The 112147-nt window shown below is 70.4% G+C and carries 107 protein-coding genes, 1 tRNA gene and 3 pseudogenes (2 of these 111 cut by a window edge); 50 read left to right on the plus strand and 61 right to left on the minus strand.

Features of this window, described 5'->3' with window-relative positions; genetic code table 11:
- The 3 genes from ABGA98_RS06810 to ABGA98_RS06820 form a co-directional block, all read right to left on the minus strand.
- Positions 1-206, minus strand: partial view of a sodium-translocating pyrophosphatase gene (locus ABGA98_RS06810; RefSeq protein ID WP_347617282.1) — the 5' end (the start) only. Its footprint begins 2110 nt before the window's first position; 206 of the gene's 2316 nt are visible here — the first part of the coding sequence; the start codon lies at positions 204-206; its stop codon lies off the left edge, out of view.
- An 857-nt stretch (positions 207-1063) separates the two neighbouring features.
- Entirely contained in the window at positions 1064-1483 is a 420-nt protein-coding gene (locus tag ABGA98_RS06815; protein WP_347617283.1) for an ATP-binding protein, read from the minus strand.
- Between the two features lies 1 nt (position 1484).
- Positions 1485-1835 carry an STAS domain-containing protein gene (locus ABGA98_RS06820; RefSeq protein ID WP_043629845.1) on the minus strand — a complete coding sequence of 117 codons (351 nt, stop codon included), beginning with the start codon at positions 1833-1835 and terminating at the stop codon, positions 1485-1487.
- 409 nt (positions 1836-2244) lie between these two features.
- Between ABGA98_RS06820 and ABGA98_RS06825 the strand changes: the two genes are divergently transcribed.
- The gene (locus ABGA98_RS06825) at positions 2245-4665 is read left to right on the plus strand and encodes a DEAD/DEAH box helicase (RefSeq protein ID WP_347617284.1); all 2421 of its coding nucleotides are present in this window, start codon (positions 2245-2247) and stop codon (positions 4663-4665) included.
- 181 nt (positions 4666-4846) lie between these two features.
- Here ABGA98_RS06825 and ABGA98_RS06830 read toward each other — a convergent pair whose 3' ends face one another.
- The 9 genes from ABGA98_RS06830 to ABGA98_RS06870 form a co-directional block, all read right to left on the minus strand.
- Complete coding sequence (locus tag ABGA98_RS06830; RefSeq protein WP_347617285.1) at positions 4847-6565, minus strand: hypothetical protein; 1719 nt, start codon at positions 6563-6565, stop codon at positions 4847-4849.
- A gap of 346 nt (positions 6566-6911) precedes the next feature.
- Positions 6912-7430, minus strand: coding sequence for an Rv3654c family TadE-like protein (locus ABGA98_RS06835; RefSeq protein WP_347617286.1), 519 nt, complete (start codon positions 7428-7430; stop codon positions 6912-6914).
- Entirely contained in the window at positions 7352-7687 is a 336-nt protein-coding gene (locus ABGA98_RS06840; protein WP_347617287.1) for a TadE family type IV pilus minor pilin, read from the minus strand. Before ABGA98_RS06840 ends, ABGA98_RS06835 begins: the two co-directional genes overlap by 79 nt.
- 56 nt (positions 7688-7743) lie before the next feature.
- Positions 7744-8217: a DUF4244 domain-containing protein gene (locus tag ABGA98_RS06845; RefSeq protein WP_347617288.1), complete on the minus strand. Its 474-nt coding sequence runs from the start codon at positions 8215-8217 to the stop codon at positions 7744-7746.
- A gap of 169 nt (positions 8218-8386) precedes the next feature.
- A complete protein-coding gene (locus ABGA98_RS06850) occupies positions 8387-9160 on the minus strand; it encodes a type II secretion system F family protein (RefSeq protein WP_347617289.1) in 774 nt (257 codons plus the stop codon).
- Between the two features lie 142 nt (positions 9161-9302).
- Positions 9303-10013, minus strand: a complete 711-nt coding sequence (locus ABGA98_RS06855; protein WP_347617290.1) for a type II secretion system F family protein — start codon at positions 10011-10013, stop codon at positions 9303-9305.
- A complete protein-coding gene (locus tag ABGA98_RS06860; RefSeq protein ID WP_347617291.1) occupies positions 10010-11170 on the minus strand; it encodes a TadA family conjugal transfer-associated ATPase in 1161 nt (386 codons plus the stop codon). Before ABGA98_RS06860 ends, ABGA98_RS06855 begins: the two co-directional genes overlap by 4 nt.
- Complete coding sequence (ssd, locus tag ABGA98_RS06865; protein WP_347617292.1) at positions 11167-12207, minus strand: septum site-determining protein Ssd; 1041 nt, start codon at positions 12205-12207, stop codon at positions 11167-11169. Before ssd ends, ABGA98_RS06860 begins: the two co-directional genes overlap by 4 nt.
- 759 nt (positions 12208-12966) lie before the next feature.
- The gene (locus ABGA98_RS06870; RefSeq protein WP_347617293.1) at positions 12967-13746 is read right to left on the minus strand and encodes an oxidoreductase; all 780 of its coding nucleotides are present in this window, start codon (positions 13744-13746) and stop codon (positions 12967-12969) included.
- A 356-nt stretch (positions 13747-14102) separates the two neighbouring features.
- Between ABGA98_RS06870 and acs the strand changes: the two genes are divergently transcribed.
- The 4 genes from acs to ABGA98_RS06890 all read left to right on the plus strand — a co-directional run bounded on the left by acs (position 14103) and on the right by ABGA98_RS06890 (position 18043).
- Positions 14103-16076 carry an acetate--CoA ligase gene (gene acs, locus ABGA98_RS06875; RefSeq protein ID WP_347617294.1) on the plus strand — a complete coding sequence of 658 codons (1974 nt, stop codon included), beginning with the start codon at positions 14103-14105 and terminating at the stop codon, positions 16074-16076.
- 176 nt (positions 16077-16252) lie between these two features.
- Complete coding sequence (locus ABGA98_RS06880; RefSeq protein WP_347617295.1) at positions 16253-16693, plus strand: phage holin family protein; 441 nt, start codon at positions 16253-16255, stop codon at positions 16691-16693.
- Positions 16683-17603, plus strand: a complete 921-nt coding sequence (locus ABGA98_RS06885) for an alpha/beta hydrolase (protein WP_347617296.1) — start codon at positions 16683-16685, stop codon at positions 17601-17603. The genes ABGA98_RS06880 and ABGA98_RS06885 overlap by 11 nt, the downstream gene beginning before the upstream one ends.
- Positions 17600-18043 (plus strand): DUF309 domain-containing protein, encoded by a 444-nt coding sequence (locus ABGA98_RS06890; RefSeq protein ID WP_347617297.1) that lies wholly within the window; start codon positions 17600-17602, stop codon positions 18041-18043. The genes ABGA98_RS06885 and ABGA98_RS06890 overlap by 4 nt, the downstream gene beginning before the upstream one ends.
- 4 nt (positions 18044-18047) lie before the next feature.
- On the opposite strand, the gene ABGA98_RS06895 is transcribed toward ABGA98_RS06890, so the two are convergent.
- A complete protein-coding gene (locus ABGA98_RS06895) occupies positions 18048-19241 on the minus strand; it encodes a MarP family serine protease (protein WP_347617298.1) in 1194 nt (397 codons plus the stop codon).
- Between the two features lie 82 nt (positions 19242-19323).
- Here ABGA98_RS06895 and ABGA98_RS06900 point away from each other — a divergent pair, with 82 nt between their 5' ends.
- Positions 19324-19836, plus strand: a complete 513-nt coding sequence (locus ABGA98_RS06900) for a HEAT repeat domain-containing protein (RefSeq protein ID WP_347617299.1) — start codon at positions 19324-19326, stop codon at positions 19834-19836.
- Between the two features lie 7 nt (positions 19837-19843).
- Here the strand turns inward: ABGA98_RS06900 and ABGA98_RS06905 are convergent, their stop codons facing one another.
- Complete coding sequence (locus tag ABGA98_RS06905; protein WP_347617720.1) at positions 19844-20368, minus strand: CoA pyrophosphatase; 525 nt, start codon at positions 20366-20368, stop codon at positions 19844-19846.
- A gap of 151 nt (positions 20369-20519) precedes the next feature.
- On the minus strand, positions 20520-21242 hold the full coding sequence (gene nth, locus ABGA98_RS06910) for an endonuclease III (protein WP_347617300.1): 723 nt from the start codon (positions 21240-21242) through the stop codon (positions 20520-20522).
- A gap of 213 nt (positions 21243-21455) precedes the next feature.
- Here nth and ABGA98_RS06915 point away from each other — a divergent pair, with 213 nt between their 5' ends.
- Positions 21456-22136 carry a Crp/Fnr family transcriptional regulator gene (locus ABGA98_RS06915; RefSeq protein WP_347617301.1) on the plus strand — a complete coding sequence of 227 codons (681 nt, stop codon included), beginning with the start codon at positions 21456-21458 and terminating at the stop codon, positions 22134-22136.
- Position 22137: 1 nt separating this feature from the next.
- On the opposite strand, the gene ABGA98_RS06920 is transcribed toward ABGA98_RS06915, so the two are convergent.
- Genes ABGA98_RS06920 through ABGA98_RS06935 form a run of 4 tightly spaced genes read right to left on the minus strand, consistent with a single transcriptional unit; the run spans position 22138 to position 24388 of the window.
- The gene (locus ABGA98_RS06920; RefSeq protein ID WP_347617302.1) at positions 22138-22929 is read right to left on the minus strand and encodes an MBL fold metallo-hydrolase; all 792 of its coding nucleotides are present in this window, start codon (positions 22927-22929) and stop codon (positions 22138-22140) included.
- Positions 22926-23723 (minus strand): NUDIX hydrolase, encoded by a 798-nt coding sequence (locus tag ABGA98_RS06925; protein WP_347617721.1) that lies wholly within the window; start codon positions 23721-23723, stop codon positions 22926-22928. Before ABGA98_RS06925 ends, ABGA98_RS06920 begins: the two co-directional genes overlap by 4 nt.
- Positions 23724-23777: 54 nt before the next feature.
- A complete protein-coding gene (locus tag ABGA98_RS06930; protein ID WP_347617303.1) occupies positions 23778-24236 on the minus strand; it encodes a RidA family protein in 459 nt (152 codons plus the stop codon).
- Positions 24233-24388 carry a hypothetical protein gene (locus ABGA98_RS06935; protein WP_165959776.1) on the minus strand — a complete coding sequence of 52 codons (156 nt, stop codon included), beginning with the start codon at positions 24386-24388 and terminating at the stop codon, positions 24233-24235. Before ABGA98_RS06935 ends, ABGA98_RS06930 begins: the two co-directional genes overlap by 4 nt.
- Before the next feature lie 119 nt (positions 24389-24507).
- Here ABGA98_RS06935 and ABGA98_RS06940 point away from each other — a divergent pair, with 119 nt between their 5' ends.
- A complete protein-coding gene (locus ABGA98_RS06940) occupies positions 24508-25509 on the plus strand; it encodes an ArsA-related P-loop ATPase (protein WP_347617304.1) in 1002 nt (333 codons plus the stop codon).
- The gene (locus tag ABGA98_RS06945) at positions 25506-26633 is read left to right on the plus strand and encodes an ArsA family ATPase (RefSeq protein WP_347617305.1); all 1128 of its coding nucleotides are present in this window, start codon (positions 25506-25508) and stop codon (positions 26631-26633) included. The genes ABGA98_RS06940 and ABGA98_RS06945 overlap by 4 nt, the downstream gene beginning before the upstream one ends.
- Positions 26634-26688: 55 nt before the next feature.
- Here the strand turns inward: ABGA98_RS06945 and ABGA98_RS06950 are convergent, their stop codons facing one another.
- Entirely contained in the window at positions 26689-26985 is a 297-nt protein-coding gene (locus ABGA98_RS06950; protein ID WP_090771382.1) for a WhiB family transcriptional regulator, read from the minus strand.
- 243 nt (positions 26986-27228) lie between these two features.
- On the opposite strand from ABGA98_RS06950, the gene ABGA98_RS06955 reads away from it, so the two are divergent.
- A complete protein-coding gene (locus ABGA98_RS06955; protein ID WP_347617306.1) occupies positions 27229-29478 on the plus strand; it encodes a transglycosylase domain-containing protein in 2250 nt (749 codons plus the stop codon).
- A 208-nt stretch (positions 29479-29686) separates the two neighbouring features.
- Here ABGA98_RS06955 and ABGA98_RS06960 read toward each other — a convergent pair whose 3' ends face one another.
- Positions 29687-30145 (minus strand): GatB/YqeY domain-containing protein, encoded by a 459-nt coding sequence (locus ABGA98_RS06960; RefSeq protein ID WP_347617307.1) that lies wholly within the window; start codon positions 30143-30145, stop codon positions 29687-29689.
- A gap of 89 nt (positions 30146-30234) precedes the next feature.
- On the opposite strand from ABGA98_RS06960, the gene ABGA98_RS06965 reads away from it, so the two are divergent.
- The 5 genes from ABGA98_RS06965 (at position 30235) to ABGA98_RS06985 (ending at position 33745) form a co-directional block, all read left to right on the plus strand.
- The gene (locus ABGA98_RS06965; RefSeq protein WP_347617722.1) at positions 30235-31098 is read left to right on the plus strand and encodes a metallophosphoesterase; all 864 of its coding nucleotides are present in this window, start codon (positions 30235-30237) and stop codon (positions 31096-31098) included.
- A 65-nt stretch (positions 31099-31163) separates the two neighbouring features.
- Positions 31164-31237: transfer RNA gene (locus tag ABGA98_RS06970), tRNA-Pro, on the plus strand.
- 124 nt (positions 31238-31361) lie between these two features.
- Complete coding sequence (locus ABGA98_RS06975) at positions 31362-31925, plus strand: SDR family oxidoreductase (protein WP_347617308.1); 564 nt, start codon at positions 31362-31364, stop codon at positions 31923-31925.
- A 19-nt stretch (positions 31926-31944) separates the two neighbouring features.
- Positions 31945-32106, plus strand: a complete 162-nt coding sequence (locus tag ABGA98_RS06980) for a hypothetical protein (protein WP_347617309.1) — start codon at positions 31945-31947, stop codon at positions 32104-32106.
- Between the two features lie 592 nt (positions 32107-32698).
- Positions 32699-33745, plus strand: a complete 1047-nt coding sequence (locus ABGA98_RS06985) for a methyltransferase domain-containing protein (RefSeq protein ID WP_347617310.1) — start codon at positions 32699-32701, stop codon at positions 33743-33745.
- Positions 33746-34030: 285 nt separating this feature from the next.
- Here the strand turns inward: ABGA98_RS06985 and ABGA98_RS06990 are convergent.
- The 8 genes and pseudogenes from ABGA98_RS06990 to ABGA98_RS07025 form a co-directional block, all read right to left on the minus strand.
- Positions 34031-34176 (minus strand): annotated as a pseudogene (locus ABGA98_RS06990) (IS1380 family transposase); the annotation flags it as partial.
- A 197-nt stretch (positions 34177-34373) separates the two neighbouring features.
- The gene (locus tag ABGA98_RS06995; protein WP_347617311.1) at positions 34374-35321 is read right to left on the minus strand and encodes an aldo/keto reductase; all 948 of its coding nucleotides are present in this window, start codon (positions 35319-35321) and stop codon (positions 34374-34376) included.
- Positions 35322-35379: 58 nt separating this feature from the next.
- Positions 35380-35808 (minus strand): hypothetical protein, encoded by a 429-nt coding sequence (locus ABGA98_RS07000; RefSeq protein WP_347617312.1) that lies wholly within the window; start codon positions 35806-35808, stop codon positions 35380-35382.
- 171 nt (positions 35809-35979) lie between these two features.
- Complete coding sequence (locus ABGA98_RS07005; protein ID WP_347617313.1) at positions 35980-38205, minus strand: heavy metal translocating P-type ATPase; 2226 nt, start codon at positions 38203-38205, stop codon at positions 35980-35982.
- Positions 38206-38226: 21 nt separating this feature from the next.
- Positions 38227-39201, minus strand: coding sequence for a hypothetical protein (locus ABGA98_RS07010; protein ID WP_347617314.1), 975 nt, complete (start codon positions 39199-39201; stop codon positions 38227-38229).
- Positions 39198-39410 (minus strand): cation transporter, encoded by a 213-nt coding sequence (locus tag ABGA98_RS07015; protein ID WP_347617315.1) that lies wholly within the window; start codon positions 39408-39410, stop codon positions 39198-39200. The genes ABGA98_RS07010 and ABGA98_RS07015 overlap by 4 nt, the downstream gene beginning before the upstream one ends.
- A 27-nt stretch (positions 39411-39437) precedes the next feature.
- Positions 39438-39719 carry a metal-sensitive transcriptional regulator gene (locus tag ABGA98_RS07020; RefSeq protein ID WP_347617316.1) on the minus strand — a complete coding sequence of 94 codons (282 nt, stop codon included), beginning with the start codon at positions 39717-39719 and terminating at the stop codon, positions 39438-39440.
- A 246-nt stretch (positions 39720-39965) separates the two neighbouring features.
- Positions 39966-40175 (minus strand): heavy metal-associated domain-containing protein, encoded by a 210-nt coding sequence (locus tag ABGA98_RS07025; RefSeq protein WP_347617317.1) that lies wholly within the window; start codon positions 40173-40175, stop codon positions 39966-39968.
- A gap of 151 nt (positions 40176-40326) precedes the next feature.
- Between ABGA98_RS07025 and ABGA98_RS07030 the strand changes: the two genes are divergently transcribed.
- The 5 genes from ABGA98_RS07030 (at position 40327) to ABGA98_RS07050 (ending at position 46131) form a co-directional block, all read left to right on the plus strand.
- Positions 40327-41469, plus strand: a complete 1143-nt coding sequence (locus ABGA98_RS07030; RefSeq protein WP_347617318.1) for an FAD/NAD(P)-binding oxidoreductase — start codon at positions 40327-40329, stop codon at positions 41467-41469.
- A 25-nt stretch (positions 41470-41494) separates the two neighbouring features.
- Positions 41495-41869, plus strand: coding sequence for a BlaI/MecI/CopY family transcriptional regulator (locus ABGA98_RS07035; protein ID WP_347617319.1), 375 nt, complete (start codon positions 41495-41497; stop codon positions 41867-41869).
- Positions 41866-42816: a M56 family metallopeptidase gene (locus tag ABGA98_RS07040; protein WP_347617320.1), complete on the plus strand. Its 951-nt coding sequence runs from the start codon at positions 41866-41868 to the stop codon at positions 42814-42816. The genes ABGA98_RS07035 and ABGA98_RS07040 overlap by 4 nt, the downstream gene beginning before the upstream one ends.
- A gap of 122 nt (positions 42817-42938) precedes the next feature.
- The gene (locus ABGA98_RS07045; protein WP_347617321.1) at positions 42939-45311 is read left to right on the plus strand and encodes a heavy metal translocating P-type ATPase; all 2373 of its coding nucleotides are present in this window, start codon (positions 42939-42941) and stop codon (positions 45309-45311) included.
- Positions 45312-45588: 277 nt separating this feature from the next.
- Positions 45589-46131, plus strand: a complete 543-nt coding sequence (locus ABGA98_RS07050) for a DUF4396 domain-containing protein (RefSeq protein ID WP_347617322.1) — start codon at positions 45589-45591, stop codon at positions 46129-46131.
- Positions 46132-46134: 3 nt separating this feature from the next.
- On the opposite strand, the gene ABGA98_RS07055 is transcribed toward ABGA98_RS07050, so the two are convergent.
- The 3 genes from ABGA98_RS07055 to ABGA98_RS07065 all read right to left on the minus strand — a co-directional run bounded on the left by ABGA98_RS07055 (position 46135) and on the right by ABGA98_RS07065 (position 47938).
- On the minus strand, positions 46135-46563 hold the full coding sequence (locus ABGA98_RS07055; protein WP_347617323.1) for a carboxymuconolactone decarboxylase family protein: 429 nt from the start codon (positions 46561-46563) through the stop codon (positions 46135-46137).
- Between the two features lie 273 nt (positions 46564-46836).
- On the minus strand, positions 46837-47460 hold the full coding sequence (locus ABGA98_RS07060; protein WP_347617324.1) for a DUF305 domain-containing protein: 624 nt from the start codon (positions 47458-47460) through the stop codon (positions 46837-46839).
- A gap of 76 nt (positions 47461-47536) precedes the next feature.
- A complete protein-coding gene (locus ABGA98_RS07065) occupies positions 47537-47938 on the minus strand; it encodes a hypothetical protein (RefSeq protein WP_347617325.1) in 402 nt (133 codons plus the stop codon).
- A gap of 167 nt (positions 47939-48105) precedes the next feature.
- Here ABGA98_RS07065 and ABGA98_RS07070 point away from each other — a divergent pair, with 167 nt between their 5' ends.
- The 7 genes from ABGA98_RS07070 (at position 48106) to ABGA98_RS07100 (ending at position 56388) form a co-directional block, all read left to right on the plus strand.
- Positions 48106-48957: a F510_1955 family glycosylhydrolase gene (locus tag ABGA98_RS07070; protein ID WP_347617326.1), complete on the plus strand. Its 852-nt coding sequence runs from the start codon at positions 48106-48108 to the stop codon at positions 48955-48957.
- A gap of 317 nt (positions 48958-49274) precedes the next feature.
- Positions 49275-50195 carry an NlpC/P60 family protein gene (locus ABGA98_RS07075; RefSeq protein ID WP_347617327.1) on the plus strand — a complete coding sequence of 307 codons (921 nt, stop codon included), beginning with the start codon at positions 49275-49277 and terminating at the stop codon, positions 50193-50195.
- A 135-nt stretch (positions 50196-50330) separates the two neighbouring features.
- Positions 50331-51005 (plus strand): helix-turn-helix domain-containing protein, encoded by a 675-nt coding sequence (locus tag ABGA98_RS07080; protein ID WP_347617328.1) that lies wholly within the window; start codon positions 50331-50333, stop codon positions 51003-51005.
- Positions 50998-51870, plus strand: a complete 873-nt coding sequence (locus tag ABGA98_RS07085) for an ABC transporter ATP-binding protein (RefSeq protein WP_347617329.1) — start codon at positions 50998-51000, stop codon at positions 51868-51870. The genes ABGA98_RS07080 and ABGA98_RS07085 overlap by 8 nt, the downstream gene beginning before the upstream one ends.
- On the plus strand, positions 51867-53423 hold the full coding sequence (locus ABGA98_RS07090; RefSeq protein ID WP_347617330.1) for a hypothetical protein: 1557 nt from the start codon (positions 51867-51869) through the stop codon (positions 53421-53423). Before ABGA98_RS07085 ends, ABGA98_RS07090 begins: the two co-directional genes overlap by 4 nt.
- A 186-nt stretch (positions 53424-53609) precedes the next feature.
- The gene (locus ABGA98_RS07095; RefSeq protein ID WP_347617331.1) at positions 53610-54056 is read left to right on the plus strand and encodes a MarR family winged helix-turn-helix transcriptional regulator; all 447 of its coding nucleotides are present in this window, start codon (positions 53610-53612) and stop codon (positions 54054-54056) included.
- The gene (locus tag ABGA98_RS07100) at positions 53998-56388 is read left to right on the plus strand and encodes a PEP/pyruvate-binding domain-containing protein (RefSeq protein ID WP_347617332.1); all 2391 of its coding nucleotides are present in this window, start codon (positions 53998-54000) and stop codon (positions 56386-56388) included. The genes ABGA98_RS07095 and ABGA98_RS07100 overlap by 59 nt, the downstream gene beginning before the upstream one ends.
- A gap of 6 nt (positions 56389-56394) precedes the next feature.
- On the opposite strand, the gene ABGA98_RS07105 is transcribed toward ABGA98_RS07100, so the two are convergent.
- Positions 56395-57624, minus strand: a complete 1230-nt coding sequence (locus ABGA98_RS07105; RefSeq protein ID WP_347617333.1) for a cation:proton antiporter — start codon at positions 57622-57624, stop codon at positions 56395-56397.
- Positions 57625-57862: 238 nt separating this feature from the next.
- A complete protein-coding gene (locus tag ABGA98_RS07110; RefSeq protein ID WP_347617334.1) occupies positions 57863-58312 on the minus strand; it encodes a MarR family transcriptional regulator in 450 nt (149 codons plus the stop codon).
- A gap of 138 nt (positions 58313-58450) precedes the next feature.
- Here ABGA98_RS07110 and ABGA98_RS07115 point away from each other — a divergent pair, with 138 nt between their 5' ends.
- From ABGA98_RS07115 to ABGA98_RS07125, 3 genes are all read left to right on the plus strand, one after another.
- Positions 58451-58951 (plus strand): CBS domain-containing protein, encoded by a 501-nt coding sequence (locus tag ABGA98_RS07115; protein ID WP_347617335.1) that lies wholly within the window; start codon positions 58451-58453, stop codon positions 58949-58951.
- Entirely contained in the window at positions 58948-60240 is a 1293-nt protein-coding gene (locus tag ABGA98_RS07120) for an ArsB/NhaD family transporter (protein WP_347617336.1), read from the plus strand. The genes ABGA98_RS07115 and ABGA98_RS07120 overlap by 4 nt, the downstream gene beginning before the upstream one ends.
- Positions 60241-60468: 228 nt before the next feature.
- Positions 60469-60873: a pyridoxamine 5'-phosphate oxidase family protein gene (locus tag ABGA98_RS07125; RefSeq protein ID WP_347617337.1), complete on the plus strand. Its 405-nt coding sequence runs from the start codon at positions 60469-60471 to the stop codon at positions 60871-60873.
- A 97-nt stretch (positions 60874-60970) separates the two neighbouring features.
- Here the strand turns inward: ABGA98_RS07125 and ABGA98_RS07130 are convergent, their stop codons facing one another.
- Entirely contained in the window at positions 60971-61687 is a 717-nt protein-coding gene (locus tag ABGA98_RS07130; protein WP_347617338.1) for a CBS domain-containing protein, read from the minus strand.
- A gap of 220 nt (positions 61688-61907) precedes the next feature.
- Here ABGA98_RS07130 and ABGA98_RS07135 point away from each other — a divergent pair, with 220 nt between their 5' ends.
- The 3 genes from ABGA98_RS07135 to ABGA98_RS07145 all read left to right on the plus strand — a co-directional run bounded on the left by ABGA98_RS07135 (position 61908) and on the right by ABGA98_RS07145 (position 68006).
- Positions 61908-63083 (plus strand): acetate kinase, encoded by a 1176-nt coding sequence (locus ABGA98_RS07135; protein ID WP_347617339.1) that lies wholly within the window; start codon positions 61908-61910, stop codon positions 63081-63083.
- A 128-nt stretch (positions 63084-63211) separates the two neighbouring features.
- Positions 63212-65278: a phosphate acetyltransferase gene (gene pta / locus ABGA98_RS07140; protein ID WP_347617340.1), complete on the plus strand. Its 2067-nt coding sequence runs from the start codon at positions 63212-63214 to the stop codon at positions 65276-65278.
- Between the two features lie 151 nt (positions 65279-65429).
- Positions 65430-68006 carry a cation-translocating P-type ATPase gene (locus tag ABGA98_RS07145; protein ID WP_347617341.1) on the plus strand — a complete coding sequence of 859 codons (2577 nt, stop codon included), beginning with the start codon at positions 65430-65432 and terminating at the stop codon, positions 68004-68006.
- Positions 68007-68108: 102 nt separating this feature from the next.
- On the opposite strand, the gene ABGA98_RS07150 is transcribed toward ABGA98_RS07145, so the two are convergent.
- Together ABGA98_RS07150 and ABGA98_RS07155 are read right to left on the minus strand one after the other, a co-directional pair.
- Entirely contained in the window at positions 68109-68942 is an 834-nt protein-coding gene (locus ABGA98_RS07150; RefSeq protein ID WP_347617342.1) for a methyltransferase domain-containing protein, read from the minus strand.
- Positions 68939-69553 (minus strand): hypothetical protein, encoded by a 615-nt coding sequence (locus ABGA98_RS07155; protein WP_347617343.1) that lies wholly within the window; start codon positions 69551-69553, stop codon positions 68939-68941. The genes ABGA98_RS07150 and ABGA98_RS07155 overlap by 4 nt, the downstream gene beginning before the upstream one ends.
- 270 nt (positions 69554-69823) lie before the next feature.
- Here ABGA98_RS07155 and ABGA98_RS07160 point away from each other — a divergent pair, with 270 nt between their 5' ends.
- Positions 69824-70696, plus strand: a complete 873-nt coding sequence (locus ABGA98_RS07160; protein ID WP_347617344.1) for a universal stress protein — start codon at positions 69824-69826, stop codon at positions 70694-70696.
- Positions 70697-70809: 113 nt separating this feature from the next.
- On the opposite strand, the gene ABGA98_RS07165 is transcribed toward ABGA98_RS07160, so the two are convergent.
- From ABGA98_RS07165 to ABGA98_RS07175, 3 genes are all read right to left on the minus strand, one after another.
- Positions 70810-71277 carry a hemerythrin domain-containing protein gene (locus tag ABGA98_RS07165; protein ID WP_347617345.1) on the minus strand — a complete coding sequence of 156 codons (468 nt, stop codon included), beginning with the start codon at positions 71275-71277 and terminating at the stop codon, positions 70810-70812.
- A 116-nt stretch (positions 71278-71393) separates the two neighbouring features.
- Positions 71394-72050 carry a CBS domain-containing protein gene (locus ABGA98_RS07170; protein WP_347617346.1) on the minus strand — a complete coding sequence of 219 codons (657 nt, stop codon included), beginning with the start codon at positions 72048-72050 and terminating at the stop codon, positions 71394-71396.
- Positions 72051-72177: 127 nt separating this feature from the next.
- A complete protein-coding gene (locus ABGA98_RS07175; RefSeq protein ID WP_347617347.1) occupies positions 72178-72645 on the minus strand; it encodes a CBS domain-containing protein in 468 nt (155 codons plus the stop codon).
- Positions 72646-72893: 248 nt separating this feature from the next.
- On the opposite strand from ABGA98_RS07175, the gene ABGA98_RS07180 reads away from it, so the two are divergent.
- Both ABGA98_RS07180 and ABGA98_RS07185 read left to right on the plus strand, forming a co-directional pair.
- Entirely contained in the window at positions 72894-73574 is a 681-nt protein-coding gene (locus tag ABGA98_RS07180; protein WP_347617348.1) for a CBS domain-containing protein, read from the plus strand.
- A 60-nt stretch (positions 73575-73634) separates the two neighbouring features.
- A complete protein-coding gene (locus ABGA98_RS07185; RefSeq protein WP_347617349.1) occupies positions 73635-74018 on the plus strand; it encodes a CBS domain-containing protein in 384 nt (127 codons plus the stop codon).
- Between the two features lie 21 nt (positions 74019-74039).
- On the opposite strand, the gene fdhF is transcribed toward ABGA98_RS07185, so the two are convergent.
- From fdhF to ABGA98_RS07210, 5 genes and pseudogenes are all read right to left on the minus strand, one after another.
- Positions 74040-76718: a formate dehydrogenase subunit alpha gene (fdhF, locus tag ABGA98_RS07190; protein ID WP_347617350.1), complete on the minus strand. Its 2679-nt coding sequence runs from the start codon at positions 76716-76718 to the stop codon at positions 74040-74042.
- A complete protein-coding gene (locus ABGA98_RS07195; RefSeq protein WP_347617723.1) occupies positions 76715-77956 on the minus strand; it encodes an NADH-ubiquinone oxidoreductase-F iron-sulfur binding region domain-containing protein in 1242 nt (413 codons plus the stop codon). The genes fdhF and ABGA98_RS07195 overlap by 4 nt, the downstream gene beginning before the upstream one ends.
- 57 nt (positions 77957-78013) lie before the next feature.
- Positions 78014-78337, minus strand: a pseudogene (locus ABGA98_RS07200) (NAD(P)H-dependent oxidoreductase subunit E); the annotation flags it as partial.
- Between the two features lie 174 nt (positions 78338-78511).
- Complete coding sequence (locus ABGA98_RS07205) at positions 78512-79372, minus strand: universal stress protein (protein ID WP_347617351.1); 861 nt, start codon at positions 79370-79372, stop codon at positions 78512-78514.
- A gap of 18 nt (positions 79373-79390) precedes the next feature.
- Positions 79391-80230 carry a universal stress protein gene (locus ABGA98_RS07210; RefSeq protein ID WP_347617352.1) on the minus strand — a complete coding sequence of 280 codons (840 nt, stop codon included), beginning with the start codon at positions 80228-80230 and terminating at the stop codon, positions 79391-79393.
- A 304-nt stretch (positions 80231-80534) separates the two neighbouring features.
- On the opposite strand from ABGA98_RS07210, the gene ABGA98_RS07215 reads away from it, so the two are divergent.
- The 4 genes from ABGA98_RS07215 (at position 80535) to ABGA98_RS07230 (ending at position 88085) form a co-directional block, all read left to right on the plus strand.
- A complete protein-coding gene (locus tag ABGA98_RS07215; protein ID WP_347617353.1) occupies positions 80535-83057 on the plus strand; it encodes a cation-transporting P-type ATPase in 2523 nt (840 codons plus the stop codon).
- 133 nt (positions 83058-83190) lie between these two features.
- Positions 83191-83886 carry a universal stress protein gene (locus ABGA98_RS07220; protein ID WP_347617354.1) on the plus strand — a complete coding sequence of 232 codons (696 nt, stop codon included), beginning with the start codon at positions 83191-83193 and terminating at the stop codon, positions 83884-83886.
- 98 nt (positions 83887-83984) lie between these two features.
- Positions 83985-85472: an AAA family ATPase gene (locus ABGA98_RS07225; RefSeq protein WP_347617355.1), complete on the plus strand. Its 1488-nt coding sequence runs from the start codon at positions 83985-83987 to the stop codon at positions 85470-85472.
- 21 nt (positions 85473-85493) lie between these two features.
- Entirely contained in the window at positions 85494-88085 is a 2592-nt protein-coding gene (locus ABGA98_RS07230; RefSeq protein WP_347617356.1) for a GNAT family N-acetyltransferase, read from the plus strand.
- 22 nt (positions 88086-88107) lie between these two features.
- On the opposite strand, the gene ABGA98_RS07235 is transcribed toward ABGA98_RS07230, so the two are convergent.
- Genes ABGA98_RS07235 through ABGA98_RS07245 form a run of 3 tightly spaced genes read right to left on the minus strand, consistent with a single transcriptional unit; the run spans position 88108 to position 90406 of the window.
- Positions 88108-89823 (minus strand): SulP family inorganic anion transporter, encoded by a 1716-nt coding sequence (locus ABGA98_RS07235; protein ID WP_347617357.1) that lies wholly within the window; start codon positions 89821-89823, stop codon positions 88108-88110.
- The gene (locus ABGA98_RS07240) at positions 89820-90161 is read right to left on the minus strand and encodes a metalloregulator ArsR/SmtB family transcription factor (RefSeq protein WP_347617358.1); all 342 of its coding nucleotides are present in this window, start codon (positions 90159-90161) and stop codon (positions 89820-89822) included. The genes ABGA98_RS07235 and ABGA98_RS07240 overlap by 4 nt, the downstream gene beginning before the upstream one ends.
- Complete coding sequence (locus ABGA98_RS07245; RefSeq protein WP_347617359.1) at positions 90161-90406, minus strand: hypothetical protein; 246 nt, start codon at positions 90404-90406, stop codon at positions 90161-90163. Before ABGA98_RS07245 ends, ABGA98_RS07240 begins: the two co-directional genes overlap by 1 nt.
- Before the next feature lie 389 nt (positions 90407-90795).
- On the opposite strand from ABGA98_RS07245, the gene ABGA98_RS07250 reads away from it, so the two are divergent.
- Together ABGA98_RS07250 and ABGA98_RS07255 are read left to right on the plus strand one after the other, a co-directional pair.
- Positions 90796-92244, plus strand: a complete 1449-nt coding sequence (locus ABGA98_RS07250; RefSeq protein WP_347617360.1) for an MFS transporter — start codon at positions 90796-90798, stop codon at positions 92242-92244.
- Positions 92245-92523: 279 nt separating this feature from the next.
- Complete coding sequence (locus tag ABGA98_RS07255; RefSeq protein WP_347617361.1) at positions 92524-93102, plus strand: dihydrofolate reductase family protein; 579 nt, start codon at positions 92524-92526, stop codon at positions 93100-93102.
- A 75-nt stretch (positions 93103-93177) separates the two neighbouring features.
- On the opposite strand, the gene ABGA98_RS07260 is transcribed toward ABGA98_RS07255, so the two are convergent.
- Complete coding sequence (locus ABGA98_RS07260; RefSeq protein WP_347617724.1) at positions 93178-94200, minus strand: TerC family protein; 1023 nt, start codon at positions 94198-94200, stop codon at positions 93178-93180.
- A gap of 249 nt (positions 94201-94449) precedes the next feature.
- Here ABGA98_RS07260 and ABGA98_RS07265 point away from each other — a divergent pair, with 249 nt between their 5' ends.
- Positions 94450-95145, plus strand: coding sequence for an NmrA family NAD(P)-binding protein (locus ABGA98_RS07265; protein ID WP_347617362.1), 696 nt, complete (start codon positions 94450-94452; stop codon positions 95143-95145).
- Here the strand turns inward: ABGA98_RS07265 and ABGA98_RS07270 are convergent.
- From ABGA98_RS07270 to ABGA98_RS07285, 4 genes are all read right to left on the minus strand, one after another.
- On the minus strand, positions 95132-95794 hold the full coding sequence (locus ABGA98_RS07270) for an Atu4866 domain-containing protein (RefSeq protein WP_347617363.1): 663 nt from the start codon (positions 95792-95794) through the stop codon (positions 95132-95134). The genes ABGA98_RS07265 and ABGA98_RS07270 overlap by 14 nt on opposite strands.
- Before the next feature lie 329 nt (positions 95795-96123).
- Positions 96124-96948: an SDR family NAD(P)-dependent oxidoreductase gene (locus tag ABGA98_RS07275; protein ID WP_347617364.1), complete on the minus strand. Its 825-nt coding sequence runs from the start codon at positions 96946-96948 to the stop codon at positions 96124-96126.
- Between the two features lie 65 nt (positions 96949-97013).
- Positions 97014-97937: an RNA polymerase sigma factor SigJ gene (gene sigJ, locus ABGA98_RS07280; RefSeq protein WP_347617365.1), complete on the minus strand. Its 924-nt coding sequence runs from the start codon at positions 97935-97937 to the stop codon at positions 97014-97016.
- A 51-nt stretch (positions 97938-97988) separates the two neighbouring features.
- Positions 97989-98462, minus strand: a complete 474-nt coding sequence (locus tag ABGA98_RS07285; RefSeq protein ID WP_347617366.1) for a carboxymuconolactone decarboxylase family protein — start codon at positions 98460-98462, stop codon at positions 97989-97991.
- 136 nt (positions 98463-98598) lie between these two features.
- Between ABGA98_RS07285 and ABGA98_RS07290 the strand changes: the two genes are divergently transcribed.
- The gene (locus tag ABGA98_RS07290) at positions 98599-99027 is read left to right on the plus strand and encodes a DUF1232 domain-containing protein (protein ID WP_347617367.1); all 429 of its coding nucleotides are present in this window, start codon (positions 98599-98601) and stop codon (positions 99025-99027) included.
- Positions 99028-99096: 69 nt separating this feature from the next.
- Here ABGA98_RS07290 and ABGA98_RS07295 read toward each other — a convergent pair.
- From ABGA98_RS07295 to ABGA98_RS07315, 5 genes and pseudogenes are all read right to left on the minus strand, one after another.
- Positions 99097-99711 (minus strand): annotated as a pseudogene (locus ABGA98_RS07295) (cation transporter); the annotation flags it as partial.
- On the minus strand, positions 99708-100094 hold the full coding sequence (locus tag ABGA98_RS07300) for a metalloregulator ArsR/SmtB family transcription factor (RefSeq protein WP_347617368.1): 387 nt from the start codon (positions 100092-100094) through the stop codon (positions 99708-99710). The pseudogene ABGA98_RS07295 and the gene ABGA98_RS07300, both read right to left, overlap by 4 nt.
- Positions 100095-100239: 145 nt before the next feature.
- Positions 100240-101487 (minus strand): MFS transporter, encoded by a 1248-nt coding sequence (locus ABGA98_RS07305; protein WP_347617369.1) that lies wholly within the window; start codon positions 101485-101487, stop codon positions 100240-100242.
- Positions 101484-102575: a PLP-dependent cysteine synthase family protein gene (locus tag ABGA98_RS07310; RefSeq protein WP_347617370.1), complete on the minus strand. Its 1092-nt coding sequence runs from the start codon at positions 102573-102575 to the stop codon at positions 101484-101486. Before ABGA98_RS07310 ends, ABGA98_RS07305 begins: the two co-directional genes overlap by 4 nt.
- A gap of 91 nt (positions 102576-102666) precedes the next feature.
- Complete coding sequence (locus ABGA98_RS07315; RefSeq protein WP_347617371.1) at positions 102667-103029, minus strand: hypothetical protein; 363 nt, start codon at positions 103027-103029, stop codon at positions 102667-102669.
- 313 nt (positions 103030-103342) lie between these two features.
- Here ABGA98_RS07315 and ABGA98_RS07320 point away from each other — a divergent pair, with 313 nt between their 5' ends.
- The 5 genes from ABGA98_RS07320 to plsX all read left to right on the plus strand — a co-directional run bounded on the left by ABGA98_RS07320 (position 103343) and on the right by plsX (position 109265).
- Complete coding sequence (locus ABGA98_RS07320) at positions 103343-104644, plus strand: aminotransferase class V-fold PLP-dependent enzyme (protein WP_347617372.1); 1302 nt, start codon at positions 103343-103345, stop codon at positions 104642-104644.
- A 244-nt stretch (positions 104645-104888) separates the two neighbouring features.
- A complete protein-coding gene (locus ABGA98_RS07325) occupies positions 104889-105935 on the plus strand; it encodes a polyprenyl synthetase family protein (protein ID WP_347617373.1) in 1047 nt (348 codons plus the stop codon).
- An 8-nt stretch (positions 105936-105943) separates the two neighbouring features.
- On the plus strand, positions 105944-107404 hold the full coding sequence (crtI, locus tag ABGA98_RS07330; RefSeq protein ID WP_347617374.1) for a phytoene desaturase family protein: 1461 nt from the start codon (positions 105944-105946) through the stop codon (positions 107402-107404).
- The gene (locus ABGA98_RS07335) at positions 107401-108300 is read left to right on the plus strand and encodes a phytoene/squalene synthase family protein (RefSeq protein WP_347617375.1); all 900 of its coding nucleotides are present in this window, start codon (positions 107401-107403) and stop codon (positions 108298-108300) included. Before crtI (ABGA98_RS07330) ends, ABGA98_RS07335 begins: the two co-directional genes overlap by 4 nt.
- A 5-nt stretch (positions 108301-108305) precedes the next feature.
- Entirely contained in the window at positions 108306-109265 is a 960-nt protein-coding gene (gene plsX / locus ABGA98_RS07340) for a phosphate acyltransferase PlsX (protein WP_347617376.1), read from the plus strand.
- Positions 109266-109270: 5 nt separating this feature from the next.
- Here the strand turns inward: plsX and ABGA98_RS07345 are convergent, their stop codons facing one another.
- Positions 109271-109975: a spheroidene monooxygenase gene (locus tag ABGA98_RS07345; RefSeq protein WP_347617377.1), complete on the minus strand. Its 705-nt coding sequence runs from the start codon at positions 109973-109975 to the stop codon at positions 109271-109273.
- Between ABGA98_RS07345 and ABGA98_RS07350 the strand changes: the two genes are divergently transcribed.
- On the plus strand, positions 109950-110546 hold the full coding sequence (locus ABGA98_RS07350; RefSeq protein ID WP_347617378.1) for a glycerol-3-phosphate acyltransferase: 597 nt from the start codon (positions 109950-109952) through the stop codon (positions 110544-110546). The genes ABGA98_RS07345 and ABGA98_RS07350 overlap by 26 nt on opposite strands.
- On the opposite strand, the gene ABGA98_RS07355 is transcribed toward ABGA98_RS07350, so the two are convergent.
- Both ABGA98_RS07355 and crtI (ABGA98_RS07360) read right to left on the minus strand, forming a co-directional pair.
- Positions 110497-111648, minus strand: coding sequence for a glycosyltransferase family 2 protein (locus ABGA98_RS07355; RefSeq protein ID WP_347617379.1), 1152 nt, complete (start codon positions 111646-111648; stop codon positions 110497-110499). The genes ABGA98_RS07350 and ABGA98_RS07355 overlap by 50 nt on opposite strands.
- Positions 111645-112147, minus strand: partial view of a phytoene desaturase family protein gene (gene crtI / locus ABGA98_RS07360; protein ID WP_347617380.1) — the final stretch only. It continues 937 nt past the right edge of the window; the window shows 503 of its 1440 coding nt (coding positions 938-1440); its start codon lies beyond the right edge, outside the window — the gene reads right to left on this strand; its stop codon occupies positions 111645-111647. Before crtI (ABGA98_RS07360) ends, ABGA98_RS07355 begins: the two co-directional genes overlap by 4 nt.

Here is a 112147-nt window from a genome sequence, read left to right on the forward strand (position 1 = left end):
TAGGCCGCGGCGCCTTCTTGCACGGCGCGCGCGATGTTCTGCATGCGTTCGGTGCCCTGGCCGGCGGACAGCACTTCGCGTACCAGGCCGCCGGCGACGGCTAGGGCGATAAGTGCGACCGCGGCGACCACGATCACGATGGTGAGATTGTTTCCGCTCAGGGCCAGATTGGACGCTGGCTCCAGTGCCAGCATGTGCCTGCTCATCGTTCTCCTCGGCAAGACCGGTCGTCCTGCCCGGGCGGTGCTGCACTTTTCCTCGGCGGGTGTTGCGGCACCATCCGGGTTGTGGGTGCCGCTTCCGGTTGAATCCGCGTTCCGCCGGATCACCTTGGCCGGTGCCGGGAGTCTACGCAGGCACTCCACGGATATGAAGGCTCTGAAGGCCGCTAATTGTGCAAGCGTCCAGTAAATCCCTGCCAGCGACCTGGTTTGGGGTCTGACAGGCGAAATTTCTCCTGGTTTACGGTCATGACAAGGCCATGATACGTGCCGACCGAAACCCGGAGGTGCGGGGGTGGGAGGGACCTCGTCCACAGGCTGTGGACGATCACCCGCGAAGCACCGGAACCGCCGCCGGCGTCGGGCGTCGGGCGTCGGGCGTCGGGCGTCGGGCGTCGGGCGTCGGGCGTCGGGCGTCGGGCGTCGGGCGTCGGGCGTCGGCGGGATGGGCCTGGGGGCCGCGCCATGGTGTCAAGAGGGTCAGGCAGGCGCTCGGCCTCGGGAGTCAAATGTCCGTGTACGGCCCCAGCCCTCCGAACCCGAAGCATGCCGGAGTGCCGCTGCTCAAGCAGTCACCGTGGGGGGCGGCGGTGGCCTGGCGCGCGGGAGGCGGTCATGGCGCCATGGCCTGGTGGACATGGGCAGGCATGGACGGAAGCCATGGTGACCGTGCGCCGTGACGGCGGGGCACCCCGTGCGGGTCAGTCGGCGTCTCCCTGGAGGCCCTCAGCCATGGTCGGCGGGTGGGTCTCGTTGGCTTGCCGTACAGGATGGAAGGTTTGTTGCTGGGCGCCAGAAAGGCGCCCAGCGCCAGGCGGCGCAAGGCACCCGCACGGAACCGATCACGCGCCGTTGGCGGCAGGCCAGCTCATCCGGATGTTGGTGCCCTTCGGGCCGGGGAAGACCTCGACGTCGTCGGCCAGGCCTTCGATGACCGCTATGCCGAAGCCCGACATGAACGAGTCAGAAAGCATGCCCAGGTCGAAGGGTTGTTCCGGCTTGATCTCATCGCTGGGGGCGTGATCGCTGACCGTGACCTCGAAGCGTCCGGAGTCGTCACGCAGCTCGATGCGGATGGGTTCGCCCGGACAGTGGGCGCGATGCACCTCGACCGCCCGGGAGCATGCCTCACCCACGGCGAGCCTGACCTCGTCCAGCAGGGACTCCTCCACGCCGGTGCGGCGGGCGATCGCCGTGGCCACCAGCCGTGCGGTCCGCACATGCGCGGGGAGAGCGCTGAACGTCAGCTCGACGGTAGCCATGCTACTTGTCTTTGCCGTGAGCTTCCTTGGCCTCGTCGACCGAAGCGTAAATCCCGAAGACCTTGGTCAGTCCGGTGATCCGGAAGATCTTGAGGATGCGCTCCTGCGTGCAGACCAGCTCGAGCGAGCCGTCGTGCGCGCGAACCCGCTTGAGCCCACCGACCAGGACGCCCAGCCCTGTGGAGTCAAGGAAGTCGACCTTCTCCATGTTGACGAGAAGGTGGAAGTTGCCCTTGTTCACCAGGTCGATGAGGAGCTCACGCAATCTCGGCGCCGTGTAGACATCGATCTCACCCTCGACCTCCACGATGGTGAGTCGGTCTTCGGTGCGGTGATCCAACTTCAGATCCACAGATCCTCCAGCGCCTCGCCTGCGAAAGTAGTCTTACGGGCCTGGCAATCTGGAGCGTGGCCCCAGACTGTCCGACCCTGACGCGCGGCATTCAACCACGTGCCTGGCTTGTGTCTATACGAAATCACGATTCCCGGCGACTTTGCCCACCGATGCAAGACTGGAAACAGTGACTTCCACCGCATCCTCCCCAGAACAGGCAGGTCCACTCCTCCACCACCTGCTTGGTGTTCCCGCACGTCATGAGCGCGTCACTCATGTGGAGCATGTTCCAGCACGTCAGGCGGGTCAAGCCCGATGGCCCAAATGGACGTCTGAAGTCCTTGTTACGCGCTTGGCGAACCGCGGGGTGACAGGACTCTGGCCACACCAGTACGAGGCCGCCGACCTGGCATTCCGTGGCCGAAACGTGATCATTTCGACGGGAACGGCGTCCGGGAAGTCGCTGGCGTACCTCACTCCCGCGGTCACGGCGTGCCTGGACGGCGGGACGATCCTGTACCTGACGCCGACCAAGGCCCTGGCCGCCGACCAGCTGCGCACTCTGCGCGAGCTGCGCATCACCAAGGTGCGGGCCGCCACGTTCGACGGTGACACTCCGTTCGAGGAGCGGAAGTGGGTACGCCAACACGCCAACTACGTACTGACGAACCCCGACATGCTGCACCGTGGCATCCTGCCCCGCCATGCCCAGTGGTCGTCGTTCTTCCGCAGGCTGCGCATGATCGTCGTGGACGAATGCCACGGCTACCGCGGCGTCTTCGGCTCCCACGTCGCCCAGATCCTGCGCCGCCTTCGCCGGGTGTGCGCACGATACGGCTCCGACCCCACGTTCCTGCTCGCCTCGGCGACGGCCAGCGAACCGGGGGCCTTCGCGAAGAGGCTGGCGGGGCTTGAGATGCACGAGGTGACCGTAGACGCCTCGCCCAAGGGGTCGACGACCATCGCATTGTGGGAGCCGCCTCTGACGGATCTGCGAGGCGAGGGAGGGGCACCCGTACGGCGCACGGCCACGGCGGAGGCGGCCGACCTGCTGGCGGACCTCGTCCTCGCCGACATCCGCACGCTCGCCTTCGTCCGCTCGCGCCGCGGCGCGGAAACGGTGGCGCTGTCCGCCCGGGCCAAACTCGCCGACGTCGCCTTCTCCCTCACCACACCCACCGGCCACCGCCCTCTCGCGCCCGGCTCATCCACCACGACCAACCAGCACAACCCCGCACCCGGGGCACCCAACGACCCCGACCACCACACCTCCACACCCGGCCCGCCCAGCAAACCGGGCCACCACATCCCCACACCGCGCTCAGCCAACAATCCCGACCACACCCCAACGCTGAGCTCACCCAACAATCCCGACCACCACACCCCCAGCCTGGCGGCGAGCCTCGCCACCCCTGGAGAGCCTGTGGACGAGGGCGTGGCGGATGAGGGGGATCTGTCCGACAGGGGTTCGCTCGGCTGGTCGATCCCGGACACCTCCGACTGGGCCAGTCTTCCCGACAAGATCGCGGCCTACCGGGCCGGCTATCTCGCCGAAGACCGCAGGCTCCTCGAGAAGGCTCTCCGCGCGGGCACGATCATGGGCCTGGCCACCACGAACGCCCTCGAACTCGGCGTGGACGTCTCCGGTCTCGACGCCGTGCTGATCGCCGGCTGGCCGGGCACCAGGGCCTCGCTCTGGCAACAGGCGGGCCGGGCGGGCCGGGACGGCCGGGACGCGCTCGCCGTACTGATCGCCAGGGACGATCCCCTCGACACCTACCTGGTGCACCACCCTGATGCCCTGTTCGGCCGGCCCGTGGAAGCGATCGTCCTCGACCCGGACAACCCGTACGTGCTGGGCCCGCACCTCTGTGCTGCGGCCGCCGAGATCCCGCTGGCCGAGGACGACCTGCCCGTTTTCGGCGACACGACCCCGGCCGTCCTGGAAGACCTGGTCGCCCAGGGGCTGCTCAGGAAGCGTCCGGCGGGTTGGTTCTGGACCAGGCGCGAGCGCGCCACCGACCTCGCCGACATCCGCGGCGGCGGAGGCGCCCCCATCCAGGTCGTGGAGTCGTCGACCGGCCGTCTGCTGGGCAGCGTGGACGAGCCATCCGCCCACACCGCGGTGCACACCGGCGCGGTCTACCTCCACCAGGGCGAGACCTTCCTGGTGGAGGTGCTCGATCTGGAGGCCGGGGTCGCCCTGGTCTCCAGCGCCAGCCCCGACTACACCACGTTCGCCCGGGACATCACTGACATTTCCATCCTTGGCACCCAACGCTCCCATGCCCTGGGCCCGGGCACCCTGCACTTCGGCGAGGTGGAGGTGACCCGGCAGGTCGTCTCCTACCTCAAGAGACGCCTGCAGTCGGGCGAGATGCTCGGCGACGAGCCCCTCGACCTGCCACCCAGGACCCTTCGCACCCGTGCGGTCTGGTGGACGTTGCCCGCGTCCGCGGTGGCCCCGCTCGCCGAAGCCGGCATCGACCTCGGCGGAGCCGCCCACGCCGCCGAGCACGCCTCGATCGGCCTGCTCCCCCTGTTCGCCACCTGCGACCGCTGGGACATCGGCGGCGTCTCCACCGAGCTTCACGCCGACACGGGCCTGCTCACGGTCTTCGTGTACGACGGCCACGAGGGCGGAGCGGGCTTCGCCGAACGCGGCTACGCCCGCGCGACGGACTGGCTGACGGCGACGCGCGAGGCCATCACCTCATGCGAATGCGACCGTGGCTGCCCTTCCTGCATCCAGTCCCCGAAGTGCGGCAACGGCAACGAACCCTTGGACAAACGAGGCGCGATCCGCCTCCTCGACACCCTGCTGACCCAGCACTCGACACCCTGCTGACCCGGCAAGAGAGCGGCACCCATCCGTGAGCCGGCGATGGAGCGGCACCCCTCCGCCCGCACCACCCGCACCAACCCGGCATGGCCATGCGCCGGCTCGGGGCGCAGGCGGCCGACGGGTCCGGCACCCGGCCACGACGGGCAGCGGCGTGACAGGCAATGACGATCTTGCTCGACTGGGCTTAGCTGTCGCCGCCCCTGTGCCTGCGACCAGCGAAAGCGCGCTCATTCTCGTCGTCGTCGCCGTCGTCAGCGGCCCAGAAGTCGGCGGATCCCGGCTGCGGGCGTTCCCAGAACCCGCTGTCCTCCATGGCCTTGGGCGACGGCGGGAGGTAGTCGTCCCAGTGTTCTTCGATACGGGCGGCGGGCGGGGTGATGGAGGCCGAGCCCTCGGGCACGTCTGTCACGGCCGAACTAGGCAGGGCGATCCGCATGGGCCCTTGACGGGTGCCTTCCGTGTCGCGACCTCCCCGAACGTCGTCCACCTCGATCTGGACGGATATCTCCTTGCGCGCCGGATCGGATCGGGGGAACGCGGCGGCCCGCTCCCCGGGCGTGTCCCGAGATCGTTCCGGCTTCGCCGGATGCTGATGCTCTGCGGGCTGCCCGGTCCGGGAATGATCGGGCATGCGCGTCTTCGCCACGGCCAGGATCACCGTGGGCCGCCGCCGGAGCGGCGTCGCGGCAGGCTGGATGCCGTCATCGCTCTCCGCGGCCTGCGTACCGCCTCCGGCGAAAGCAGGGCCGGCGCGCGTGGCCGCGGTCACCTGCGCGGGTGTGGCTGCGGCCCCGTCACCGGCAAGCGCCCGCCGCCGCGCCCACGCGCCCGCGTGCGCGCCGAGCAGTAGCAACAGGAGGCCGGCCGCCACGTAGAGGCCGTACTGTCCGACGTTCCCCAGCGGCGACTCGCTCGACTGCGCCCTCACGCCGCCGGTCGTCACGGGCGCGGTGTCGCTGCCGTCCCTGGCGCCGGACGGGACAAGCCCGCCCGACTCGTCGTCGGCTGTCGGGATGGGCAGGTTGCCGTCAGCGTCGGTGTCGGGAATGTCTGGCAACTTGGAGGTCGTCGGGTTACGGGTCGTCGGCTCGTCCGCAGGCAGTGGCTGCCTCTTGGCGGGCAGGGTCGGCAGCGCGTCGACGTTCTTGCCGTCTCGGTTCTTCGGCGTCTGTTTGGTGGTCTTTTTCGGCTTAGCTGTGGGTTTGGCGGGGAAAGCGAGGTAAGCGGAGGCCGACGGGTCCGACCCGATCGAGCCTCCTTCGCCGTCGCCCCTGAAGGCCTTGACGGTGAACCCCACCCGCTGCCCTTCCGCCTTGGCGGGCACCGCGAGCGCCGCCCTGCACGAGGAGCCCGCGCACGCGCCGTCGGCGGGCAGCCTCCCGACGATGCCCGTCAGCGTGTTGGAGACCTCGTAGGACTGCAGATCCGGCTCGGAACCCTTGGTCCAGGTGACGAGAACCTTGTCGGCGCCCTGCCTCGCCACGTTCACGTTGCCCGGAGTCCCGGCTGGCCGTCGCAGCTTGAACGTGCTGGTGGCGTACTCCCTCCCGGTGAGCTCTCCCTTGAGAGTCACGGTAAAAGGGCCGTTGGGGGCGTCCCCGGCGTCGAACGTCCCGGAGAGCGTCTGGTTGGCGCCGCCTCCGGCGACCTTCTGACGGGGGGTGGCCGGACCTTCGACGTACAGGCCCATGTTGAGCTGGATCATCCCCGTACGGGCGGAGACAGTGACGGACGAGCCCGAGACCACCTGACCGTCGGCGGGCGAGGTGATCTGCCCGGACGTGTCGGCCCGCGCGGACGTGCCGGCCTGCCAGGTCGCGGAGGCGGCCCGCGCGGACCCGCCCAGCGCGACGGACACCGCCACGATCGTTCCTACGGCCACCACTTTGCCGACCACCGTCACGGCGCTTCCCTCCATCGAGAGCCTCGCGTCGCCCGACCGCCCTTGGGGCGTTCACGCGACGACCGGAAGTGCAGTCCGCCCGGCCGACACGGTCACCGGCCGCCCCCGGACCGCACCCTAGCGACTTGATCAGAGCTGTCACAGAGCCCTGCCGCATATGGCATGAACCGAGGGTAAGCGGGACCTTACGGGAACTGCGCAACTCTTGGACACTGCGTCTAAGAAGTCGTAACGGGATTGCGACATTGCTCCCGTAAGCCACGCTCACCACTTAGCAGCAAAGGCACCCATTTGCTCACTCACGCATATTTGTGCAAACAGCTATAATTACGACTCATCACTTAAGTCAGGACAGGTCATCCATATCAGTCACATGGGAGGGGCCGGCCGGAGCCACCGTCGCGGAGCCTGCGCGGGACCTGCCGGTCAGGGTGCGGGTGCCGGCGATCGGCAGAGGGATCGACACCGTGGTCCAGACGTCGGCGATCTCGTCCCGGATCTCGCAGCGGGTCAGTTTCGCGCCGTTCCGTGCAGCGATGGCCGACGCCCGCAAACAGGCGCCCTCCGGGTCGGTCAGTGCCATCTCGGCCGCCGCAAGAGCGCTGAGGTCCGCGGCGCTGCTGACCCGGTGGCCGGCCACGCGTACGGAGCCCACAGTGGCGAACGCCGTGGCGACGGCCATCAGAAGACCCATGAGTGCGACGCCCCACAGCGTGGCCGAGCCGCGTTCCCTGTTATTGATCTTTCCTCCTCGGCGTAGCTGGTCTGATGCCTGCACGGCTCCGCTCAGGGGACTGAACGTTGCGGTTCGGTGTCGGCCGTGGCCGTGGCGGACACCTGGACGGCGGGCAGTGACGCGCCCCATGCCGGGCGCACCTCGACGGTGATCTGCACCTTGGTCAGATCGATGTCACGGGACACGGCTATCCGCGCGTCGGCACGGGTGGCCGACCTGGCGCGATCGCGGACCTGGCTCAGTGGTTCGCCTCTGGCCGCTGCCCGGGCGGCCGCGCGGGCAGCGTCCACGCATTCGAGCTGGGCGCTGACCGCTTGGATGGCCCACAGCGCGGCAGCCAGGACGACCATGAGAGCGGGCAACATCGCGGCGGTCTCGGCCGTCACCGAGCCTCGCGATGCCGGCCGTCTCCCGCCCACGGCGATCCGCCCGGGGCGGCGGCTCATTTGCCGGTCGTCTTGAGTGCCCGGTCGATGAGGGAGGTCAGCATCTCCTGCACTTCCGGACTGCTCACGACCTTGAACAGGAGCGCGGCGAAGGCGCAGGCCGCGATAGTGCCCACCGCGTATTCGGCCGTGGACATTCCTCGTTCGCGGTTGGCCAGTGCGTGGTGAAGCCATCTGTTGGATCGCCACCGCGAGCGCGCTCCTGCGGCTTCCCTGACGGAGGAAGCCGGCGAGTTGCCTGATGCGGTGTCGGCGGGCCTCGGCTGGGTGTCCAAGGGGGCGCTGACGAGCGTCGGCGAGGTGCTCGGGTCCGGGCTGACGGGTGTGGATGCGTCGCCGCGTGTGGTGCCGGCTGCGTGGCCGGTAAAAGGTGTGTGGCCGGTGGCGGGAGTGCTGCGGGCCGGGTGGGCTCCCGGCGGGGTGTGGGGGCGTGGTGCGGTCGCTGCCGGCGTGAGGGTGGAATTATGCATCGGGCCTCCAGGTGGGTCGGAGCCGGGGTCTTGTCCGGCGGGAGTCCAAGGTTCGCCGAAGGGCTCTGTGGCCAGTGGACCGAGCGCGGTTCTGTGGACAAGGGCCACTTAGAGGTGGGCCTGTGGATAACCGGTCCTGACGCCGCTCGCCTATGCCGGGAGCTGTACGTCAAGGCAGGACGATTGCGGATGCCAAGCCGGCGATCACCGGGATGATCCCGAGCAGGACGAACGCCGGCAGGAAGCAGAGACCCAGCGGTGCCACGGCCTTGACGCCGACCTGCCTGGCCGAGGCGACGGATCCGGCTCTGGCGGCCTCTCGGGCGTCGTCGGCCAGGCGGGTCAGGACATCGGCCACCGGCGCGCCGCTTTGAGCCGCCCGGCCCATCGCCCGGCAGAGCCCGCCCATCGCGGGGTCTCCGGCGAGGGCCGCCCACGTGGTTTCCGGGTCGGCGCCCAGGCGCAGCCGGCTGCTCACCCAGCCCAGCCTCCGGCCGAGGGGGCCGCCGATCGTACGGCCTGCGATCTCGGTGGCCGCGCTCACCGGGCGGCCGGCGAGCAGGCACGCGGTCATCAGGTCGGCGGCGAAAGGCAGGTCGGCGGCCATTCGCTCGCGGTCCTGCCGCGCCTGCGGCGGCTCCTGCCTGTGCAGGAACACCGCGACCGCGGCGGTGGTCAGCAGGCCGGCGGTGATTCCAGTGGCTCCGACCCCGAACAGGAGGGTGGCCATCAACCCCGCGCAGGTGGCGGTGACGGCGGTCTTGCGGGTCATCCGTTTCGGGGGATCGTGGGAGGGGTCGAGCCAGGCCGGCGCGTCTTGGGCCTGGCTGCCGGGACGTTCGTCGGGAGGGCGTAGCCGGGTCAGGCGCCCGGCCGGGGTCATCGGGGAGAGCCACAACCACGCGGCCAGGCCGGCGGACAGGGCGGACAGCAGCGGAAACATCGGTGAGATCCGTTCGGTCGTGTACGAGCGAGAGGGCGCAGGACTCAGCCCGGGGCCTGCCCACGAGCACACCCGGACCCGGCCCAGGCGACCCGAGAACACAGCGGGGCCAAGCCCAGGCATGCTCAGGAGGACACCGAGCTCAGCTCTGTGCTCGCGTGGCCATGCGGTTGGTCCACCACAGGCCGCACACGTCGAGGGCTGCCCCCGCCACCAGGCACATCAGGCCCGGCAGGCTGCCGAGCAGGAAGGCGAGGGGGCGCATGCCGAGGGTCGCCGCCATGAGAAGACCCAGGGCCGGGAGCGCGGCCAGCATCTTCGCCGTCGTGCGAGGCCCGGCGAGTTGCGCGGCGACGTCCTGACGGTGGGCGTGTGCCGCGCGTAACGTGCTCGCCACCCGGTCGACCAGGGCGGACAGGCCGGCGCCCACCGTGACACCGACCTCCCAGCAGGCGGCAAGCCGGCGCAGCCCCTCGCCTCCTTGCGGCGGGGCCGCGGCGATCAGTGCCGCGGGGACGTCGCCGCCGTCCCGCGCCGCGGCCACGACCGGGCGCAGGGTCTCCGGGTCGGGGAAGTCGACCGATGCCAGGGCCCTGGTCAGGGCCTCTCCGGGGGTGCGGCCGGCGGACAGCTCGGCCGACAGGGCCTGGCACAGCTCGATGGACGCTCTGCGCCAGGCGTCGGCGCGCCGGGCCGGGTGGGTACGGGTCAGCAGCCGGCCGAGCGAGCGCCACCGCGGCCCGGCCGGGCCCTCGGTCAGCCTGCTCAGGCGGGTCGTGGCGAGGTCTGGGCCGGTCCACATCCACACGGCGCACGCCGTGCACACAGCGGCGACGATCAGCGCGCTGCTCATGTCAGAGCCCTCCTGGCCAGGGCCTCGTGGCCGGGGCCGGCGTGGGTGTGGCCGTCGGCGTCGAAGGTCAGGGCGGGGATCGACTCGACGAGGCCGGTCGGGGTCCTGGTGAGCAGGCAGATCTCGGCGATGCGCCGGCGTCCGTCGGGGCGGTCGCGGGTCAGGTGGACGACCGCGTCGAGCGCGGCCGCCAGCTGGCTGTGCACGGCGTCCCTGCTCAGGCCCGCCGCACAACCCAGCGCCTCAAGCCGGGGTGGTACGTCGGCCGCGGTGTTGGCGTGGAGCGTGCCGCAGCCGCCCTCGTGCCCGGTGTTCAGGGCCGCCAGCAGATCCACCACCTCCGATCCGCGCACTTCACCGACCACCAGGCGGTCAGGACGCATCCGCAGCGCCTGGCGTACGAGATCGCGCAGGCCCACACCGCCCGCGCCCTCCAGGTTGGCCGGGCGGGTCTCCAGGCGAACCACGTGCGGGTGGACCGGGCGCAGTTCGGCAGAGTCCTCCACCAGCAGGAGGCGCTCGCCCGGGTCGGCCAGGGAGAGCAGGGCCGACAAAAGCGTGGTTTTTCCTGTGCCCGTGCCGCCGGTCACGAGGAAGGCGAGCCTTGCGGTCACCATGGCGGACAGCACGGGGATCGCGGGTGGGGTGATGGTGCCGGCTGCGACGAGGTCGGACAGGGTGAACGTGCGCCGGGGCGGCAGGCGTAGCGAGATGCAGGTGCCGCCGGACGCCACGGGCGGGAGCACCGCGTGGAGGCGTACGCCGCCCGCGAGCCGGGCGTCGACGTGAGGGCAGGCGTCGTCGAGGCGTCTCCCGGCGGCGGCTGCCAGGCGCTGGGCCAGCCTGCGTACGGCGCCGTCGTCGGAGAACGTGACCGACGTGCGGCGCAGGCCGCCGCCCTCGTCGACCCACACCTCGCGCGGGCCGTTGACCAGGACGTCGGTCACCTCGGGCCGGGCCAGGAGCGGCTCCAGCGGGCCCGCGCCCATCAGGTCGGCGCAGAGGGCTCTGGCCACGGCGAGGATCTCCGCGTCGCCGTAGACGGCCTTCTCCGCTCTGAGCGCAACCGCCACCTGGGCGGCGCTGGGCTCGGCGCCCGTGCGGGCCAGGCGTACACGAACCGCCTCCACCAGCTCGGGCGAGACCAGGGGCGTCATGCCGGGAGGAGGTCGCGCAGCAGCGAGGAGCACAGGGCGCCGAGCACGGTGCGGGGGCCGAGTCTGGGCAGCTCGCCCCGGTTGAGTGTGGCGGTGAGGCGCGGCTGGTCGGGCAGGCTGCCGGCGGCGGGGATGCCGAGGGATCCGGTGGCCATGTCGCCGTCCAGAACTCCCGGGCGCAGGACGGCCCGCAGATCCGAGGTGTGCTTGCGGGCCTCGCCCAGCACCTGGGCCGCGGAGAGGACGCCGCGCACGTCGGCCGTGGCCACGAGCAGTGTGGTCTTCGCCCTGGTGAGGGCCTCGATCGCGGCCGGGTCGAGGTGGCGGGGAAGGTCGGCGACGATGAGGTCGAAGCCGCGCCTGCCCGCTTCCAGGACCGAGCGCATGGCCTGGGCCGGGATCTCCGCCACCTCGCCTCTGTGAAAGGAGAGGACCGCCAGGTCGCCGAATGACGGCAGCGCGGCCTGCAGCGCGCTGGAGCTGATGCGGCCCTCCCTGGCGACGAGGTCTCCCCAGCGTGCGCCCGGCGCCTCCTCGTGGCCGAGCAGCGCGTCGATGCCGCCGCCCAGCGGGTCGGCGTCGACCAGCAGCGTGCGGAGGTGATCGCCCGAGGCGCGCAGGGCCAGGCAGGCAGAAAGCACGCTCGCGCCCGCTCCGCCGCGCCCGCCGATCACGCAGATCAACGCCCCGGAACGGGGGTCGGGCTCCATGGCGTCGGCCAGCCGCTCCACCAGATGGCGTTCGTCGTTGGGGAGGGCCACGACGGACTGGGCGCCCACGGCGACGCATTTTCGCCAGGTGTCGGGATCGTCCGGGTCTCGTGTCACGAGCAGGATCTGGTCACGGGCCGGGAGTGAGGCCGCGGCCACCGCGTCCGCCTGGTCGGCGCCCACCGCGATCAGCGGTGCGAGGTTCCAGTAGGGGCGGGCGTGGGCCGGGACGTGGGCCACGTCGAGCTGGGCGCCGGCCGCGGCCGCGATGCGGACCAGGTCGTCGAGCAGAGCGTGGTCTTCGGTGATGACCAGGGGACGGTGCATCGGGGGCCTCCTGCGTGGGTGGGAGGCCCACCTTGCTGGAGGCGGCGCGGGCGCCGGCCGGGCGAACGCGATTCTGTGGATGGAGGCGCCGCGGGCCCACAGGCCTGTGGACAGAGCCGCGTGCCCGAGGCCCGGGCTGCGGTCGGAGGCAGGAAAAGGGGCGACCCCCGCCGGGGGGGAGAGCGGGGGTCGCCTGACCGGTCCGGCTCCGGGGGGGTAGAGCCGGTCCCGTTTCAGAAGAAAGCTTTCATCACTTCACCAGCACCTGGCAAGGCACTTGCAAACGCGCGGCATGCACGGCCTCCCCAGTTTCTGGTGATACCACCGTATGCTGCCCGATCGACTCGAGTTTCGTCGAGGAGCAATCCTGCATTTTCGCCAAGTTTTTTCGCTGCGACATAACGATCACATAAAGACAATCACTCTCCGTGATCATCACGACTCGGTAACCGGATCGGCGCGGTACGCCCGCGACGCGCCCATCGCCGGGCAAAGGTCTTGGTCCAAGGGGTTCCCATCAGGGCACATCCGTCGTAGAAAGGGGTTACGGACCATCTTGTCCGGGTGCATCAGCCGGGTACCCACGCGCGACCAGCCGCGGGAGGCGCGTCGTGACGGGCTTTACCCGCTCCGACGGATATAGGTGCACGCTTGGTAACCCGGTGTGATGCACCGGCGGCGGCGTCTCTTGACCGAGACGCCGTCAGCTATGTCGGATTCGCCCCAAAGCTTCTCCCCAAGCGTCTCCGCACGAACCCGTCAACCTCTCTGCATGGCCTCACAGATGGCCGTGGTCTCGCGCGCTCCGAGGGTTACCGCGGAGGCACATTGTTGTACCCACCGGCTCACGCCCTCCGGCGTGCCGCTCAGGTACGCCCGCAGCCCTTCCGCGTACGGCAACTCCAGCCGCCCCACCTCGACGGCCACCAAAGACTTGGGGTCGAGCCCGAATTCGACCAGCGTCAGCCGTTCGGCCGCACGTGCCACGACCCCGTCGGCCGTGCCGAAGGGCCGCAGCACGGCCAGCTCCGCGTGGATCACGGCGGCCAGCACGATCGCGGGTGCGCTCGTGGGCCGTTCGAGCAGGCCCAGCAGGGCCTCCATGCGGGTCGTCGTCTCACCGGCGTTCGGCGCCGCACCCAGGCCCAGAGGGTCGGGGACCGTGTCGAAGGTGCGCGGCCGGCCGAGAGCGGCTTCCGGCGCGAGACCGGCGGCCGCCACGGTGTGCAGCCGTGCCAGCACCTGCCGGGGCGCCTTCCGCCAGGTCGGGCCCATGCGGCCCAGCTCCGCGGACGCGCGCAGCGCCCCCTGGACGAGGGGGTCGTGCACCTCGTCACGGCGCAGGGCGTCGAGGGACACGTCCACGCCTTCGAGCGCGGCCGACGCGCGCGCCCCGCGCAGCGACGACTCCGCGGACACGGCGGGGCTCGCCCGGCGCAGGACGCGGTGGCGATAGAGCCGGTCGACGGCCTTGCGCGCCTCGTCCACCGCCTCGGGAACGCCGGGGAACCGCGCGATGACGGTCAGGGGGTCACTCACGGAACCCGACCCTACCTGCGGGTAATGCGCGCCCCGCCACCGCGGCACGGTGACCGAGCGTGCTCGCGACCGGACGGCGTGACGACCGCAAGGAGAGAAAGCCCCGGCAGCAGCACGGTTCCAGGGGGCCTATAAACCCCCGAACCACCCCCCACCGCACCCGAGCAATCGCGCCGGCGCGTATTCTTCAGATTTCAGGATGACAACGTTTCAATTGCGTTTGTCATGCAAGTGGGTAAGTACGAACGCCCATGGAGCCGGACGGTACAGACCTGTCTAGACCTCTTGTGTACGGAGGTCGTGAGCTGGTGAAGTGGGACACGACCTATCCAATCTGGCCATAGAAGGAGCACGAGGTGGCCCCGGAGACCCCTGGCAACGAATCCCAGGCGCTGTCCAACCTGCTGCAGGAGAACCGCCGGTTCGCACCTCCGGCCGACCTGGCGGCGGCCGCGAACGTGACCGCCGCCGCATATGACGAGGCCGCCGCCGACCGCCTCGCCTTCTGGGAGGGCACAGCCGAGCGGCTGACCTGGGCCAAGAGGTGGGACAAGACACTCGAGTGGAACGCGCCGTTCGCCAAGTGGTTCGTGGGCGGCGAGCTCAATGTGGCCTACAACTGCGTCGACCGGCACGTCGAAGAGGGACGCGGCGACAGGGTCGCCTACCACTGGGAGGGCGAGCCCGAGGGCGACACCCGCACGCTCACCTACAACGACCTGAAGACCGAGGTCAGCAAGGCCGCCAACGCCCTCCACGAGCTCGGAGTGCGCAAGGGCGACCGGGTCGCCATCTACATGCCGATGATCCCCGAGCTGCCGATCGCGATGCTGGCCTGCGCCCGCATCGGGGCCGTGCACTCGGTCGTGTTCGGCGGGTTCTCGGCCAGCGCGCTCAAGAGCCGCATCGACGACGCGGACGCCAAGCTCGTGATCACCGCCGACGGCGGCTACCGCCGCGGCAAGCCGAGCGCGCTCAAGCCCATCGTGGACGAGGCCGTCGCCGAGTGCCCGCAGGTCGAGAACGTCCTCGTCGTACGCCGCACAGGCCAGGACGTCGCCGTCTCCGACAAGGACCTGTGGTGGCACGACGTGGTCGACCGCCAGAGCGACCAGCACACCGCCGAGCCCCACGGCGCCGAAGACCCGCTGTACATCCTCTACACCAGCGGCACCACGGGCAGGCCCAAGGGGATCCTGCACACCTCGGGCGGCTATCTCGCGCAGACCGCCTGGACGCACCACGCGGTCTTCGACCTCAAGCCCGAGACCGACATCTACTGGTGCACGGCCGACATCGGCTGGGTGACCGGCCACTCCTACATCGTGTACGGCCCCCTCGCCAACGGCGCGACCAGCGTCATCTACGAGGGCACCCCCGACACCCCGCACCGCGGCCGCTTCTGGGAGATCGTGCAGAAGTACAAGATCACGATTCTCTACACGGCGCCCACGGCGATCCGGACGTTCATGAAGTGGGGCGACGACATCCCCGCCAAGTACGACATGTCCAGCCTGCGGGTGCTGGGCTCCGTCGGCGAGCCGATCAACCCCGAGGCGTACGTCTGGTACCGCGAGCACATCGGCCGCGACCGCTGCCCCGTCGTGGACACCTGGTGGCAGACGGAGACCGGCGCCATCATGATCAGCCCGCTGCCGGGCGTGACCTCGGCCAAGCCGGGCGCCGCGATGCGCCCGCTGCCGGGCGTGGTCGCCGACGTGGTCGACGACCAGGGCACCAGCGTCCCCAACGGAGGCGGCGGCTTCCTGGTGGTGCGCGAGCCGTGGCCGGCGATGCTCCGGACGATCTGGGGCGACGACCAGCGCTACATCGACACCTACTGGAGCCGGTTCGAGGGAATGTACTTCCCCGGCGACGGCGCCAAGAAGGACGACGACGGCGACCTGTGGCTGCTCGGCCGTGTGGACGACGTCATGCTCGTCTCCGGCCACAACATCTCCACCACCGAGGTGGAGAGCGCGCTGGTCAGCCACCCGAAGGTGGCCGAGGCGGCCGTGGTCGGCGCGACCGACCCGGTGACCGGGCAGGCCATCGTGTCGTTCGTGATCCTGCGCGGCGCCGCGGAGGAGAACGACGACATCGCCACCGAGTTGCGCAACCACGTGGCCAAGACGCTCGGCCCGATCGCCAAGCCGCGCCAGATCCTGGTCGTCCCCGAGCTGCCCAAGACGCGGTCCGGCAAGATCATGCGCCGTCTCCTGCGCGACGTCGCCGAGAACCGCAGCATCGGCGACGTCACCACGCTGGCCGACAGCACGGTGATGGACCTGATCTCGGAGAAGCTCCCGTCCGCGAAGTCCGAGGACTGAGGTAAAAGCAGGGGCGCATGTTTCCGTGACGGAAGCATGCGCCCTCTGCGTACGCCCAAGCGGCACAAGCGTTATCTTGGCTGATCGGGTAGTTCTGGGAGTGATGGCGAGGCTCGCCCCCAGCGCGTCGCTGGATGATGTTTGACACGGCCACCAGGCCTCGATAGGAGACGTTCATGCCGCAGACTCCCGAGGAAGAATCCCTGGGCTCGCTGATCGCCCGGGCGAGCGATCACATCTCCGACCTCGTCCGTTCAGAGATCAAGCTGGCCAAGGCCGAGTTCAGGTTCGACGCCAAGCGGGTCGGCATGGCGGGTGGCATGTTCGCCGCCGCCGCCTTCATGGCTCACCTGTGCCTGATCCTCGCCTCGTTCACGATCGCCTACGTGCTGGCGCAGTGGATGCCTCAGTGGGCGGCCTTCCTCATCGTGACCGTGTTCTACCTGCTGGTCGCGGGTCTGCTGGTGTTCATCGGGATCCGCCGGCTCAAGGGCCTGGCCGGGATGAAGCGCACCACCAGGTCGATCAAGGGCCTGCGGGAGATCGCCACCCCGGAGGACCAGACGCTGCCCGCGCTCAAGCCTGATCGCGAGCCGGTGACGCGTGATGGCGCCTGACGAGTCGGTCGTTCAGATCGAGGGGCCCTGGACGCACCGCTCGGTGCACGCGGGCGGCACCCGCTTCCACGTCGTGGAGGCGGGGCACGGGCCTCTGGTGATGCTGCTGCACGGGTTCCCGCAGTTCTGGTGGACGTGGCGCCACCAGCTCGAAGCGCTGCCCGCCGCCGGCTACCGGGCGGTCGCGGTCGACCTGCGCGGCTACGGCGGCAGCGACAAGCCACCGCGCGGCTACGACCTGCCGACGCTGGCGGCCGACGCGACGGGGCTGATCCGGGCGCTCGGCGAGTCCGGGGCGATCGTGGTGGGGCACGACTGGGGCGGGCTGCTGGCCTGGACGATGGCCGTGCTGGAGCCGAAGTGCGTACGCCGGCTCGTCACCGTGTCGGCCCCGCATCCGCTGCGGCTGCGCGGCGCCCTGGCGACCGACCCGTTCGGGCAGCTCAAGGCGAGCATCCAGGCCCTCGGCTTCCAGCTGCCGCTGCTGCCGGAGCACCTGCTCACCCGCCGCGACGGGAGGCGCGTCGGCCGCTACCTCGACGAGTGGTCGCGCCCCGGCTGGCCGGAGCCGGAGACCGCGCGCACCTACCGGGAGGCGTTCCGCATCCCCACCGTGGCGCACTGCGCGCTGGAATACCACCGCTGGTTCGGCCGCTCCCAGCTCCGCCCCGACGGCCGGCGCTACGCCAGGGTCATGCGCGCCGAGATCGAGGCGCCCACGCTGCAGGTGCACGGGGCGCTCGACCCGCGGGTGCTCCCGCGTACGGCGCAGGGTTCGAGCCGTCACGTGGCGGCCCCCTACCGGTGGCGGCTGCTCGAAGGTGCGGGGCACTTCCCCCACGAGGAGATTCCCGACGTGTTCAACCAGGAGCTGCTCGGCTGGCTGGCCGACCCGGAGCCCGACCGATGAGAGACCGTGACCCCGAGGGCCGGCCGCGCAGCGCCAGGCCGCGCGACGCGTACGGCAGGCCGCTCCCCTATGGTTCGCCCGGCATGCCCCGGGTGCCCGACGACTACGCGCCCACCACCGAGCAGGCGCTGGCGGACGGCCGCCGTTTCCTGCGCGACGGCCTGCCGTTCAACGCCCACGAGGTGTTCGAGGGCCGCTGGAAGTGCGCGCCGGAGGACGAGCGCGAGCTGTGGCAGGGGCTCGCGCAGATCTGCGTAGGGCTCACGCATCTCCAACGCGGCAACGGGCGCGGCGCGCTGACCCTGCTCAGCCGCGGCGCCGCCAAGGCGCAGTCGTACGGAGGCGCGTACGACGCGGTCGGCAAGGCCGCCTCCAGCCTGAGCCAGGACAGCGACCCCGGCGAGGCCATCGCCCTGATCCTGGCCACGCTGCCGGGCTGAGGGGTCAGTCGCACTCCTGCGTGCTGTCCCGCGTGGTGTCGTTGCGGCCCCTGGCGGCGTCGGGGGCGACCTCTTCGGCCGTCAGGACGTAGCCCGTCTCCTCTTCGTTGATCGCGGCGGCGAAGATCACGCCGTAGACGCGGCCCTCGGGCGTGAGCAGCGGCCCGCCGGAGTTGCCCGGCAGCACCTGGCCGCGGATCGCGTAGACCTTGCGCGTGACCGTCCTCTCGCGGTAGATGTCGGGGCCCTCGGCGTCGAGCTGGCCGCCGATCCTGGCCGACACGGCGGTGAAGCCCTGGCCCTTGGGGAAGCCGGCCACGATCGCGTCGTCGCCGCGCCCGCCGTCGCCGTCGAAGGCGAGCTGCGGCAGGTTGAGCCCGGGGACGTAGAGGATGGCGATGTCGCGCCGCGGGTTGTAGCGCACCACGGTGGCCTTGTGCCGCGTGTTGGTCGAGTCGATGATCTGGAGGTCTCGGGTCACGCCGGCGACCACGTGGGCGTTGGTCATGATGCGGCCGGGCGCGTAGACGAAGCCGGTGCCCTCGATGTGCTTGTTGCAGCTCTCCGCGTTGCCCTGCACCTTGACGATCGACCTGCGCGCCCTTTCGAGGCCTTCGCCGCCCTTCAACACGCTCTGGTCGGGCGGCGGCACGTCGATGATCGTGCCGGCGCCGATGGCGTCGAAGACGGGCGGGAACTCCGAGCGGTCGATGAACTTCTTGAACGGCGCCTGCCAGTTGCGCGCCGCCTGCGGGATCGCGTCGTCGACGGTGGTCAGCAGCGCGGAGTTCTTCACCTGGTCGACCAGCGGGGTGAACGCGGTGGAGACGATCAGCGACCCGATCAGCCAGGCGATGACCAGCACGGACAGGGCGCTGGCGAACGTGCCTCCGACGGCGTCGGCCACCCTGGCGGGCTCCCACGTGACGTGGCTGCGCACGACGGCGCCGAGCGTCGAGGAGGCGAACTGGCCGATGGTGGCGGCCAGGAAGACGATCACGATGGCGAGCAGCGCCTGCGGCGTGTCACCGTCGACGACGGCCTTGGAGATGGGAGGCGCGATGAAGACGCCGAGCACGGCCCCGCCCACGAACCCCACGAAGCTCATCGCTCCGATGATGAACCCCTGCCGGTATCCCGAGATGCCGAAGGCGATCACGAGGCCGATCAGTATGAGGTCAAGCAGATCACCGCGCACGCTTCAAAGGTAGCCAGCGATACGGTCAAGTGTGAACGTGTTCGGCCAGGACGGTGTCACCCTGCTGACTATCTTGGGCGCTATGCCGCCGGCCGAGGTAACAGTGCGCGATCTCATCGAGGCAGCTCTGCACGACACCGATCCGGACGGCCCGCTGCGCTGGCATGTGATCTCCATTCTGCGCCAGCGGAGCGATCTCGAGTCGTTCGTCGAGGCACGCCGGTTGTGCGCTGGAGACACGGTCTCCGAGCGGCTGCTGGGCGTGGACATCATGGGCATGTTGCAGCCGTTCGTGGACCGGACGCTGCCGGTGCTGCGCTATCTGGCCGCCAGTGAGGACGACGCCATGGTGCTCTATTCGGTGCTGATCGCGTTCGGCCACCTGGCCGATCCGCGCTCGCTGCCGTCCGTGATCGACCTGGCCGGCCACGGCGACGCCAGAGTGAGGTACGGGGCCGCGTACGCGCTGCAGCACGTGCTCGGCGAACCACCCGACCGCGCGGGGCTGGAGACGCTGCGCGCGCTGGCCGCCGACAGCGACGCCGACGTGGCCGGCTGGGCCTCGCTCGGCGTGGCCCTGCGTACGGCTCCCTGAGGAGCGGCTAGTCGCGGGCCGCCAGCGGCGGCAGGTCCTCCACCTGCGCGGGGTCCCACGGCCGGTCGAGCCCTGCCTCGCGCAGCACGGAGTCGAGCACCATCGCGGTGAACCCCCACACCAGCATCCCGCGCACCCGGAACGCCGGCCCGACCATGCCCCGGGGGTGCCGCAGGGAGATGCGGTTGACGGGATCGACCAGCTCGGCGATGGGCACCCGCTCGACGGAGTCGACCTCGTCGGGTGAGGCGGCGTGCACCGCGGACGGCTCGCGCCACCAGGCGATCACGGGCGTGACCCGGTTGTCGCTGAAGCTCAGGTAGAGCTCGGGCATCGTGCCCAGCACGTGGATGCCGGCGGGGTCGACCCCGGTCTCCTCCTCGGCCTCGCGCAGCGCCGCCTCGACGGGACCGGCGTCCTCGGGGTCGACGCCGCCGCCGGGGAACGCAGGCTGACCGGGGTGCCTGCGCCCGCGGTTGCTGCGCTGGATGAGCAGCACGTCGGGCCCGAACGGCCCGTCGCCGAACAACATGAGCACCGCCGCCTCCCTCCCGCCTGTCACTGGTGGCCGCAGTGCTAAGGGCACTCGGGCCCGCTGTGCCTGCGCTGCCAGGGTGTCGAGCCAGTCGGGCACTTGAGTCACGCATCCTCCAACACGCCGTGGCGTCGATCACTTCCCCCGTTCAGGAGAAGGGGCCGTTCCTGACAAGCTTCGCCGCCTCGGCGGCGGCCGTGGGGCCGGTGCCGTACGAGGGGCAGAGGGCGGCCAGCGGGCAGACGCCGCACGCGGGGCGCCGGGCGTGGCAGATGCGGCGGCCGTGCCAGATCACCCGGTGGGAGAAGATCGTCCACTCGCGCTTGGGCAGCAGCTCGCCCACGATGTGCTCGATCTTGACCGGGTCGGTCTCGTCGGTCCAGCCGAAGCGGCGCACCAGCCGCTGGAAGTGGGTGTCGACGGTGAGCCCCGGCACGTCGAACGCGTTGCCCAGCACCACGTTGGCCGTCTTGCGGCCCACGCCGGGCAGCTTGACCAGGTCCGTCAACCGGCCGGGCACCTCGCCGCCGTGGCGCTCGCAGATCGCCTGCGCCATGCCGATGATGCTGTTGGTCTTGGCGCGGAAGAAGCCGGTCGAACGGATGATCTCTTCCATCTCGGACCGGTCGGCGGCGGCGTAGTCGGCCACCGACGGATATTTCGCGAACAGGATGGGCGTGACCATGTTGACCCGCTTGTCCGTGCACTGCGCGGACAGGATGGTCGCCACCAGCAGCTCAAGGGGGTTGGTGAAGTCGAGCTCGCAATGAGCGTCAGGATAGGTCTCCGCGAGGATGCGGTTCATCTTGCGCGCCCGCCGCACTCGTGCGAGCTGGGTCTCCGGCTTGCGCCCCGCCGCGTTCGTGGCCATGTCGCAAGAGTAGAAGCTCTGGCAAACGGTTGGACCCGCGACAACCGCAGCGGGCGGCCTCCTGTCGGGCACCCAGAGGGGCGTCCGGTAACTTTCCTCCCGGAATCCGGTAAACCCGATCAACACGGGCATGCCCGGAACACCCCGGCATTCCCATAACCTGTGTGTGCCGCCCGAAGTGGGGTGAGTCACAATGGCAGCAGAGGAGGCAGTGTGAACACCGAAGACGTGCTGGGCAAGGCCCCCCTGTTCGCCGCGCTGGACCGCGAGAGCGCCGCGGCGTTGCGCACCAGCATCACCGAGGTCCAGTTGCCCAAGGGCCAGACGCTCTTCCACGAGAACGAGACGGGCGACCGCCTCTACGTCGTGCTCGACGGCAAGATCAAACTGTCCCGCACGTCGCCGGACGGGCGGGAGAACCTGCTCAGCGTGCTGGGGCCGAGCGAGATGTTCGGTGAGCTGTCGCTGTTCGACCCGAGGCCGCGCACGGCCACGGCGACGGCGCTGACCGAGGTGCGCCTGGCCGGGCTCGGCCACGACGACCTGCGGCCCTGGCTGACCGGCCGGCCCGAGGTGGCCCTGCACCTGCTGCGCGCGCTCGCCCAGCGGCTGCGCCGCACCAACGACGTGCTGGCCGACCTGGTGTTCACCGACGTGCCCGGACGAGTGGCCAAGCAGCTGCTCGACCTGGCCGAGCGGTTCGGCATCAAGACCGACGACGGCGTCCGGGTGCACCACGACCTGACCCAGGAAGAGCTGGCCCAGCTCGTCGGCGCCTCCCGCGAGACGGTCAACAAGGCGCTGGCCGACTTCGCCCAGCGCGGCTGGCTGCGCATCGAGGCCAAGGCCGTGGTCATCCTCGACATCGACCGGCTCTACAACCGGTCCAGATAGGTCATGAGGCGTCGAGATAGTCCAGCTGGGCCAGCACCGACATCTCCGCCGCCGGCCAGAGCGACCGGTCGACGTCGGCGTACACGATCTTGACGATCTGGCGTGCCGTGCGCGCGCCCTGCTCGCGCGCCGCCCTGATCTGGTCGAGCCGCTCGCGCCGGTGCGCGATATAGCCGTCGAGCGCGCCGATCGGGTCGGGGAGCACCGGCCCGTGGCCCGGTAGCAACGCCCGCGCCTCCAGGCTCTCCGCCGCCGCCCTCAGCCGGTCGAGGCTGCGGAGATAGTCGGCCAGGCCGCCGTCGCGGGCGACGATCGTGGTGCCCCTGCCGAGCACCGTGTCCCCGGTCAGCATCGCCCTGTCGGCGGGCAGCCAGAAGCACAACGAGTCGAACGAGTGGCCGGGCGTTCCGTACACGTGGAGCTCCAGCCCCGCCACGGTCACCACGTCGCCGTCGGCGAGGCCCTCGTCGCCCAGCCGGTGGCGCGGGTCGAGGGCCCGCACAGGCGCGTTCACCATCCGGGCGAAGCGCCTGGCGCCGCCGCTGTGGTCGAAATGGCCGTGGGTGAGCAGGATCTCGGTGACGCGGCGCTCGCCGAGATGGTCGCGTACGCGCTGAAGGTGTGACTCGTCCTCGGGCCCCGGATCGACGACCACCACCTCCTCGCCCGCGCCGATCACCCACGTGTTGGTGCCGTCGAGCGTCATGGCGGAGGGATTGGGGGCCAGCAGGTTCTCGGCGTGCTCCGTACGGGATCCGTCGGGCGTGCCGATCGGGATGCGCAGACCGCTCACGGGGCCATCACCAGCCGCATCTCGCCCTCGATCTCGACCGCCCTCGGCATGATGCGCACGATCTCCCTGGGCGTCGCCAGGACGTCGCCCACGCTGTCGCAGGCCGCCAGCTCGGTGAGCGTACGGTGCGTGGGCGGCATGAGGAAGATCTCCCCCTGGCGCGCCAGCTCGACCGCCTCGGCCGGGCGCTGCCACACGACCTGGTCGGCCTCCCCGCCCACGTCACGGGTGCGCTGCCCGTCGGGCAGCACGGCGGCGAAGAAGCGCGTGTCGAAGCGCTTGCGCTCGATCTCCGGCGTGATCCAGTGCGCCCACGGCTTGAGCAGGTCGGAGCGGAGCACCAGGCCGCGCCGGGCGAGGAAGTCGGCGAAGGCCAGGCTCCTGTCGATGAGGGCGAGCCGGTCGGCCTCCCAGTCGTCGCCGGTCGTGTCGGCGACCACGGAGCCGGGCCCTGGCCCCGCCAGCAGCACGCCCGACTCCTCGAACGTCTCGCGTACGGCCGCGCACACCAGCGCCCGCGCCAGCCGCTCGCTCGCCTTGAACACCGCGCCCCACTCCGCGGGAGACGGCCCGGCCCAGGCGACCGCCTGGTCGGCGTCGCGCTCGTCCACGGAGCCGCCGGGGAAGACGTACGCGCCCGCCGCGAAGGCCATCGTGGACTTGCGACGGAGCAGGTAGACCTCGGGGCCCTCGCGCAGCAACACCACGGTGGCGGCGTCCCGCGCGGGCACCGGCTCGACCCGTCCGGCGAGAACGTCCCGCGCCCGCGCGGCGAGCTCGGCTGGAAGCGGAATTCCGGTCACCCGACCTCCTTAGAACATCACTCGGTCATGGTGACATATCCCGATTCAGGCTACTTCGGCGATCAGCTCCACTTCCACGGGCGCGTCCAGCGGGAGCACGGCGACGCCCACCGCGCTGCGGGCGTGCTTGCCCTGCTCCCCGAAGACCTCCGCGAGCAGATCGCTGGCGCCGTTGGCCACCTGCGCCTGCTCGGTGAAGTCGGGCGCGCTGGCCACGAACACCACGGCCTTGACGATCCGCCGCACCCTGGACAGCTCGCCCAGCTCGCCCTTGAGCGCCGCGACGGCGTTGAGCGCGCAGATGCGGGCCTGCGCCCGGCCCTCGTCGACGCCCAGGTCGACGCCGAGCTTGCCGGTCTGGTGCAGCCTGCCCTCCAGCATCGGCACCTGGCCCGAGGTGTAGACCAGGTCGCCCGTGCGTACGGTGGCGACGTAGGAGCCCACCGGCGCGACGGGCGGCGGCAACGTCAGGCCCAGCTCTTCGATCCGCTGCTCAGGCGTCACTGCTTCTCCCGCTTGAAGTAGGCGACGAGCTGCTCGGGCGTGGCGCCCTGCAGGATCTGCACCAGCTCCCAGCCGTCGGCGCCGAAGTTGTCGAGGATCATCTTGGTGTTGTGGATCAACACCGGGGCCGTGAGGTATTCCCATTTCTTCATGGCTGTCAGCGTCTCACAAGAACCGTCATCACCACCTGCCACCGACGCGGCCCCAGTGTGAGCAATCTCAAAGGGTGGTCGTCGGCTTTCGACAAGTGACCGTTCGGTAGCCTCGAATCGTGGACTCTCCGGACACGGACTGGGCCGGCGTGCGACTGCACGTGGTCACCGGCAAGGGCGGCACCGGCAAGACGACCGTGGCCGCCGCTCTCGCTCTCGCTCTCGCCTCCGGCGGCCGAAAGGTGCTGCTCGTGGAGGTGGAGGGCCGGCAGGGCATCGCGCAGATCTTCGACCTGCCGCCGCTGCCGTACGAAGAGCGCAAGATCGCGGTGGCCCCCTCGGGCGGCGACGTCTTCGCGCTGTCCATCGACCCGGAAGCGGCCATGCTCGAGTACATGGAGATGTTCTACGGGATGCGCAGCGCGGGCCGGGCGCTGACCAAGATGGGCATCGTCGACTTCGCCACCACCGTGGCGCCGGGTTTCCGCGACGTCCTCGTCACCGGCAAGACGACCGAGGCCGTACGCCGGCGGGGCAGGAACGGCCGCCGGATCTACGACGCCGTCGTCCTGGACGCTCCACCGACCGGCCGCATCGCGCGGTTCCTCAACGTCACCCAGGAAGTGGCGGGCCTGGCCAAGGTCGGGCCCATCAAGAACCACTCCGAGCTGGTCAACAACGTGGTGAAATCCCCCGAGACCGCCGTGCACTTCGTCACGCTGCTGGAGGAGATGCCGGTCCAGGAGACGCTCGACGGCATCGCCGAGCTCCACGCCGCGGGCCTGCCCGCCGGCGGCATCTTCGTGAACATGGTCCGCGAGTCGCTGCTGCCCCAGGCCACCCTTGACACGGCCGTCAAGGGCCGTTTCGACGCCGGTGAGCTCGTGCTGGGGCTCAAGGCCGCGGGCGTGGCCGACGGCGCCGAGGCCACGGCGATGGCCGAGGCGCTCGCCGAGGAGCTCGTCGAGCACGCCCACCGCACCGAGCTGGAGAAGGCCGAGCGCGAGTCGCTGGCCGAGGCGGGCCTGAAGAGCTACGAACTGCCGCTGCTGGCCGACGGCGTCGACCTGGCCGGCCTGTACGAACTCGCGGAGAGCATGCGCACCCAGGGAGCAGCGTGAAGAAGCCCGCCACCCTCGACATCGACGCGATCCTCGACGACCAGGGCACCCGGATCATCGTCTGCTGCGGCGCCGGCGGCGTGGGCAAGACCACGACCGCGGCGGCGCTCGGGCTGCGCGCCGCGGAGCGCGGCAGGTGCGTGGTCGTGCTGACCGTCGACCCCGCCAGGCGCCTCGCCCAGTCGATGGGGCTGACCGAGCTGGACAACACGCCGCGCCTCGTCAGCTCCCCCGAGGGCGGCGGCCAGCTGTTCGCCATGATGCTCGACATGAAGCGCACGTTCGACGAGATCATCGAGGCGCACGCCGATCCCGAGCGGGCCCGGCAGATCTTGTCGAACCCCTTCTACCAGTCCCTGTCGTCCAGCTTCTCCGGCACACAGGAATACATGGCCATGGAGAAGCTGGGCCAGCTACGCCGCTCCGACGAGTGGGACCTGATCATCGTGGACACCCCGCCCTCGCGGAACGCGCTCGACTTCCTCGACGCTCCCGAGCGCCTCGGGCGCTTCCTCGACGGCCGGTTCATCAGGCTGCTGACGGCTCCGGCCAAGGCCGGGGGGCGCAGCGCGTTCCGGCTGCTCAACGCCGGGTTCGGGTTGATGGCGGGCGCGATGACGAAACTGCTCGGCGCCCAGGTGATCAAGGATCTGCAGACGTTCGTGTCCGCGCTCGACGCCGTGTTCGGCGGGTTCAGGCAGCGGGCCGAGATGACGTACCAGCTGCTGCAGGCCCCCGGCACGGCCTTCCTCGTGGTGGCCGCGCCCGAGCGCGACGCGATGCGCGAGGCGTCCTATTTCGTCGAGCGCCTGGCCGAGGAGCGCATGCCCCTGGCCGGTCTCGTGGTCAACCGCGTGCACGTGTCGCCCGCCCCGGCGCTCTCAGCCGCCCGCAGCGCCGCGGCCGCGGAAGACCTGGAGTCGAGGAGCGAGCATGAGCTGACCGCCGCCGTGCTGCGGCTGCACGCCGGTCGGATGCAGCTCACCGCCCGCGAGAGCCGCGAGCAGGAGCACTTCGCCTCGGCCCACCCCACGGTGCCCGTGGTGCGGGTCCGCGCCATGTCCGAGGACGTCCACGATCTCACAGGTCTGCGACAGATCGGTGACCTGCTGGCGACCGCCTGACAAAGAGAAAGTACGGCCGGCGGACGGCGCCGGCCGTACTCGCTCGTGGGCCTGATCAGCCCGCGATCAGCTCGTTGGTTCGTTCGTACTCTTCCTTGGCCGACTCGAGCAAGTCTCGCCACGAGTCGACGTCAGGACGCCGACGAAGCAGTGCACGCCGTTCTCGTTCTGTCATGCCGCCCCACACCCCGAACTCGATGCGGTTGTCCAGCGCATCGGCGAGGCACTCCGTGCGGACCGGGCAACCCCGGCAGATGAGCTTCGCCCTGTTCTGCGCGGCGCCCTGCACGAACAGGGCATCCGGATCCGCACCCTTACAGGCGGCACGGGAGGTCCAATCCGTGATCCACATTTTTCGACCCCACTCCCCTTAGGTGGTCAGTCGTCATTTGGGGCCGACGGGCGCGGGCGCCGAGCCTCCGTATTCAGTTGCCGCAGGGAGAACGTACGCAACGAGACGTTCGGGCCGACAGACCCCAGAGGACCAATTTCTCGAGCGTGATCTTGACCGGGAATGACTAGTCACCCCCGTCAGTCAAGGCGAAATGGTGTCGCACTACCGGTTCGGTCACCGTTTCGACGTACGCTAGGTAGCGTGCAAGCTCGCGGCAAAGATCGCTCCAACCCCGTTCTCAACATCCTGCGACTGATCATCGCCGGATCGGCGGCCGGGGTGCTCGCGGCCGCCGTGGCGCTGCCGGCGGTCGGCGGAGCCGGGATGTCCACGAAGAGCGCCGTCGAAGGGCTCAACCTCAAGCCCGAAAACCTCGATGAGCCTCCTCTGCCCGAGCGGACCGAGCTGCTCGATGCCAACGGCAAGAAGATCGCCTGGTTCTACTTCGAAAACCGTCAGTCCGTGCCCCTCGACAAGGTCGCGCCGATCATGCGGACGGCGCTCATCTCGATCGAGGACTTCCGTTTCTACCAGCACGGACCGATCGATGTGGAAGGAACGGCCAGAGCGCTGATGAAGAATTTCACCAGCGGCGGCGTGACACAGGGCGGCTCGTCCATCACCCAGCAGTACGTCAAGCAGGTGCTGGTCAACAAGGCGGAGACGCCGGAGGAATACCAGGCGGCGATCGCGCCCACCCTCTCCCGCAAGCTGACCGAGCTGCGCTACGCGATGGCGATCGAGAAGAAGTACACCAAGGACCAGATTCTCGAGAAATATCTGAACATCGCCTACTTCGGCGCCGGCGCCCACGGCATCCAGGCCGCGGCCAAACGCTTCTTCGACAAGCCGGCCTCCGAGCTCGACCTCGCCGAGGCCGCCACGCTGGCCGGCGCCGTGCAGAACCCCGCGCGCACCGACCCCAACGTCGACTCCGACTCCCGCAAGCGGCTGCTGGAGCGGCGCAACGTCGTGCTCGACCGGATGGCCCAGATCGGCAAGATCACGCCGAAGGACGCCGCCGAGGCCAAGAAGAAGAAGCTGGGCTACGAGGACGTCAAGATGTCCGGCGGCTGCGAGTCCAGCAAGTTCCCGTACTTCTGCCTCTACGTCCAGTACGAGATCCTCAACAACGAAGACTTCGGCAAGAACCAGGACGAGCGCCGCAAGCTGCTCCAGCGCGGCGGCATGAAGATCAAGACCACGATCGACCCCAAGATGCAGGCCGCCGCCGAGAAGGCCATCAAGAAGTACGTCAGCACCAAGGACAAGCCGGTCGCCTCGCAGGCCATGATCGTGCCCGGCACCGGCGAGATCAAGGCCATGGCCGCCTCCCGCAAGTTCGGCGGCAGCAAGAAGAAGAACGAGATGAGCTACAACATCGTGGCCGACGCGGCGCACGGTGGCGGGCGCGGCTTCCAGCAGGGCTCGACGGCCAAGGTCTACACGCTGGCCGCCGCCCTGGAAGAGGGCATGAAGTACAGCGACGGCTTCCCCTCGCCCTCCGGCTACAAGGCCGGCAGCTACAGCTCTTTCAAGAACTGCGACGGCAAGAACGTCGGCGACCCGAGCCACACCGTGCGCAACTCCAGCGAGGGCGGCGGCGGCTTCAAGACCCTGCAGACCGGCACGTGGGGGTCGGTCAACACCTTCTTCGTCAAGCTGTCGCAGGACGTCGGCCTCTGCAAGGTCGTCAAGATGGCCAAGCGCCTCGGGGTCAAGCGGGCCGACGGCCAGAAGCTCTCCGAGGTGGAGACGTTCACGCTGGGGGTCAACGAGGTCGACCCCGTCACGATCGCCAACTCGTACGCGGTGTTCGCGGCGCGCGGAAAGTATTGCAAGCCGCTGGCCATCACCGAGATCACCGACCGTAACGGCGCGACGAAGCAGTACGAACCGAAGTGCTCCCAGGTGATCGACGAAGAGGTCGCCGACGCGGTCAACGGCATCCTGGAGGGCGTCTTCACCAAGGGCACGATGAGCGGCGTGGGCGGCATCGGCAGGGACGCGGCCGGCAAGACCGGCACGACCGACAACTACATGTCGGCGTGGTTCGCCGGTTACACGCCTAACCTGGCCTCCGCGGTCAGCCTCGGCGACCCGCGCGGCACCTCGGCGCACAAGCTGATCGGCATCACGATCGGCGGCACTTACTACCCGTACGTGTACGGGTCCTCCATCTCCGGACGGATCTGGAAAGACTCGATGCTCTCCGCTCTGAAGGGGGTCGAGCCGCGGCACTTCACGGCGGTCGACAAGTCGCGGTTCGGCGGGTGCACCGACAACTGCGCGCCCAAGCCCAAGAAGAAGCGCGACGACCGGCGAGGCGACAGGGGCCCGCTCGACATCTTCGACCCGGGCAACCGCGACTGGCCCGGTGACGGCGACAGGCCCGCCTGGGAGGGGCGCGGCGGCGACGGACGGCCCGGGGGCTGGCGCGGCCGCGGCTGAACAGACGCGGTCCTCACGCGGGCGCGGGCTGCTTGGCGCGGGCGCGTGCCTACTCGCACGGGCTGGTTTGCGCGGGCGCGGGTCTCAGGCCGACAGAGCGCCGGGCTGAGGCCTCCGCCCGTCCGAGAGGAGGCCCCGGCCATGACAGCCGTGCCAGGCTGCCGCAGAGGGCGGCTGAAGACGCTGTACGGCGATTCCGCCCCCGAAACTACTTGCCCGCCAGCCTCGCGCGCACCGTGGCCGCGACCCGGCCACCTTCGGCCCGCCCGGCCACCTTCGGGTTGACGGCCTTCATGACCTGCCCCATCGCCTGCGGCCCCGACGCGCCCGTCTCGGCGATGGCGGCATCGACCAGCGCCGCCAGCTCGTCGTCCGACAACTGAGCGGGCAGGTATGCCTCCAGCACCGCCTGCTCGTCGAGCTCCGCCTGCGCCTGCTCGGCCCGCCCCGCGTTGCCGAACGCCTCCGCCGCCTCGCGCCGCTTCTTGGCCTCCTTGGTCAGCACCTTGATGATCTCGTCATCGGTCAGCTCCCTGGCCTCCTTGCCGGAGACCTCCTCGACGTTCACCGCCGCCAGGGCCATGCGAATCGTCCGGAGGCGTACTTCGTCCCGGCTCTTCAGCGAAGCCGTCAGATCGGCCTTCAGCTTGTCTTTCAATGCGCTCATGCGCACCATCTTGCCGCCTGCGCGAACGCCCCGCGCCGGATGTCGGGCATCATGAATGGGTGAGGAAAGCCGTCGCAGTGCCACTGTCCATGCTCGGTCTCGGCCTGGCCGGACTGGGTTACGCCTCCGTGGTGGAGCGCAACTGGTTCCGCCTGCGCCGTTTCGACGTGCCCGTGCTGGAGCGCGGCCACCGTCCCGTGCGCATCCTCCACCTGTCCGACCTGCACCTGACGCCTGGGCGCTCGATGCTCATCAAGTGGGTGCGCTCCCTCGGTGCCCTGGAGCCCGACCTGGTCATCAACACCGGCGACTCGATCGCGCACCCCGAGGCCGTCCCTGCCCTCCTGCACGCCCTCGAGCCCCTGCTGTCCCGCCCGGGCCTGTTCGTCTACGGCTCCAACGACCTCTACGCCCCCCAGCCGAAAAACCCGGCCCGCTACCTGTGGCGCACGTCCAGGAACGAACGCCGCCAGCACGTCCCCAACCTGCCGTGGGAAGAGCTCGGCGCGGGCATGGCGTCCGAGGGCTGGCTCGACATGAACAACACCACGGCCCGCATCAAGGTGGCCGACCTCGACGTGGCTGTGGCGGGCATCCACGACTCCCACATCTCCCGTGACCGCTACGACCTCGTGGCCGGCCCCGCTCCCGCGGACGCCGACCTGCGACTGGGCGTCATGCACTCCCCCGAGCCGCGCAACATGACCCGCTTCGCCGACGACGGCTACCAACTCCTGCTGGCCGGCCACACCCACGGGGGCCAGCTCTGCATCCCGTTCTACGGCGCCCTGGTCACCAACTGCGGCATCGACCGGGCCAGGGTGAAAGGGCTGAGCCGCCACGATTCGGCCTGGCTGCACGTGTCCGCCGGTCTCGGCACCTCGCCGTACGCACCGGCCCGGTTCGCCTGCTTCCCGGAAGCGACGCTCCTGACACTGGTCCCCCGACGATAAAGGCGGTCACAACCACCTTGGGAGTCCGCTAGACTTTTCCAAGCACGTGCACGACGGCGTGCGACCGGGGTGTAGCGCAGCTTGGCAGCGCGCTTCGTTCGGGACGAAGAGGTCGTGGGTTCAAATCCCGCCACCCCGACAGAGTTGCCGCAGGTAGAAGGCCGCTTCCGAAGATCGGAAGCGGCCTCTCTTGTCTCTGAGTGACTAGCTGCCCTTCCGGTCGGAGGGCAGCGACACCACCACGGGTTCCTGTGCCGGGAGCGGTGCGGAGCCAAGCACAGAGATCACAGCTATTGCCACAGAGCCCACTGTTGACGGCGCTCGGTCTCGGGGCCGCAAGGTGCAGGCGTACACGGAGTAGTCGCCGGCACCGGCACGCTGCGTGGCGAGCGCGCGAAGGGCTCGAGCACCTGTACGCGGTCAACACCACCGCCCCGTTTTTCATCACCCAACAGGTTCTGCCCCGGCTGCGCGACGGTGGGCGGATCATCTCCGTGGGCACCATGCTGACCAGAGGAGCGGCCATGCCCCAGGCCATCGGCTACGCCATGTCCAAGGCCGCGCTCGACGTCCTCACCACCGCTCTGGCCAAGCAGCTCGGGCCGCGTGGCATCACGGTCAACCTCGTGGCCCCCGGCGTCGTCGACACCGACATGCACCAGGGCCGTCTGGTTGGCCAGGCCCTGGAGTGGCTGGTGTCGCAGACGCCCCTCGGGCGACTGGGCACGCCGCAGGATATCGCCGACGCCGTCGCCTTCTTGGCCTCCGACGACAGCCGCTACATCACCGGACACCGCCTGGACGTATCGGGCGGAACGACGATGTAAAGCACCTGCCGGCCGCAAGGTGCTCAACTACGCGGAGTGGATCGACGAGGACTCCCACCGCGACGCCCTGGCCAGGTCCGGGCGCGGCACGGTGGGGAACGCGCCCGAATGGCGCGACGTCCAGGAGTTCCACGGCCTGACGCTACGCGCAGCAGTCGTACTCCCGCACGCCTCCAGGTGATCACACAGCGCGATCACCGCAACTCGAAATGCGCTGGACGTGAATGCTTACCGTTGAAGGTGTTGGTGCATGTGCCTGGGCAAGAAGGAGCCGGCTGTCCGATTGCTTCGGAGTCAGATCCCGTGAGCCCAGGCGAGGATACGGCTTCGTGAGAGCCGAGTTTTGAATTCTCGGTATGCATGCCATGCGAAGAATCTGTCGATCCCATGCTAATGACAACGGACGGGCAATTCTCATATCTTTGGGTCTGATCGACCTCGAAGCGAGAGGGGGCGACATGCGTATCACCGGCTGGAACAAACAACAGGTGTAAACATGCGACCGCACTCGAGGTGCGTCTCCTGCACGACAGGACAGCAGCCGCGAGCACTGTTCTGACACTTACCGCTTTCGCGTGCTCTCGGGCTCCCGTGGCAGAAGTCAAGCGAGATCTGGGACGGTGCTGCTTCCGGGAGCACTCCCCTCAATTGAGGGTTGTCGTAAGGAAGACAGTCGCGCGAGCCGGAGGCTCGGTCGCGGGAGGACTTCATGGGCGGACGGAGAGCGTTGAGGTGCTCGCTTGCGTTGTCCGGGCGGCCGACGCCCGAGCGTAATGTCGATTATCACTCGTGTCGCCGAGCCGAGAATCACATCATTATGCCAAATCAACTTGCCGCGAGAGCCTTTTATCGACAATGTTTGGCGTCGTGACGAAAAAGGAGGAAGGCATGAAGCGCACCAGTGGTTGGGGCTGATCAACGGGCCCGGGTCGATCCGTCCGGATGACCGGTCGACCCGGGCCTTCTTCTCTTCATCCCCGATGTTGGACATTCGTTTCTGGCGTGGCGACATTCCGCGTGTCGTTTCGCGGTCTGTGATGGTTCATATGATGAATAAAGAACGGGCGAAGGGCCCTCGTGTCGGCGATGCGATCGGCGAGGTGCTCCGCGCCGGTCAGAAAGGGTTGAGGGACGGTACGATCGCTACGATCCACGAGGTGATGGAGCGCGATGACGGCCTGGTGTTGTCCGCGCCGATCGCGCCGTGGTTCGCTTCGGTTGATCAATGGCCAGAGCGGGACCGTCCTCTACTCGACATGGTCGCGGGCCGTGTGCTGGACATCGGTGCGGGGGCGGGGCGCGCCGCTCGGGCATTGACCGACCGAGGATTGGACGTGGTGCCGATCGACATTTCGCCAGGTGCGGTCGAGGTCTGCAAGACACAGGGTTTTGCGTCCGCCATGTGCACGACCGTTTACGAGCACGCGGCCACGACCCGTGCGCGATATGATACGTTCCTGCTCTTTGGTGGCAATCTCGGGCTATTGGAGAGCCGGGAGAACGCGCCAAGATTTCTCACGGCGCTTGCCACGATGGCGGCACCCGGCGCCAGAGTGGTCGGGCAGGGTAGAAACCTCACCGCTTCCAATGACCCGCTCCATCTCGCCTATAACGAGGATAACCTGCGCCGTGGACGTGTCGCAGGTCAACGAACTCTGCGTATCCGTTATCGCGACCTGGCAACCCCATGGTTCGAGTACTTGTGCTGCGCTCCGGAAGAATTGGCCACCTTCGCCGCCGAAGCAGGATGGGAACTCGTGGATGTTGTTCCCACCGACAACTCGGTCTTTTTTGCGACTCTTGAACTACAGGGCCGTTGACGTGCCCATGGTGGGCTCCTTTTCCGACGGCCTCCTCCCGAACCCGCCGTGCGAGATTTCCCCGCAACGGGCTCTCCAGTGATCATTCCGTGGGTGCGCGGTCAGCCTCGATCTTTCATGACCAAGGATTGGTCGGCTGAGAGGTCCGGCTGAGAGGTTGATTGCGGGTGGTGGCCAGTTCGCCGGCCCGGCTGTCGCGCCGGGTGGGCGGGGTTCCACGGTCCCGTGGGTGTCCTAATGAGTCCTGGGGTCGGGTTGTTGCTGGTCAGGGCGGGGCTGGCAGGGTTCGCAAGCCAGGGCGACGAGTTCGCACCAGATCTGGTTGCGGGCGAGGTGTGCAAAAGCAGGTTGGCCAGGCCGGTGTCCTTGGCGCAGCGGATGCGGTCTTCGGCGCGGGCCCGGCGGCGGTGACGTAGTTCCAGGTCGGTGAGCTATCGCCGGAGCCGCGGCAGATCCCCACGTCAAGACGCAACCGAGTGAACATGGGTCACACCCCCCTGCCAAGGGCCCGTTCCTGGAGCAAGCGAAGGGTGTCTGCTCCTCGGGCGTCGCCACGGCGGACTCGGCCCCGGGTTCTGCCCGGCCGTGCGGCCCCTGCCGGCCTGCAGGCCGAGGCCGGCCTACGAGCTCACGCGCTTGCGTCCAGCCGGGCGCGCAGTTCCGCGGGGAGTACGAGGGCGGCGCCGGCCAGGGCCTCGTCCACCTGCGCGGCGCTGCTGACGCCGACGACCGGGATCACGGCGGGGGAACCGCCGATCAGCCAGGCGAGCACGACCTGGTTGCGCGTGACGCCGAGTTCGTCGGCCACCTCGCTCAACACGGCCAGCCGCCGGGTCGTACCTGGATGGTCGTACGCTTCGGCCAAGGGGCGGTCGTCTCGCGTGTAGGAGCCGTTGAGGAGCGGGGTGTAGGCCCAGAGGGCGACCTCGGGCTCCGAACTGACGTAGTCGAGGACCTCGTCCGTCACCCACCCGAAGCGGTGGCTCTGGTCGGGCACGACCGCGCCGGGGCGCGGGCTGACATAGGAATGGCGTAGCTGCAGGGCCGAGTATCCAGGCCATCCGTTGGCCTCAGCGATGCGGCGGGCGCGCTCCACCCGCCAGAGGGCGTGGTTGGACGCGCCGAGGCGGCCCGCCGCCCCCGATTCGACGAACAGCCTCAGCGCCTGGACCGTCTCCTCCAGCGGCACCGACCGATCATCCATGTGGGTCCAGAACATCTCGACGTGATCGGTGCCCAGGCGGGTGAGGCTTCCTTCGAGGGCCGCCTTGAGCGCTACGGCCGAGAGCCCTTCCCGGTTGGCCGGCCACTCGCCGCCGCCGACCGGCTGGGCGCCTGCCTTCGTGCTCAGCCGTACCCGCTCGCGCATGCCGGGATTCCTGGCCAGCCATGCGCCGATGACCCGCTCGCTGTGCCCGCCGGCGCCGTCCGGATCGGCCCAGAACGTGTAGCAGTTCGCCGTGTCGATCAGTGTGCCGCCCGCGTCGACGAACCGGTCCAACAAGGCGAACGCGGTCCGCTCCTCCACCCGGCTGCCGAAGTACATCGTCCCGAGAGCGATCTTCACCTGTGCCATGTTTCGGCCTTTCGTCAGATTACGACGAGTCTGGCAGCTGGAGTGCAGTCAAGGTCAACTACTGCGGCATCACAAGATCAGGGCGTACGTGCGCCGACCTGACGGCCGGCACGCGTCCGGGCGGCAGTTTGACGATGACCGACATCGCCCGGTGCTGGCGGATTTCGATCGGCTGGGCTGCTACGGCGATCCGGCGGTGGCCCGCGCCGAAGAGGAAGTCCGCGTAGATCCGCCAGCCATGGGACTGCGCGGGGGCGAGGCGCGCGATCCGTTCCGTCGGCTGTTCGGTGAGCGCGTCGAGAACCGCTGACGAGCACAGGAACGGCAGGCCGAGGGCGTCGGCCCTGGTGGCGGCGGCGCGCGCGACGACGCTGTGATACTCCCCTGCCAAGGCGGCCACGCCCAGGCGAGCCAGTTCATCGACGGCCGCCGCGGCCTTCTGCGGATCAGCCCGCTCAACTCCAGGCGACGATGGTGGCGTATTCATGCTTCGGCGTCTTCTGAGTGAGATTCGGCTGTGGCATGCCCGGATTGCGTAATGGAGGTCAGTGACGTGATCTCAGCGCATCGTAGCCAGCGATCCCGCAACACACCGCCACGTGAGCCGGCTGTACCGGGATGGCTCCACGCCGTTCGACGTGGAGCCATCCCGGCTCTGTCACTTGAAGCGCCGCAGCCGCAGGCTGTTGCTGACCACGAACACGCTGGAGAACGCCATCGCCGCCCCTGCGATCATCGGGTTGAGCAGGCCGAGCGCCGCGAGCGGCAGGGCGGCCACGTTGTAGGCGAAGGCCCAGAACAGATTGCCCTTGATCGTGCTGAGCGTCTTACGGGACAGCCGGATGGCGTCGGCGGCCACCCGCAGGTCGCCCCGTACCAGTGTGAGGTCGCTCGCCTCTATGGCGGCGTCGGTGCCGGTGCCCATGGCCAGCCCCAGGTCGGCCTGGGCCAGCGCGGCGGCGTCGTTGACCCCGTCACCGACCATGGCCACGACCTTGCCCTCGGACTGCAGGCGCTTGACCACGTCGACCTTGTCGGCGGGCAGCACCTCGGCGATCACCTCGTCGATGCCCACCTCGGCCGCGACGGTCTTGGCCACGGCCTCGTTGTCGCCGGTCAGCAGCACCGGTGTGAGACCGAGGGCCCGGAGCTGAGCGATGGCCTCCTTGCTGGTCGGCTTGACCACGTCGGCCACCACGAGCACCGCCCGCGCCTGGCCGTCCCAGCCGACCGCGACCGCGGTGCGGCCACCGGCCTGGGCCTCGTGAAGGTCCCGTTCCAGGTCGGCCGGAAGGTGCTGGGACCATTCCTCCAGCAGCCGGGGGCGGCCGACCAGCACCGCGTGGCCGTCGACGATGCCCTGAACGCCGAGCCCTTCGACGTTGGCGAAATCCTCCGGCGCGGGCAGTTCGCCGACGCGGGCAGCGGCACCCTTGGCGATGGCCTGGGCGATCGGGTGCTCGGAGGCGTATTCCAGCGCACCGGCCAGGCGCAGCACCTCTTCCTCGTCCGTCCCCTCGGCCACGTGGACGGCCGTGAGGGTCATCCTGCCCTCGGTGACCGTGCCGGTCTTGTCCAGCACCACCGTATTGATCTTGCGGGTGGACTCCAGCACCTCCGGCCCCTTGATCAGGATGCCGAGCTGCGCGCCTCGGCCGGTCCCGACCAGCAACGCAGTCGGAGTGGCCAGGCCGAGGGCGCACGGGCAGGCGATGATCAGCACCGCTACCGCCGCTGTGAAGGCCGCCCCGACACCGTCGCCGGTGCCGAGCCAGAAGCCCAGCGTGCCGAGGGCGAGTGCGATCACGATCGGCACGAAGACGCCGGAGATGCGGTCGGCCAGCCGCTGCACCTGCGCCTTGCCTGTCTGCGCCTCCTCGACCAGCTTGGCCATCTGGGCCAGTTGGGTGTCGGCGCCGACCCGGGTTGCCCGGACGATGAGCCTGCCGCCCGCGTTCACGGTGGCGCCGGTGACCGCGTCGCCCACGCCGACCTCGACCGGGACGGATTCGCCGGTGAGCATCGAGGCGTCCACGGCCGAGGAGCCTTCCTCGACCACGCCGTCGGTAGCGATCTTCTCGCCCGGCCGGACCACGAACCGGTCGCCCGCCGTGAGCTGCTCGACGGGGACGCGCCGGCCGTCGGCCAGCTCCACGTCCTTGGCGCCCAGCTCCAGCAACGCCCGCAGCGCAGCGCCTGCGCGCCGCTTGGAGCGGGCCTCGAAGTAGCGCCCGGCCAGGATGAACGCCGTCACCGCAGCGGCCGTCTCCAGGTAGATGTTGCCGGAGCCGTCGGTGCGCTCGATGGTGAACGTGAACGGGTGCGTCATGCCGGGCGTGCCGGCGGTGCCGACGAACAGCGCCCACAACGACCAGCCCAGCGCGGCCAGCGTGCCGACCGAGATCAGCGTGTCCATGGTGGCCGCGCCGTGACGCAGGTTGGTCCAGGCTGCCTTGTGGAAGGGCCAGCCCGCATACGCCACCACTGGAGCGGCCAGCACCAGTGACAACCACTGCCAGTTCGTGAACTGCAGGGGCGGGATCATCGCCATGGCCACCACCGGCACCGACAGCACCACGGAAGTGATGAGGCGGTGGCGTAGCGGCTGGAGTTCGTCCTCCGGCTTCTGCTCGGCCGCCTCAGTCTCGGGCGGGGCGGGCAACTCGGCTGTGTATCCGGCCTTTTCCACCTCCGCGATGAGCTGCTGCGGGTCGACGTCCTCGGGGAAGGTGACCTTCGCCTTCTCCGTCGCGTAGTTGACCGTCGCGGTGACGCCGTCCATCTTGTTCAGCTTGCGCTCGATGCGGTTGGCGCACGAGGCGCAGGTCATGCCGCCGATCGAGAGTTCGACCGCGTTCTGCCGGTCATCGGTGACCTGGGTCATCACCGTTCTCCTGTCTCTCGCTCAGTGGCCGTGGCCGTCGTCGGCGTGGCCGGTCGATGTGGGCGTCGGTGTGGGGGTCGGGATCGCCGGCCGCTCCCCCGCGCCGAGGGTGAAGTCCGCGGTGCGGACCTTACCCTCGTGCTGGAAGTCGAGGAACAACCGGTAGTCGCCGGTGCTGGGCACTTCGGCGTAGAAGACGATTTCCGGCCCGGCGCTGGTCTTGCCGTCACCGGGCTCGCCGTCGGGGTGGACGTGCAAGTAGGCGAGGTCCCTGGCGCGCAGGGCCACGAGGTGGCCGTAGGCGCCGAGGTAAGGCTGCAGGTCAGTGACCGGCTTGCCGTCCTTGCTGACCTTGAGGGTGAGCTTGCTCGACTGGCCGGGCGTCAGCTCGCCGTCGAGGGTGACCGCGTATCCGTCGACGTCGGCCGTACGGCTGGCCTTCGGCAGCGCCTTCGGCTCGAAATCGCCGGCGACGAGCAGGTCGGTGCCCAACGTCAGAGCATCGCCGCCGGTGGGGACGAAGTCGGCGAAAGCGCGGTACGCACCCGCGCTGGGCAGGGTGAGCTTGACCGACCAGACGCCGTCACCTGCTTCGGTGGGGTGGAGATGCTGGAAGGTGCTCAGGTCGCGGGACACGACGATGAAGTGGAGCTTCTTGCCGTGCTCGACCTGGTAGTCGGTGACCGGCTCACCGTCAGGCCGGGTCACGGAGAAGCGGAAGTCGGTCGGCTCATCGGGCTTGATCGTCGCGGTGAGCGGGTTGAGGGTGTAGCCATTGTCGGACACTTGGAGCCCCCCAGGGGTATCGTCCTTCACCTGCTCGGTGGCGTGCTCCCCGTGTCCCGCACTCGCGCCGGCGGTCGGCGCCGTCATGGCGGCGTGGTCCTCGGCCGGGGGGGTCCCCACCGGCCCCACCACCTTGCCCACGCCCAGGGCGCCGCCGAAAACGACGGCCAGGCCCAGGACGTAGGAGCCGAGCTTGACTGCGGTGTTCACTGGTTCGCCACTTCGTAACCGGCCTCTTCAACGGCGGCGATGATCTTCGCCGGGTCAATGGGGCCGTCGCTGTCCACGGTCAGCAGCCCGGTCGCCAGGTCCACCTCGACGTTGGCGACCCCGGCCACTTCGGTGACCTCTTCCTTGACCGAACTGACGCAGTGGCCGCAGGTCATGCCCTTGACGGTGTAGGTGGCTGTGGTGCTCATATCGGTCTCTCCTTCACATCGGTCGGGTCAGGAACGTACAAGTCTGGCGATCGCCTCGGAGGCCTCCTGGACCTTGGCGTCAGCCTCTGGCCCGCCCTTCAGGGTGGCCTCGGCGACGCAGTGGGCCAGGTGCTGTTCGAGCATCGACAGGGAGAACGACTTCAGCGCGCTGGTCGCCGCCGACACCTGAGTCAAGATGTCGATGCAGTATTTGTCGTCTTCGACCATCCGCTGCAGCCCGCGGACCTGCCCCTCGATACGGCGCAGCCGCATGGCATGGTCCTGCTTGCTTCCGGCGTATCCGGCCATGTTCACCCCTTTCCTCGTCGGTTCCTCGTTAACACCATACCCCCCTATGGTATTCCCCTGGCAAGCCCCGCCGCGTTGATCGTTTTGATGGTGCCACGACGGCTCACGGATGCCGGACGCCCATCCAGCGAGCCCGACATGCTCGGTTGCCACCCCAAGACGGTGACGATGACGCGGGCGCCGATGACCCGGCCGGGGATCCCGCCCGGCAGCATCATCCCCGGCCGCAGGTGGCGGATGTCGCGGTCAGGCGGCGACCACTTCGTAGCCCAGCTCTTCCACGACGTTCCTGATCTCGGCGTCATCGAGGGGCTCGGGCGAAGCCACGGTCACCTGTCCGGTCGCCAGCTCGACCTCGACCGAGGAGACTCCGGCGACCTTGCCGATCTCGGCCTTGACCTTGCCGGCGCACCCGCCACAGGTCATCCCGGACACCTTGTACGTGTTCGTGCTCATCGCTGCTTCCCCTTCCTGGATACCCCTGATGGGTATCTTCCCGAGAGAAGGTATGCCCGGTGACGCGCCGAGGCAAGTTATACGGGCTAGGGGTATATGAGACATCTGTCACATTGCGCCACTGGTACCCCCTATAGGTATCTTTCCAGGCATGAGGAGACTCCACAAGATCGTTGTTGTCGGTGCTTCGCTGGCAGGACTTCGGGCCGTGCAAGCGCTGCGCCGCGAGGGTTTCGAGGGCGAGATCACGCTGGTCGGCGCCGAGAAACATGCCCCGTACAACCGCCCGCCGCTGTCGAAGAGCGTGCTGCACGGTGACGACGACGTCACGCTCCCAGGATCCGAGGAGCTCGACGACCGGTGGCTACGAGGCAGGCATGCCGTACAACTGGACGCTGCGAGCAGGACTGTCACCCTCGACGACGGGACCGAACTCGCCTACGACGGCCTCGTCATCGCCACCGGCGCCCGACCCCGGCAGTTGGACGGCGTCCACACGCTGCGCACCATCGAGGACGCGCTCGCACTCCGGGCGGAGCTGGCGTCCGGGCACGAACATGTCCTTGTCATCGGCGGCGGTTTCATCGGTGGCGAGGTGGCTTCCACGGCACGTCAGCTCGGCCGGAAAGTCACTCTCGTCGATTCCTCCCCGTACCCCATGCACACAGGACTGGGCGAGGAGGCGGCGCGCTGGCTGGCCGCGCACCACGAGCGCCACGGCGTCGACCTCATCACGAACGTCCGTGTCACAGGCGTGGACGGAGGCCAGGTACACCTCAGCGACGGTCGTTCTCTCACCGCGGAACTTGTCATCGGAGGCATGGGCGTCGTGCCCAACACCGAATGGCTGGACGACAGCGGCCTGAGCGTGGACGACGGCGTGTTGTGCGAGCCGACGCTGTTCGCCCTCGGTTCGACGGACATCGTGGCGGCCGGTGACGTGGCCCGCTGGCGGCACGGCCTGTACGACGGGGCGTTCGTACGCGTCGAGCATTGGTCCAACGCGAACGAGCAAGGCGCCGTCGCCGCCCGCAACCTGCTGGCCGGCCCGGAGAACGCCCAGCCCTTCGCAGATACGCCGAACTTCGCCACGCACGTGCACGGCGCCCGCATCCAGACGGCCGGGCTACCGCACTTGGCCGACGAGGCGAGCATCGTCGCGGGCAGCCCCGGCGAAGACCGCTTCGCCGTCAGCTTCACGCGGAACGGCGTGCCCGTGGGTGCCGTCGCCGTCAACCTCCCCAAGGAGCTGATCAGGCTCAAGCGGGCGATCACGGCACGCCAGACGTCCTGACCACGTTCGCCGGTACCATGACGTCATGATGCGCGGCCTCGGCGAGCTCGAATCAACGATCATGGATCGGATGTGGGCCCGACGGCGACCGGCCACCGTCCGAGACGTGCTCGAAGATCTCCGGCAGGACAGGACGATCGCCTACACCACCGTGATGACCGTGATGGACAACCTCCACACCAAGGGCCTGCTCAAGCGGCGGTCCGCCGGCCGGGCCTACCTCTACGAGCCGGTGGCCTCGAAGGAGGCGTACACCGCCGACCTGATGCGCAGTGCGTTGGCGGTCAGCGGCAACCAGGCCGCCACTCTCGTGCATTTCTTGGAACGGCTCACGCTGGAGGAGGCCGCGGCGCTGGAAGCCGCGCTCCAGGTCATCTCGCCAAGGGGCGGATCGGCATGATCGCAGCCGGGGTCCTGGCGCTCTACACGGTCGTCGCCGCCATCTGGCTGCCGGAGCTCGGACGGCGAGCCGCGGGCTGGGCCGAACGGGCGCCGCGGCTCGCGATCGTCGTCTGGCAGGCGGCGGTCGCCTCCGTGGTCGCATCCGCCGTGCTGGCAGCCCTGGCGTTCGCCGTGCCCGCCGATGTCGTGGGCCACGGCCTCGCCGGGCTGTTCGAGGCCTGTGCCGACATGCTCAGCGACGGCGGGGGTCTGACTGCCGGGGGTGTCGCAGCCTTGGTGGCGGCCGGCTCGGTGCTGGTCAGGGTGGCCTACTGCGGCGCAGCCGTCCTCTACAGAGCGGCTGCGGAACGGAGGGATCACGCGGCGCTGCTCAGTCTGCTGGGTCAGCGTGACACCGATCTCGGCGCCGTCGTGATCGACCATGACGAGCGGCTGGCCTACTGCGTGCCGGGCCGGCATTCCCAGATGGTCATCACCACGGGAGCACTGCGCAGCCTGGCCCCTGAGCAGGTGGCCGCGGTGCTGGAGCACGAGCAGGCGCATCTGCGCGGACGGCATCACCTCGTGCTGGCCGCAGGCGAGGCCGTGGCCAGGGCGTTCCCCGGAGTCCCGCTGTTCGAGCGGGCCAGGACGGAGATCGCGCGGCTGGTCGAACTCCTCGCCGACGACGTCGCCGCCCGCCGCCACCCGCGCACGCAGATCGCCGCCGCGCTGGTCCGGCTGGCGACCGGCCGCGCGCCGGCGTTCACGCTGGGCGCGGGTGGCGAGACAGCCCTCACCCGCGTACGCCGCATGCTCAATCCGGAAGCGCCGCTCGGCCGCCGTGAACGCCTGACGGGACTGCTCACCGTCGCCGTACTGCTGGGCGGGCCCGCCACCATTGCGCTGGTGCCAGGCATCAGCTCCTTCCTGGCCCACCACTGCCACTCGCTCCTCTCCTTCTGACCTGGTGGTGAACGCGCCCTTGCCCGCCCGGATCGAGCGGCGGGGCGGGCTCAACCAGTCCCAGCCCGGCCGTACTCACCCCACGGTCGCCATGAAATGCACGGGGCGGGTATGGGGACATCATGAACGCCGAGGTCAGCAAGGATCGCAGTACGGCAGTTCTCGACGTGAGCGGGCTGCAGTGGGCTACGGAGCAGAACGTGGTCCGCGCCGTGCTGAGCCGACGCCCAGGGGTCGTCGAGGTCGAGGTCAACCCGGTCGGCCAGGCCGCCACCGTGGTGTTCGATCCCCGCGTCACGTCCATGGCCGAGCTGCGCCGCTGGGTGGAGGAGTGCGGCTACCACTGCGCGGGGCAGTCCGTACCATCGCACGTCTGCGATCCCATGGCAGAGCCCGACCCATCAGGTGAGCACGCCGACCACCACGCCGCGCAGGCGGTGCGCGAGCCGCCCCGTGCGGAGCCGGAAACCGGGCCGGAACCCCGCGAGACGATGGGGCACGGCGCCATGTCCATGGAGGCCATGGTCGCCGACATGCGCAACCGGTTCCTGGTGGCGGCCGTGCTGTCCGTCCCCATCCTGATCTGGTCGCCGATCGGCCGGGAAGTGTTCGGCCTTGAGGTCCCGGTGCCGTTCGGGCTACGCGAGGACGTGTGGGCGTTGATCCTCAGTCTGCCGGTGATCTTCTACTCCTCGTGGATCTTCTTCGACGGCGCCGTACGGGCGTTGCGCGCACGCACGCTGGACATGATGGTGCTGGTCGCCGTGGCGATCGGCGCAGGCTGGCTGTACTCGCTCTACATCACGCTGACCGGTGGCGGCGAGGTGTTCTACGAAGCGGCCACCGTGCTCGCGGCGTTCGTGCTGCTGGGGCACTGGTTCGAGATGCGGGCCAGGGGCGGCGCCAACGACGCGATCCGAGCACTGCTCGACCTGGCACCGCCCAAGGCGGTGGTGATCCGCGACGGCGAACAGGTGGAGATCCCCACGGCCGAGGTCGTGGTCGGTGATGTGCTGCTGGTTCGCCCCGGCTCGAAGATCGCCGTCGACGGCGAGGTCATCGAGGGCGAAAGCGAAGTCGACGAGTCGATGGTCACCGGCGAGAGCCTGCCCGCGCACAAGGCCCCAGGCTCCGAGGTCGTCGGCGCGACCATCAACAAGAACGGCACGCTTCGGGTGCGCACCACCAAGGTCGGCGCCGACACCGCGCTGGCCCAGATCGTCAAGCTCGTCCAGCAGGCCCAGAACTCCAAAGCCCCGGGACAACGGCTGGCCGATCGGGCCGCGTTCTGGCTGGTCTTCGTCGCGCTCATCGGCGGCGCGCTCACGCTGGCGGCCTGGCTGCTCGCGGGGGCGACTGCCGCTACGGCGATGCTGTTCGCCATCACCGTCGTCGTGATCACCTGCCCGGACGCGCTCGGGCTGGCCACACCCACTGCGATCATGGTCGGCACGGGTCTGGGCGCCAAACGTGGCGTGCTGTTCAAGAACGCCATGGCGCTGGAGACATCGGCCCGCATCCAGGCCGTCGTCATGGACAAGACAGGCACGCTGACAAAGGGTGAGCCGGAGGTCACGGACGTGATCGTCGAAGGGATGGCGGAATCCGAACTGCTGCGACTGGTCGCCGCCGTGGAGCGCGAGTCCGAGCACCCCCTGGCCGAGGCCGTGGTCCGGTATGCCGACACACGTGCCCCGGGCGGCGGGCAGGCGCGCTATTTCGAGAACGTCCCCGGCCACGGCGCCAAGGCCGAGGTGGACGGGCATCGGGTCGTGGTGGGCAACACGAAGTTGATGCTGGCCGAGGGCCTGGACCTGGGCCGGCTGGCCGCTCGACGCGAGGCACTGGCCGCAGGCGGGCGTACCGCGGTGATCGCCGCCGTGGACGGGCGCGCGGCCGGGCTGATCGGTATCGCCGATGCGCCCCGCGACACGTCGGCCGCCGCGGTGGCCGCACTTCACGAGGCCGGAGTCGAGGTCATCATGCTGACCGGTGACAATGAAGCCACCGCCCGGCGCATCGCCGACCAACTGGGCATCGACACGGTCATCGCCGAGGTGCTACCCGGCGACAAGGCGGCGAAGATCGCGGAACTGCAGCGTGGCGGGCGTAAGATCGCGATGGTCGGCGACGGTGTCAACGACGCCCCGGCACTCGCCCAAGCCGACCTGGGCATCGCCATCGGCGCCGGGACCGATGTCGCCATCGAGACCGCCGACGTGGTGCTCATGCGCTCGGACCCGCTCGACGTACCCACCGCCCTGACCATCGGTCGCGGGACGTTGCGCAAGATGCGCCAGAATCTCGGCTGGGCGATCGGCTACAACGCGATCGCGCTGCCGATCGCGGCCGGCGTCTTCGAACCTGCCTTCGGGCTGGTTCTGCGGCCCGAGATCGCCGCACTCTCGATGTCCGGATCGAGCTTCATCGTCGCTGTCAACGCGCTCACCCTCAAGGGCCTTCGCCTGCCACGCCCTGTCGCCTCGGAAGATTGACCCGGCTCGCCCGGTTGTGATCAGTTACTCGCCGTCACCCCGTTCGGGAAGCCAAAGCGCGTGGGCCGTGCTCCGCGACACGCGACCACGAGCCCCGTGAGCAGAAACGTCGTCCAGTGGACATCTCTACTATGCCCTATAGTCACTGAGCCATGGAGCCGGCTCTGGCTCAACCCTCACGAGGCGCAGACTGAAGCCATTGTGCTGGTCACACCCCCCAATCTTTGTACACCTCCTACCCGTATAGTGTAAAACTTCGCGACTAAGGAGGATCATTTTGGACCACAGCGGTCACCATCACGCGAGCTCACGACCAACCGAGTCCAGCGAGCACGAGCACGCCGAACACGCCGGGCATCACGCCGGCACCCCGTCCTCAGCCACATGGGGCATGGCCGCGCAGGCGACGCTGCACTGCCTGACCGGCTGCGCCATCGGCGAAGTGCTGGGCATGGTCATCGGCACCGCCACCGGCATGTCCAACATGGCCACAGTCGCGCTCGCGGTGGCGCTGGCCTTCGTGTTCGGCTACGCGCTGACGATGCGCGGGGTCCTCCGTACCGGAGTGGACTTCCGCACCGCGTTGAAGGTCGCGCTGGCCGCGGACACCATCTCCATCGCGGTCATGGAGATCGTGGACAACGCGGTCATGCTGACCGTGCCCGGCGCCATGGACGCCGGCTTGGCCAGTTGGCTGTTCTGGGTGGCGCTGGCTGGAGCGTTCGTGGTGGCCTTCGTGGTGACGACACCGGTGAACAAGTGGCTGATCTCCCGGGGCAAGGGTCATGCGGTAATGCACCAGTACCACCACGGCCACTGAGCGCTATGAGATCTCCTGGGGCTCGAGGCCTATGAGGAGATTGAAGGCACCGGTCAACAGGTTGAGCGAGACCAGGCCGACGATCTCGGCTATCACCCGGTCGCTCCATCCAAGGGCACGCAGCTCCGCCACATCCTCGTCAGTGATGGACGAGGGTTCGGCCAGCACACGCACGGCCAGGGCGATCAAGGCGGCCTCCCGCGCGTCGGTGGACGTGCCCTGCCGCGCCATCGCGATGTCGGCTTCGCTCAAGCCCGCCGCCCGCGCTGCTTCGGTGTGCGCCGACAGGCACATCGCGCAACCGATCCACTCCTGCACGGCCAGGGAGATCTTCTCGCTCAGTGGGCGCGGGATCTTCACCCGCTTCATCGCTCGGGAGAAGTCCAGATAGCCCTGGAGCAGGGCGGGCGAGTGGGCCATCGTGGCCACCATGTCACCCACTCCACCATGCCGGGCAACGATGTCGCTTAGTAGCTCGCGGGACTTCGCAGGCGCGTCGGCCGGATCGAGTGCTTGAAGACGTCTCATGAATCCTCCTTGTCTGCCATGAACGATATACCCATAGGGGGTATTCCAACAGACCTTCGCCGAAGCCCTCCTCGGAAGGAGGCACGAAAGGTGGTCGGGCCGCCCGAGCGGCTCGCTCCGGCCGGCCGGGCGACAGGCCGGGTCGGCTGCCCGGCGGGCGGGCAGCCGACCTCTCTTCTAGAGCCTTTCGAGGATCTCCTGCAGCTGCTCCACCTCGGCCTGCTGAGCGGTCTCGATGGTCTTCGCCAGTGCCTTCGCCTCAGGGTTCGCACCCTGTGACTGCTCGGTGCGCGCCATCTCGATCGCACCGTTGTGGTGAGCGATCATCATGTCGACGAACTGCCGGCCGAACGCGGCCCCCTTGGCCCCTTCCAGCTTCGTCATGTCCTCTTCGGACATCATTCCGGCCATGTCATGGCCCATGCCGCCGCTGGACATCGGCTTACCCCAGGCGGCGAGCCAGCCCCGCATGGTCTTGATCTCCGGATCCTGCGCAGCCTTGATCTTTGCCGCCAGCTCCTTGATCTCCTTGTCCGACGCCCGGGTCTCCGCGAGCTCGGCCATCTCGACCGCCTGCTGGTGATGCGGGATCATCATCTGCGCGAACATCACGTCCGCGTCGTTGAAATCGGCGCTCGGCTGGGTGCCGGCCGTCGTAGCGGCAGGCGCGCTGCTGGACATGGCAGACATCTCGTGTCCAGCCATGGAGCCGCTGTCCGTGCCACCGCACGCGCTCAAAAAGGTGAGCGCGGCGCCCGACAGGACGACGGCAGCAGCGAATTCCCTGGTCTTCGTGAACATGTGGTGGTCTTCTCTGTGATCGGGGTACGTGAGCCGACATCTGGGACGACCAGGAAGCCGCCCCCTGATGGTCGGCCTATGTACGCATCACCGAGAGCTCGACGAAGGTGGGAGCGAAGCGACGTGGTGGCGACCTCGCCACCCCACCCGCCCCCAGCGCGTTGGCGGCCTTTCCGCCATGCCGGAGTCGCGACCCGAACCGCATCGCCGCGATCAACAGGATGAGAAGCGAGGGCAGCACGGCCAGGCACACATCGGTCGGGTCGAGCCAATGCGAGGCGCCGGAGACGAGTGAGGATCCGCTGAACACGCCGGCGGACATCACCTGCTCGGGGAACGCACCCTGCCGCTCCGGCGGCATGCCACCGTGTGACGCCTCCGGAGGTCTCATCTCGTACGAGGCCATCTCGGTGCTCTCACCGTGGTGCGAGGCGAGATGACCGAGCGTGTGCATCCCCCAGACACCCAGAACGAGCATCAGTGGCAACAACCATCGCAGCCGAGAGGGGTGCAGTCGTCGGGCCCGTCTACCCATTGCCCCCCTCCCAGTTACCTCTCATGCGCTCACGACCGGGCGTGAGTTTCACCTGAGCCCAGCGACTAAGGCTGATAGTACTGCGCTCGCTGCTTAGTAGACTCCGCGTCATGCGAGGGATTCGTGCTGCCGTTTCGGCGATCGTGGTGCTCTCATTGGCGTCGTGCGGGCAGTCCGATAAGGCCGCCCAGGCCGGCGATCCAGGCGTCGGGCACATTCACGGCCTCGGCGTGGATCCGTCCGACGGCGCTCTCTATCTTGCCGGGCACTACGGCCTCTTCAGGGTCACGTCCGCGAACACCGCCCATCGGGTGGCAGGGCGCGTCCAGGACCATATGGGATTCACAGTGGTCGGCCCCAAGACCTTCCTCGCCAGCGGTCACCCCGGCGAAGCCGACACCGGCTCCCCGCCCCATCTCGGTCTGATCCGTACCACTGATGCCGGCGCGACGTGGAAGACCGTCTCCGAGCGCGGAGTCGCCGACTTCCACGCCCTGCAACAAGCAGGGTCGACACTCTACGGCTACGACAGCCAGACCAGCCGCGTTCGGGCCAGCGTCGACGGCGGTGCAACCTGGCGGCAGGGTGCCGATGAAGAGGTCATCGACTTCGCCGCCCATGCCACGCAGCCAGAACGCGTCTATGCGACCACAACCAGTGGCGTGCAGGTGAGCGGGAACGGCGGCATGGACTTCGAGCCGATGAAGGACGCACCTCCGCTCGGCCAGATCGAGGCCCCTGCTGCCGACCTCCTGATCGGGTCGGACGCCGACGGTCACGTGCATATGAGCGTCGACGCCGGCGAGACGTGGCGGACGAGCGGCCGGCTCCCGGCTCCCGCCGTGGCGTTCACCGCCGTCGACCGGCAACACCTTTTCGCCGCGGCCGAGGACGGCACCGTGTACGAGTCCACGAACGGAGGCACGAACTTCACCACCGTCTTCCGCCCGGCCAGCGGCTGACGTTCCCTGCAGATGCGCGGGACACGAGGATCAACAGCGTCGTCGTCCCCATCCGGGTGCCCGCCCACATCGACATCCCGTGCAAGGCGTCAGCCATCCCTCGCTGATGACGATGCCGATCCAACGATCCAGGGAGACACGGCTATTTCGCATAGTACGTCTCATGGACCGTGGAAAGTCGCCGTGAACTGGCCAGCCAGACCTCCCACCTTCTGTACTATGTCGCCCCAGATTCAGGATTACGAGGAGGCATCGTAGTGGCAGTGCCGACATGGCTCGGGCGATCAGCAGTGGCCACAGCGCTGGCCTTGGCTGTGATGCTTTCCACGCCGGGCAATGCCACCGCGGATCCGTCGCCGGCCCAGGCCAGGGCCAAGCTCGTGAAGCTGAACGAACAGGCCGACCAGCTCGTCGAGAAGTACAACCAGGCCGCCGAGACGTACAAGGCGGCCAAGAAGAGGTACGACGCTCTCAACGCCGACGCCAGGCGCATGGACGCGCAGGCGACGGCCCTGCGGAGAGATCTCGTCACCGCGGCAGTGGGGGACTATCAGTCAGGGCCGCTCACCGGCTGGGCCAGGTTCACCACCGGGGGCGGCACCGAGACCTTTCTGAGCAGCATGGCCACCCTGGATCAACTGGTGCGGGCCAGGGCCGCGAAAGTCAGGGTCTTCGAGGCGACCACCAAGAAGCTGCGCGACCGGCGCGCCGCGGCCGAACGGGCCCTGGCCGAGGCCAAGACCGCCCGCGACAAGGTACGCGGCGAGAAGACGAAGGTCGACGAACTCGTCACCGAGCAGACCAAGCTCCTTCGCCGGCTCGGCGCCTTCCAGACCGGCGACCCCAACAGCCCCGGCATCCCGTACACCGGCCCCGCCTCCGGCAACGCGCGGACGGCACTGCAGTTCGCCTTCTCCCAGATCGGCAAGCCCTACCAGTACGGCGGCACCGGACCGGGCTCGTACGACTGCTCCGGCCTGACCCAGGCGGCCTGGCGCGCCACAGGGGTCGAACTCCCTCGCACCACGTACACCCAATGGAGCTGGGGCGCCGACCGTCGTGTTCCCCTCGACGCGCTGCAGCCCGGCGACCTGCTCTTCAGCAAGGGCCTGGGACACATGGGGATGTACGCCGGCGGCGGGAAAATGGTCCACGCACCGCAGACCGGGGACGTCATCAAGGTGAGCGATCTCGACGGCTACTGGCGCAACCGCCTCCTCGGCGCCGTCCGCCCGTGACAGCAGCAACGACGTTCCGCCGATACCTGGTCTGGTGAGGTCTCGGCTGCTCGTGCAGCGGCACGTGTACACGGAGCAGCATGCCTTCGGCCAATATCTTGATATGGCCGACAATATGAGCATATTGTTTGCGGTATGTCGATACCGTCGAGTGCCGGGGATCGTCCGCCGGAAGACCTGACCGCGCGTGCCCGCATCCGCGACGCCGCACTGGCCCAGTTCGCCGCCGGGGGCGTCAAGGCCACCACGTTGAAGAACATCGCCGACGCCGCGGGCGTCTCCGTCGGCCTGGTGCAGCACCATTTCGGCTCCAAGGACGGGCTGCGGGAGGCCTGCGACCAGCATGTCCGCGACGTCATCCTGGGTGCCGCCGACCAGGTCCAGGAGGGGGCCGACGTCAACCCCGAATTCCTGCGGGGGATGTACGAGGCGAGCGAGCTCAGCGTCCGCTATCTCGCGCGGGCCCTGGTCGAGGACTCGCCGGTGGCGGCCGCGTTGTTCGACGAAGGCGCCGAGGCCGCGGAGCGGTTCTTCACGGCCACCTGGCCCGATGAGTTCCCTCCCGGCGAAGCGAAGGTTCGCGAACGGGCCGTCGTGATGGCGGCGATGCATCTGAGCACGATCGTGCTGCACGATCATCTGTCCCGGCGGCTCGGCATCGACGTGTTGCAGCGCGCGAACTCCAGCCTGATCGGCATCGCCCTGGCCGATGTCTACGCGCACATGGGTGAGTGGTTCGCCGCCGAGCAGGGAAGCCGGCTCCGTCAGGCCGTCACCGAGTTTCACAAGAAGGAGCACCCCGATGCCTGATGTGATCGAAGTCCGTCGACTGGTCAAGGGCTTCGGCCGGGTCCGCGCGCTGGACGGCCTGGACATGACCGTGCGGGAAGGAGAGGTGCACGGGTTCCTCGGCCCCAACGGCGCCGGCAAGTCCACGACCCTGCGCATCCTGCTCGGCATGCTGCGCAAGGACGCCGGCGAGGTCCGGCTGCTGGGCGGGGATCCCTGGGCCGAGGCCGTCGAGTTGCACCGGCGGCTCGCGTACGTCCCCGGCGACGTCACCCTGTGGCCGAGCCTGTCCGGCGGCGAGGTGATCGACCTGCTCGGCCGCCTGCGCGGCGGCACCGACGCCAAGCGGCGCGACGAGCTGGTCGAGCGCTTCGCCCTGGATCCGCGCAAGAAGGCACGGACCTATTCCAAGGGCAACCGGCAGAAGGTCGCGCTGATCGCCGCACTCGCATCCGAGGTCGAGTTACTGCTGCTGGACGAGCCGACCTCCGGTCTCGACCCGCTGATGGAGGCGGTCTTCCGCGAGGTCATCACCGAGGAGCGGCGCGCCGGCCGTACGGTCCTGCTCTCCAGCCACATCCTCGCCGAGGTCGAGGCGCTCTGCGACCGGGTGAGCATCATCCGGGACGGCCGGATCGTGGAGGCCGGCACGCTCGCGCAGTTGCGCCATCTCACGCGCATCTCGGTCACGGCGGAGCTGGACACGGTGCCGGAGGGCGGCCTGCCCCATGTTCACGACCTCCGCCTGGACGGTGGCCGCGTGCAGTTCCAGGCCGACACCGACCACATCGGCGAGGTGCTGGCCCGGCTGGCGCAGCACGGCGTGCGCGACATCTCCGCCCAGCCCCCCACCCTCGAAGAGCTGTTCATGAGGCACTACCGATGAACACGCCGGCACTGATCAGGCTGATCCTGCGCCGCGACCGCGTCTGGCAGCCGCTGTGGCTCCTGCTGGTCGCGCTCTTCGTCACCACCACGGTGGCCACCATCCGCCAGTTGCTCCCGACTCCCGAGGCGCGCCTGCACTACGTCAACGAGATCGCGGCCAACCCCGTGATCCTGCTGATGCAGGGGCCGGCGTACGGCGACAGCCTGGGCGCGGCCGCCGCTCAGCAGCGGGGGGCCGCCACCATGATCTTCGCTGCCCTGGCCAGTGTCATCCTGCTGGTCAAGCACACCCGCTCCGACGAGGAGCAGGGGCGACGTGAGCTGGTCGGCTCGGCCGCCGTGGGGCGGCACGCGCCGCTGACCGCTGCTCTCGCCGTCGTGCTGGGCGCGAACCTGGTGCTGGCCGTACTGATCACCGTGGTCGGCGTGAGCGCCGGGCTTCCCCTGGCCGGGTCCCTCGCCTGGGGGCTGATGGCCGCGTCGGGTGGCTGGACCGGGGCCGCGCTGGCCGCGGTGGCCGTGCAGGTGACTCAGAGCGCTCGGGTGGCCGGAGCCACGGCCTTCACCGTGTTCTTCGGGGCGTACCTGGTCCGCGGCGTCAGCGACGTGGGCGGCCCGGGCATGGAATGGCTGGGCTGGCTCATGCCGAGCGGCTGGATCCTGCGCGCCCGCGCCTTCGGCGGCGAGCGGTGGTGGGTGTTCCTGCTGGTCGCGGCGTTCGCCGCGGCCTTGGTCGGGGTGGCCTACGCGCTGTCGGCCCGCCGGGACATCGGCGCCGGCCTCCTGCCGCCGCGGCTCGGTCCTGCCCATGCGCCGAACGGCCTGCGCGGGCCGCTCGGGCTGGCGTGGCGGATGCACCGTGGCATGGCGCTGGCGTGGGTCGCGGGTGCCGCCTTCATCGGTACGGCGGTCGGGCTGGGCGGGCAGACCGCCATCGAGACGTTCGGCCAGAGCGGCGCGCTGGACTTCTGGGCCGAGCGGACGGGGACCGACGATCCCACGGAGATCTTCTTCCGCCTCGTCGTGTACAAGCTGGCGATGTACTCCGTCTCCCTGTACGCGATCATGACGGTGCTCCGCCTGCGCGGCGAGGAGGCCACCGAACTCTTCCTGTCCCATCCCGTCAGCCGGACGCGCTGGGTGGTCAGCCAGCTCGTGTTCGCGGTGGCGGTGCCTGTCGCCGTTCTGGTGCTCGCCGGCCTCACGCTGGGCCTCGGCGACGGGGACTTCGCCGGTGGCCTGGCCATCACCACGACCCTCCTGCCCGGTGTCTGGGTGATGGCCGGGATCGCCGTGGCGGCGTTCGGGCTGTTCCGGCGGGCCGGGGCGGTCGTGGGGTGGACGGCACTCCTGCTGGCCATCGCTGTGGAGGTCGGCTGGGAGGTCGGGCTGGTGAGCGACTCGTTCTTCATGGTCTCCCCGTTCGCGCACGTCCATTACTCCACGCTGGCCAGCCCCGGCCCGGGCACGCTGATCGGGCTCACGCTCGTGGCCGCCGGCTTCGCTGCGGCAGGCCTGTACGGGCTCCGCCGCCGCGATCTGGCTCTGTGACTCCAGCCGGCCGCGCGCCGCGAACGCGGGGACGCCCCGCTGCGTGCGGCCGGCGAGGGGGACGGCCACCGCCCCAGCCGGAGGGTGGACGGGCGCCCGCGCCCGCGCTAGTTTGTCTGCTAGTTGGCATCTAATGCGGGAAAGCAGATGAATAGGCGTGACCACATAGAGCAACTGCTCGCCTCGATGCAGCGCGACCTGCTGCCCTCGCTGTTGCACGTCCATGAAGACGACGACCTGCGGCTGATCGACAACGTCATGCTGCAGGTGCTCGACCGTGGCGAGGAGCCCACGGTCAAGGAACTGGCCGCCTTGATCGGCCGTTCCGACTCGCGGACCAGCCGGATCGTCGACGGGCTGGTGCGGCGCGGGCTCGTGGAGCGGTACGAGGACGAGCGGGATCGCCGCGCCCGCAGGATCCGGGTGAGTGAGCAGGGCACCGCGTTGCTGCGACGGATTCGCCGGCTCAGGGTCGATGCGCAGATGCGGCTCTGGGAGCACTTCACCGAGCAGGAGCAGCAGATCGTGCTCCAGGCGCTGGAGCTTTTCGCCAAGGCTGCGAGGAGGGTACGGGATGAAGCTGATCCAGCTGTCTCAGATCGACGCTTCGATGATCGACCTGGTGGGCGGTAAGGCTGCCGGGCTGGGGGAGATGATCAGGGCCGGTGAGCGGGTCCCCGACGGCTTCTGCGTGACCGTCGAAGCCTATGTCACAGGAGACGTCCCGGAGACGGAGCTGGTCGACGCCTACGAGCGTCTCGGCGGCGGCAAGGTGGCGGTGCGCTCAAGTGCCACCGCCGAGGACCTGCCTCAGGCCAGTTTCGCCGGGCAGCAGGACACCTACCTCAACGTCGAGGGCAGACAAGCGCTGATCGACGCCGTCCGCCGCTGCTGGGACTCCCTGCACACCGAGCGCGCCGTGGCCTACCGGGCCAACGCCGGCATCGAGGACGCGGCGATGGCCGTCGTGGTGCAGCGGATGGTCGACCCCGAACGGGCCGGTGTGCTGTTCACGGCCAACCCGATCACCGGGCGGCGCAATCAGATGGTCGTCGACGCCGCGGAAGGACTCGGCACCGCGATCGTCGACGGCGCCGTGGTGCCCGACCACCACGAGTTCGACGACGATGCCGCCCAGGACGGCTGGCTGGAGGACCTGCGTACGGCAGGACTGCGGCTGCGGGAGCACTTCGGGTCGCCGCAGGACATCGAGTGGGCCGTCGATCGGGACGGCGCGTTGTGGTTACTGCAGTCCCGCCCGATCACGACGCTGTTCCCGGCGCCACCTGCGACCGGCGAGACCCGGCTCTACCTGGAGTTCGGGCACATCCAGGGCATGCTGCGGCCGATGACCCCGATGGGGGTGTCGATGCTCAAGGCCGGCGCCGCCCCGTGGTTCGAAGCTGCCGGCGCGAAGCTCGATCAGCGTGATCCGTTGCCCCGGATGGTTCCGATCGGCGGCAGGCTCTATTTCGACCTGACCGACTTCCTGCGCAACAAGGCGATCCGCAGGCGGCTGGGAGCTTCGCTGGAGGTGTACGGTCCGCGCGTGCAGGGCGCCGTGCAGCGGATGATGCACGATCCGCGCTTCGCCCCGCGGCCCGGCCTGCCGTTCAGGATGCGCACGGTCATCAAGGCGACGGCGCTCATCACGCCCCGGGCCGTCGCCGGGCTCGTCTCCGCCCTGGCCCGGCCGGAGGCCGCACGGGTCAAGGCCCGTCGTGGCGTCGAGAAGATCAGGCGGCTGACCGTGCCGCCCGGGAAGAACGCGACCGCCGCCGAGCGGCTGCGCTGGGCGGCGGAGGACTCACACAAGGCGGTCATGACCCTGGACATGCAGGGGATCATGTGGCCGCTGGTCGCCGGCATCATGGCGGGCACCGCCCCGGCCGCCCTGCTTCAGGGCGTGGCCACCGAGGAGGAGCTGGACACCGTCCTCGGCGGCATGCCGTACAACGTGACCACGGAGATGGACCTGGCCCTGTGGGGACTCGCGGTGAAGGCGCGCGAGCACCGCGGCCTGTTCGGGGAAACCCCCTCGGATGAGCTTGCCGCCCGCTACCGAGAAGGCGACCTGCCCGACATCGGCATGGCTGCGTTCCTGGACACGTACGGCATGCGCGCCGCCGCCGAGATCGACGTCGGTACGCCACGGTGGGCGGAAGACCCGGCGCCGCTGTTCTCCACGATCGCCAACTACCTGCGCGTGGACGACCCCGACCAGGCACCGGACCGGCGGTTCGAGCAGGCAGCGGCGAGAGCCGAGCGGATGCTCACCACGCTGGCGCGGCGCGCCCGACGCAGGCGGCCGATCCGCGGCAGGATCGCGACATTCCTCATGCGCAGGTCGCGCGAGCTCACCGGCCTGCGCGAGATCGGCAAGTTCGCCTGGCTGATCCCGCTGCGGGCGGCGCGGGAGCAACTGCTGCTGGTCGGCGAGGAGTTGTTCGAGCGACCGGACGACATCATGTTCCTCGACCTGGTCGAGGCACGCCAGGCCGTTCAGGGTGCGGATCTCCGTCCCGTGATCGCGGCGCGGCGGGCCGAGTACGAGCGTGAGCTGCGACGGCCCACCGTACCCGGAGCCCTGCTGTCGGACGGCACCGACGTGGAGGCGCTCGCGCCGCAAGGCCCCGTGGAGGACGGAGTGCTCACCGGCATGGCCGGGGCGGCGGGTCGGGCGACCGGAAGGGCGCGGGTGATCCGCGACCCGGCCGACGCGCACATCGAGCCCGGCGAGATCCTCGTCGCGCCCACCACCGACCCCGGCTGGACGCCGCTCTTCCTGACCACGGCGGGCCTGGTCACCGAGACCGGCTCCCCGGTCGCGCACGGCCCGACCGTCGCCAGGGAATACGGCATCCCGGCCGTCATCTGCGTGCGCAACGCCACCCACGAGATCAGAACCGGGCAGCTCATCACCATCGACGGCGCCGCGGGGACCGTGCGAATAGAGGAGGGATGAACCGGCTCATGACGGGGCATCCTCCTGGGCGCGGCCGCGGAGCCGGCGTGTGATACCGAACCAGGCGGGCACGTCACGCTCGTCGTCGAAGCCACGGGCGACCACGACGTCGGTGGAGGAGTGCAGGATGATCGACAGGACGATGGTCACCGCGACGAGCTGGAAGACGCTCTGGGCCGTGGTGATGCCGGAGGCCAGGACGATCAATCCGTAGACGACGGAGGCGAAGCCCTTGGGGCCGAACCAGGCCACCGCGGCCTGCTCCCGCACGCTGAGCCCGGAGCCGAGGAACGACACCCAGATCGCCACCGGCCGGGCCAGCACCAGTGCCAGGATCGCGAACAGCCAGCCCTGCCAGCCGACCGAGCCGAGCAGGGCGGGAGTGATGAGCGCGCCGAACACCAACAGCGCCGCCAGCTTCAACAGCTCGGCGATGAGCTCGCCGAAATGTTCGAACGACTCGCGCTGCCGCTCGCCGAAGGTGGCGACCGTGATCCCGGCGGCGAAGGCCGCCAGGAAGAGGTTGCCGTGCGTGGCCTTGCCCACCGCCAGCACCAGCAGGCCGATGGCCAGGCCGTTGAGTGGTTCGTACTGGGTGGAGGCGGAGAACCAGCGGGTCTGCTCCAGTTTGATCGCCAGCCACGGGATGGCCACCCCGATCACGATGCCGAGGCCGAGTTCGAGACTGAGCTCACCCAGATGCAGGTCGTCCGAGCCGGCCGCGACGGCCAGGAACACCATGACGAACGGCAGCGCCAGGCCGTCATTGACGCCCGACTCCACGTTCAGCAGCTGCCGCAGCCGGGGCGGCACCTTGTCGTTTCCGACCAGCGCGGCGGCGAACACCGGGTCGGTCGGCGCCAGGATCGCGCCGACCAGCAGCGACTCGACCCACCCAAGACCGAGCAGGTAATGGGCGGCCAGCGCGGTGATGATCAGCGTGAGCGGCAGCCCCCACCCCAGTGCCCGGCCGGGCAGACGCCACGCGCCACGCAGATCCTTCCAGCCGACCCGCATGCCGTCGGTGAACAGCACGGCGAACAGCGCCAGCTCCGCCAGCGTGGCGACCAGATCGTCGCCGGGCCGCAGTGACACCACGCCCAGCGCGCCATCGCCGAGCACGAACCCGGCCACCAGGAACAGGGCCGCCGTGGACAGGATGGTGCGGTGGGCCAGGCTGGACAGCAGCACGGCCAGCATCAGCATGCCCGCGAACGCGAGTGACAGCGCACCCATCAGGTGGCCTCTCCTTTGTGTCGAACACCGACGAATGCCACCGACCGAACCTGTCGGCTCACCACGCTGACTGCGGCAAAGCAACCTCGGCCCGGATGGCGACCCGTCAAGCCCTTCTCCACGATCGGCGGCAGAAACTGCCGACCAGACTTCCCGGCGCACCTGCAGGGAACCTATCAGGACGCGTCAAGACGGGCGCGGCGGAGGGGCTCGGGTGCCGTCAAGCGCTGTCCGGCTGTCAGTGGCGCTCTCGGTCCCACTGGTCGAGGAGCTTGGGGAACTCGCGGCCCATGAAGTCGTACATGTCGCGCATGAGCTCCAGCCTGGCCCGGCTCTTGGGGTTATGGCCGACCGCGGCCAGGCCCTGTTCGGCGAGCTGTGCGAACGCGGTGAACTCGGCCATCTTGGCCTTGAACGCGCGTCCGAAGACGTCCTCGGTCAGCCGGTAGTGATCGCGGCGCTCCCGGGGTGGGCGGAAGCGCTCGACGAGCCCGCCTCGTTCGAGCTGGCCCAGGGCGACGCTCATGCTGCTCTTGGCCACGCCGAGCTGCCCGCACAACTTGGGGGCGTCGGCGGAATCGTCCGGATCGGCCAGGAGCACGCCGATGACCCGGCCTGCCGTACGGCTGAGTCCCAAACGTTCGAAGTAGAGCCCGGCACTCTCCACGAACTCCTCGACACCGGTCACGCACAGATTCTATTCTGTTCGGAGCGTTCCGAACAGAATAGAAGGTTCGCATCCGCGTGCGGGACGTGATCGTGCCCGTTCTGTGCCCGTACGCGGCCGGTCGCCACCGTTCGCGGATAGTTGATACGTTGGTGACAGGTGTGCCGGGAAGTCTGGTCGGCGATTCTCACCGTCGATCACGAAAGAGGCACGAAGTTGCGCGCAAGCGATCTTGCATGCGATTTTCCGACCGTCACCGCGGACACATCCGTGCACGACGCCGCCCTGCTCCTCGCCGAACAGGACCTGCCAGGCCTCATCGTGGTCGACGACCACGGGTTGCCCGTCACCATCCTGCCCGGCACACAGGTGCTCCGGCTGGCTGTGCCCGGCTACTGCCAGGACGATCCGGCGCTGGCGCGAGTCGTCGACGAACCACACGCTGACCGGTTCCTGCACGCTCTGACCGGCCGAACCGTCCGCGAGGCACTACCGGCACAACCGCGCGAACTGCCGATCAGCGCCCCCGACGCCACCATCCTGGAGCTGGCCGCGTTGATGGCGCGCACGCACAGCCCGCTCGTAGCCGTGGTGAGCGACGGGCGCTTGCTGGGCGCGGTCACGCTGCAGGCGCTGCTGGACCGGGCGGTGGCCGCGTGACCGTCACCGCATGGCTGGCCGTGGCGGTCTTCCTGTGCGCGTACGCACTGATCGCCACCGAGAAGATCCACCGCGTCGCCGCCGCGCTCGGCGGCGCCGGCCTCATGCTGCTGATCCACGCCACCGACGCCGGAGCAGCGTTCTTCGACGAGCACACCGGCATCGACTGGAACGTCATCTTCCTGCTGCTCGGCATGATGGTCATCGTCGGCGTGCTGAAACAGACCGGCATCTTCGAATATCTGGCGATCTGGGCGGCCAAACGCGCCAAGGGCCATCCGTACCGGCTGATGGTGCTGCTGGTGGTCATCACCGCCGTCGCCTCGGCGCTGCTGGACAACGTCACCACCGTGCTGCTGATCGCGCCGGTGACCTTCCTGGTGTGCGAACGGCTCGCGCTGCACGCGGCGCCGTTCCTCATCGCCGAGGCCATGGCCTCCAACATCGGCGGCGCCGCCACCCTGGTCGGTGACCCGCCGAACATCATCATCGCCAGCCGCGCGGGCCTGAGCTTCAACGACTTCCTCGTCCACATGGCGCCCCTCGTCATCGTGCTGATGATCGTCTTCATCGGGTTGTGCCGGATCCTGTTCAGAAAGTCCTTCACCTACGACCCGGACCGCGCGGCCGAGATCATGGCGCTCAACGAGCGGGAGGCCATCGCCGACCCGCGGCTGCTCTGGCAGAGCCTCACCGTGCTGGCCCTGGTCATGATCGGGTTCGTGCTCCATCCCGTGCTGCACTACGAGCCGTCGGTGGTGGCCATCCTCGGCGCGGGCGTCCTGGTGGCCGCCACGAAGGTCACCACCGCGGACGCGATCGAGGAGGTGGAGTGGCCGACGCTGGTGTTCTTCGCCGGACTGTTCGTCATGGTCGGCGCGCTCGTGGAGACCGGCGTGATCGGCCAGATCTCCCAGGCCGCGACGGCCGCCACCGAAGGCCGGATGGAGCTCACCACTATGGGCCTGCTCTGGGCCTCGGCCGGGTTGTCGGCCATCGTCGACAACATCCCGTACGTCGCCACCATGAGTCCCATCGTCGCCGAACTGGTCCAGGCGGGCGGCGGCAACGACCAGGCCCAGGTGTTGTGGTGGGCGCTGGCCTTCGGCGCCGACCTGGGCGGCAACGCCACCGCCGTCGGCGCGGCGGCCAACGTCGTCATCCTCGGCATCGCCGCCCGCAACGGCACCCCGATCAGCTTCTGGCAGTTCACCAAGTACGGCCTGGTCGTCACCGTGGTGACCATCACGCTGACCGCGCCGTACCTCTGGTTGCGCTACCTGACCTGACGTTCACCTCGCGGAGCCGAGAAAGACGCACGTCGCCGCTGAGAGATCGGCCAAGGACCTTGGTCCCTGTGGGCGCCGGGCGGGACGAGACAGCGCCAGAGGCATGATGTGCGTCTTTCTCCTTGACGATCACGAGGTTGTCCGGCGGGGCGTGGCCGCCCGAGGGGGACCTTCGGACGGGACTTTCGCCCCTGATGCCGGCGAAGACGCAGTGAGATGCTGGTGGACATGCAGCTCGATTCGTCCGGACTCCAGGTGCTCTCCCGGGAGGAGTGTCTACGCCTGCTGTCGTCCACGCCGATCGGGCGGATCGTCTTCACCGATCGCGCCCTGCCGGCCGTCCAGCCCGTCAACTTCTGCCTCGACGGCGAGAGCATCGTCATCCGCACCTCCATCGGGTCGAAACTGGCCGCCGCCACCCGCCGGGCCGTGGTGGCGTTCGAAGCCGACGAGTTCGATCCCGGGATGCGCACCGGCTGGTCGGTCACAGCGGTCGGGCACGCGCGGGCCGCCACCGAGCCCGCTGAGATCGCCCGGCTGGCCACGCTCCCCCTTCGCCCATGGGCGCCGGGAAGCCGGGATCACTACATCGTGGTCGACGCCGAGCAGGTCTCCGGCCGCCGGGTCACCTGACATCGGTTCAGGCCGAACGGGAACTCCTGCACGATCCCCGTCACCACGCCCATCGGCGAAGTCGCTGAGGAACAGGCGTCCCTAGGTCCCACGGCGTTCATGAGCGGTCCCAGAGCAGGGGAAGCTCGAAGCGGTCATACCGGTCCCAGACCAGATTCTCGCGGACGTCGACGACGCCGCCGAGCCCCTTGACCACCGTCACGGCCGTCGCCGCCTCGCTTCGCGTCGCGGTGCGGCCGGACAGCGTCACGATGCCGTTCCGCACCTGTACGGCGATCCCGGTCCGGTCGTTCCAGCGCACCTGCTCGGGGATCGCGTTCTCGACCCGGCGCTTCAGCTCCGCGTCGTCACGGACGTACGCCTTGAGCAGGTCGCGCCTGCTGACGATGCCGATCAGGCGGCCGTCCCCGTCCACCACGACCAGCCGCTTGACCTCATGCTCGTCCATCAGCTGGGCGGCCGTCACGGTGGACACGTCCGGCCCGACCGTCACCGCCGGCGCGGACATCAGTTCGGCCGCCGTGTCGCCCGCGGCCTTCTGGCTGCCCTCCCCGCCACGTCCGGTCAGCCTGCGGCGCAACCGGGCACGCAGCGGCGGCCGGTAGCCCTCGCCGCTGTACTCCTCCCGGAACTCCTCCTTACGCAGCAGATCCGCCTCCGACACGACACCGGCGACCCGCCCGTCCTCCTCCAGCACGGGCACGGCGCTGACCCCGCGCCGCACGAGGAGTTCGGCGACGTCCTTGAACGGCGTCCCCGCCTGCACCGAAGCCACGTACGTGGTCATCACGTCTTTCACGGTGATGCGCACCATCGGATTCTCCTTTCCGCTCCCGGCCGTCTCTCCCGGCCGTCTCTCCTGGCCATCGCACCACCTGCCGACGCGGGTCCCTAGGGACGGAAGTCCTTGGTGCCTGGGCTTTGGTCAGGGAGTTCCTCCAGGAAAGGGCCGCACCACGTGCAGCGCGGTGTCTGAGCCGGGTCCGGCGGCCACGGCCCAGACGCGCACGCACCTCCTGGATAGGCTCATGGACATGGCCGGCCGCATCCTCGTCCTGAACACGGGATCCTCCTCGATCAAGTACGAGCTCATCGACGTCGAGACCCGCGAACGCCCGGCCCGCGGCCTGGTCGAACGCATCGGCGAGGAGATCGGACGGCTCACGCACCGGACCGGCGGCCGGCCGCCGTACGTGAGGGAGCGGAGCTTCTCGGGGCACGGCGAGGGGCTGGAGGCGATGATGGAGGCGTTCGCCGCGGCAGGGCCAGAGCCGGCGCCCGTCGCGGTCGGGCACCGGGTCGTGCACGGCGGGACCCGGTTCGCCGACGCCGTGGTCGTCGACGACGAGGTGATCGCCGCGATCGAGGAACTCGCTCCGCTCGCTCCCCTGCACAACCCGGTCAACCTCGCCGGGATCCGGCTCGCGCGCGAGGTGTTCCCCGGCGTGCCCCAGGTGGCCGTGTTCGACACCGCCTTCCACCGCACGTTGCCGCCCGAGGCGTACACCTACGCTGTGCCCCGGGACTGGCACGAACGGCTCGGCGTGCGCCGCTTCGGCTTCCACGGCACCTCCTGCGCGTACGTCTCCCGCCGCGCCGCCGCCTTACTCGGCCGCGACCTCGCCGGCCTCAACCTGATCGTGCTGCACCTGGGCAACGGCGCCAGCGCCACGGCGATCTCCGGCGGCCGCAGCGTCGACACCTCCATGGGCATGACGCCCTTGGAGGGGCTGGTCATGGGCACGCGCTCCGGCGACGTCGACCCCGCGATCGCCGGTTACCTCGCCCGGATGGACGGCATCGACGCCCAGCAGACCGAGCATGCGCTCACCCACCGCGGCGGCCTGCTCGCCCTGGCCGGGAGCCTCGACATGCGTGAGGTACGCGGCCGCCACGACGACGCGGCCCGGCTGGCCCTGGACATCTACACCCGGCGCATCCGCAAGTACGTCGGCGCCTACTACGCGCTGCTCGGCCGGGTGGACGCGATCGTGTTCACCGGCGGCGTGGGCGAGCACGACGCCGCCACCCGCGCCGCCTCCCTGACCGGCCTCGACCGCCTGGGCATCACCGTGGATCCCGCGCTCAACGAGACGGGCTCAGCCGGTGAACGGGCTGTCTCCCCTCCCGGCGCCGAGGTGCCGGTGCTGGTCATCCCCACCGACGAGGAATGGGAGATCGCCCGCCAGGCCCTCGCTGCCATCTCCTGACAGGCGGCGCGGCACGGCGACCGTCCGGAACGCCGACGGTAGGCCGGCACCGTCAGCCGCCGCGACCACTGGCTGCTCTACGTCCGCCCCCGGCGAGAGGGCTGCCGCGGTTGCGGACAATGGTGAACATGACACGTGCGGTGTACGTCGCGGCGGGCGAGGCGGGAAGCAACAAGGGCACGGTCGCCCTCGGCATGGTCGAGCTGCTGTCCCGGCAGGTGGAGACCGTGGGCGTGTTCCGGCCGGTCGTGCGGGCGGGGCGCGAGGACAATCTGATCAACACCATCCGGAGCAGGTTCCAGCTCGCCATGCCGTACGAAACGTACGCGGGCGTCACCTACGACGAGGTGCACGCCGACGCCGATCGTGCCGCCGGCGACATCGTGGCCCGCTACCGCGCGCTCGCGAGGCGGTGCGACGCGGTGGTCGTGGTCGGGACCGACTACACCGATGTGGGCGCGCCCACCGAGTTCGAGTTCAACGCCAGGCTCGCAGCGGATCTGGGAACGCCGGTGCTGAACGTGGTGAGCGGGAGGGGCAGGACGGCCCCGGAGATCGCCGCCGCGGTCGAGTTGTCGTCCCGGCAGTTGGCGCAGCACCACGCCCGGGAGCTCGCGGTCGTGGTGACCCGGGCGGCTGCCGAGCCCATCGCGATCGACCACCCCACACCGGTGTTCACGCTGCCCGAGACCCCCTCCCTGCGCGCGCCCACCGTCGCCGACCTGCTGAACGCCTGCGACGGCCGGCTCTTTCTCGGTGAGCGCGACGGGCTCGGCCGGGAGGCGAGCGCGCTGATGGTGGGCGCGATGTCGTTGCCCGGCATTCTGGACCGCTACACCGAAGGCGCCGCGGTGATCATCCCGTCTGATCGGGCCGCCGCGCTCCTGCCCGGGCTGATCGCGGCGCATGCGGCGCCGGGCTTTCCCGCCCTGTCGGCGGTGATCATGACGGGTGGCACGGATCTGCCCGGCCCGGTGGACCGGCTGCTGCGCAGCATGGCCATTCCCCTGCCGGTGATCGGCACCGACCACGACACCTTCGACACCGCGACCCGTCTGTCGGCCGTGGACGGCCAGTTCACCCCCGAGGCCGGCGGGAAGATCGACACGGCGCTGCGGTTGTTCGCCGAGCATGTCGACGGGCGGTTGCTGCTCGATCGGCTGGCGATCGCCAAGACCGACGTCGTCACACCGCTGATGTTCGAGTACGAGCTGCTGGAACGGGCGCGTGGCCGCCGTCGGCACATCGTGCTGCCCGAAGGTGAGGAGCCGCGCGTCCTGCGGGCGGCCGACGTCCTGCTCCGCCGGGGCGTGGCCGAGCTCACCCTGCTCGGCGACGAGGAGCGCATCAGGGTGCAGGCCGCCCAGCTCGGCCTGGATCTGGACGCGGCCAGGGTGCTCAGCCCGTTCGACGCGGAGCTGCGCGAGCGGTTCGCCCGCGAGTACGCCCGGGTCCGGGAGCACCGGGGGATGACCGTCGAGCTGGCCCGCGACACCGTCACCGACGTGTCCTACTTCGGGACGCTGATGGTGCACACGGGCATGGCCGACGGCATGGTCTCGGGCGCGGCGCACACCACCGCCCACACCATCAGGCCGGCGTTCGAAATCCTGCGCCTGGGGCTGGTCTCCAGCGTGTTCTTCATGTGCCTGGCCGATCGGGTGCTGGTGTACGGCGACTGCGCGGTCAACCCCGATCCCACCGCCGAGCAGCTCGCCGACATCGCGATCTCCTCAGCCCGCACCGCCGTCCTGTTCGGCGTCGATCCCAGGATCGCCATGCTGTCGTACTCGACGGGCGCCTCGGGCGCCGGCGCCGATGTCGACAAGGTCCGCACCGCCACCGACCTGGTCCACCGGCGCCGGCCGGACCTGCCGGCGGAAGGGCCGATCCAGTACGACGCGGCCGTCGACCCCGCGGTGGCGCGGACCAAGATGCCCGGCAGCCAGGTGGCCGGGCGCGCCACCGTCTTCGTGGTGCCCGACCTCAACACCGGCAACAACCTCTACAAGGCGGTCCAGCGCAGCGCCGGCGCCGTCGCGGTGGGACCGGTGCTCCAAGGACTGCGCAAGCCGGTCAACGACCTGTCCCGCGGTGCCACCGTCGCCGACATCGTCACCACCGTGGCCATCACTGCCGCGCAGGTACGCGACCACAACGGTGAGGGCACGGCCGAGACGGCGATACGCCGCTGAAGGCGGCGGCCGGTCACGCACGCACCTGCCGTCCGGCTTCCCCTTCCGGGACCTTCGCCCCTGGGCCGGGGGTTCGTTTCCTGCGAAAACAGGTATGCGAAACGATGCGGCGGTTCGGCCGATCAGATGACCTGGGAGCAGGGAGGACGACGTGGTGGTTCCCACACGCCCCGGACTGTCATCCGGAGAAGCGGAGGCGCGTCTGGAGCGGGATGGGCCCAACCTGCTCCCGGAGAAGCCGCCCGTCCCCCTGTGGCGGAGAGTCGCCGTCCACCTGCGCGATCCACTGATCATCGTCCTGCTCGTGGCGGCGGCGTTGACCGTCGCCACGGGCGACTGGACCGACACCGCCGTGATCATGCTTGTGGTCCTCGTCAACACCTCCGTCGGGGTCGTGCAGGAGGTGCGCGCCGACCGGGCGATCACGGCGTTGTCGCAGCTCACCGCCCCGACAGCGCGTGTGATCCGCGACGGCTCGCAGAAGGAGATCCCGTCGGCCGGCGTGGTCGTCGGCGACCTGCTGGTCCTGGCGGAAGGCGACATCGTCGTGGCCGACGCCACGGTGGCGGAATCTGCCGCGTTGCTCGTCGACGAGTCGTCGTTGACGGGAGAGTCCGTGCCGGTGGACAAGGCCGTCGACGACCAGGTCTCTTCCGGCACCGTCGTGGTACGGGGACGTGGCGCGGCGATCGTCACCGCCGTGGGCGCGGCGAGCACGAGCGGCCGGATCGCGTCCATGATGGTCAGGGGAGCCGGTCTGACGCCGTTGCAGCGCCGCCTGGTGGGGGTCGGCCGCCTGCTGGCCGGCGTCGCGGTGGCGCTGTCGGCGCTGGTGCTGGCGCTGGGCCTGGTGCGCGGGCAACCGGTCGAACTGATGGTGGTGACCGCCATCAGCCTGGTGGTCGCGGCCGTTCCCGAGTCCCTTCCCGCGGTGGTGACTCTGAGCCTGGCCCTGGGAGCCCGCCGGATGGCCGCGCGCAACGCTCTCGTACGCAGGCTGCCCGCCGTGGAGACGCTGGGCGCGGTGACCGTGCTCGCCACCGACAAGACCGGCACTCTCACCGAAGGCAGGATGGTCGCCCGGCGCCTCTGGACTCCCTCGGGAGAAGCCACGATCACCGGCTCCGGATACGCACCCGACGGCGAGATCGTACGCGACGACTCCCTCCACAACGCCCACCTCACCGAGTTGCTCGTGGCGAGCGTGCTCTGCAACGACGCCAGGTTGTCGCCGCCGCAGGACGACGGCGGGGAGTGGGCGGCGCTGGGCGATCCCACCGAGGCGGCCCTCCTCGCCGCCGCCGCCAAGCTCGGCCTCGACCGCGAGCACCTGCACGAGCGCTTTCCACGGCTGGCCGAACGTCCCTTCGACAGCGAACGCAAGCGGATGAGCACCGTGCATCGCCTGCCCGGCGGACGTTGCCGGGTGATCTGCAAGGGCGCCCCCGAGGTGCTGCTCCGCCCGCCCTTTCTGGCCGGCGACCGGGAGTTGGCGGCCCGCGCCGCCGAGCGCGCCGAGCAACTCGCCCGGGAGGGGTACCGAGTCCTGGCGGTGGCCGGCCGCGACCTGGACGCCGTCCCGGAAACGGCGCCGGAGAGCGGGCTGTCCCTGCTCGGGCTGGTCGCGCTCCTGGACCCTCCGCGCCCGGCCGCGGCCACCGCCGTCGCGGACTGCAAGCGGGCCGGCATCAGGCCGCTCCTCATCACCGGCGATCACCCTGGGACCGCCCGTGCCATCGCCACCGACCTGGGCATCATCGACACCGGCGATCCGGTTGTGGACCTCCGGGACCCCGGTACGCCCGACCATCTCCAGGCCCGCGTGTACGCCCGGGCCACCCCCGGGCAGAAGCTCGAGATCATCGAGGATCTGCGGACGCGCGGCGAGACCCTGGCCATGACCGGAGACGGCGTCAATGACGGCCCCGCGCTGCGACGCGCCGACATCGGCGTGGCCATGGGCAAGCGCGGGACCGAAGTCGCCCGTCAGGCCGCCGACCTCGTGCTCGCCGACGACGACCTGGACACCGTGGTCGCGGCCGTCGAGGAGGGCCGCCGGGTCTACGCCAACATCCGCCGGTTCCTGGTCTACGGCCTGTCCGGCGGAGCGGCCGAGATCGCCGTGATGTTGCTCGGACCGTTCGCCGGCCTCACCGTCCCGCTCCTCCCCGCGCAGATCCTGTGGATCAACCTGCTCACCCATGGACTGCCCGGCGTGGCTCTCGGCGGCGAACCCTCCGTGCCCGGATCCATGACCCGTCCACCGCGGCCGCCCGGCGAGAGCATCCTCGGCGCGGGACTGTGGCAGCGCCTGATCCGCATCGCCGTCGTCCTCACGGCCGTCACCCTCGGCGTCGCCGTCTGGGCCCACCAGACCGGCCGCCCCTGGCAGAGCATGGCCTTCTTCGCCCTCGGCGCCACGCAACTCGGCGTCGCGCTCGGTTCCCGCACCCGGCCCGGCTCGCGGGCCAACCCCTTGCTGCTGCTCTCCGTCGCCGGTGCGCTCGCCCTGCAGCTCGCTGGGTTGTACCTGCCGCTGCTCCAGGAGTTGCTCGGCACCGAACCACTCGTCCTGGGCGATCTGCTGATCGTCAGCGCGCTGTCGGTCCTCGGCTATGCCGCCGCCCGCCTCGACCGGATCCTGCACCCGCACCGGCCGGCCCGATCACCGGCCATGGGATGTGGAGGACCTGGCGACGGTGGACGGACTCCGCTGAGGCGGTCCTGACTCTGAGGCTGCCGCTCAGCCGGGCGATGTCCTCGTCGTGCTCCTCCGGCAGGACGCGCGACTGGTCCACGCCGGGCAGTGCGACGAGCGCATGCCGGCGCGTCACTCGATTCGGGCCGTGACAATCCAGGCCGAGGCAACCAGTCGTACGGCGCTGTCGCGTTCATAACGGCGCAACTCTTCTGCCAGCGCGGACCGGGCTCTTGCCATGGCGGTCTCTTCAGCACCAGAGACGAAACCGGCCAGCTGAACGTCGAGCAGGAAATCCGCAGCGTGGGCGGCATCGTTGCCCAACTCGGTGAGGTACTCCACGGGGGACGTCGCAATGGCCGTGAAGCCCGCGCCGTTGAGCACGTCGCGGATGTGCGCCGGGTCGGTGAAGTCTGCGACTCCTCCCAGGAGTTCTTGGGGATCCGGGGTGGGAAGATGCTGGGCCAGCGTGTCGAAGATCACGTCCGTCTGGTCATCACCGGCGCGGTGACACAGGAACGCCAATCGGCCCTTGGGGCGGAGCGACCGTCTGATGTTGGCGAACGCGGCGACGGGGTCGTCGAAGAACATGACCCCGGCGCGGCTGATGGCCACCTCGAAGTGCGCGTCTCTCAGCGGGTGGACTTGGGCGTCGCCGCGCTCGAAGGTGATGTTGCCGATCGCTTGCTCCGCGGAGAGGCGTCGGGCGATCTCCAGCATCGGAGTCGACAGGTCGATCCCGACGGCATGCCCGCGGGCCGCCTGACGTGCGGCGATCCGAGTGGTGTCGCCCGTACCGCAGCCGATGTCCAGAACCCGGTCACGCTCGCCGATGCCTGCGGCGGCGAACAAGTGCTCGTTGGCAGGTGCGGCCATGCGATCCAGACGTTGATAGTGATCGGCCCAGGTCCTGCCTTCCTCGCCGTTCCACGCCTCCTCCTGCCTGACATTGGCCACGAGCGTCATGAGGCAGCCTCCGCATCGCTCAACTGCTTGACGAAGTGCCCGCGGCAGTGGGTGCAGCAAAACCCGTAAGTCTTCCCGCCGCGCTCCAGGATGACAGCGTCCTGGAGCGGGACGGTGGCGCCGCAGACCGGATCGATGATCATGTCGTCCGGGACTGGGGCGGCAGGGCCGGTTTTGGCTCGCTCGATCAGTTGCAGGACGTCGGAGGAGCGCTGGGCCCGCCCGTGCAGGCCGTAGCCACCCTCGGGAAGGCTGATCACGTGCACCACGGCCCGTGGCTCCGGATCGCCTTCCGCCTGCGCCAGTTCCGCGGTGATGCGGGAGATGAGGTGCTCGCTCATCTCCCTTCCCCACATCCCGGCGATCACGTTGACCACGTACCAGGGGCCCTGTGAGGCGTCGAGCAGCCGCCCGCCGGCGCTCCATACCTCCTCCTCGCGCACCACCACGTGGCTGAGCGAGTCGAACAGGTCGATCACGCCGGGATCGGCAGCCGCCGGCTCCCCGTCCACGGCCGACAACAGGCGCCGCCCGGTCAGCCGCCCGGCGAGGCTTCGTCGCTCTTGCTCATCGAAAACACCCCTGGGCACCAGTAGCTCAACGAACAGCATCGTCGCTTTGTCCTTTCGAAGAGAGGGTCCATCAGTGGAAATGCTTCCGCGCCGGGTTCCTCTCCGTCGTCGGCCCATAGACGACTCTCCCGGCTACCTCGCCGGTCTTAGCGGGCAGGCACTCTACGACCTGGGGAGTAGTGCGGTGGGCTCTCCTGCTCGAACGTGGCAGGGTCCACGCGCATCGGACACCGGTGAGGCTGACGGTGAAGCGGTGTGGTCGATCCGATGGGGCATACCTGGTTTCGACGGATATCAAGGAGGTACGCGATGGCGATCAATGTGATCGTGGGCTATGACGGGTCGCCCATAGCGGCGGCGGCGATCGATGCCGGTGCGGCGCTGTTCCCGCAGGCACACGTGTGGATCACCCATTTGTGGACCCCGCCGTTCGCCAGCGAGAGCCTGCGCCGGCGGCTGTGGACGGGCACCGCCGGCCTCAACTCCTTCATCGAGGCGATCGAACGCGAGGGTGAGGCCGAGGCCCGCCGGCTCGCCGACAGAGGCGTCAGGCTCGCGCGCACCGCCGGATGGAACGCCGAGCCACTGGTGCGGCGCGCCTACGGCGGCGAAGGACTGGTCTTCGCCCAACTCGCGCAGGAGCTGGACGCCGACCTGGTCCTGCTCGGCTCGCGTGGCCTCGGCGGCGCCCACGCGGTCCTGGGCAGCGTCTCGGACATGGTGGTGCACTACTCGCCACGCCCCGTCCTGATCGTGCCGGACCCCCTGCTGACCGCCGAGCAGGCGGCGCTGGCGGACGGGCCGATCCTCATCGGCTGGGACGGCTCGCCCGGAGCCGAAGCCGCCTGCACAGCGTCGGCGCGGCTGTTTCCTGGACGGAACCTGATCGTCGCGTCCGTGGACGGTGCGGACATCGCGTCACCGGCGGACAGCCCGCCGCCGGCCGAGGGCCTCACCGTGGAGCGGGTGGACCTCGCGAGCGGGTACGGCCCGCCCGGACGCTCCGTGGCCGAGGCGCTCGACGGGTACGGCCACAGCCGCGGCGCGGCCGTGCTGGCCGTCGGATCACGGGGGCGTTCTGCGGTGCGGGAGATCCTCACCGGCAGTGTGGCGATGGCGACCCTGCATCGCGCCCACAGGCCGGTCATGGTCGTACCCCAGCCTCGTGAAAGATCCGCGTGAGGGTTCCCCGCCGCGCCGGGTGGCCGGCGGGCACCGCTGTACCCGGCTGGACGCCGTTCATGCGGCGACCCTGCGGTCGGGTACGCGGCAGGCTCTCGCCTCGGAGCGGCGCTCTATCCGGTCGTGAAGGGCTCCACCTGCCGGCGCGGAGACTGACCGGGAGTGATGCGGTCCCAGGCCGCTATCGGCAAGATGATGACCGATGCGGGAAACAGGCCGTGCTCCTCATGATCGATGTGACGACGCAGTTTGTCCAGCGCCCCGATCACGGCCGGCCAATCGGGGTGCTTCCGGTCGATCGTGCCGAGCACCCCATGGATGTCGTCATGTTCCGCGCAGAGCCGGTCGACTTCCTCGGTCAGCGATCCTTCGTCGCGCAACTCGGCGAAGAGCCCGTTCTCCTCCGTGGAGGTGTGCGCTCCCAGCTGGACCAGCAACGTGTCAAGGAGCATTGTGGCCTCGCCGTATCGGCCCGCGTTGATCATCCGGCGCAGCGCCCCGGCGCCTTCTCCGAGTTCCTCATGCTCCTGCGTCAGCTGTCCGATCAGAGGGAACTCCCGGCAGCCACAGTAGTTACACATAGCGCCCCCTATCTCACGTGTGTGCCTGCAGAATGCTCGCCGGGATTTCCTGGCATCGGCTCCCGCGCCGCCCGGCCGGCGGCCTCGAGTGCGGCCCTGGAGCCGTCCATGGTGCGCTACAGCAGGGGCGGGACGACGATGAGGTCGTCATCGTCGGGGGTCACTTCGCACAGTACGTCCACGACGCCTTCGACGTTGCGGACCGCCTCGGTGAGGGCGATGGCCTGGGACCTCGACCGCACCCGTCCACCGACCTTCACCACGCCCGCGTCGATCTCGATCGTGAACGGACCGCCCGCAGGAAGCGCTGCCCGGATGTCGGCCTCCAGTTCGGCGGCCGGGCGGGTGAAGACTCGCAGCACGTCCCGCTGATGCAGGGTGCCGATGATCCGCCCGGTGACCACGTCGATCACGGGCAGTTGCTTGATGTGCTTGGCGTGCATCAGCCGGGCCGCGTCGCGCACGCTGGTGCCCGGCGTCACAGTGATCGGCGGGGAGGTCATCAACTGGGATGCCGTGGCTCTCGCGGCCTTCTCGTGCTCGCGGCGCCGGTGCCGGGACTCGAACATCGACACGCCGTGACGTACCGGTTCGATCTCCTTGAGCAGCAGGTCGTCCTCGGAGACCACGCCCATCGGCCGCCGGTCGGCGTCGATCACGGTGACCGCGCCGACCGCGAACCGCTTCATCGCGGCCACGATGTCGGCGAACGACGCGTCCGCGAGCACGGCGATGGCGACGCGTCCCATGATGTCCTTGACTTCGATCGACATGATGTCCACCTCGCTTCCACGTCCAAGGCTCACGTACAGCGGCCCACCCGGTCAGCGGCGAACGTCCCCGATGACCGGGCCGAAGGTCCCACCAAGGCGGTGTCCGGCGCTGCCGCTCATGACGAGGTCAGCCCTGGACCGGCAGCACCGGCTCAAGGCGGAACATCCCCGTGACGACCTCGCCCGACGGCTTCTCCAGCCGAACGTGGCCCGCCACAGCCCGCAACACGTCCCGGGCGGTGATCAGTCCGACCAGGCCATCACCGGACAGCACGGGCAGGGCATCACAATCCGCGTCGATCATGACCTCCGCGACGTGTTCCAGCGGCGTGTCCGGATGGACGCGCGGCCGGCGTTCCCCCGTCAGCAGCTCGCGCACCTGACGGTTCGACTGCTCCCGCAGGCTGCCTGACCAGGACGCCGCCAGATCCTCCCGCGAGAGAATCCCGAGCACGTCGGCGCCGTCCAGGACGGGGAGATGGTGGACCTGGGCGCGGCGCATCAGCTCCCAGGCCATGAGCGGCGACTCGTCCTGCTTGACCGCCACCAGAACGCGACTCATCACCTGCCGCGCCGTGAGTGACTCGATCCTCATGACTCCTCCTACGTGAGGGCGCGTTCCTGGCTCCATTCTCGCGAAACGGGGGAACCGGCCGCCGGAGGCGGAAGTCCTCAACGATGGCGCCGTTGGTCCCATCCATCTGCCGGCCATGTCGCGTCCGCTGACCAACGACTGCCCGGCTCGGGACTTCCGGCCCTGCAACCTCGCCTTCCCGCGAGGTGCGATGAGAGCGACCAGAGAAGGCGCCTCGCCGCACGAGGGCCAGTAAGGAGCTGAGCGCCATGCGCATGGCCGTCGCGGACGTGATGACCGTCAAGGTCGTCTCCATCACCGCCGCCACCCCGTTCAAGGACATCGCCCAAACGCTGATCGACGGCGGCATCAGCGCCGTCCCGGTGACAGACGACGACAACCACGTGATCGGCATGGTGTCGGAGGCCGACCTGCTGTGCAAGGAGGAGTTCCGCGAGGAGTTCTACCGCGAGGGCTACCGGCCCCCGCTGCGTGCCCGGCTTCGCCATCCCAAGGGCCGGCGGAAGGCCGAGGGCGACACCGCCGCCGACCTCATGACCAGCCCCGCCATCACCATCTCTCCCGAGGCGTCGACGGTCTCGGCCGCCCGCCTCATGGACGCCCACGGCGTCAAGCGGCTCGCAGTCGTCGACCACAACGGCCGCCTGCAGGGCATCGTCAGCCGTCGCGACCTCGTCAAGGTGTTCCTGCGCGGCGACGAGGAGATCGCCGTCGAGGTTCGCGACGACGTCCTTGACCAGAGCCTGTGGGTGGACACCTCCGGCGTACGAGTGGAGGTTCACCAGGGTGTCGTGACGCTGTCCGGCCGGATGGACCGCCGCACGGAAACCAGGGTCGCGGCCCGCATGACCGCTCGCGTCAACGGCGTCGTCGACGTGATCAACAACCTGACGTGGAAACACGACGATTCCGCGTGGAAGACGACGTAGTCACGAATCGGCGAGGGCAGCGGTTACTCCAAGGCTCTGGGCGAGACCGCCGGCGAACTGATGACCTCGCCCGCCCGCACGACCACCACCGACGCCCCGGTCGTGCTGGCCGCACGACTGATGGACAAGTACGGCGTCAAGCGCCTGCCCGTGGTGAACGCCGACGGCAGGCTGGTCGGCATCGTCAGCCGCCGCGACCTGATCAAGGTCTTCCTCCGCGCGGACTCCGACATCGAGCGCCAGGTACGGGAGGCCGTCGGAGACGACGTGGACATCACCGTCGCCGACGGCGTGGTCACCCTGGCCGGGACCCTCGACGAGCACAGCCACGCCATCAAAGCCGTCGGCCTGGTGGAGAACCTGGACGGCGTCGTGGCCGTGCACGACGACCTCGGCTGGAAGCACGACGACATCGTTGACCTGCCCGTGTGGGGCGGGGCCTGACACGGGGCGACGGGGTTCACGTTATTCCCGGGCCTCCGGTCGGATGCGCAGCCGCACGGCGGTGACCTTGTATTCCGGGCACGAGGTGACGGTGTCCGCGTGGCTTGAGGTGAGGGTGTTGACCCGGCTGGCCGGGAAGTGAAAGGCGCAGAAGAGCTGGCCTTGCGGGACTTCCTCGGTGATGCGCGCCGGCAGCACGGCCTGCCCGTGCCGGCTCTCCACGACCACCGGGGCACCGTCGCGGACGGCCAGGCGGGCGGCGTCGGCGGGATGGACGTCCAGCCGATCCACGGGGTCGAGTTCGATGGCGCCGGATCGCCGGGTCATGTTCCCGGAGTTGTAATGAGCCCAGCGGCGGCCCGTGATCAGGACCAGTGGATAGTCGTCGTCCGGGCTCTCGCCAGGGGGCAGGTAGGGGCGGGCGGCGAGATGCGCCAGCCCGTCCGCGGTGGCGAACCGGTCCTGATAGAGCCTGGCCTGCCCTGGACGGCGGGGATCGGGACACGGCCAGGGGACGGCGCCTTCCCGGTCCAGCCGCTCGTGGGAGATCCCGGCGAACACGGGAGCCACTCGCCCGCACTCGGCGAGCGCCGCCGCTGGTGTCGCGCAGCCCAGGTCGGCTCCACAGGCGTCGGCGAGCGCGTGCACGATGGCGAAGTCGGTCCGGGCCTGACCGGGCGGGGCGAGCGCGGGGCGCACCCGCTGGAAACGACGGTCGAAGTTGACGAAAGTGCCGTCCTTCTCCAGCCAGGACGCGGCGGGCAGCACCACGTCGGCGCGGCGGGCGGTCTCCGAGAGGAAGAGCTCCTGGCTGATGACGAGGGGGCAGGCGTCCAGGGCCTCGATGACACGGTTGGCGTCGGGGTCGGTGGTGGCCACGTCTTCGCCGACGATCCACAGGACGCGCAGGCGTCCTGAGCGGGCCGCCGCGAACATCTGCGGGATGCGCAGGCCGTCGTGCTCCGGCAGGCGGGCGCCCCACACCTGCTCGGCCCGGCCGCGCGCCACCGGGTCGCGGACCTTTCCGTAGCCGGGCAGCAGATCCGGCAGAGCGCCCATGTCGGAGGCGCCCTGGACGTTGTTCTGGCCGCGCAGCGGGTTGACGCCGTAGCCGCGGTCGGTGCCGACCGCGCCACGCAGAATCGCCAGGTTCGCCAGTGTGCGTACGCCGTCGGTGCCGTGCCGGTGTTCGGTCACGCCGAGCCCGTAGACGATCGCGGGACGTTCGGCCCGCCCGTAGAGCCGCGCGGCGGCGACCAGATCCGTCGCCGGCACGCCGGTGATCGCGGCGACCCGGTCAGGCGTGTAGTCCTCGAGGGTCGCGGTGAGCTCGGGCAGCCCGGTCGCGCGGTGGCGCAGGAACTCGCCGTCGACCATGCCTTCGGCGGACAGGATGTGGGCGAGCCCGTTGAACAGGGCGACGTTGGTCCCCGGTCGCGGTCGCAGGTGCACGTCGGCGTGTTCGGCGAGCCCGACGGAGCGCGGGTCGGCGACGATCAGCCGTGTGCCGTGCAACACCTGCTGGAGCAGGCGTGCGCCGACGACCGGGTGTGCCTCGATGGGGTTGGCGCCCACGACGAGCAGGCAGTCGGCCCGCTCCACGTCGTCGAAGGCGTCGGTGCCCCCCGACAGGCCGAACGCGGCGGTCAGCCCGGCGGCCGACGGGGAGTGGCACAGACGCGAGCAGTTGTCGACGTTGTTGGTGCCGACGACCACTCTCATGAACTTCTGGATCAGATAGTTCTCCTCGTTGGTGGCGCGGGCCGAGGAGATCGCCGCCACCGCGTCGGGGCCGGCCTCGGCTATGGCGTCCCGTAGCCTGCGGGCGACATGGTCAAGTGCTTCGGCCCAGCTCACGGGCTCCAGGCCGGAACGGCGGCGCAGCAGGGGCTGGGTGAGGCGCTCCGGCGAACGGAGGTATCCGTGGGCGAAACGGCCCTTGACGCAGGCGTGGCCACGGTTGACCGGGCCGTCCTTGGCCGGCCGTACCCCGGCGACCTCGCCGTCACGGACCAGCACGTCCAGGGTGCAGCCGACGCCGCAGTACCCGCAGGTGGTGCGCGTGCGGGTGAGCGTGGCCAGGTGCGTCCCGACGGGTAGTCCCGGCTCGGTGAGAGCGCCGGTAGGGCAGGTGTCCACGCATCCTCCGCACGCGACGCAATCGGATTCGTCCCAGGGGCCGCCCGTGCCCGGCGCGACCACGGTCTCGGAGCCCCGTCCTACCAGTGTGAGCGCGAACGTGCCCTGCACCTCGGCGCACATGCGCACGCATCGGCCGCAGGCGATGCACAGGTCCCGGTCGAGCCGGACGAACGGATGGCTGTCGTCGCGGCCCCTTCCAGCTCCTCCTTCAGCGGCTTCCGGTTCGATGGCGAGTTCCTGGCAGAGCCGCGCCAGCTCACCGTCCCCTTCCAGTGCGTAGGGCGGAAGCGCTGAGACGATCACTTCCACGGCGTCTCGCCGCAACTCGCGCAGATCGTCCTGTTCGACGCGCACGTGCGTGCCCTCCGCCGCAGGGGTCACGCAGGCCGCCGCCAGGCGCCCGTCGACCCGTACCAGGCAGGCGCGGCAGGAGCCGACGGGTGTCAGCCGGTCGTCGTGGCAGAGCGTGGGCACGTCGAGGCCGGCGGCGCGTACGGCGGACAGCAGGGTCGCCCCTTCCGGCAGGTCGACGGGCACGCCGTCCACGGTGACCCTCATCCGCCCCACCCCCGCAGACGGTCTCCGTATGCGCGGGCCAGGCTCCGGACGGCGGGCGGCAGCCGGCGGCCGAACGCGCACAGGCTGGCCTCGCTCATCACGCGCAACATCCGGGCGTAGGCGTCGCCGGGCGGCTCACCGGTCCTGGCCTGCTCCAGCCCGCGGCGGGAGCCGACGCGGCAGGGCGAGCAGGCACCGCAGCTCTCCGCGGCGGCGAACGCCCACACGTGCCGCAGCACCTCCAGCGGCTCTGTCCGCTTCTCGACGGCCACCAACCCGGCATGGCCGAGCGCCGCACCATGGCGGGCCAGACCCGCTTCCGTCAGGGGCACGTCCAGCTCCTGCTCCGGCAGGAACCCGCCCAGCGGGCCACCGACCTGCAGGACGCCCAGCTCTGCCCCGTCCCGCAGTCCGCCGCCCAGCTCCGAGACGATCCGGCGTACCGGGGTGCCGAGCTCGACCTCGTAGCAGCCGGGACGGGCGAAACGCTCCGACAGGCAGACCAGCTTCGTGCCGGCCTCGCCGGGCGCGCCGCGGCGCGCGTAGGCCGCGCCGCCACGGCTGACGATCCACGGCACAGCGGCCAGTGTCTCGACGTTGTTGACCACGGTCGGGGCGTCCCACAACCCCCGGTCGGTCGGGTACGGCGGGCGCGCCCGCGCGCAGCCCCGGCCGCCCTCCAGCCCCGCGATCAACGCCGTCTCCTCGCCCGCGACGTACGAGCCGGCACCCGCCACCACCTCGATTTCCAGGTCGGTGCCGCTGCCATGCACCCCTCGGCCGAGGTGACCGTCCGCGTGCGCCCGCTCCACCGCCTCCCGCATCCGCGCGAGCGCCAGCGGATACTCCGAGCGCACCAGCACCAGACCGCGACGCGCCCCGCAGGCGAAGCAGGCGAGTGCCAGCCCTTCCAGCACCCGCGCCGGGTCGGCCTCCATCAGCAGCCGGTCGGCGAAGGAACCCGGATCCCCCTCGTCGCCGTTGGCGATCACCACGGTGTCCGGGGAACCACTCGCCGTCGCCCACTTGGCCGCGACGGGGAAACCCGCGCCGCCCCTGCCGCGCAGTTCGGAGGCCGCCACCTCGGACCGGACCAGCTCCGGAGTCCGCCGGCCGACGGTTTCCACCCATGTCCGCCACGGGGGTTCACCGGCCGCGATTCCGGCGAGCACCACCGGATCGTTCGTGGCATCGGCCACGGGTATGGGCGGCGCGTGCGGTCGCACGCGCCCCGCCACCTGATCGACGACGTCCGGTCCCGCGCAGGGCGTCGTACCGTCCAGGGCGGCCGGCCCTCCGTAGCAGTAGCCGAGACAGCGGACGGTCTGCAGGGACACCTCAGGGTCCGGCTCGCGATCATCGTCGGCCCTGACGCCGAGCACGCTCTCGACGGCGCTCAGGTGGCGGCCCTCCTGGGCCGCGAAACACGCCGTCGCGCCGCAGACCCGCACGTGGCGACGCCCGTGCGGGACCGCCAGATCCGCGTAGAAGGTCGCGGGACCGAGCCCGGCCGCCGCGGGCAGTCCGAACCGCCGGGCCACCTCGGGCGCCCATCTTTCCGGCGGTTCCGCATGCTCCGCGGCAGCGACGGCGAGTGCCTCGACCAGCCGGGCGCCTGGCCGTCCGCGCCGTTCAGCGAGGGCGCGGAATCCATCGAAAGGGCTGCTTCACAGATTTGTCATGCCCGCTTAACAGTTATCGGACACACCGAAATCAAGGCCGGCACAGCCCGAATCTTCGGGGGTGCACCGGTGTCGCGAGGTGGCGTCGCGGCGTCGGATCAGGGGGGCGGATCAGGGCGGCGGAGTCACCGCCACCGGGCATCGGGCTTCGGCCAGCGCGATCTGAGTCACCGGTCCCAGCAGAAGGCGAGGGGGTGAATCGTTCCCCCGGGCGCCGAGCACGAGGAGGGTCGCGTCCTTCGTCGCGTCGATCAGCGCCCGTTCTGGTCGCTCGGCCACGAATTCCGTGGTGACGGAAACCGTGGGGTGTCTGGACGTCAGATGGGACGTCACGTCGCGGAAGCGAACCTCCGCCCCGCTGCGGATCGCCTGGGAGTCGACGAACGGCTGCCAGTCCGGCCCCGCCAGTGGCCCGTGATCTCGCCAGCAGCAGATGGCGGTCACGGCGCAGTCGCGGAGCGCGGCCTCCTCCAGCCCGAACCCCAATGCCGCCAGACTGGCAGGCGAGCCGTCGACACCGACCACGATCCGTGTTGCGCCGCCGGCCGGCATCGCGTCAGGCCGGACGACGACGACCGGCCGGGCACTGTGCGCGGGCACCTGCACGGCGGCCGATCCCACCCGCAACTCGTCGAAACCACCCTGCCCCCGCAATCCGAGCACCGTCAGCTCGGCCTCGCGCGCGACCCGCAGGAGCACCGTGGAGGCCGTCCCTCTCTCCAGACGCGGCCGGACGTCCACGTCGGGGGCCAGGCCACGAGCACGGTGTACGCCCTCGTCCACGACCTGGGCGGCGACCCGCTCGACCTGGGCCAGGACCTCATGATCCACGGGCCGGCGCGGATACGGCCAGTGCCAGGCATGGCACACCAGGACCGAGGACTCACGCAGCCGCGCCTCCTCGACCGCCCAGCGCAACGCCAGCGCGCTCGCGGGTGACTCGTCGTAGCCGACCAGTACGGGCCGTCCCATCATCGCCTCCCCGGGTTCTCAGCGGACGATCGCGACCGGGCAGGGCGCCTTGCGCAGCATGGCCGCCGCCACCGAGCCGAACCGTCCGTGCGGGCTGCCGACCACCACCAGAGTCGCGTCGGAGACGGCGGCGAGCGCCTCGCCCGCGCGTTCCTGCGGCGTATGCGCCTCGATGGCGACCTTCGGCTGCTTCTGCCTCCATGGCGCGAGGGTCTCCGCCAACCAGCTCTCGGCCGCGTTCTGAACGGCCAGCGGATCCATGACCGGGAACGTCATCCCTCCCCAGGCCACCGGAGGCTGGCGCCAGGCGTGCACGACCACCAGGGGAAGGCCGCGCATGGCCGCTTCCGTGAGGGCGAATCCGAGCACCGCGTCGGCCTTGCCGTCGGTCGCCACACCCACCACGATCGGGCCCGGGTGAGGCTTACGCGGCAGAGCACCCAGGCCACGGACGACGATGACCGGGCACCGGGCGTGGGACGCCGCGTGCGCCGCCACGGACCCGATGACCGTCCTGGCCATCGTGCCCAGTCCGCGGGAGCCGACCACGAGCAGTGCGGCATCGGCCGACAACTCCTCCAGACGCCTGGTCGTCGAGCCCTCGTACAGGTCCGTTCGCACCTGCAGGCCGCTCGAACTGGCTCGTGCGCAGTCGGCGCCGTGCCACAACACGTGCTCGGCCGCGCGACGCAGCGACTCGCGGGCCGCCGGATCCCCGTCACCGTACGGCCACTGCCACGCGTGACAGACGGTGAGCGGCAACCTTCGCAGCTCGGCCTCGTCCATCGCCCAGTCCAGCGCCTGCATCGAGTGGTCGGAGCCGTCATAGCCGCCGACCACGCCCAGTGTCTCGTTCACCTGTCCACTCTCGGCAGATCGCACCGCAGGAGGACAGGACACACTTGTCCGAATTGGAAGCTTTCGCATTCTCTCGCCCGAACTTTGGCCGGGCATCGACGAAACGACGCCGGCGAGCCCGCTGGTCCAGGAAGTCCGTGTCAGGACTCGAGCGTTCCCGCGTCAGTGCAGAAAGATCACATGGTCCTCGCAAACCACCCAAATCTCCGCCCGTGAAGCGTAACTTCTCCGATGCCGCGTCCAGCTGACGACTTGCGTACGTGCAGGCTGAAGGGTGCCTGCCGGTTAGCGGAGGAGGTGCGCGATGACCGGCCCTCCTTCTGAGGGCTCCGCACCTGTGCCGCCGCGAGAAGGGCTCAGTTCGGCCGAGGCCGCCCGACGCCTGGCCGCCGACGGCCCCAACCGGCTGCCAGAGGGCAAGCGCAGCCCTGCGGCGCTCCTGTTGTTCCGGGAACTCGTGCACTTCTTCGCGCTGATGCTCTGGGCGGCGACCGGGCTGGCGCTGCTGGCCGGGATGCCGCAGCTGGCCGTCGCCATCGCCGTGGTCGTGCTCCTGAACGGCGGCTTCGCCTTCGCCCAGGAATACCGTGCCGACCGGGCGAGCAAGCGGCTTCGCGAGCTCCTCCCCTCCGACGCGACGGTCCGCCGCGACGGCCGCCGCGCGGTGGTGAGCGCCGCTGCTCTGGTCAGAGGGGATGTGGTGCTGCTGGAAGCGGGTGACCGAATTTCTGCGGACCTCGAGCTCACCGAGGCCCATTCCCTGGCGGTCAACCAGTCCGCCCTGACGGGCGAAAGCGTTCCTGTGAGGCCGCGGGAGCGGGAAACCCTCTTCGCCGGCACCTTCGTCGTCGAGGGCCAGGCAGAGGCCGTGGTGACGGCCACAGGAGCACGCACCAGGCTGGCCGCCATCGCCACGCTCACCGGGATGGCGAGCAGGCCGCCCAGCCCGCTCGCCCGCCAGCTGAGCAAGGTCATCAAGGTCATCGCGGTGAGCGCGCTCGGTGTCGGAGTCGTGTTCTTCGGGCTCACGCTGCTGCTCGGCATGTCGCCCTCCGACGGCTTCCTGCTCGCACTCGGCGTCACCGTCGCCCTCGTCCCGGAAGGGCTGCTTCCGACGGTCACCCTGTCGCTGGCGCGCGCTGCCCGGCAGATGGCGAGATGCAAGGCCCTGGTCCGGCACCTGGAGGCGGTGGAGACCCTGGGGGCGGCCACGTTCATCTGCACCGACAAGACCGGCACGATCACCCGCAACGAGATGACGGTCGTGCGGATCTGGACCCCGGACGGACCGCTCGATCTGGCCGCTCCCGCCACCGCCGCGGAGATCATGCGCTCGGCGGTCCTGTGCTCGACCGGGCGGCTGGTCCACACCGACGGCGGCGTCAAGAGTGTCGGCGACCCGACGGAGGTGGCGATGCACGCGCTGGCCCTGCGCGCCGGGGCCGGCGAGGACGCGGCCGTCACCCGGCGCTACCCGTTCGATCCGGTCCGACGCCGATCCTCAGCGGTGGCCGGCGGCCGGCTGCATCTCAAGGGGGCGCCGGACGCGGTCCTGCCGCTGTGCGGCGACGTGCCGGAGGCTGCGCGGGCCCTGGAGGAGATGAGCGCGAGCGGCCTGCGCGTCCTCGCCGTGGCCCGGCGCGACAACCCCGGCACGGGCACCGCGGAGCAGGTCGAACAGGGGCTGACGCTGCTCGGCCTGGTCGGCCTGGAGGATCCGCCCCGTGACGGCGTCGCTGACGCGATCATCACATGCCGCGAGGCCGGCATCAGGCTGGCCATGATCACCGGCGACCATCCGGGAACCGCGCGGGCGATCGCCGAGAAGGTCGGACTGCTGGGACGGGAACCGCTCGTACTCACCGGGCGTGAGCTGCCCGCCGACGACGCCGCGTTGGGTGAGCTGCTCGATCACGACGGCGTGGTCGTGGCCAGAGTGACTCCGCAGGACAAGCTGCGCATCGCCCGAGCCCTCAGAGGACGGGGCCATGTGGTGGCGATGACGGGCGACGGGGTCAACGACGGGCCCGCGCTGCGCGAGGCCGACATCGGCGTGGCCATGGGCGCCTCAGGCACCGACGTCGCCCGTGAGGCCGCCGACCTGGTGCTCCTCGACGACCACTTCGCCACCATCGTCACCGCGATCGAGCTGGGCCGCGCCACCTACGCCAACATCCGGCGCTTCCTCACCTACCACCTCACCGACAACGTCGCCGAACTCACTCCCTTCCTCGTCTGGGCCCTGAGTGGCGGTACGCTCCCCCTCGCGCTCAGCGTGCTCCAGGTGCTCGCCCTGGACATCGGCACCGACCTGCTGCCCGCGCTGGCCCTCGGCGCCGAGCCCGCCAACCCCCGCACCATGCACGGCCCCGCCCGAACCGGCGCGCTGATCGAGCGGCGGCTCCTTCTCCGCGTCTTCGGCGTGCTGGGGGCCACCGAGGCCGTGGTGGAGATGGCCGCCTTCTTCACCGTGCTGTCGTTGGGCGGCTGGGCGCTCGGCGCCGAGCCATCCGCCGCACTGCTGGCCACGGCCTCGGGCGCCGCCTTCGCCGCGGTGGTCCTCGGACAGCTCGCCAACGCCTTCGCATGCCGCAGTGAAACCCGCTGGGCCGGGCGAGTGCCGCTGCTGGGCAACCGGCTTCTGCTCTGGGCCGTGGTGATCGAAACGATCATGCTGCTGGCCTTCGTGGGCTTCCCGCCGCTGGCCCGCCTCCTGGGTGGCGCGTTTCCCTCGGCTATGGGCTGGGTGATGGCCGCGCTGGCGATCCCTGCCGTGGTCGGCGCCGACGCCGTTCACAAGGCGTGGCGGGCGAGGCGGAAGTCATGACCCCCCGCTCGTGCGTGCCCGGCGCGCCGGCCTGTACGCGCGGCGCGGGACCAAGGTCCTGCGAGGCCAGGGCCGCTCAGCCCTACGAGTTGGAGCGGCCGGAGCGAAGACTGGGTGCAGGGAGGCCACTGACATGAAGCACATCGTCCTCGGCTACGACGGCTCGGACTTCGCGATGCAGGCCCTGGACTGGGCACTCGACGAGGCAGAGCTGAGAAAACTCCCCCTGACCGTTTCGCACGCCTGGCAATGGCCCTACGGCGAAGCGGACGAGGAGGCCAAAGCACACCTGCGCAAGGCGGCCGAGCACGTGTTGTGGCATGGGGCCGACTGCGCTCGCGCCAGCAGCTCGGGGGTACGCGTCGAAACCGACCTCTACCAAGGGCCCGCAGCCCAGCGCCTCGTTGAGCTCTCCGGCGGCGCCGAGCTCGTCATCGTCGGCTCCCGCGGCCTGAGCGCGCTGCCCAGAGTGGTCGTCGGTTCGGTGGCCGGCTATGTCGCCGCCCACGCCGCATGCCCGGTGATCATCGTACGCGGCCCTGGACCGCTGCCCGCGTCGGCGAATCCCGGGCCGATCGTCGTGGCCGACAAGGAACCCGACGCGCCCGTCCTCGCGTTCGCGTTCGGCGAGGCTGCCATACGCCAGGTACCCGTCGCCGCACAGGCGGATCTGACCGCCTGGGCGGCGCGCCACCCGGGCATCCGGGTCCAGCGGGGCGATGCTCACGAGCGCGCGACCCTCACGGTCGTCGGACGCAGCCAAGCCGCGCATTTCGGCACCGCGAACTTCCTCCTCCAACACGCGCCCGGCCCTGTCGCGGTGGTGTGAGACAGACCCTGACCAGGGCCTGCGGCTGTGCCGCCGACCACGATGCGCACCCGCACCGGCCAAGCACCGGATCTGAACGGGAAGAGGAGGTGGGTGTCATGTTCGCCACGACGAAGGAGACGCATACCGCCGTGGTGTTCCTGCTGGGTGAGCACGCGTACAAGGTCAAGAAGCCCGTGAACCTCGGCTTCCTCGACTTCAGCACCCTGCGTGCCAGGGAGGCGGCCTGCCGTCGGGAGGTGGAGCTCAACCGCAGGCTCGCCCCCGACGTCTACGAGGGCGTGGCGCATGTGACCGGCCCGGACGGCGAGGTCTGCGAGCATCTCGTCGTGATGCGCCGCATGCCCCGCGAACGGCGCCTGGCCACCATGGTCAGCGAGGGGAGATCCGTTGACGAGCACATGCGGGCGATCGCGCGCCAGATCGCCGGGTTGCACGCCAGGGCCCCGCACGGCCCGCGGATCGACCAGGAGGGCGCCCCGCAGGCGCTGCGCGCCCGCTGGACGGCCGGCTTCGAACAGGTACGCGCCCTACCCGGCCACACGATCGAGCCCGGCGTCCTGGACGAGATCGAGCGTCTCACGCTGCGGTTCCTGGACGGCAGGGAGCCCCTGCTCGAAACACGCGTCGCCGAGGGCCGCATCGTCGACGGACACGGCGACCTGCTGGCCGAGGACATCTTCTGCCTGGACGACGGGCCGCGGATCCTGGACTGCCTGGAGTTCGACGAGCGCCTGCGCTTCCTCGACGGGCTGGACGACGCCGCCTTCCTCGCCATGGACCTGGAACGGCTCGGCGCGCCGCGGCTGGCTGAGCTGTTCCTCCGCCGGTACGTGGAGTTCAGCGGTGATCCGGCGCCGACGGCACTGTGGCACCACTACGTCGCGTACCGGGCCTTCGTCCGCGCCAAGGTGGCCTGCCTGCGCCACTGGCAGGGCGACGTGGACTCCGGGTGGGAGGCGCGGCGACTGGCCGAGCTCGCGCTACGTCATCTCCGGGTCGGAGCGGTCGTTCTGGTGCTGGTCGGCGGGCCGCCCGGTAGCGGGAAGACGACGCTCGGCGACGCGCTGGCCGACCGGCTCGGTTACACGCTGCTGCGTACTGACCGCATCCGCAAGGAACTGGCCGGGCTCGACCCTCTGCAGGCCGCGAGCGCGCCTTACCAGCAGGGCATCTACGACCCGGGACACACCGCCGACACGTACGCCGAGCTGCTGTCACGCGCCGAACGCTTGCTCGGGCAGGGGGAGTCGGTCGTCCTGGACGCGTCCTGGGGCGACGAGCGGCACCGGGCGATGGCCGCGGACGTGGCCGGCCGGACCTCGAGCACCCTGATCCCGCTACGGTGCACCGTCATGCCGCAGATCGCCGCCGCGAGGCTCACCGCCCGGGGACACGAGCTCTCCGACGCGGACGAGGCCGTACGCTCCGCCATGGCCGCGGCCATGGCGCCGTGGCCTGACGCGATCGAGATCGACACGGGAACCGCCCTGGAGCAGACGCTGGCCCGCGCGCTCGACGCCGTTCATCCGCCCGAGCTGAACGTGTCCTGGCGGTTCCAGCGACCTCGGATCGAACCCGACTGAATGGCTGATCAGGGATGACGCATGTCTGAGGGTTACGACGTGTTGCTGCGCGACGGCGGGATCGCCCACGTGCGCCCGCTGCGTCCCGCCGACCGCGAGGCACTGCACGAACTGGTGGAGCGGGCGTCGGAACGCTCGGCGTACCTGCGCTTCTTCACCGGCGGCCGCAACACCGCGCACTCCTACATGGACCACATCACCGGCGAGGAGTATCGCGGGCGCGCGCTGGTGGCCCACCTGAAAGGCCGGCTGGTCGCGGTCGCCGAGTACATCCCCCTCAACGAGGGCCGGGCCGACCTGGGCATTCTCCTGGACGATGCCGTCCACGGGCACGGCCTGGGCACCTTGCTGCTCGAGCACGTCGCGCTGGACGCGGCGGCGCACGGGGTGAGCGAACTGGTGGCCGACGTGCTGGGCGAGAACCGGCCCATGTTGCGGGTGTTGCGGGATCTCGGCCTGGACGTGTCCCAGCACTTCGATGGGAGCACGCTGCACCTCGACATCGCCGCGGTGCCCACGTCCAGGCTGCACGAGGCCATCGCGGTCCGCGATCACGAGGCAGGGCGGACATCGCTGGCGCGGCTGCTCGTGCCCCGCTCGGTGGCGGTGATCGGCGCGAGCCGCGACGAACGGGCCGTCGGCCACAAGGTGCTGCGCAACCTGCTCGACGGCGGCTTCCCCGGGCCGATCCACCCCGTCAACCCCAACGCCACGCTGGTGGCCGGGCTGCCCTGCCGGGCGAAGGTGCCTGAGGGGGTCGACCTGGCGGTGGTGGCGGTGCCCGCCCGGCACGTACTGGAGGTGGCCCGCGACTGCGCGATCGCCGGCGTGGCCGGGCTGGTCGTGCTGACCGCCGGTTTCGCCGAAGCCGGGCAGCGTGGCGTGGAGACGGAACTGCTGGCGATCTGCCGCGCGGCCGGCATGCGGCTGATCGGCCCGAACTGCCTGGGGGTGATCAACACCGGGGCGCGGCTGAATGCCAGCTTCCTGCCCGACCGTCCTGTCCAGGGGCACGTGGCACTGATGTCGCAGTCCGGCGCGGTGGGAGCGGCGCTGCTGCAGCGGCTCAACGTGTCGTCGTTCGTGTCGGTCGGCAACAAGGCGGACGTCAGCGGCAACGACCTCCTCGAGTACTGGGAGGACGACCCCGACACCGACGTGATCGCGTTGTACCTGGAGTCGTTCGGCAATCCGCGCAAGTTCGCCCGCATCGCCCGAAGAGTCGGTGCGCGCAAGCCCATCCTGCTGGTCAAAAGCGGGCGTGGCGGAGCCGGTGACCGGGCGGTGCGCTCGCACACAGCCGCCGCGGCCACGCCTGACGTGGCGGTGGACGCGCTCGCACAGGCCGCCGGCGTCATCCGGCTCGACAGCGTCCATGAGCTGATCGACACCGCCAGGCTCCTGGCCGGCCAGCCCTTCCCTCAGGGACGCCGGGTGGCCATCGTCGGCAACTCGGGCGGCCCTCAGGCCATGGCCGCCGACGCCTGCGAGCGCCGCGGCCTCGTCGTACCCGAGTTGCCGCCCGGCCTGCTGGAGGCCCGTGCCTCCGCCGCGCTGGGCAATCCGGTGGATCTGACGGCGGACGCCACCGCCGCCGAGATGGGCGCCGCCGTGTCGGCGCTCGCCGCCTCGCCGGAGGTGGACGCGGTCCTCGTCGTGTACACGCCGCCCTTCGGCGACGGCCTGGAGGCGACCCGCCAGGCCATCGCGGACGCCACCAAGGATGTGGACAAGACCGTGCTGGCCTGCGTCGTGGGCCACGACGGCCTGATCGACGGCCGGGTCCCCAGCTACGCCTTCCCCGAGCAGGCCGTCGAAGCCCTCGTCCGCGTCGCGCGATACGCCGAGTGGCGACGCCGCCCCATCGACCCACCCACCGCACCGCTCCCAGCGGACGAGAGATCAGCACGAGAGATCATCGATGCCGAGCTGGACGCCTTCCCGGCCGGCGGCTGGCTGTCGCCGACGGCCACCGCACGGCTGCTCGGCTGCTACGGCGTGAAGCTGGTGGAGTCGATCGACGTGGACGGCCCCGAGGCGGCCGCCAGGGCTGCCGCGCGTGCCGGGTTGCCCGTGGTGCTCAAGGCCGTGGGTCCCGTGCACAAGAGCGATGTCGGCGGGGTCCGGCTCGACCTGCGAACCGACGACGACGTACGGCTGGCGTATCACGAAATGTCGGCCCATATCGGTCAGGAGATGACCGGCGCGATCGTCCAGCCCATGCTGGCGAAAGGCGTCGAGATCATCGTGGGCGGCGTCAACTACCCCGCGTTCGGGCCGCTGGTCATGGCCGGGATGGGCGGGGTGATGGCCGACCTGCTGGCCGACCGTACCTTCCGGGTGCCACCCGTCACCGACGCCGCCGACATGATCGGCGAGCTGCGCTGCGCCCCGCTGCTCCACGGCTACCGCGGCTCGCCCCCCACCGACGCCGGCGCCCTGGCCGACCAGATCGTACGCGTCGGCCAGCTGCTCGACGACCTGCCGCAGGTGGCCGAGCTCGACCTCAACCCCGTCATCGTCACCCCGGACGGCGCGACCACGGTGGACGCGCGCATCAGGGTGGCGCCCTGCGAGCCGCCGCCCTCACCGCTGCTGCGCCGCCTCCGCTGACCGCCGGAACCCGCGCCGGACGTCAGCCGGCGGCCTGGGCCGGGCCGGCGGAGGAGGAGGGAAGGATGCCGGCCTGGTGGAGATGGCGGCGGGCTGCCGCGATGGCCTCCGGGGTCGAGGCGAACACCTGTCCGGCCTCGTCCAACCGGGCGATCACGCCCAGGGCGTTCAGCGGCCGGTGGTGACCGTCGCGGATGCCGGAAACGTACACGGTGATGCCGCGTCGTTGCAGGCGGGCGATCGCGTCGCCGAGCACCAGCGCGCCGCTGGCGTCGATCGTGGTGATGCGCGACAGGCGCAGGATGACCACCGAGACGTCGGCGACCTCGGACAGCTCCAGCAGGAAACGGTGCGCCGCGGCGAAGAACAGCGGCCCGTCCAGCCGGTAGGCGACGATGTGCTCGGCCAGCAACGCGCGCTCTTCGGCGTCGTGATCACCCGGCAGGTCCGCTTGCAGCGGCACGGTGTCCAGACGGACGTTCCTGGCGATGGCGCGCAGCGCGAGCGCGCCGGCGACGATCAGTCCGAGGATGACGGCGGCGACCAGGTCCAGGGCGAGGGTGGCGATCGCGGTCAGCGCCAGGACGACGGCGTCGGCCCGGGTGGAGCGCAACATCGCCGTTACCGAGCCGACCTCGACCATCCGTACGGCGGTGGCCAGCAGCACCCCGGCCAGGGCCGCCAGCGGGATGCGGGCCACCACGTCGGCGGCGGTGAACACGATCACGCCCAGGATCACGGCGTGCGCGAGCGCGGCCAGCCGGGAAGAGGCACCCGCACGCACGTTGACCGCGGTGCGCGCGATCGCGCCCGTGGCCGGGACGCCGCCGAAGAGCGGGGCGACCAGATTGGCCAGGCCTTGGCCGAACAACTCCTTGTCGGGGTCGTGCTGGTGGTTGACGCTCATGCCGTCGGCGACCGCGGCCGACAACAACGATTCCAGCGCGGCCAGCGCGGCGACCGCGACCGCGGGAGCGATCAGGGAGCTCAGCGCGGACACATCCACGAATCCGAGCGACGGGGCGGGCAGCCCGGCGGGCAGGGCGTCGATACGCACCACCGGCAGGCCCGCCAGCTCGGCGGCGAGGGTGGCGGCGACGACGGCCACCAGCGAGAACGGCACCGCGGGCCGCCAGCGCCCTCCGGCCAGGATCACCGCCGCCACCGCCGCGGTCAGGGCGATGGCGGCCCAGTTGGGGCGGGCGGCGAAGTCGAGCACCGCCTGCCAGGCCACGGCCGGCGCCTTGTCGCCTTCAGGCGTGGGAACGCCGAGCGCGGCGGGCACCTGCTGCAGGCCGATCACGCACGCGATGCCCAGGGTGAAGCCCTCCACCACCGGCGCGGGCACCAGCATCATGAACCGGCCCACCCGAGCCAACGCGAGGCCGAGCAGCAGCAGCCCGGCCAGCACACCCACGGTCAGCACGCCGGTGGCGCCGTGCGCGTGCATGATCGGCACCAGCACCACCGTCATCGCCCCGGTCGGCCCGGACACCTGCAAGGCGGAGCCGCCGAAAACGGCGGCCAGCGCGCCGGCCACCACCGCGGTGGCCAGCCCTGCTTCCGCGCCCAGCCCGCTGGAGATGCCGAAGCCGAGCGCCAGCGGCAGCGCGACGACCGCCACCGTCAACCCGGCCAGCAGATCACGGCGCGGATGGCGGTTGAAGGCGGCGAGGTCGGCGCGGGCGGGCAGGACCGAGCGCAGGCGGGCCCAGCCCGCCAGGAGCACAGAGGTCACCGGCCGCCGGCCTCCGACTCGAGCAGTTCGTTCAGCAGCGCGTGCCGGCCCGACAACTTGGCCTGCAGCAGGTGGCGGGCCGCGCGCAGCAGCTCGGCCACGTCCCCACCGGACAACGCGTACACCACGGTGGAGCCGTCACGGCGCGCGGTGACCAGCTCCGAGCGGCGCAACACGGCCAGGTGCTGCGACAGCCCGGTCGGCTCCACCTCGATCTCGCCCAGGAGGTCACGCACCGGCATCGGCCCGTCCTGCAGCAGCTCCAGCACGCGGATCCGCACCGGATGTCCCAGCAGCCGGAACAACTCGGCCTTGGCTTCGTACAAGGGCACCGACATCAACGTGCGTCCTCCCCCGCCACCACGTCCGGCGAGCCGGGATCCGCGATCGCGCGCAAGCCGGAGCCTGTCTCGTGGCCTGGATCGGTGCTCACCCCGTGAGCGCGTGCCATGCGCAGCATCTCGTCCAGCGCCCCTGCCGCCGCCAGCGCCGCCTCGGCGTCTCCATCCCGCTCGGCCGCGCGCAGCGCATCCGCCGCTTCACCGGCCCGGCGGCGGATCGCCGCGGCAAATGCCTCAACCACACCCGTCCTCACATGTCTTCTGATCCGTTACGCCACAGCCGTGCGCTACAGGAGCCGAACGATCGACCCACTTCGCAATATTATAGTCCGATGGATTGCGAAACTTCGCAAATTCTAAGTGCAAGGCCGCCCTTCATGGTCATCGATCTGCAGGAACGCGAGACGCCGGCGCCCTCACGGTAGCCGTGCCGGCGCCGCACCAGGTCAGTCCGGGGAGTGAATGGCGGGCCCCGCCGCAGCTGATCTTTCTCATGATGCCGCGACGGCACCAGGAAGCCGGACGCTGAACCCAGTGGACTTGACATATACCCCCCAGTGGTATTGATTGACCTCTGCCCCTACATACCTCTGAGGGGTATAGGAGAGCCCGTTGCATACCCCCTCCGGGTATGAGAAGAGTTCTGGAGGAACTCATGTCCGCGCCATCACCTCGGCGCTGGGCCGCTCTGGCCCTGATCGCCACCGCCCAGTTCATCGTGATCATGGACACATCGATCATCGGTGTGGCCCTTCCCCGCATCCAGCAGGACCTGGGCTTCTCCCAGGAGAACCTGTCCTGGGTCTTCAACGCCTACGTCGTCGCCTTCGGCGGTCTCCTGCTCCTGGGCGGCCGCCTGTCCGACCTGTTCGGCGCCCGGCGGCTCTTCAGCACCGGCTGGCTGATCCTGCTCGCCGGCTCACTTCTCGCCGGCATCGCCCCGGAAGTGTGGGTCGAGCTGACCGGCCGCGCCGTGCAAGGAGTCGGCGCGGCCCTGATCGCCCCATCGGCCCTCACCCTCCTGATGATGTTGTTCGGTCACGACCCCAAGGAACTGACCAAGGCCCTCGCCCTGTACGGCGCCGCCGCCCCCGCGGGCGGCACCGCCGGCGTCTTCCTCGGCGGCGTCATCACCGAATACCTGAGCTGGCCGTGGGTCTTCTACATCAACATCCCCATCGCCCTCATCGCGCTCCTCGCCACCGGCCCGCTGATGCCCGCCGCCCAACCCCGGCGCGGATCCATCGACGTCCTCGGCACGGTGACCGTCACCCTCGGCCTCGGCGCCGCCGTCTACGCCATCGTCCGCGCACCGGAAGCCGGCTGGGGCTCCGCTGAGACGTGGATCGTCCTCGCCGTCGCCGCAGCACTGCTCGCCGCGTTCGTCGCCATCCAGGCCCGCCGCCGCGAGCCGCTGATGCGCCTGTCGATCTTCCGCACGCCGAACCTCGCCGCCGCCAACCTCACCCAGCTGCTGCTCGGCGGAGCCTGGATCCCGATGTGGTTCTTCCTCAACCTCTACCTGCAGCAGGTCCTCGGCTACAGCGCCTTCCCCAGCGGCGCCGCCCTGCTCCCGATGACCGTCCTCATCATGATCGGCATGATCGTCCTGGCGCCCCGCGCCATCAACCGCATCGGTCCCAAGGCGACCACGGTCACCGGCCTGGTCCTCCTCACCGCGGGCATGGCCTGGCTCTCGCTGATCAGCCCGGACGGCAGCTTCGCCGCCGACGTCCTGCCCGCCAGCCTCGTCGCCGCCCTCGGCATGTCGCTGGCCTTCATCCCCTCCCTCGGCACCGCCATCTCATCCGCCCGCCCGGAAGAGGGCGGACTGGCCTCCGGCATCGTCAACACCAGCTACCAGGTCGGCTCCGCGCTCGGCCTGGCCGCGATGACCGCCGTCGCCGCCGCCAACGGCTCCGGCCGGCTCGGTGACCTGCCCGCGCTGACCAGCGGCTTCTCCGCCGCCTTCATCGGCGCCGCCGCCATCGCCCTCGCGGGCGTCCTGGTCGCCGCCACCACCCTGCGGACCCGCGCCACCGCACCCGCCGCGGACGAGGTCGCCTCCTCCCGCGGATGACGCACCTTCGGTGTCGTCCACCTGCTCCAGGTATGTAGCGTTCCGTGCGCGCTCGACAGCGGCGGGTACGTGCCTGAACTCCCGAAGATCCCAGCTTCCGGAGGTGCAGGTGGACGAGCCGGTGGCGGCGGAGGTGGGCGACGTCATCCGCATGGTCCTCGGCATCTGGCCGGGTGAACGATCGTCTCGTCGGTGAAGGTGCGCGACGGCGATGAGTTTCGCCGAGGCGCCCGGTCTGTATCCACACACACCCGATCCACCGCACTCGAGGAGAGCAGCGTGACCGCCACCTACACCTTCGACGTCTTCTCCAGCCTCGACGGCTTCGGCGCCGCCGGCGGCGACTGGACCGGCTACTGGGGCAAGCAAGGCCCCGAGCTCCTGAACCACCGTCTCGCCCTGTACGGCGAGGAGCAGCGGATGGTCTTCGGGGCCCACACGTACCGGGCGTTCGCGCAGATGCTGGCCACGAGCACCGAGGATTCCGAGGTGCGTGACCCATGGGTCACCCGGATGAGGAACCTGCCGGCAACGGTGGTGTCGACCACGCTGGAAGGGCCCCTCGACTGGCCGGACGCGACTCTCGTGAGCGGTGACGCCGTCGACGTCGTCGCCCGGCTCAAGGAGGAGTCCGAGGTGCCGTTGCGCTCGCACGGCAGCCTGTCGATGAACCGGGCGCTGATGGCCGCCGGCCTGGTCGACCGCGTGCAGGTGACGCTCTTCCCCGTGATCACCGGCCAGACCGGGCTTGACCCGATCTTCCAGGGCGCGGCCGACTTCGACCTCGAGCTGATCGAGAGCCGGACGCTCGACGGCGACATCCAGGAGCTCATCTACCGGCCCACCCCGCATGTCTGAGTCCGTCCATGGACGGGCGCCATACCGGTGTGGTGAGGGCAGGCTCGCCACCGGCCGGCGAGCCTGCCGTCTTTCTCAGTTGCGAGCGCGGTCGGCGGGCTCGGACACGGCCTGCTCGGCCGCCTGGCGGGTGTCGCGCCTGGACTTGAGCAGGCTGGCCACCGTCGTGATGGTGAGCACGGTGACGATGACGGACAACGAGAGCCAGTTGTTGATCTCAGGGACCCAGGTGACGTGCTCGCCGCCGTTGATGAACGGCAGCTCGTTCTCGTGCAGGGCGTGCAGGACGAGTTTCACGCCGATGAAGCCGAGGATGACCGCCAGCCCGTAGGTGAGGTAGACGAGTTTCTCCACCAGCCCGCCGAGCAGGAAGTACAGCTGTCTCAGCCCCATCAGCGCGAACGCGTTGGCCGCGAAGACCAGGTAGGCGTCCTGGGTGATGCCGAAGATCGCGGGGATGGAGTCGACGGCGAACACCAGGTCCGCGCCGCCGATGGCGATGATGACGATGAACATCGGGGTCAGCAGGCGGCGGCCGTCCTGCCGGACGGTCATCCGTGAGCCGTGGTAGGAGTCGGTGACCGGGAACAACTTGCGCACCAGCCGTACGACGCCGCCGTTGGGGTCGTACTCGTCGTCATCGTTGTGGTTGAAGGCGAATTTCCACGCGGTGTAGATGAGGATGCCGCCGAAGATCCAGAACACCCAGCTGAAACGCTGTACGGCCTGCGCGCCCACGGCGATGAAGATCCCGCGCATGACCAGCGCCATCACGATCCCGATGAGCAGGACGCGGTGCTGGTAGATCGCGGGCACGGCGAAGTTCGCCATGATGAGCATGAAGATGAACAGGTTGTCGACGCTGAGCGTGTACTCGGTGATGTAGCCGGTGATGTAGGCGGCCGCCTGGTCATCGCCACCGAAGATCCACACTCCCGCGCCGAAAGCGACGGCACAGGCGATGTAGAAGGCGATCCACCGCGCCGACTCGGCGATCGTGACCTTGTGGGGCCTCCTGTTGACGATGATCAGGTCGAGGAGGATGAGTCCGAGAAGGGCGGCGATGGTGGCCGCCCACAGCCAGGCGGGCACGGGCATGGGTGGGGGCATGAAAGCTCCTCCGACTTAGGCGTTGACACGTCCGTCGGAGGTCTTCTCCGCCCGCGGCGTCGCGGACCGACCGCGCCGGGTCCCTAGGAGGGTCCGTGATGACGACGTGGCCGCGAAGGAGTACTCCCCTCCACTTCGCCTGCGATCATACATACGGAATGCTGTAGGCGAACATCCCCCCTCGCATGTATCAGCGTAGGCGTATCCAGCCGGTGCGTCTGGGCGTTCTCCGTACAGATGGCCGCGCTGACCGCCGCGGGCTTCGATTTCGACGGAGAGGTGGCCCAGGCCGTCAACCTCATCGAGGGCGCGAAGGCCGCGGGGGTGCCGCAGTTCGTGCAGACGTCCACCAGCGGCGCGGGCGGGCACACCGGGACGCCCGGCTGGGTGGCAGGCCGCTGGGGCACGCTGGACGACAGCCTGGGGGCCAAGGCCACGATCGAGGACCGGGTCCGCGCGGCCGGCTTCCCCCACTGGACGATCATCAAGCCGGGTTTCTTCATGGAGAACTTCCTGCCGTCCATGGCGTTCCTGTTCCCTCGGGGCGTCGAGGGCGGCCTGGTGAGCGTGGTGAAGCCCGGGACCCGGCTGTCCCTCGCCGCGGTGGACGACGTCGGCACGGCGGCCGCCGCGGCCATCGCCGACCCGGCGCGCTTCGACGGGCTGGAGTTGGAGCTGGCGAGCGGCTACCTGCCGATGTCGGCGATCGCCGAGATCCTCTCCCGCACGCTGGGCACGCCCCTGTCCGCGCCGGACATGACCGAGGAGCAGGCGCTCGCCGCCGGGATGCCGCCGATGGGCGCCTCGCACGAGTGGTTGAACGTGGCCGGTCAACCGGCCCGCCCGCAGTACGCCAGAGACCTCGGCCTCCCGCTCACCGGCTTCGAGGAGTGGGCGCGGCAGCACATGCCGGGGACGGTCAACCAGGGGTGAGGCGTTTGCGCATGACGAACCCGGCGTGGTGGAGCACCCCGTCGACCAGCTCTCCGAAGGCCCAGAACCCGGTGTCGTCGAGGTAGGTGACGCGGTCGTCGCGGACCCAGTATCTGCCTGTGTAGGCATCGATCCGGCCGTGGCGCGTCTCGGTGTACCTGCCGTCGAGGAGCAGGTGTTGTTCCAGTTCATGCGCTTCGTCGACCCAGACGCCGTGCCATCTCCGGAGCTCTGGGGCGGGGGTTCCGGCGGGACGGGTGGGTTCGCCCTGCCACGCCTCGACACGTCCTGACACGACGACGGCGAGCAGGTCGTACGGCCGGAGGACCAGCATCTGCCCGATCCGCGACTCGCTCACGCGCTCTCGTGTGACGGCGAAGGTCGCCGGGTTGCCCGGGGCCAGGTCGTAGACGCCGCGCCGGTCCTCGGCGCGGGCGCGCATCGCGGTGTCCACCAGCAGCGGTACGACGAACGCGCCGTCCGCCTCGATCACCCGGGCCCGGGCCGGACGGGACTCCTTCCCGCGCGGGCCGACGTGCGTGATCCTCCCGCCCTCGGCCCACAGGTCTCCACGGACCGTCCGTGACGGTGTGACGTGGACCGTGGCGTCGATCACCACCAGGGCATCGGAGGCATCGTTTCCTGCCATCGGCTGTGCTCCTCGTGAGGCCGTACCGGCTGCGGGGGCGCCGGTCGGATGCGGGCGTACCGAAAGGATCGCGAGGCCGGCGGCCAACACGGCCGCCGGCAGGAGCCACCAGCGGCGGGCGGCCTTCGGTGTGGAGGTGACCACGGTGGGCGCGTCGCTCATGCGGCCTACCCTCGACGAGGGCTGGGGTGCGGGAGAAGGCCGCGGTACTCCTGGGAGCGCCACGCCCATGCTCGCGCCGATCGTAGGGAACCTGAGCGGCTTCTCGCCCGACTGTGCAGGGTGGCGGAAAGGGGCGGCTCGTGCAGCAGCGCGACCTTGACGACCCCCTACGGGTTCTGGGAGTACGCATGGGCGGCGGTTACACGGTCCTCGGCGTCATGTCCGAGGTCGATACCGCCGGCCAGCCAGCCGCCATCGATGGTGAGCACGCTGCCGGTGATGAACGACGCGTTCTCACTGGCCAGGAACGCGACCAGGTTGGCGACCTCCTCGGTGCGCCCCGGCCGGCCCAGCGGAAACCGGCTGGCGACGCCGAGTTCCTCGCCCAGCCTCCGCATGAGATCGTTGCTGGCGATGTATCCAGGGCAGACGGCGTTGACCCGGATCCCGACCGGCCCCAGCTCCAGCGCCGCCGACTTGACCAGACCGAGCACACCATGCTTCGACGCCGCGTACGCAGCCGACATCCGAACTCCGGTGAGCCCGGCGGCCGACGAGGTGACCACGACCGAGCCCCCACCCGCGTCGCGCATCGACCGGCCCGCCGCCTGCAGACCGAGCATCACACCCCGCAAATTCACCGCCATCGTGCGGTCCCACTCCTCCAGCGGGTAGTCCAGAAGACCGGCCCAGTGTCCCGTTGCGGCGTTGAGATGCGCGATGTGCACCGCCCCGTAACGGGCGACCGTCTCGCGGACCATCGCATCGTTGTCCTCCGGCGACGCCACGTCGACCCGCAACCCGAACGCCTCGCCGCCGGCCGCCACGATCTCTCCGGCCGTCCGCTCAACCTTCTCGAGGGTACGCCCGGCGCAGCACACCCGCGCTCCCAGGGCCGCCAGCGTCACCGCGGTCGCCGCGCCGATTCCGGACCCCGCCCCGGTCACGACCGCGACCCTCCCCGCCAGGGAGAACCTCCCTTGCTCCGTCATCAGGTGTTTCCTTTCCTCTGGTCGAACACGAGACGTCAGCGACTCGTCCCTGGCGACAGGGCACGTCAGCCCGTCGTCCAGGTACGGAGCTTGTCGGGATTCAGCACCGACCAGATGCGCTTGATCCGGTCGCCTGCGACATCGAAGGCCAGCACCACCACGGTGACGCCGTCCTGCTGGGCCACGAGACCGGGCTGACCGTTGACCGTACGCTCCAGGATCGTCAGGCCGGGCGCCAGGCCGGCGACGGTGACGAAGGCGCGCGCGATCCGCTCGCCGCCTTCCATCGGGCGGAGCATGGCGCTGACCAGGCCGCCACCGTCGGCGGTCCCCGTGGCCTCAGGGTCGAGGAGGCTGATGAGAGCGTCGATGTCCTTGGCTTCCCATGCCCTCTTGAAGTCCCTGACGATCCCGGCCTGCCGGGCCGCCGGAGCAGCGGTCACCTGAGACGCGCGAATCCGGCGGCGGGCCAGCCACGCCAGCTGGCGACACGCCGCCGGCGTACGGCCGACGATCTCGGCCACCTCGGCGAAGGAGTAGCGGAAGACGTCGTGCAGGATGAACGCGACCCGCTCGGCCGGGTTCATCGCTTCGAGCACGACGAGGAAGGCCATGTTGATCGACTCGTCGAGGGTGACCCGGTCGGCCGGATCGGCCGGCCGGCCGTCGCTCCATTCCGTACGATCGGGCAGCGGCTCAGGAATCCACTCGCCCACATAGCGCTCGCGCCGGGCCCGCGCCGAGCCGAGCAGGTCGAGGCAGACGCGGCTGGCGACCGTGGTGAGCCAGGCGCCCGGCGATTCGATGGCCTCCTGCTGTCGCCGGGTCATGGCGTACCAGCGGGTGTAGGTCTCCTGGACGACGTCCTCGGCATCGGCCAGAGAGCCGAGCATCCGGTAGGCGAGATTGATCAGCTGACGCCGCTCGCTCATGATCGCGCTCAGCCCCGGATCGAACCGGCCGTCACCTGGATCGGATGGGGTGCTCATGACGTTCGCCCGACTCCCTTGGCCGCAACCGCCCTCACCGAGACAACGCCGCTATCCGTGCTGGCCGGGCTGGTAGGCGCCGGCGGGCTGCTGGGTGATGATGTTCAGGCGGTTGACGGTGTTCATGATGGCGATGAGGCCCACCAGGACGGCGAGCTGGTCCTCGTCGTAGTGCTTGGCGGCGTTCGCCCAGACCTCGTCGGTGACGCCGCCGGCGGCGTCGGCGACGCGGGTGCCCTGCTCGGCCAGCTCCAGGGCGGCCCGCTCGGCGTCGGTGAAGACCGTCGCCTCCCGCCACGCCGCGACCAGGTTGAGGCGTACGGAGGTCTCCCCGCGGTGCGCGGCCTCCTTGGTGTGCATGTCGACGCACACGCTGCAGCCGTTGATCTGGCTGACGCGCAGCGCCACCAGCTCCTGCGTCGCGGCCGGCAGGGCCGAATCGTTGATGACCCTGCCCGCGGACAGGATGTGCTTCAGGAGCTTCGCCGCGATCGGGCTGCCGACGAAGTCGAGACGGGTGTCCATGCTGTTCTCCTTGCCGTGTTGGCTGTTACACCCCCACCGACGAAGCAGTCCGGCGAGATGTCACGGCCAACCCGATGTGACCTGCGTCTCCCTCCAACGCCGATCCGGCCCCTGGCGCGCCAGATAGCCTTTCGTGATGGGGGTCTGGGGTTGGGATCTGCTGATCGGGGTCGCCGTTGCGTTGCTGGTCACCTGGTCGGTGTTGGTCGCGGCCCTGGCCGTCGTCCGGCCGCGCGGCGCCCTGCTGCGTGAGGCGCTGCGGCTGCTGCCCGACGTGCTACGCCTGATCCGGCGCCTGGCCGCCGACCGTGCCCTGCCCCGCGGCGTCCGTGTCCGGCTCGCGCTGCTGCTGGCCTACCTGGCCCTTCCCATCGACGTGGTGCCGGACTTCATCCCGGTCCTGGGCTACGCCGACGACGCCATCATCGTGGTCGCCGTGCTCCGGTCGGTGGTGCGCCGTGCCGGGATCGACGTCGTACGCCGGCACTGGCCGGGCACCGACGACGGCTTCGCCGCCCTGGCCCGGCTGACCGGCCTGGCCCCACCCGGCTCGGGGCAGCCCTGACCGTCCTGCGGCGGGCGCCGGCGGGCAGCAGTTCTCCGTGGTGTCGACCTCGTCGGCCAGGGGGTGCGGGCAGCAGGCGTCACCGCGCCACGCTTCGCGGCCTTCCTTGACCGCGACGGCGGCGATCACCAGCGCGGCGATCGGGTCGGCCCAGGACCAGCCGAACAGGCTGTTGAGCGCCAGGCCCGCCAGCAGCACCGCCGACAGGTAGGTGCACAGCAGGGTCTGCTTGGAGTCGGCCACCGCGGAGGCGGACCCGAGTTCACGGCCGGCGTGGCGCTGCGCGTACGACAGGAAGGGCATGATCACGAGCGAGAGGGCGGCCAGGATCAGGCCGGGGGTGGAGTGCTCGGCCTCGCCGGCGCCCAGCAGCGCCCGTACGGCGTCGAAGGTGACGTAGGCGGCCAGGGCGAAGAACGAGATCGCGATCACGCGCAGCGCCGTCTTCTCCCGCGCCTCGTGGTCGGTGGCGGAGAACTGCCAGGCCACGGCGGCGGCGGAGGCGACTTCGACGACGGAGTCGAGGCCGAACCCGATCAGCGCGGCCGAGGAGGCGATGCTGCCGGCGGTGATGGCCACGGCGGCTTCGATCACGTTGTAGGTGATGGTGGCCGCGACCAGCAGGCGGATGCGGCGCCGCAGCGACGTCCGCCGGTCAGGGGCGGGCGGGTTGAGCGCCGTCATGCCATGACGTCCCCTGCGTCGAGCGCGGCACCGGGAGCGGGGCGGAGCGTCACCGCGTGGCCGGTGGCTGCCAGCAACTGCTCGGCCGAGGCCAGCAGGTCCATCAGCTCGGGCCGGGTCAGGGAGTAGAACGACTGCCGCCCTTCGGCGCGATAGTCGATCAGGCCGCAGCCGCGCAGGCAGGCCAGGTGCTTGGACACCGTGGACTGCGCCAGCCCGAGCTCGGCGGTCAGGTCGACCACGCGGGCCTCGCCGCGGGCGAGTCGCGCCACGATACGCAGCCGGGTCTCGTCACCCAGGGAGTGGAACAGCGCCGCCGCCGGAGGGACGCCGGCGGCGATGTCGGCGCTGACGCACAGGCCGGATTCCTGATTGATCGCCATATGACGATGATAGCCCGAAATCGGCATGCCATAGCACGAATGCGCCTCGCCCGAGGAGCGGGTGGCCCCTCGGGCTTCCGTCCGGAGGGCCCAGGCGGTGCCGGGACGTTCGGACGGTGGCCTGCAGCGGGCTGGGCCGGGACCCTCAGGCGGTGGCCTGCAGCGGGCTGGTGGCCGGGATCCGGTCGCGGCGTTCCAGCCGTGCGACCGCGACCGCGGAGACCAGACCGGCGACGGCCAGCAGCAGCCACGGCAGGCTCACCATGCCGGAGGAGCGGGCCACGTCCACCAGGGCGCCTGCCACCAGATTCCCGGCCAGGATGCCGATGCCGGAGAGCAGGTTGTACAGGCCGTAGTAGGTGCCGACCAGCCGGTTTCCTGCCATGTCGGCGATGGTGGCCATCTCGAACGGGAAGGCGACGAGCGTGCCGAGGGTGAGCAGGGTCGTACAGGCGATCACCGCCGTCATCGCCCACGGCGGCGGCAGCGGCAGCGGCGCTGTGGCCGCGAGCGGGACGAAGGCCAGCCCGAGCAGGGCCAGGCCCCGCGCGATCGCCTGACCGCGGGTCCAGCGGGCGGCGCACCAGGCGGTGACGCGCACCTGCCCGGCGATGCCGAGCAGCGCGGACAGCGCGTACAGGGCCATCACGCCGGCGTCGCCGCCGCCGATGCGCGCCACTTCCAGCGGCAGGCCCAGATACATCTGGTACGACAGCGCGTACGAGGCGATCATCGCCGTGGCGAAGGCGACGAAGGCCCGGTCACCGAACGCCTGCCGCCATTCGCTCAGCACCGGCGGCCGCTCGCCGGCCGGGGCCGCGCCGCGGCGGGGGAGGTATCGGGCCTGCAGGAGGGTCAGCGCCGCGAAGATGGCCGCCGCGCTCAGGCACACGACGGTGAACCCGCCGCCCAGCAGCACGAGGCCGAGCAGCGGGCCGAGCAGGATGCCGCCCTGGTAGAAGACGTTGAACACGGCGAAGGCGGCCACCTTGCGCTCGCCGGCTTCGGCGGCGAGATAGGCGCGCGCCGCCGGGTTGAACAGCGCCCCGGCCAGCCCGGTCACGACCGCGGCGCCGACGAGGAGCGGCAGGGAGGTGCTCAGCCCGAACGCCGCGAACCCGAGGGTGCGCAGCGCGCATCCGGCCATGATCAGCGGCTTGTGGCCGAGCCGGTCGGCCAGGGTGCCGCCGATGAGGAACAGGCCCTGCTGGCTGGCGTTGCGCAGGCCCAGGATCAGTCCGATCGTCCAGGCCGCCAGGCCCACGTCGTCGGCCAGGTGGCGGGCGAGGTAGGGCATGAGCATGTAGAAGCCGAGGTTGATGCCGAGCTGGTTGATCTGCAGGAGCTGGATGGGCCGGTCGAAGGAGCGGAACTGCCGCAGGGTGTCCTTCACCGGGTGCCGCCCAGCGGGTCGGTCACCGTGGTGCAGCGGCTCCAGCGGTGCACCTCGCGCGAGGCGGCGGAGGCCAGCAGATCGGGCTCATCGGCCGGAGGGCCCGCGAGCAGGTTGTGGGCGCCGCAGTAGACGTCGTCGTAGACGGTGCCGTAATAGCGCCAGGGCCCGTCAGGGAAGATCGCCACGATCGTCTGGCCGGGGTGCACGCGGGCCAGCCAGCGGGCCGCCAGCGCCACGGCGCCGGTGCTCCAGCCGCCGGAGATGTAGTGACCGCCGGCCAGCGAACGGCAGGCCCACACCGCCTCGGCGGGGCTGACCCAGTGCACCTCGCTGAAGGCGTCGTAGGCGACGTTGCGCGGGTGGATGCTGGAGCCGAGACCGCGCATCAGCCGAGGGCGTGCGGGTTGCCCGAAGATGGTCGAGCCGACCGTGTCGACGCCGACCAGCCTCACGTCGGGGAAGTGGCGGCGCAGCACGTTGAAAATGCCCGCGCTGTGCCCGCCCGTGCCGACCGAGCACACCAGCACGTCGATGTGCGGGAGCCGGGCCAGCAACTCGTGAGCCAGCCCGGCGTAGGCCTCGACGTTGTCGGGGTTGTTGTACTGGTCGGGGCAGTAGGAGCCGCCGATCTCGGCCAGCAGACGCTGCACCCGCTCGCGGCGGGCCTGCTGCCAGCCGCCGACGGGATGCGGTTCGGTGACGATCTCCAGGCGTACCCCGTAGGAGGCCAGCAACCGGCACATGAGCGGCTCCATGCCAGGGTCGCCCACCAGCACGACCGGGTGGCCGAAGACGATCCCGGCCAGCGCCAGACCGAGCCCCAGGGTGCCGCTGGTCGACTCGATGATGGTCGCGCCCGGCAGGAGGTCTCCCCGAGCCCGTGCCCTGCGGACCATGTGCAGGGCGGGACGGTCCTTGATCCCGCCCGGGTTGAAGCCCTCCAGCTTGGCCCAGAAACCTCCGCCGCCCGGCACGAACGGCTGGGAGATGAAGGCCAGCGGCGTGTTCCCGACGGTAAGAGAAAGCGCCGAATAACCGGCGGACGGCGCCTCTTGCGGGCGCGCGAAAGTCGTTTGCGATGACATTGTTGAAAACCCCGATGTGAAGAGCGCGACTCGCGGAACAGAACGCCCGCGATGTGAACGGACAGTGGACGGCTGACGAACGCCGCGAGTCCTATATGCGCATCACACAGAGGTCCGCCAAATGGGGTGCGGAAAGGCAGTCCAGATCCGCCCGCGCGTAAGGAGCCTCTCCGGCGGGCCGGGCAGGAGAGAGGGACGCGGACGCGGGCAGCGCCACGGGAGCCGGCGCGCCCGCGGGACTGGTCACCGAGCAGTCCGCTTCCGTTCCGTGCCGGTGGCGTGCCGGCAGTTCGCGGTGCAGGCACCGCGCGTCGTGCTCGGCGTGTGCGCGGTCGGCGCCGGGCAGGTGAGCGCTGTGGGCGGGCCCTTCCGACAGTTCCACGGCCGCGCATGCGCCGCCGTGGGCGAACACCACGCTGACGACCAAGGTGATCGCGAGCACCACATGCGCCATCAGCCGACCGGCTCCGCATGCGGCCGGGCGGCGAGATCGGGCAGATCGTGTCGCGAGCATCACTGGGTGATAGTGCCCGCGAGGCGGTTTGACGCGCCCAGCAGCAGCAAAGGTTCAAGTAAAGCTCTCGCCTTCATGCGACGTGCGGCGCGCGTCACATGAAGATCGTGCAGCCCTACGTGTTCATCCTCTTGAGTGTCCTGCCATTTGCGCCGTGTCTCGCCGGCACGGGAGAAGAAAACATCGTGCCGCGCGCGGAATATCGGCCGCGTTCGCCGTCCGTGAATTTCGCTGATATCAGGTGGAGCCCGTTATGACTTTGTCCAGACGCCGGATGGTGGCCGGGTTCGGCGCGCTGGCGGCCGGTGCCGCGATCCGTCCCGCCGCGGCCGGGGCGCTGACCGTGCCGCAGGGTGTCAGCCCCGAGCTTCTGGCCCGCGACGAGCGCTTCTGGGGCACGGTCGCCAGGCAGTTCCAGGTGAGCCCCGACTTCGTCAACCTGGAGAACGGCTACTACGGGATCATGCCCGACGCGGTACGGCGGGCCTACCACCGCAACGTCGACCACCTCAACGAACGCAGCTCGCACCTGCTGCGCACCGAGTACAAGCCGCGCGCCGACGAGGTACGCGAGCGCATCGCCGCCCTGCTCGGCGTCACCGGGAACGAGATCGCGCTGACCCGGGGCGGCACCGAGGCCCTGCAGAACCTCATCGCCGGCTACAACCGCCTGCGTCCCGGGGACGCGATCATGTACGCCGACCTCGACTACCACAGCGCCCAGTACGTCATGAACTGGCTCCCGGCCCGGCGAGGCGTCCACGTCGAGCGCATCGTCATCCCCGAGCCCGCCACCCGCCAGACCGTGCTCGACACGTACGAGCGCGCGCTGCACCGCCGCCCCAAGGTGCGGCTGCTCCTGCTCAGCCACATGAACAACCGCACCGGCCTGGTCACGCCGGTCCGCGAGATCGTCGCCATGGCCCGCCGGCGAGGCGTCGACGTCATCGTTGACGCCGCCCACTCCTGGGGCCAGCTCGACTTCACCCTCACCGACCTCGACGCCGACTTCGCCGCCTTCTCCCTGCACAAGTGGATGGGCGTGCCCCTGGGCGCCGGGTTCCTCTACATCCGCGACGGCCGCCTGGCCGACATCGACCTCCTCTACAACGACGAGACCTACCCGGCCTCCGACGTCCGCTCCCGGGTGCACTCCGGCACCATGAACGTCGCGCCGCACCTGACCGTGGACACCGCCCTCGACTTCCACGAGACCCTCGGCGCGAAGGTCAAGCAGGCCCGCCTGCGTTTCCTGCGTGACCGCTGGGTGCGGCAGGCGCGCGAGCTCGGTTCCGTGCAGATCCTCACCCCGGACGAACCCGGCATGTACGGCGCCATCACCGCCTTCCGGCTCCACGGCCGGACCTCCAAGGTCGACAACGTCGCCATCGCCGATGACCTCATGACCAGGCATCGGATCTTCACCGTCGCCCGCAGCGGCATGAGCGGCGGCGACGCCGTCCGCGTCACACCCGCCCTGTTCACCTCCGCCGGCGACGTGGACCGGCTGGCGGCCGCCCTGAACGACATCTGCGCGCGTACCGGGTGCCGGTGACCGGAGCAGCGTTGACCACTCAGCGTCGGGCATCCCGTCGGGGTTTTCGACGGCCGCCCGCTGATCAACATCGACGTGTACGTGCGCGGCATCGTCGCATGGCTGGACAGCAACGTTTGAAGCCCTGGGCGTGTCCCGTTTGGGAACCGGTGTCCGGTGGTTACCGTGAAGATGCATTCCGGATCGTGCAACCAGGTCCGCTCCTCCTGCGAAAGCTTGTATGGCGACAGAAGGAGCTGCGTGCGTGGACACGGTGACCTCGCAGGCCGGCCAGGTGCGCGAGCTGATCGACCGGCACCTGGCGCGACTGCTGGACGAGCAGGTAGGGCGGCTCGACTTCCTGGACGGCCCGGACGTCGACCTGGTGCGCGAACTCCTGGTGGCGTTCGTCCTGGAGGGCGGCAAGCGGTTGCGGCCCGCGTTCGTCTACTGGGGTTACCGGGCCGCCGGTGGCGGGCGGCCTGAGGAGGTGCTGCCCGCGGCGTGCGCCATGGAGCTCGTACACGCCGCGGCGCTGCTGCTCGACGACGTGATGGACGAGGCGGGCACGCGGCGCGGCCGGACGACGGCGCACGTCGCGCTGGCCGGCCTGCACCGGCGGTCGGGACGGCGGGGCGACGCCGCCCGGTTCGGCGAGTCGGCTGCGACGTTGCTGGCGCTGCTGGCCCTGAGCTGGGCCGATGCGGTCCTGCTTGAGACGGGTCCGCGGCTGGGTGCCGCGCTCGACGTCCTCACCCGGCTGCGGGTGGAAGCGATCGGCGGGCAGTACCTCGACCTGGCCCGCACACCCGGCGGCGAAGGCGACGACGAGCAGGCCAGGCTCATCTCCCTCTACAAGTCGGGCAAGTACACCGTGGAGCGGCCCCTGCACCTCGGGCACGCCGTCGCGGGCGGCTGCCCGCGCACGCTGCGGCTGCTGAGCGCGTACGCGCTGCCGCTGGGGGAGGCGTTCCAGCTCAGGGACGACGTCAACGGCGTGTTCGGCGACCCGGACGCGACCGGCAAGCCCGCCGGGGCCGACCTGCTCCAGGGCAAGGCGACCTACCTGCTCGCCGCCGCCCGCCGGCGGACCGGGAGCCCGATCCTGGACGACGTCACCGATCAGCGCGGCGTGGCGGCGGCGCGCAGGCTGATCGTCGAGTGCGGCGCGCTGGACGCGGCGGAGCAGCGCATCGCCGCTCTCGCGGGCGAGGCGGTCGCGGCGCTGGATGAGCCGCCCGGCATCCCTCCCGAGGCCAGACAGGCTCTGGTCGAGCTGGCGGCCCTGTGCGCCGCGGGAGCCCCCGAATGAGCCCCGGCATGAGCCCGAGTCCTGTCGTGGTCGTCGGAGCCGGTCTGGGCGGCCTGGCGGCGGCCGTCCACCTGGCCGCGGCCGGCCGCGAGGTCACCGTGGTCGAGGCTCTCGACGAGCCCGGGGGCTGCTGCGGCACCGCCCGCGTCGGGGCGTACCGGTTCGACACCGGCCCGTCCGTGCTGACCATGCCCGGCGTGCTCGCCGAGGTCTTCGGTGCGGCGGGGGAGGAGCTGCGGCGCTGGTTGCCGCTGCGCCGCCTCGAACCGTCGTACCGGCTCGTCTTCGACGACGGGTCGCGGCTGGACGTGCTGCCGGAGCGCGAGGCGATGGCCGAGCAGGTGCGGATGGTGTGCGGGCCCGCGGAGGCGGCGCGCTACGAGCGTTACCGGCGGCTGCTCGGCGAGCTCTTCCGGATCGAGTGGCCGACGTTCATCAACGCCGACATGACCAGGTTGCGCGGCCTGGCCCGGCCGGCCGCGCTGCTCCGGCTGGCCGGGCTCGGCGGCTTTCGCCGGCTGGATCGCCTGGCGGCCCGCCACCTGACGGACCCGCGGCTGATCAGGGCGCACACGTTCCAGGCGCTGTACGTGGGCCTGTCGCCGCAGCACGCGCTGGGCATCTACGCCGTGATCGCGCACATGGACACCGTCGGCGGCGTGTTCTTCCCTGAGCGCGGCGGCATGCACGCCATACCGGCCGCCATGGCGGCGCTGCTGGAGAAGCTGGGCACGGGCATCCGCTACGGCGTGCGCGCTCGCGAGGTCGAGACGGACGGCGGCGGCGTCACCGGGGTGCGGCTGGAGGACGGCGAACGGCTGCCCGCCAGGCAGGTGGTCGTGGCCTGCGACCGGCTGGCGGCCCGGAGGCTGCTGCCCGCCCGGGCGGACGACTGGCGGCTGCGCCGTCCTCGCCACTCCCCCTCCTGCCTGGTGATGCACGCCGGCCTGGACCGCCCCCCGGCCGGCCAGGCGCACCACACGCTGCACTTCGGGCGGACCTGGGAGGAGACGTTCGCCGCGCTGGCGGCGGGCCGGCCGCAGCCGGACCCGAGCCTGCTGGTCACCTGCCCCGAGCCGGACGGCGAAACGGCGCCCGGCGGGCACGCCACGCTCAGCGTCCTCGAACCGGCGCCCAACCTGCGGCGGGCCGACTGGGGCCGGCTGCGCCCGGAGCTGGAGGCGCGGCTGCTCGGCCGCCTGGCCACGCTCGGCTACGGCGACCTCGCGGGTGCGCCCCGGCTGGTGGTGGACCCGCCCGCCTGGGCGGCGCGCGGGCACAGCGCGGGCACGCCGTTCGCGCTGGACCACCGCCTCACCCAGACGGCGTGGCTGCGCCCCTCCGCCGTCGCCCGGCGGGTGCCGGGGCTGCACTTCGCCGGCATGTACACCGCGCCCGGTGTCGGGGTGCCCACGGTGCTGATCTCCGGCCGGCTCGCCGCCGAACGCATCCTCAAGGAGGCCCGTTGACGCTCACCGCCAGCTACGAACGGTGCCGGCGGCTCCACGCCCGGTACGGCCGCTCCTACTATCTCGCCACCCGGCTGCTGCCGCAGTGGAAGCGGCGGCACGTGCACGCGCTGTACGGTTTCGCCCGCTACGCCGACGAGATCGTCGACTCGTTCACCATGACCGCCGACCGGTCCCGAGCGCTCGACGGCCTGTGCGCCAGGGTCGAGGCCGGGCTCGCCGGGGCCAGACCGGACGATCCGGTGCTGCCGGCGCTGCTGCACACCGTGAACTCCTTCGGCATCGACCACGACGACATCGGCGCCTTCCTCGCCTCGATGCGCGCGGACCTGTCGGTGACCCGGTACGCCACCTACGACGACCTGCTCGGCTACATGGCCGGATCGGCCGCCGCCATCGGCACGATGACGCTGCCGGTGCTGGAGCCGGCGCCAGGCCGCGAAGCGGCGGCCCGCGAGCCCGCCCGCCAGCTCGGCCTGGCCTTCCAGCTCACCAATTTCCTGCGTGACGTCGGCGAGGACTTCGCCCGCGGCCGGATCTACCTGCCGATGGAGGACCTCGGCAGGTTCGGCGTCGAGCCGGGCGAGCTGGGCGCCGCCCGCACCGGGCGGGCCGTACGGCACCTGCTGGCCTTCGAGGCCGGGCGCGCCCGTGAGCACTACCGCGCCGCCGCCGGCGGCATCGGCCTGCTGGTCGCCTCGTCACGGCCGTGCGTACGCGCCGCCGTCGATCTCTACGGCGGCATCCTCGACGAGATCGAGCGCGGCGGGTTCGAGGTCCTGGCCGGCCGCGTACGGGTGCCGCGCCGGCGGCGGGCGGCCGTGTTCGCCCGCCACCTGCTGGCCTCCGCCGAGGCGGGCAGGACCGAGCGCCGCGTCCGCGTGGAACTCCCGTGACAACCGTGCGGCCTGTGGTCCTGGACGCGATGGGCGGCGACCACGGACCGGCGGAGACGGTCGCCGGTGCGGTGGCGGCGTGGCGCGCGCACAAGGTGCCGGTCATCCTGGTCGGCGACGAACCGCGCATGACCGGGGAGCTGCGCAGGCACGGCGCGACGGGCGAGCTCGAGGTGGTGCACGCCGACGACGCCGTCCCGATGGCCGAGCGCGGCCCCGCCGCCACGGCGCTGGCGACCTCCAGTCTCGCGGTCGGCTGCGAGCTGGTCGGCCGGGGCCGCGGCGGGGCGCTGGTGTCCGCGGGATCCACCGGGGCGGTGGTCGCCTGCGCGGTGCGCGGCATCGGCCGGACCGGCGTGCGGCGGCCCGCGCTGGCCGTGGCGCTGCCGTCGCTGCGGGGTGGCGCGAGCGTGCTGGTGGACGCCGGCGCGACAGCCGATCCGAGCCCGGCCATGATGGCCGAGTTCGCGCTGCTGGGCGCCGGGTACGCGCGAGCCGTGCTCGGCCGCCCCGACCCGGTCGTGGGGCTGTTGTCGATCGGGTCGGAGCCGGGCAAGGGCAACCGGCTGACCCGCCAGGCCGGGGAACTGCTCGCCGCTCTGCCGCTGCGCTTCCACGGCAACGTCGAGGGCCATGACGTGCTGGCCGGCACCGTGGACGTGATCGTCACCGACGGGTTCACCGGCAACGTCGTGCTGAAGAACGTCGAGGGGTGCGTACGCACGACGCTGACCATGGTCGCCCAGGCCGGCATCGCCTCCCCGCAACAGCTCGCGGAGGTGGCCCGCCGCTACGACCCGGAGACCCATGGCGGCGCCGCCCTGCTCGGCCTGCGCGGTACCGTCGTCGTCGCGCACGGCTCCTCGACGGCCGCCACGATCGCCCGGGCGTGCGTGGTGGCGTACGCGCTGGCGGGGCCGGGACCGGCGACCGGCATCGAGGCGGCGGCGGAGCGGGCGACATGACCCGCTCAGCGCAGTGGGTCGGCGCCATTCCAGGTTCCTTCGCTGGCGTAGGGGGTGAAGCGGGCGAACAGCTCCTCGGCGTACCAGTCGTGCGCCCGTACCTGCCGGATGACCCGCTGATGGGCCCCGTCCCGGTAGGCGAAGGCGCGCACCGCCTCCTGGTCCCGCCACAGCGAGAACGTCGCCTGCCGGGCCAGCGGCCACTCCCCCATGCCGATCGAGCGCAGGCAGCCGTCCTGCCGCCTGAGCAGGTCGTCGACCGGCGGCACCGACCGGTAGAAGGCGACCAGGCGGCCGGGCCGGATGGACGCCCTGGTGAGCACCGCCACCGGCCCTCTCCCGCCGTCGTGGCGGGCCGCCATGCCGTCGAACGGGTCGCGCCCGGCCCAGGCGCCGCGCGACGCCAACGGGGCCAGCCGCACGTGCCAGCTCTCGTACGCCTCCGCACGCCAGCGGGCGGCGATCGGCGAGGCGCGCAGGAACTCCTCCAGGTCGTCCTCGCCGCGCCAGACCGCGAACAGCGCCCACCGGCGCAGATCGGCTCCCAGCGACATGGAGCGGCCCCGGCCGGTGCCGAGCAGCCGCCAGAACAGCAGCCCGCCGGCGCCCCGCAGCAGCGGCCGGTCGAAGGCCATGTGCTTCATGGCGCCCGCGCTGCCGTACCGGACGAGGTGGAACGAGGCGATGGTCGAGGTGCTCGTGGCGGTCACCGCCGGCTACCTGCTCGGCTCGGTGCCGGTCGCGGTCGTGGTGGCGGGCGGGCACGGCGTCGATCCGCGTGCCGTCGGCGACCGCAACCCGGGGTACTGGAACGTCCAGGAGCAGCTCGGGCGGCGGGCGGCCGTGCCGGTGTTCGCCGGCGACACGCTGAAGGGCACGCTGGCGGCCCTGGCGGGCCTGGTGGTCAGCGGCGGCCACACCACCGGGCTCGGCGTGGTGACGGGTGGGAGCGTGGTGCCGGTGTACCTCGCGGTGGCGGCGGCCATGGCCGGGCACGCGTGGCCGGTCTTCGCCGGCTTCCGTGGCGGCCGCTCGGTCCTCACCTTCGCCGGCGGCGTCGCGGTCATCTGCCCGCCGGCGTTCGTGCTGGCGGTGGCCGTGCTGGTCGTGACGGCGCTGGCGCTGCGTTCGTTCGCCGTGGGGGCGCGCCTGGCGGTGTTCGCGGTGCCGGTGCTGCAACTGCTGTTCGCGCCCGTGGAGGTGGTGGCGGCCACCGGCGGGCTGATGTGCCTCATCGGGCTGCGCTTCTGCCTGGCCGCGCTGGCCGCCCGCCGACGCTGACGCCCTGGTGCGTACGGCCACGCCACGTGCCGCCGCCGTCCGGGTACGTACGGCCACGCCACGTGCGGACGGGTCGGAGCGTGGCCTGGGTCAGCCGGAACGCGGACGCCGGATCGAGCAGCGGCGACAGCAGCACGCCCGCGCCCGGTTCACGGTAGTTGCCCCGCAACGCCCTGGCCAGCAGCAGCCTCATCCCCAGCAGCGCCACGTCCAGCGCGGCCGGACGGCCGGCGGCCAGCCGGAGCACGGGCAGCGCCCCGGTCAGCCAGAGGACGGCCAGGTCGGCCGCCTGCCGGCCGGGCCCGGTCACGTCCCGCAGCGGCAGCGAACGGCCCCACTCCCGCCACAGCTCGCGGACCGAGTCGTGCATGTCCACCTCCAGCAGGCCGCCCGCGTCCAGGAAGCCCACCGTCCAGCCTCGCCCGGCCAGGCAGCGGGCCAGCGCCACATCGTCGGTCATGCGATCACGTACGAGTGCGAACCCCTCCGCTTCGGCCATCCGGGCCCGCCGGAAGGCCATGCACTGGCCGTTGGCGACGACGCGGCGCGGCGGCGGCGGGCTCGGCGGGCCGATGGGCCCGAACCGGTAGACCAGCGTGGCCAGCATGGAAGCGTGCAGGGCCTGCTCCAGCACGCCGTCGCAGACGAACCGCGGACCGGCGCTCACCAGGTCGTACCGCTCCAAGGCGGCCGCCAGAGCGCCGAACAGGCCGGGCGCGGGCCGGGCGTCGGCGTCGAGCGTCACCACGACCTCGCCGGTGGCGGCGGCCGTCCCCTGGTGCAGCGCCCACTGCTTGCCCACCCACCCCGGGGGCAGCGGTCCCGCGGTGACGACCTTGGCGCCCAGCGACGCGGCCACCTGTGCCGTGCCGTCGCGGGATCCGTCGTCGACGACGATCACCTCGGTCACGGCGGGGGCCGCCGGCACGGCCCGCAGGCACGGCCCGATCCTGGCCGCCTCGTCGCGGGCGGGGATCACCACGGAGATCGTCATGCCGGCGTCCAGGCGGGGCCGCAGCCGCGGCAGCCGCCGCCGGCCGCGCGCGAGCCTGGCGACGACGACAGCGGCCGCGACGGCCTGCGCCGCGGTGAGCGGCCTCACCGCGCGCCCCCAGGGAAGTCCCGTGCCACCAGCCCGGCCACGATGCGCGCGCCCAGAGCCACCATCGGCAGCCCGCCGCCCGGGTGCACCGAGCCGCCCACCAGGTACAGGCCGTGGCGCGGCCCCCGGTTGCCCGGGCGCAGGAAGGGCGCCAGCCTGCCCCGGCAGGCGCTGCCGTAGATGGCGCCGCCCCAGGACCCGTAGCGCTCCCGCAGATCGGCCGGGGTGAAGACGTCGACGAAACGCAGCCGGCCCGCCAGGTCGTGACCGCGCTCGGCCAGCCGTTCCAGCACGAGATCCCGGTACGCCCGCACCCCGATCGGCCATCGGCCGGGGTCGCGGGCGGGCACGTTGACCAGCACGGTCCAGTTCTCGGCGCCGCGCGGGGCCTGGGAGGGGTCGTCCACGGCCGAGCAGCCGACGTAGATCGTCGGGTCGCGCGGCGGGCTCCCGCGTTCGAAGATGTCGGCGAACTCCCGCTCGTAGCCGGCCGAGAACA

The organism is Nonomuraea sp. B1E8, assembly GCF_039871515.1.
In the GTDB taxonomy this organism is placed as follows: Bacteria; Actinomycetota; Actinomycetes; order Streptosporangiales; family Streptosporangiaceae; genus Nonomuraea.

What these genes read in the sequence shown, in the direction of transcription:
- ABGA98_RS07175 (WP_347617347.1), bottom strand. Translation starts at nt 72,645, where the DNA reads ATGAGGATCGAGTCACTCACGGCGCGGCAGGTGATGAGTCGCGTTCTG.
- ABGA98_RS07075 (WP_347617327.1), top strand. Translation starts at nt 49,275, where the DNA reads ATGCTTTCCACGCCGGGCAATGCCACCGCGGATCCGTCGCCGGCCCAG.
- ABGA98_RS07045 (WP_347617321.1), top strand. Translation starts at nt 42,939, where the DNA reads ATGAACGCCGAGGTCAGCAAGGATCGCAGTACGGCAGTTCTCGACGTG.
- ABGA98_RS06935 (WP_165959776.1), bottom strand. Translation starts at nt 24,388, where the DNA reads ATGAAGAAATGGGAATACCTCACGGCCCCGGTGTTGATCCACAACACC.
- ABGA98_RS07055 (WP_347617323.1), bottom strand. Translation starts at nt 46,563, where the DNA reads ATGGTGGCCACGATGGCCCACTCGCCCGCCCTGCTCCAGGGCTATCTG.
- ABGA98_RS07040 (WP_347617320.1), top strand. Translation starts at nt 41,866, where the DNA reads ATGATCGCAGCCGGGGTCCTGGCGCTCTACACGGTCGTCGCCGCCATC.
- ABGA98_RS07070 (WP_347617326.1), top strand. Translation starts at nt 48,106, where the DNA reads ATGCGAGGGATTCGTGCTGCCGTTTCGGCGATCGTGGTGCTCTCATTG.
- ABGA98_RS06960 (WP_347617307.1), bottom strand. Translation starts at nt 30,145, where the DNA reads ATGAGCGCATTGAAAGACAAGCTGAAGGCCGATCTGACGGCTTCGCTG.
- ABGA98_RS07265 (WP_347617362.1), top strand. Translation starts at nt 94,450, where the DNA reads ATGGCCGCGCTGACCGCCGCGGGCTTCGATTTCGACGGAGAGGTGGCC.
- ABGA98_RS06890 (WP_347617297.1), top strand. Translation starts at nt 17,600, where the DNA reads ATGAGAGACCGTGACCCCGAGGGCCGGCCGCGCAGCGCCAGGCCGCGC.
- ABGA98_RS07000 (WP_347617312.1), bottom strand. Translation starts at nt 35,808, where the DNA reads ATGAATACGCCACCATCGTCGCCTGGAGTTGAGCGGGCTGATCCGCAG.
- pta (WP_347617340.1), top strand. Translation starts at nt 63,212, where the DNA reads ATGACACGTGCGGTGTACGTCGCGGCGGGCGAGGCGGGAAGCAACAAG.
- ABGA98_RS07035 (WP_347617319.1), top strand. Translation starts at nt 41,495, where the DNA reads ATGATGCGCGGCCTCGGCGAGCTCGAATCAACGATCATGGATCGGATG.
- ABGA98_RS06900 (WP_347617299.1), top strand. Translation starts at nt 19,324, where the DNA reads ATGCCGCCGGCCGAGGTAACAGTGCGCGATCTCATCGAGGCAGCTCTG.
- ABGA98_RS07285 (WP_347617366.1), bottom strand. Translation starts at nt 98,462, where the DNA reads ATGGACACCCGTCTCGACTTCGTCGGCAGCCCGATCGCGGCGAAGCTC.
- ABGA98_RS06985 (WP_347617310.1), top strand. Translation starts at nt 32,699, where the DNA reads ATGTCGATTATCACTCGTGTCGCCGAGCCGAGAATCACATCATTATGC.
- ABGA98_RS06815 (WP_347617283.1), bottom strand. Translation starts at nt 1,483, where the DNA reads ATGGCTACCGTCGAGCTGACGTTCAGCGCTCTCCCCGCGCATGTGCGG.
- ABGA98_RS07085 (WP_347617329.1), top strand. Translation starts at nt 50,998, where the DNA reads ATGCCTGATGTGATCGAAGTCCGTCGACTGGTCAAGGGCTTCGGCCGG.
- ssd (WP_347617292.1), bottom strand. Translation starts at nt 12,207, where the DNA reads ATGCACCGTCCCCTGGTCATCACCGAAGACCACGCTCTGCTCGACGAC.
- ABGA98_RS07060 (WP_347617324.1), bottom strand. Translation starts at nt 47,460, where the DNA reads ATGTTCACGAAGACCAGGGAATTCGCTGCTGCCGTCGTCCTGTCGGGC.
- ABGA98_RS07150 (WP_347617342.1), bottom strand. Translation starts at nt 68,942, where the DNA reads ATGACGCTCGTGGCCAATGTCAGGCAGGAGGAGGCGTGGAACGGCGAG.
- ABGA98_RS06885 (WP_347617296.1), top strand. Translation starts at nt 16,683, where the DNA reads ATGGCGCCTGACGAGTCGGTCGTTCAGATCGAGGGGCCCTGGACGCAC.
- ABGA98_RS07130 (WP_347617338.1), bottom strand. Translation starts at nt 61,687, where the DNA reads ATGGTGCGCATCACCGTGAAAGACGTGATGACCACGTACGTGGCTTCG.
- ABGA98_RS07315 (WP_347617371.1), bottom strand. Translation starts at nt 103,029, where the DNA reads ATGGCGCATGTGGTGCTCGCGATCACCTTGGTCGTCAGCGTGGTGTTC.
- ABGA98_RS07320 (WP_347617372.1), top strand. Translation starts at nt 103,343, where the DNA reads ATGACTTTGTCCAGACGCCGGATGGTGGCCGGGTTCGGCGCGCTGGCG.
- ABGA98_RS07230 (WP_347617356.1), top strand. Translation starts at nt 85,494, where the DNA reads ATGTCTGAGGGTTACGACGTGTTGCTGCGCGACGGCGGGATCGCCCAC.
- ABGA98_RS07170 (WP_347617346.1), bottom strand. Translation starts at nt 72,050, where the DNA reads ATGTCGATCGAAGTCAAGGACATCATGGGACGCGTCGCCATCGCCGTG.
- ABGA98_RS06965 (WP_347617722.1), top strand. Translation starts at nt 30,235, where the DNA reads ATGCTCGGTCTCGGCCTGGCCGGACTGGGTTACGCCTCCGTGGTGGAG.
- ABGA98_RS06950 (WP_090771382.1), bottom strand. Translation starts at nt 26,985, where the DNA reads ATGTGGATCACGGATTGGACCTCCCGTGCCGCCTGTAAGGGTGCGGAT.
- ABGA98_RS07270 (WP_347617363.1), bottom strand. Translation starts at nt 95,794, where the DNA reads ATGGCAGGAAACGATGCCTCCGATGCCCTGGTGGTGATCGACGCCACG.
- ABGA98_RS07090 (WP_347617330.1), top strand. Translation starts at nt 51,867, where the DNA reads ATGAACACGCCGGCACTGATCAGGCTGATCCTGCGCCGCGACCGCGTC.
- ABGA98_RS07205 (WP_347617351.1), bottom strand. Translation starts at nt 79,372, where the DNA reads ATGGGACGGCCCGTACTGGTCGGCTACGACGAGTCACCCGCGAGCGCG.
- ABGA98_RS06995 (WP_347617311.1), bottom strand. Translation starts at nt 35,321, where the DNA reads ATGGCACAGGTGAAGATCGCTCTCGGGACGATGTACTTCGGCAGCCGG.
- ABGA98_RS07290 (WP_347617367.1), top strand. Translation starts at nt 98,599, where the DNA reads ATGGGGGTCTGGGGTTGGGATCTGCTGATCGGGGTCGCCGTTGCGTTG.
- ABGA98_RS07260 (WP_347617724.1), bottom strand. Translation starts at nt 94,200, where the DNA reads ATGCCCGTGCCCGCCTGGCTGTGGGCGGCCACCATCGCCGCCCTTCTC.
- ABGA98_RS07220 (WP_347617354.1), top strand. Translation starts at nt 83,191, where the DNA reads ATGAAGCACATCGTCCTCGGCTACGACGGCTCGGACTTCGCGATGCAG.
- ABGA98_RS06850 (WP_347617289.1), bottom strand. Translation starts at nt 9,160, where the DNA reads ATGTTTCCGCTGCTGTCCGCCCTGTCCGCCGGCCTGGCCGCGTGGTTG.
- ABGA98_RS07065 (WP_347617325.1), bottom strand. Translation starts at nt 47,938, where the DNA reads ATGCTCGTTCTGGGTGTCTGGGGGATGCACACGCTCGGTCATCTCGCC.
- ABGA98_RS06835 (WP_347617286.1), bottom strand. Translation starts at nt 7,430, where the DNA reads ATGGGGCGCGTCACTGCCCGCCGTCCAGGTGTCCGCCACGGCCACGGC.
- ABGA98_RS07215 (WP_347617353.1), top strand. Translation starts at nt 80,535, where the DNA reads ATGACCGGCCCTCCTTCTGAGGGCTCCGCACCTGTGCCGCCGCGAGAA.
- ABGA98_RS07250 (WP_347617360.1), top strand. Translation starts at nt 90,796, where the DNA reads ATGAGAAGAGTTCTGGAGGAACTCATGTCCGCGCCATCACCTCGGCGC.
- ABGA98_RS07135 (WP_347617339.1), top strand. Translation starts at nt 61,908, where the DNA reads ATGGCCGGCCGCATCCTCGTCCTGAACACGGGATCCTCCTCGATCAAG.
- ABGA98_RS07350 (WP_347617378.1), top strand. Translation starts at nt 109,950, where the DNA reads ATGGTCGAGGTGCTCGTGGCGGTCACCGCCGGCTACCTGCTCGGCTCG.
- ABGA98_RS06905 (WP_347617720.1), bottom strand. Translation starts at nt 20,368, where the DNA reads ATGTTGTTCGGCGACGGGCCGTTCGGGCCCGACGTGCTGCTCATCCAG.
- fdhF (WP_347617350.1), bottom strand. Translation starts at nt 76,718, where the DNA reads ATGAGGGTCACCGTGGACGGCGTGCCCGTCGACCTGCCGGAAGGGGCG.
- ABGA98_RS07025 (WP_347617317.1), bottom strand. Translation starts at nt 40,175, where the DNA reads ATGAGCACGAACACGTACAAGGTGTCCGGGATGACCTGTGGCGGGTGC.
- ABGA98_RS06845 (WP_347617288.1), bottom strand. Translation starts at nt 8,217, where the DNA reads ATGCATAATTCCACCCTCACGCCGGCAGCGACCGCACCACGCCCCCAC.
- ABGA98_RS07165 (WP_347617345.1), bottom strand. Translation starts at nt 71,277, where the DNA reads ATGTGTAACTACTGTGGCTGCCGGGAGTTCCCTCTGATCGGACAGCTG.
- ABGA98_RS07030 (WP_347617318.1), top strand. Translation starts at nt 40,327, where the DNA reads ATGAGGAGACTCCACAAGATCGTTGTTGTCGGTGCTTCGCTGGCAGGA.
- ABGA98_RS07100 (WP_347617332.1), top strand. Translation starts at nt 53,998, where the DNA reads ATGAAGCTGATCCAGCTGTCTCAGATCGACGCTTCGATGATCGACCTG.
- ABGA98_RS07310 (WP_347617370.1), bottom strand. Translation starts at nt 102,575, where the DNA reads ATGTCATCGCAAACGACTTTCGCGCGCCCGCAAGAGGCGCCGTCCGCC.
- ABGA98_RS06855 (WP_347617290.1), bottom strand. Translation starts at nt 10,013, where the DNA reads ATGAGCAGCGCGCTGATCGTCGCCGCTGTGTGCACGGCGTGCGCCGTG.
- ABGA98_RS07125 (WP_347617337.1), top strand. Translation starts at nt 60,469, where the DNA reads ATGCAGCTCGATTCGTCCGGACTCCAGGTGCTCTCCCGGGAGGAGTGT.
- ABGA98_RS06880 (WP_347617295.1), top strand. Translation starts at nt 16,253, where the DNA reads ATGCCGCAGACTCCCGAGGAAGAATCCCTGGGCTCGCTGATCGCCCGG.
- ABGA98_RS07185 (WP_347617349.1), top strand. Translation starts at nt 73,635, where the DNA reads ATGACCTCGCCCGCCCGCACGACCACCACCGACGCCCCGGTCGTGCTG.
- ABGA98_RS07180 (WP_347617348.1), top strand. Translation starts at nt 72,894, where the DNA reads ATGCGCATGGCCGTCGCGGACGTGATGACCGTCAAGGTCGTCTCCATC.
- ABGA98_RS07275 (WP_347617364.1), bottom strand. Translation starts at nt 96,948, where the DNA reads ATGACGGAGCAAGGGAGGTTCTCCCTGGCGGGGAGGGTCGCGGTCGTG.
- ABGA98_RS07005 (WP_347617313.1), bottom strand. Translation starts at nt 38,205, where the DNA reads ATGACCCAGGTCACCGATGACCGGCAGAACGCGGTCGAACTCTCGATC.
- ABGA98_RS07095 (WP_347617331.1), top strand. Translation starts at nt 53,610, where the DNA reads ATGCAGCGCGACCTGCTGCCCTCGCTGTTGCACGTCCATGAAGACGAC.
- ABGA98_RS06860 (WP_347617291.1), bottom strand. Translation starts at nt 11,170, where the DNA reads ATGACGCCCCTGGTCTCGCCCGAGCTGGTGGAGGCGGTTCGTGTACGC.
- crtI (WP_347617374.1), top strand. Translation starts at nt 105,944, where the DNA reads ATGAGCCCGAGTCCTGTCGTGGTCGTCGGAGCCGGTCTGGGCGGCCTG.
- ABGA98_RS07160 (WP_347617344.1), top strand. Translation starts at nt 69,824, where the DNA reads ATGGCGATCAATGTGATCGTGGGCTATGACGGGTCGCCCATAGCGGCG.
- ABGA98_RS07240 (WP_347617358.1), bottom strand. Translation starts at nt 90,161, where the DNA reads ATGTCGGTGCCCTTGTACGAAGCCAAGGCCGAGTTGTTCCGGCTGCTG.
- ABGA98_RS07155 (WP_347617343.1), bottom strand. Translation starts at nt 69,553, where the DNA reads ATGCTGTTCGTTGAGCTACTGGTGCCCAGGGGTGTTTTCGATGAGCAA.
- ABGA98_RS07225 (WP_347617355.1), top strand. Translation starts at nt 83,985, where the DNA reads ATGTTCGCCACGACGAAGGAGACGCATACCGCCGTGGTGTTCCTGCTG.
- ABGA98_RS07020 (WP_347617316.1), bottom strand. Translation starts at nt 39,719, where the DNA reads ATGGCCGGATACGCCGGAAGCAAGCAGGACCATGCCATGCGGCTGCGC.
- nth (WP_347617300.1), bottom strand. Translation starts at nt 21,242, where the DNA reads ATGGCCACGAACGCGGCGGGGCGCAAGCCGGAGACCCAGCTCGCACGA.
- sigJ (WP_347617365.1), bottom strand. Translation starts at nt 97,937, where the DNA reads ATGAGCACCCCATCCGATCCAGGTGACGGCCGGTTCGATCCGGGGCTG.
- ABGA98_RS07300 (WP_347617368.1), bottom strand. Translation starts at nt 100,094, where the DNA reads ATGGCGATCAATCAGGAATCCGGCCTGTGCGTCAGCGCCGACATCGCC.
- ABGA98_RS07015 (WP_347617315.1), bottom strand. Translation starts at nt 39,410, where the DNA reads ATGAGCACCACAGCCACCTACACCGTCAAGGGCATGACCTGCGGCCAC.
- ABGA98_RS07080 (WP_347617328.1), top strand. Translation starts at nt 50,331, where the DNA reads ATGTCGATACCGTCGAGTGCCGGGGATCGTCCGCCGGAAGACCTGACC.
- ABGA98_RS07105 (WP_347617333.1), bottom strand. Translation starts at nt 57,624, where the DNA reads ATGGGTGCGCTGTCACTCGCGTTCGCGGGCATGCTGATGCTGGCCGTG.